This is a genomic window from Actinorectispora metalli, assembly GCF_056323685.1.
In genome coordinates this window covers 1,569,590-1,682,545 of sequence record NZ_JBREYE010000002.1, presented here as the reverse complement: position 1 = coordinate 1,682,545, position 112,956 = coordinate 1,569,590, and the positions used below count along the sequence as shown (strand labels likewise).

Below are 112,956 nucleotides of genomic sequence, written 5' to 3'. Positions count from 1 at the left end.
GCGGCGACCGCGGCAGCGGAACCGAACACCAACACCACGGTCGCCGTCACCAGCAGCGAACGCGCACGCACCAGCATCGCCTGCATTGATGAATCCCCCTGTCTACGAGCGCAAAGCCGCGCTCACGTCAGATCGGCAGCCTTCTTACCATCGATCGCCTCGCGGATGATGTCCGCGTGACCCGCATGCCGTGCGGTTTCCTCGATCAGGTGAAGCAGCAGCCAGCGGACCGACCACTTCGACGCGAACTCGTGCTTGAGCAGTTGACCAAGGTCCGCGACGCCGCTGATGATCTCCTCGGTCTGCTTGGCGGTCGCGCTGTACTCCGCCAGCAGCGACTCCACCGTCTCGCTGGGGTCCGGCTCTTCGGGCGAACCCGGCTCCAGGTGCGGGTGCGACTCGCCCAGGAGGCCGACGAGCAGCCACCCCAGCTCCACCTTGTTCACATGCCAGAGAAGGCTGAGCAGGGAGTACTCGCTCGCCGACGGTGTGCTGCGGGCCTGCTCCTCGGTCAGCCCGCTCAGCGACGAGCGCAGTGCGCGACGCTGGACTTCCAGATAGGCCAGCAGGGCGGTGCGCTCGTCCTGCACGGGCTCGACCAGTTCGTACATTTCGGAGTCCCCTCGTGTCTCGACTACTCCGACCGGGCCGAAGCATGCCAGGGACCTCCGACAAAAATGGGCGAATCAGTGAGAAAGACGCAGGCCCCGGCGGCAAGCCGAGGCCCGCATCCATTCGTTCGGATCAGAACGGCAGTCGGCCGCCCACGATGGGCAGTTGGATGCTGCTGCGGGACAGGTCGAGCTCGACGGTCGCCCGGGTCGCATCCCAGTTGACCTGCTCCTTCTCGCTACCCGCCACGATCAGGCCGATGCGGTGACCCGGCTTGAACACGTAGTCGTCGGCGGTGAGGTTGAAGGCGAACTCGTAGTTCTGACCGGGCTGCAGGTCGAAGCCGTGCCACAAGGTGTACCGGTGCCTGGCATCGAGCCAGCCGCGGGCCACGATCTCATACGGCTTCTCCGCCATCCGGTACTCACGACGCGGAAAACAACCGGGCTTCTCCGGTGTGATGCCCTTGTCCGGGCACACCATCTCCCGCGGCTCCTTGATCTTGACCCCCTCGCCCTCGCTGTAGTCGATCCGGGTATCGGTGCCGTAGTCGACCAGCAGCACCGCGAGGTTCGTATCGGTCTTGTTGGCCTTGCCGCGCAAAGAGATCCGCGGTATACCGGAAAGGCGCGCCTCGGAGGTCAACTTCGACGACAGGAACGCCAGCCTGCCCTTCTTCGCCTCGGTCTCGTTGCCCGCGAGGTCGGCGTCGGACAGCAGCGGGTCGTCGGCGAAACTCGCCGTGCCTGCGGTCGGCTTCTGCTGCAGGGTTCCGGGGCCGAGGTTCAGCCGCACCTGCCGGGCGGCCGGGTCCGGCCATGCCCGGTAGGTCTTCCACACGCCCGGTGCCTGCTCGACGTCGACGACGGGCTCACGCTTGATCCCGGTGTCGATGCCCAGCAGCTCCTGGTCGAACCAGCGATGCAGGGCCTTGACCCACTGCTCGTTGCGAGCGGCGGTCGGGTTCACGTGGCCCGCCTGGTGCAGCCACAATTTGCGCTGCACACCGTAGCGGCCGAGTGCGTCCCACCATTGCGAGTACTGGGTGGCCTTGACGTTCCAGTCGTTGAGACCGTGCACCATGAAGACGCTGGCCCGTACCTTGCTGGCGTCGTTGCGGTAGTTGCGACTGTCCCAGAACCTGTTGTAGTCGCCGGTGTCCCGCTGCTGCCCGTTGACCAGCCGTTCGATCTGCTTTGCGCAGACCTCCGCGTTCTTGCGGGTCATCACGGCGCGCGCCAGCCAGTCGGCATCGTCGAAGAACATGCCGGTCGAGATGATGCTGCCGCCGTAGCGGTAGTGGTCGTACCAGCTGCTGATCGCGCCAATGGGCACGATGGTCTTCAGCCCGGGCACGCCGGTCGCGGCGACCGCGTTGGGCAGCGTGCCGTCATAGGACACACCGATCATGCCCGTGTTGCCGGTCGACCAGGTCGCGGCGACGGGTTTGCCGTCGGCGGTGAAGGCCTGCGCGCGGCCGTTCAGCCAGTCCACCACGGATTTCACGGACTGCACGTCGGACTTGCCGCCGGTGTCCGGACAACCCTCGGAGTTGCGGGTGCCGCCCATGTCGACGGTGACGAAGGCGTAGCCGCGAGGAACGAAGAAATTGTCATAACCGAACACCAGCGTGTCCTGAGGCGCGCGGGCGTCGACGCCGGCACGCTGGCGAGCGGACAGGCCCGTCCTGGTATCGCCGGTCGGTGGCGGTGGGTACAGCGGCGGGTCCAGCAGCCCGCCGAAGTACGGGCTCGCGTGCATGATCGCGGGCACCTTCAGCGCGCCGTCGCTCTCCTTCGGGCGCGTGATCGCGGTGGCGATCCGGTCCTTGCGACCGTCGCCGTCGCTGTCCAACGGCGACTCGACGAAGACGGTCTCCTTGATGGCACCCGCGAAGGAATAGATCGGCTTGGTGCCCTCGGCCGCGGGTTCGGCGGTGGCGAACACACCACTGCCCGCGGTGGCGGCCACCATGGCGATGCCCAGCGCACGGCGCATGAGCAAAACGGATCTTCTAGACATAAAACCCCTGTCGTGCAGCCCTGTGGCGGTAATCCCCGGTGTTGCGTGCAAACAGTCGAGAGCTTTCTGTGTGCGAGGACAATAAGCTGCCTCCGCTGGGTGAGCGCAACAGTTCGGAAGGGGATGACGAGTGGGGACCGTGGGGGAACAGCCGCTGACGCAGTTGCGGCGGGAGCTCACCAGCAGACAGATCAGCATGATCGCGATCGGCGGCGCCATCGGCACCGGGTTGTTCCTGGGTTCGGGTCTGGCCATCTCGATGGCAGGCCCGGCGGTGATCATCGCCTTCGCGATCGGAGCGGTGCTCGCCTTCGCGTTGGCGTTCGCATTGGCCGAGATGACCGTCGTGCACCCGGACGCGGGCGGTTTCGGCGCTCTCGCGCACCGCTACCTGGGCCCGTGGGCGGGGTTCACCCAGCGCTGGGTGCTGTTCGCCGCTCAGGTCGTCAACATCGGCGGTGAGGTCGTCGCCGCGGGGCTCTACGTCCGATTCTGGTGGCCCGAGGTGCCGCTGTGGATTCCGGTGGTCGGCTTCTCAGTGCTGTTGCTCGGGGTGAACGCGGTGGCGGTCCGGTTCTTCGGCGAGTTCGAGTTCTGGTTCGCCATGATCAAGGTCGCCGCCATCGTCGCGTTCATCGTGATCGGCCTGCTCTACATCGGTGTCGGTCTGCCCGGCCGGGAGCCCGCGGGCGTCGGCGCGTGGACCGAGTACGGGGGCTTCGCCCCCAACGGCTTGGCCGCCGTATGGCTGGCGATGACCGTGGTCACCTTCTCCTATCTGGGGACAGAGGTCGTCGCGGTGGCCGCGGCCGAGTCCCGCGATCCACAGCGTGACGTACCCAAGGCAGCCCGCCGCATCGTGCTGCGACTCGGTCTGTTCTATGTGCTGGCCATCGCGATCGTGGTGGCGATCGTGCCGTGGCAGCAGGCCGCTGGCGCCGAGGGCGTGCTGCAAAGTCCATTCGTCCGGCTGTTCGAGATCGCGGGGGTGCCCGCAGCCGCGGGGGTGATGAACTTCGTCATCCTCACCGCGGCCCTGTCGGCGATGAACACCAACCTCTACATCTCCGCCCGCATGGTGCACTCGCTGGCCCTGGACGGCCATGCGCCGAGGTGGTTCGCCCGCCTCAGCCCGGGCGGTGCTCCCCGCAACGCACTGGCGCTGTCCGCCGCCGGGTTGGCGCTGGCGGCGGCGATCTCGGTGTTCTCGCCGGAGGAGGCGTTCCCGATCCTCATCGGCATGGCGTTGTTCGGCGGGCTGCTGGTGTGGCTGCTGATCTTCGCCACGCAGATCGCGTTCCGACGCAGCAGGCGTGCCTCGGGTGAACCACCGTCGCCGGTGCGGCTGCCCGGCGGGGTGGCGACCAGCGTCGCGGGCATCCTGATGGTCGCGGCGGTGCTGGTGACAACGTGGTTCACCAAGCAGTTCTGGATCGCCTGGCTGGCGGGTCCACCGTTTGTCCTGCTCGTGCTGGCCGCCTACTGGTTGACGAAGCGGCGCATCACCCGCTCGGACGAGGTTCGCGAACCGGTCCGGTGACCATCGGGGGAGCGGTGCGGTTGGGCCGAAAGCCATAGCCGCGACGCGCTGGGCGGGAGCAGTCTTAGCCGGCGTTCGTGCACCCGGGCGATTCGCCTGACGTCGAGTCGCCCCTGGTGAAGCCGGACGGCGAAAGCACCGAGGAGATCAGCATGCTGCTCATTCCGCGGTTCCGCGCCGATTACGCGGCCGAGACAGCGACGGTCGCGGTGCTGATGGCTTCGAGCAGGGTGATGCCGCACGCCTTTGGGTCGCAGTGCCGGACACCGGCGAACCAGGCGGTGTCGGTCACGCGTGCCCGCGGCAGGCATGACGGAATCAGCGCACGGCTGCCGTGGTTTCGGCGCGAACGGTGCGTAGCTCGTAGTGGTCCTGTGGGAAGTGGTTGGCGCGCCACCAAGCGGTGACGCTGGACTGCGGGCGGACGATGGACGGTTCGCCGTTGCGGTCCAGGTAATAGGTATTGGAACCGGCGCAGGAGCCGGTGAGGAACAGCGACTTCTCCAAAGCCGCGCGGGCCTCGGCGACGTACTTGTCGTGGGCGTCGCGTCGCACAGCGGAATAGGTGGCGCCGTTGCGGAGCGCGTGGGTGATGCAGCGCAGCGCGTGATCGGTGCGCGACTCCACCATGACCAGCCATGACCAGCTGGTCGCGAAGTGCGGACCGGGAATGAGAAAGAGGTTGGGGAAGCGGGGGACCGAGATGCCCTCGTAGGCCTGGAAGCGGTTCTCCAGCCACCAGTCACGGAGGTCGACGCCCTTCTCGCCCTTGATGGCATAGCCCGGCACGCTGTCGTACTCGAAGAACTTGAAGCCGGTGGCAAGGATCAGGGTGTCGATTTCCCGCACCGTGCCATCGGCGGTCTCGATGCCGTGCGGGTGGATGCGCTTGATCCCCGCGGTCACCAACTCGACATTGTCCCGGTTGAAGGAGCGCCAGAAGTCGTTGGACAACGCGGGGCGTTTGCAGCCGAAGTCGTAGGTCGGGAGCAGCTGGGCCCGGGTTGCGGGGTCCTTGACCTGCCGGCGCAGGTGCCGCTTGGCGATGCGTTCCACGCCCTTGTTGAGGAACGGAAGGTGCTTGTGGTTGGTGACGCCCAACCACATGGCGACCTCGATGCCCGCACCCACGGCCGTGCGAACCGCCCAACGCAGCGGCGGAATACGGTCGAGGAACGTCTGGACCGTCGGCGACAGGCGGATGTCGAGCTTGGGGAACAGCCAGATCGGGGTGCGCTGGTAGACGTCCAGGCGCGCGACCTCCCGCGCGATGGCGGGCACCAGCTGCACTGACGAGGCGCCGGTGCCGATGACCGCGACCCGCTCATCGCGCAGGTCATGCTGCTCATCCCAGTGCAGGGTGTGGATCGTGGTGCCCGCGAAGTCCTCGATGCCTTCGATGTCCGGGATCTTGGCCTGGCCGAACACGCCGTGGGCGGAGATCAGGAACCTGGCGGTGGTGAGCTGCCCGTCGGCGGTCTGAATCTCCCAGTAGTGGGCCTGCTCGTCGAAGGCCGCCTGCACCACATCCCGGCCGAACCGCACGTGCTCCCGCAGCCCGAACCGGTCGACGAGACCGTCGGCGTAGGCCTTCACCTCGGCGCCCTTGGCGAAGACCCGACTCCACCGCCCTGTCTGGGCGAAGGAGAACTGATAGGTCACCGAGGGGATGTCGACCGCGACGCCCGGATACCGGTTGTCGCGCCAGGTGCCGCCGATGTCGTCGGCCCGTTCCAGGATCACGAAGTCGTGGATCCCGGCACGCTTCAGCTTGATCGCCGCACAGATGCCCGCGAAGCCAGCGCCGACGATCGCGACCTGCCAGTCCAACCTACTCACGAGTAACACTGCAACATCTGAAACAAACGGAGTCAAGGTGTAACGCCATAAAGTTGCGGCGAACCCACGCCGTGGCGGCCGCCTCGCGGCGTCTGGTGCAGAGGGCGATCCACGGGCGTCGCCGCACCGCGACCGGTCGGACCAGTTGGTTTGAACAGCCACGAATCGGGCGTCCGTTTAATTTGTGAATGAATGGCGGGATGCCCATTAATGGCAGTTGAACAATAGTCGACCGACGATTGGTGCAAACGGAGGTATCGGAGTAATCCAAGCCGCACGACACTGCTGGGTAGCGCTTCCCTGCGCGCCCACACAATTGCAAACGAGGTGTCATTGTGCGGAAAACCCTGCTCATAGTCACAGCCTCCGCCCTGATGTTGACCGGACTCACCGGGAGTGTTGTCTCCACGGCGAAGCCCGCGATGGCCGATACCCAGGTCCAGCAGATCGGCACCGAGGAGGAAGTGGACGTCCGGCTCGACGGCGACAACCGATCGACCCGGATCCACCGGCCGGGATCGTTCTACGTCAAGGTCCATCTCACAGGCCTCCACCTGCATAAGGGCGATGTGCTCACGGTGGCGAGCCCCGACGGCGTCGAAGTGCACACCTATACCGCCGCGGATGCGGATGCCGCAGGCCTCTGGGCGATGTCGGTCAGCGGCGACACCGCCGTCGTCTCGGTGAACTCGGCGAACAGCAGCGTCCGGGTCGACCGGATCACCCGCGGTTTCACTGATCAGGAATTCGCCGCCCAGGATGCAGGCATCCAGGCCATCTGCGGCGCGAATGACATGAAGAACATCAAATGCTACGAATCCACTCATCCCGCGAAATTCGCCAAGACCCGTGCGGTGACTCGATTGCTGATGAACGGCAAGGGTAGTTGCACCGGTTGGCGCGTCGGTCCGAACAACCGCATGGTGACCAACAACCACTGCTTCGCCGACAGCCAGACGGCGGCCAACACCGAGGTCTGGTTCGACTACTACTGCCCCGCGTGCAGCGGCGGAACCCCGACCGCGATCAAGAAGGTGAAGGCCAAGTCCGTGCTCAAGACGGACCGCGCCACCGACGTCACCCTGTTCGACGTGGCGGACTTCGAGGCCATCAAGGGCTTCGGCTATCTGGAACTGGAGAACAGGCTGGCCCCCAGGGGTGAGGAGATGTACATCATCGGTCACCCCAAGGCCCGCCCGCAGGAACTGTCCGTCGTGTCCGATCGGGAGAACGGCGGCAACTGCAAGGTAACCGGCGCCAGCGGCGTCAACATCGACTACCTGTGTGACACCGAACCCGGTTCGTCCGGCTCCCCGGTGCTCTCCAACTCGTCGAACAAGGTGATCGCCCTGCATCACCTCGGTGGCTGCCCGAACAAGGGAACCAGCGCCGACCGCGTCTACCGGGTGATCGGTTCGCTGATCTGATTCTGCACAGCCAACTGCGCGGCGGGGAGACCGGCAAGGCCTTCCCGCCGCGCGAATCAGCCGTCGGAGACGGTACTCAGTTCCGCGGGGGGTTCGCCGGGGTGGACGATGCCGAGGCGTTGGGTGGCGCGGGTCAGGGCGACGTAGAGGTCGGCACGGCCGCAGGGGGATTCGGTCAGGATGGCTGCCGGGTCCACGACCAGGACCGAGTCGAATTCCAGGCCCTTGGCCTGCTTCACCGTGAGCACCACGATGCGGGTTTCCAGGTCGGGGTTGTCGCCGACGGTCGCCTCCGGGATGGCTCCGGTGATTTTCTCGCCCAGCTTCGCGACCTCGGAGTCCGGCACGATCACGCCTAGGCGGCCCTCGCCGACCGCGGCGGCCTCGGCGGCCACGATGGGTGCCAACTCGGTTGGCAGGTCGGAGACTTGGCGGCGCCAGGGCGGGACGCCGGTCTCCCGCACGGAGGTTGGCGGGTCCACGTCGGATGCCAGCGCCGCGGCCACGGTCATGATCTCGGCTGGGGTCCGATAGTTGACGGTCAGCTTCTCCAAGCGCCAGCGTTGCTCGACGTAAGGCTCCAGGACCTGCTGCCAGGAAGAGGCGCCTGCGAGGTCGCCGGTCTGGGCCACGTCGCCGACGATCGTCATGGAGCGGGTCGGGCAGCGGCGCATCAACACCCGCCAGGCCATGTCGGACAGTTCCTGCGCCTCGTCCACGATGATGTGGCCGAAGGTCCACGTTCGGTCCGCGGCGGCGCGTTCGGCGGCGGTGAGGTTCACATCCTCGTCCTGGCGGCCTGCCAGGCGCTCGGCGTCGATCAGGTCGGCCGCCATCAGGATGTCGGGGTCGAGTTCGTCGTCCTCCAACCGCAGGATGTCCAAGACTCCTTCGGCGTAGGCCAGGCGCTCGCGGCGTTTGCGCTCGGCCAGGGCGCGGGCCTCGCTGTCGTCCTCACCGAGCAGTTCCGCGGCCTCGTACAGCAGCGGAACGTCGGCCGGGCTCCACTCGCCGTCCTGGTCGCGCAGCAGCAGGTGACGTTCCTCGTCGGACAGTGATGGCGCGGCGGAGGCCAGGCGGTCGGCGTCGGCGAAGAGATCCGCCACGAGTTCCTGCGGGGTCAGCTCAGGCCACACCCAATCCAGGGCGGACAGCACCTCGGGCTCGTGGCGGAGTTCGCGGCGGACGTCGGCGATGTCGCCGGGGTCGAGGAACTCGCGGCCAAGTTGGTCGGCCACCTGCCAGGTCAGGGCTTCGACGACCTCCTCGACCACCAGGGGTCTTGCCAGGTTGTGGGGGCGGCGGGAGCGTCTGGCGCGGTCTCGGGCGCGTTCGCAGATCTCGGCGTCCAACGACAGGTGGTGGTCACGGTCGAAGACGATCTCGATGGGGTCCTCGGGGATGCGCTGGCGGTCGGCCACGGCCCGCGTGATCACGTCCACCATGGACAGTCGGCCCTTGACCTCGGCGGCTGCCATCGGCTCCGCGCGGCGTGCGGTGATGCCGGGGTAGAGCTTGCCCATTGTGGAGAGCATGACGCCGGTCTCGCCGAGGGAAGGCAGGACTTGGCCGATGTAGCTGAGGAACGTCGAGTTGGGGCCGAGGATCAGCATGCCGCGGCGAGACAGCTGTTCCCGGTAGGTGTAGAGCAGGAACGCGGCGCGGTGCAGGGCAACGGCGGTCTTGCCGGTGCCCGGCCCGCCCTGGACGACCAGCACGCCCTGGTTGTCGGAGCGGATGATGCGGTCCTGCTCGCCCTGGATGGTCTGCACGATGTCGGTCATGCGGCCGGTGCGGGTCGAGTTCAGCGCGGCCAGCAGTGCGGCCTCGCCGGTGACGGTGGAGGTACCGCTCGGATCCTGGTCGAGCGCCAGGGGCTCGTCGTCGATCTCGACGACCTTGCGCATCCGGGTGCGGATGTGGCGGCGCAGCGTGACTCCGTCAGGAGAGGCCGCGGTCGCCAGGTAGAAGGGGCGGGCCGCGGGTGCCCGCCAGTCCACCAGCAGCGGGTTGTAGTCGTCCTCCTCATCGAAAATGCCGATTCGCCCGATATAGCGACGTCCGCCGTCGTGGAAATCGAGGCGGCCGAAACACAGGCCCGCTTCGACGGCGCTGTATTGGGCCAGTTGTCCACCGAAGGTGCGGGTGGCGACATCCCGTTCGGTCTGCGCGGCGAATTTCGCCCCCGACTCGCTCAGTGCGGTGGAAAGCCTGGTCGAAGCCAGTTTACGGAGGTTATCCAGGCGGCCGTAGAGCATGGAGACGTACTCCTGCTCTCTGCCGAGCTCATCTGTCTGCACGGTTTCCGAAGTTGACAACCGGACTTCCCCTCACGTAAAATAAATGCAGTCGCCTTATTCTGCGCTTTTATCGTGCGACCTCGAGAAGCAAATATAGCGGCCATTTTGAGTACGCGCCAATGGTCTCGAGGCAAATGCTCGGCCGTGCATGAGTCCGGCTTCGGTGCTCAGGTGTTCATCCGTAGGCTTCCGTGGTTGTTATGCGTGGCGTGGGGTGTTCTGCGCCGCACACGCTGCCGACGATCGACGGGCGATCGCCGCGGCCGGCAGCCTGTTATGGCTGGTCGGAGCCCCGATCCGACAGGTGGTGATCGCGAGGCTCGCGACGACGCCACCAAAGGATGCGTACGGGCGCATGGGGTTAGAGTTCGCTGCGTGACCACGCCGCCGCTGATCGCCCCCAGCATCCTGTCCGCCGATTTCGCCCGCCTGGCTGAGGAAGCCGAGGCGGTGCGCGGCGCGGATTGGCTGCACGTGGACGTGATGGACGCGCACTTCGTGCCCAACCTGACGTTGGGCCTGCCGGTGGTGGAGGCGCTGCGCAAGGCGACCGACATCCCGCTGGACTGCCACCTGATGATCGACGACCCCGACCGGTGGGCGATCGGCTATGCGGAGGCGGGTGCCCACAATGTGACGGTGCACGCCGAAGCCGCCGCCGATCCGGTGCAACTGGCCAAGAACCTGCGTGCCGCGGGGTCCAAGGCCGGGCTGTCGGTGAAACCCGGCACGCCGTTGGAGCCCTACATCGAGGTGCTCAAGCACTACGACACGCTGCTGGTCATGTCGGTGGAGCCCGGCTTCGGCGGGCAATCGTTCATCGCCGAGGTGCTGGAGAAGGTCCGCACCGCGCGCAGACTCGTCGACACCGGCCATTTGAAGTTGCTGATCGAGATCGACGGCGGCATCAACGCCGACACCATCGAGCAGGCCGCCGAAGCCGGTGTGGACTGCTTTGTCGCGGGCTCCGCCGTCTACGGTGCCGCCGACCCGGCCGCGGCGGTCGAGTCGCTGCGGGCCAAGGCCGAAGCGGCCCGGTCGTGAACCACCCGGCCCACGGGCCCGAGCTGACCCCGACCATGCGCCGGGCCATCGAGCTTGGCCGCTCCGTCGCGGGCACCACCAGCCCCAACCCGCCGGTCGGCTGCGTGGTCTTGGACGCCGGGGGCCATCCCGTCGGCGAGGGCGCGACCCAACCGCCGGGTGGCCCGCATGCCGAGGTGATGGCGTTGCGCGCGGCGGGGGAGTGGGCCCGCGGCGGGACCGCCGTCGTGACGCTGGAGCCCTGCAATCACCACGGCCGCACCGGCCCGTGCTCCGAGGCGCTGCTGGAGGCCGGCATCGACCGCGTGATCTACGCCGTCTCCGACCCCAACCCGCTGGCGACCGGCGGCGCTGAGCGCCTGCGGGCCGAGGGCGTGAAGGTGGAGAGCGGGCTGCTCGGCGACGAGGTCGCCTCGGGACTGCTGCGACCGTGGCTGCACTTCGCCCGCACCGGCAGGCCGCACGTGACCTACAAATACGCCGCCACCCTCGACGGCCGCGTCGCCGCCGCCGACGGCACCAGCCGCTGGATCAGCTCACCCGAGTCACGCGCCGACGTGCACGCGATGCGCTCCACGGTGGACGCCATCGCGGTCGGGCTGGGCACCGTGCTGACCGACGATCCCGCGCTGACCGCTCGCACCCCGGAGGGCGAGCACGGGCCGCGGCAGCCGCTGCGGGTGGTGGTCGGCGTCGGCGACATTCCCGACGGCGCGAAGGTGACCGACGACACTGCACCGCTGCTGCACCTGCGTACCCGCGACCCCGACGAGGTGCTGGCCGCGCTGGCCGAGCGCGGGGTGGTTGACCTGCTGCTGGAGGGCGGGCCGAGGCTCGCCGGGGCGTTCTTCGCGGCTGGCGCCGTGCAGCGCGTGCTGGTGTACCTGGCACCCAAACTGCTGGGCGCGGGCCCCGCCGCGCTGACCGACACCGGAATAGAGACCATCGCCGATGCGCTTTCATTGCGCATCGAGGAGATCGTTGCGGTGGGGCCGGACCTGCGCATCACAGCGGAAGTGGGTAAGTAAGTGTTCACCGGGATCGTCGAGGAACGCGGCAGGATCGTGGCCGTCGACCAGCTCACCGACGCGGCGCGGCTGGCCATCACAGGCCCGACCGTCACCTCCGATGCCAAGCACGGTGACTCCATCGCGGTCAATGGCGTCTGCCTGACCGTGGTCGACGTCGACGGCGGCACCTTCACCGCCGACGTCATGCAGGAAACCCTCAACCGCAGCTCGCTGGGCAAGCTCGCCACCGGCGACGAGGTCAACCTGGAGCGCGCCGTCGCTGTCGGCGCCCGGCTCAGTGGCCACATCGTGCAGGGTCACGTGGACGGTGTCGGCGTCATCGCCGCGAAGCAGCCCACCGAGAACTGGGAGAACGTCCGCGTCTCCCTGCCAGCGCAGCTTGCCCGGTACGTGGTCGAGAAGGGCTCCATCACCGTCGACGGGGTGTCGCTGACCGTGGTGGAGGCAGGCGACGACTACTTCACCGTGAGCCTCATCCCCACCACCCGCGAGCTCACCACCTTGGGTATCCGCGAGGTCGGTGACCAGGTGAACCTGGAGGTCGACGTGCTCGCCAAATATGTGGAACGCCTCGCAGTGCCGCATCTCGCATATCCGCACAACCGCCACCAGGGTGACAATGGGGGCACGCAGGAGGAGGTCCGGTGACTGGAATCGAAGCCGACCTGGATGTACGGCGGATCGCGTTCGACAGCATCGAGCGGGCGCTGTCCGATATCGCCGACGGCCGTCCGGTGATCGTCGTGGACGACGAGGACCGGGAGAACGAGGGCGATCTGATCTTCGCCGCGGAGAAGGCCACCCCTGAGCTCGTGGCGTTCATGGTCCGCTACACCTCCGGCTACATCTGCGTCGCGCTGCCCGGCGCGGACTGCGATCGGCTGGACCTGCCGCCGATGTACCACACCAACCAGGACTCGCTGCGTACCGCGTACACCGTGACGGTGGACGCCAAGAAGGGCGTCACCACCGGCATCTCCGCCGCCGACCGGGCCCGCACGATCCGCCTGCTCGCCGACGCCAAGGCCGGTTCCGAGGACTTCGTCCGCCCGGGGCACGTGGTGCCGCTGCGGGCCAAGGAAGGCGGGGTGCTGCGCCGCACCGGCCACACCGAGGCCGCCGTGGACCTGGCCCGCCTCGCGGGCCTGCGCCCGGCAGGCGCGCTGTGCGAGGTGGTCAGCCAGAAGGACGAGGGCGATATGGCCCGCCGCGATGAGCTGGAGGTCTTCGCCGCGGAGCACGACCTGGCGCTGATCACCATCGCGGACCTGATCGCTTACCGCCGCCGCTTCGAAAAGCAGGTCGAGCGGGTCGCCGAGGCCCGCATCCCCACCGCGCACGGCGCGTTCCGGGCCGTCGGCTACGACAGCGTCATCGACGGCATCGAGCATGTGGCGCTGGTGTACGGCGAGATCGGCGACGGTGAGGACGTGCTGGTCAGGGTGCACTCGGAGTGCCTGACCGGCGATGTGTTCGGCTCGCTGCGCTGCGACTGCGGACCCCAGCTGGACGCCGCCCTGGAGCGAGTGGCCGCCGAAGGCCGCGGCGTGGTGCTCTACGTTCGTGGCCACGAAGGCCGCGGCATCGGCCTGATGCACAAGCTGCAGGCCTACCAGCTTCAGGACGGCGGCGCGGACACCGTCGACGCCAACCTGGCGCTCGGCATGCCCGCCGATGCCCGCGACTACGGCACCGGCGCGCAGATCCTGGTTGACCTCGGCATCCGCTCGATGCGGCTGCTCACCAACAACCCCGCCAAGCGCGCGGGCTTGGAGGGTTACGGGCTGCGCATCGTGGGGAAGGTGGAGCTGCCGATCCGCCCCAACCCGGAGAACCTGCGGTACCTGCGGGCCAAGCGGGACCGCATGGGCCATGAGCTGCCCGGACTGGACGACATCCTCGATGAGGGCAAGGGCGGTGTCACGGCGTGAGCGGTTCCGGCCGACCCGAGGTCGACGTTCCCGAGTGTCCCGAGCTGCGCGTGGCCATCGCCGCCACCAAATGGCACCCCACCATCACCGACCAACTGCTCAACCGCGCGCTGGCGGCCGCCGGTGAGGCGGGCGTCGCCGAGCCCACCGTGGTACGGGTGCCCGGAGCGGTGGAGCTGCCGGTGGTCTGCCAGGCGTTGGCCAAGCACCACGATGTGGTCGTCGCGCTGGGCGTGGTGATCCGCGGCGGCACCCCGCACTTCGAGTACGTCTGCGACGCCGTCACCGCGGGCCTGACCCGGGTGTCGCTGGATGAGGAGACACCGGTCGGCAATGGTGTGCTGACCTGCGACACCGAACAGCAGGCCGTGGACCGGTGCGGGCTGCCGGACTCCGTCGAGGACAAGGGCTTCGAGGCCTGCGTTGCCGCCCTGCAGACCGCGATCGTGCTGCGGGGCGTCCGCCGCCCCTGGACCGAGCAGGGCTTCGCCGGATGAGCGCACTCCAGATCCGCCCCCGCAAGGTTCGCCGTGTCGCCGCCGCGTCCGCCGTGGTGCTGGTGGCGGTGTTCACCGTGGTCGCGGTGCTGCTGCGGGAGACCCCGACCGGCGTGTACTTCCAGGTGTCCGACCAGATCGCCATGGTCGGCGTCGGCGTCCTGCTGGCCGCGGGCGCGTTGCTGTTCGCCCGCCCCCGGTTGCGTGCCGACGACCAGGGTGTCGAGGTCCGCAATGTGATCGGCACCCAGCAGATCCCGTGGCAGCTGATCCGCGAGGTCTCCTTCCCCGACGGCGTCCCGTGGGCACGGCTGGAACTGCCCGACGACGAGTACATCCCCGTGATGGCGATCCAGGCCACCGACGGCGAGCACGCCGCGGACTCCATCACGGCACTGCGCAGGCTCCACGCCGAACGCACCGCCTGATCGCGGATCGCGAACGGGACCGGCCTCGCGAGCGGTCCCGTCTCCCTGCGCCCAGGTCAGGTTCGCTGGTACAGCTGCCACTGCCGGTCGGCGGGGTCTGCATTGCCGAAGTGCCGGTGCAACCGCGGCAAGGTCCAGCCGGTGCCGATGTCCGGCGGGGCCATCGCGGCGTCCGGCTTCGACGGGGGCATGAGGACGACGACAAGACCGGGCAGTGCGAGCTGATCAATCTTCCAATACTGGGCGTCGGTGCCGTCGCAGTCGACCGGGACGACGTTGTTGCCGAAGTCGAACTTCTTGTTGGCGGGCTGAAGGCATTTGCCGGTCCTGTTGACGGTCGCGTCCCGGTCGCCTCCGGCTTGACATGAGGCGACTGCCGTCCGCCGGGTTAACCACGAGTCCCGGCCTGGATTCCGACATCATGCTGAACCGCACGAATCGCTCCTCATGAATCGGTGTCAGAAACCGCACGCCGCACCGCGTCTTTGAGGAATGGCGTGATCCCTTGGATGAACAGGACGCCTCCGACAACAACCGTAAGGGCAGTTCGCGGTCGCGGCGCAAGTCCCGATGCCGTCGAGCACTCAATTTGTTGTAACCGGTACACGCTGGTGTGCTAAAGCGCTTTCCGATCGAACACCCGGAGTCGATGCCATTGCTGCTGCTCGCAACTATCGAGATGGGAGAATCAATCAACTGGCCTGGTCAGGGCAGGGGCGTGCTGCGATCGAGGGTTCGTGCGGATGCGACAGCCGAGTGGGAGCCACTCCGAGGCGGTTTAGTCGCCTGCGAAGAAGTGCATGTCGATAGTGCACACAGGAAAATCACCAAGGAGGTACAAGTCAGTGCACTATGTCAAGCTTGATACCAAGGCAATCGACTTCCCGCCCGCCAAGGGCGGTCCCCAGCGGAAGACCGAGAAATTCTACTTCGGAGGCCAGCAGGTCGTCGAAGCCAAGGTGGCCCTGAGCGGCTTTCACGCGGAATTCGTCAATGTGGATCACTCCTTTCACAAGTTGTTCTACCGTGTTGCCGAGGTGCACCCCCGTGGGCCGGAAGTCGAGGTGACCGTGGGAATTCGGGCTGCGAGACCACTCGAATGACTGGGATGACCTGTTCCAAGGCTCGGTCGAACTGCTCGTGATCGCACACACGCGGGACTGATGAACAAGGCGAACGCACGGCGCGGGTACGCGGCCATCGCGGTCCCCGACGGGCAGGTCGGAGGCGATCCGGTGGCCGCGTGCGCTTCTCAGGGCTTTCACAGCGAAGTAGGGCATAACGGGAGGGTCGGCGCGTCGTTGTCCGCCGTGTCGGAGGTTGCGTGAACCACACCGAGGGACGGTTCGTATTCAGTGGCGAAGACCCACCACGAAGTACATCGGACCTGGTATGGGGATCGACTGGCCGTCACGGGATAGTCGGCGCACGATGGCAGGTCCAGTTCCTGGACTATGGAGGTAACGGTATGCCGCAGCCCGAGGACCCAACGCTCACTCGCAGGCGACTGCTGTGCGGCTCGGCAGTGGTGGCCGCGGGATTGAGCGTCAGCGCCTGCGGCAGCCTGATGGGCGGCGGAGCGGGCGAGGCGACCGACGGCGGCACCGCGGGTGCGGGCAAGTCCACCAAGGAGCCCGGCACCGGCGAGGCGCCCAAGAGCGGCACGGCCTTGGCCAAGCTCTCCGAACTGCCCGCCAACGGCGGCAAGGTCGTCACCCTCGATGATGGTCGCAAGCTGGTGCTGGTGCGCACCGGCAATACGGTCAAGGCCTTCGACGCGATCTGTCCGCACCAGGGCGCGACGCTCAAGGCACCCGCAGGCGGCACCATCGTGTGTCCGCTGCACGGCAGCGCATTCAGCGCAGCCGACGGCACCCTGAAGAAGGGGCCTGCCAAGACCGGTCTCGAGGAGACCGAGGTCAAGGTCGTCAAGGGCGAGGTGGTGACGGCCTGAGAGAAGCCCAGCCCGGAGGGAAACGAGTCTGCAGGGGGCTCGCGATGATTCCGGGTCTGTAGAACGGCGGCGGCTGCAGGGAGCCGTCGCCGTTCTTTTTCCCACGGACGGTGACTCCGCGCTGGGCCGCGGAAGCGGTGCAAGGGCCAACCGGGTGCGACCTCCTTCACAGGCTTGCGCGTGGATACGCCGAATGTCCGGATTCGCTTCTGGGCCAACAGGGTGAGCCGCTAGGCCGTCCCGGTAGAGCGCATCACGACACCGATTCAGCACGCCTCCGCCGGCCTTACCGTGAGGGTGGATGAATCCGCCGTGGAGGGCAGGCAGTCATGCAGGTTCTCGGAACCCAGCGCGCCAGGCAGTTGCACAGCGCGGCGGAGATCTGGTTCCGCCAACGGCTGCTGGACACCGCCTTCGGCTCCGAGTTGCCCGGCCTCGGCTACTTCGGCGTCACCATCCCGCTCGGCGGCGGACAGGCCCAGCGTGCGGACGCGGTGCTGTTCACCCCGCAGGCGCTGATCGTGGTCGCCACCCGCATGCTGCCCTGGTACCGCGGCGGAATGCTGCGGGCCCCGTTGTCCGGGCCATGGACCATCGAGGGCATGGACGCCCGGTTCGAAAACCACGGTGAGCCCAATCCTGGAAACACGGTGAACCGGCTGGTCTTCGCGCTGCGCGAGAACCTGCGCAGGCAGGGGCTGACCGCGCCGGTGCGCGGGCTGGTGTGCGTCGCGGGGCCGCGGATCAAGGTGCGCCAGGAACGCGCGTCGAAGCAGCTTTCCGGCTTCCTGGTCTGTGGTGGCACCACGACGGAGATCATCCGCGCGGCGCGCCAACTGCACGGACCAGAGGGTCCACAGTGGACACCGGGAGCGGTGCTGGAGGCGTTGAGCGCGCTGCACTTGGACTACGACCTGCCCGACTACGGCACTCTCGCCGACGAGGGCTTCTCCGCCGCCGTCCCGCCCAGGCAGGCGCTGCCGTCGATCAGCGTGCCGGAGCCCATCACCAGCTACCGCCGCGGCATCACGCCGGAGATGCTGATGGTCGGCGCGCTCGGTGTGCCGGTGGCGCTGGGCGTGACCCTGGTCGGCATGGTCGGCCAGGAGATCTGGAACGTGCTGCCCTCATCGGAATCTGTGTCCGGCCTGTTCAGCGGGCCGTCGCAGGTGCGGGCCGACGGCGTGCAGTTCGAGGAGGTCCGCGGCAAGGGCAAGGTGCACACGGCGGGCGTGAACGCCGAACGCATCTCCGCCGAATGCACCGCCATGGCCACCGGTGAGGTACGTCGCCTGCTCGCCGCCCGGCCCTGCGACGACCTCGACCAGCAGGTTTTCCTCACCACGCTGGACGGCAGGCAGATCACCGTCACGGTGAGCACCATCCGCATGCAGGACGCCGAGGCCGCCGGTGAGTTGGCCTATCTGCTGACCGCACCGACCGGCGGCACACTGCGCGAACCCGGTGACCAGCCCGACGCCGCCATCGCCAATGCCGTGACCTCGGCTGACCGCGACGGCCGGACGGTGGTGCTCACCAGGGCCCGATACGCCGACGGCACCCACGCCGACGCAGGCGGCCAACTCCGCAAGGCGGGGCTGGCGGCCATCCGACTCGGTGGCTGAGCGGGAACGCGGGTCAGGGCTCCAGGTCGAGCGCGGCGCGGAACGAGCCGTCCATGTAGAACGGCACCGAGCTGTGGCCATGGGATCTTCCACCGGCCGTCGACCTTGCGGAAGCCGATGGTTTCGCGGAACCACATGCTGAAGCCTTCGGAGGCGCCCGCGGGAGTGGCGGCCATTCGGGCGATGCCGTGGCAGAAGGCGAGGTCCTCGCCCGCCTCGATCCGCGGGTCGTGCAGGCGGTAGGTGACGGGTCCGTCGAAGGTGGCGAACCAGGCGGCCATCCCCTCCAGGTCAGGACCGAGGCTGAGCAGCGGCGGGGCCAGGGTCATCAGCACCACGTCCTCGGTGAGGTGCTTGATCCCGGCCGCGGCGTCCTTGGCATACATGACCTTCTCGCGTTCGGCCAGCAGGGCCTGGATTTCCTCGTGCGTGGAGCTCATGCGGACAAATCCCTTCCGTGGAGACTGCGTTCACATGAAGAGACCGCTCGTGGACCGAGAACTCATCGCAGGTGACTACTTGATCAAGCAATAGGCTTTCAGGCTGCTCGAACTTCTGTCGGTGCGGCAATCTAGGCTGGTCGTCGTGGCCGACCCGTCGACCTACCGTCCCGCACCAGGCACGATCCCAGACGCGCCCGGCGTCTACCGCTTTCGCGATGAGCACCGCCGGGTGATCTACGTCGGCAAGGCCAAAAGCCTGCGCAGCCGGCTGAACTCCTACTTCGCCGACCTCGCAGGACTGCACCCGCGGACCAAGCAGATGGTGATGGCGGCGGCGGGCGTGGAGTGGACGGTCGTCGGCACCGAGGTCGAGGCCCTTCAGCTGGAGTACTCCTGGATCAAGGAGTTCGACCCGCGCTTCAACGTGCGCTACCGGGACGACAAGTCCTACCCGATGCTGGCGGTCACGCTGCACGAGGAGTACCCGCGGCTACACGTCTACCGCGGTCCGCGCCGCAAGGGCGTCCGCTACTTCGGCCCGTTCGCCCACGCCTGGGCCATCCGGGAGACCCTGGACCTGCTGCTGCGCGTCTTCCCGGCCCGCACCTGCTCGGCGGGGGTGTTCAAACGGCACTCCCAGATCGGCAGGCCCTGTCTGCTCGGCTACATCGACAAATGCTCCGCGCCCTGCATCGGCAAGGTCAGCGCCGGGGAGCACCGTGGGATCGTCGAGGACTTCTGCGACTTCCTCTCCGGCCGCACCGACACCATGATGCGCAGGCTCGAACGCGAGATGCAGGCCGCCTCCGACGAGTTGGAGTTCGAGCGGGCCGCCCGGCTGCGCGACGACCTCGGCGCGCTGCGCCGGGCCATGGAGAAGCAGGCCGTGGTGCTCGGCGACGGCACCGACGCCGATGTGGTGGCCTTCGCCCAGGACGAGTTGGAGGCCGCGGTCCAGGTCTTCCACGTGCGCGGCGGCCGGGTCCGCGGCCAGCGCGGCTGGGTGGTCGACAAGGTCGAGGAGGTCGGCACCGCGGGGCTGGTGGAGCAGTTCGTCACCCAGTTCTACGGCGAGCAGGTGGAGTTCGCCGAGCAGGCCGACGGCGGTGGCAACGGCAGCCCGGTGCCGCGGGAGGTGCTGGTCCCCGAACTGCCCGAGGACGCCGAGGCGCTCGCCGAGTGGCTGTCCGGCCTGCGCGGCGCGCGGGTCGCGCTGCGGGTGCCGCAGCGCGGGGACAAGCGGGCGCTGGCCGAAACCGTGCAGCGCAACGCGCACGAGGCGTTCACCCAGCACAAGCTGCGCCGCGCCGGTGACCTCACGGCCCGCTCGGCGGCGCTTCAGGAGTTGCAGGACTCCCTCGCACTGGACAGCGCGCCGCTGCGCATCGAGTGCGTCGACGTCAGCCACGTGCAGGGCAGCGATGTGGTCGCCTCGCTGGTGGTCTTCGAGGACGGCTTGGCCCGCAAGTCCGAGTACCGCCGCTTCGCCGTTCGCGAGGGCGCCGACCGCGGTGACGTGGGCTCCATCGAGGAGGTCGTGCGCCGCCGTTTCGCCGCCTACCTGCGGGAGATCGGGCGCGCGGTGGACGCCGCGACGAAAGCGGAGGACAGGCCAGGAGTCGATCCGGAGAACGGGCGCATCGCCGAGGCAGAAGGCAGGCCCGGCATCGACCCCGACACCGGGCGGCCGCGCAAGTTCGCCTACCCGCCGAACCTGCTGGTGATCGACGGCGGCGCCCCGCAGGTCGCGGTCGCGGCGGACGTGCTGGCGGAGTTGGGCATCACCGACGTCGCGGTGATCGGCCTGGCGAAGCGGCTGGAGGAGGTCTGGCTGCCCGGCGAGCCGGACCCGGTGATCCTGCCTCGCACCAGCGAGGCCCTCTACCTGCTGCAACGCGTGCGGGACGAGGCGCACCGGTTCGCGGTGGCCTACCACCGGCAGAAACGCGGCAAGCGGATGCGGGGCTCCGCGCTGGACGAGGTCCCCGGCCTGGGGCCTGCCCGGCGCAACGCCCTGCTCAAACACTTTGGTTCGCTGCGCAGGCTGCGTGAGGCGACCCCGGAACAGATCGGCGAGGTACCCGGCATCGGCCCCCAACTCGCGCGGACGGTGTGCGAGGCATTGGCGGGCGCCGGGGCCGTCGCCGACCCGAAGACGAACGGAACAGGGAGCAGATGAGCGACGTCAATGCCGACCCGGTCGGCAAGGCAGGCATCGAGGTCGCCGTGGTGACCGGCCTGTCGGGGGCGGGCCGCAGCACCGCGGCGAAATGCCTCGAAGACCTCGGCTGGTTCGTGGTGGACAACCTGCCGCCCGAGTTGATCTCCACCATGGTCGAGCTAGGCGCGCAGGCCCGCGGCCAGATCACCCGGCTGGCGGTGGTGATGGATGTGCGCAGCCGTGCGTTCACCGACGACCTCGCCGCCGTGATCAAGGATCTGGACGCCCGCGGATACCGCCCGAAGGTGTTGTTCCTGCAAGCCAGCGACCCGGTGTTGATCCGCCGCTTCGAGCAGGTGCGCCGCGGCCACCCGATGCAGGGTGACGGCAGGCTCGCCGACGGCATCAGCGCCGAGCGCAGGCTCCTGGAGCCGCTGCGCGAGGAGGCCGACCTGGTGCTGGACACCAGCGGCCTGTCCGTGCACCAGCTTCGCGCGAAGATCGAGGACGCGTTCGGCACCGAGCACAGCACCCGCACCCGGATCACCGTGCTGTCCTTCGGCTACAAATACGGTCTGCCGATGGACGCCGACCTGGTGATGGACGTGCGGTTCCTGCCCAACCCGTTCTGGATCCCCGAACTGCGCGACCTCACCGGCCTGGACTCCGATGTGCGCAACTACGTGCTCACCCAGGAGGGCGCCGAGGAGTTCCTGCAGCGCTACCGCGAACTGCTTCAGCTGGTCGGCGCGGGGTACCGGCGCGAGGGCAAGCGGTACCTGACGTTGGCCATCGGCTGCACCGGCGGCAAGCACCGCAGCGTCGCGATCTCCGAGGAACTCGCCGCCAGGATGTCGGACGAGGACGGTATCGCCATCAAGGTCGTGCACCGCGATCTCGGCCGTGAGTAGGGAGAATCCGGGAGTGCGCTCCTTCAAAGCTGTGGCCCTCGGTGGGGGCCGCGGCCTGTTCACCACCCTGTCCGCGCTGCGCAGGCTCACCGACGACGTGACCGCGGTGGTCACCGTCGCCGACGACGGCGGCTCGTCGGGACGGCTGCGCCGCGAGCTGGGCCTGCTGCCGCCCGGCGACCTGCGCAAGGCGCTCGCGGCGCTGGCCGGGGACGACGACACAGGAAAGCGCTGGGCGGGGGTGTTCCAACACCGGTTCGGCGGCAGCGGCGCACTCGCGGGCCACACGGTGGGGAACCTGTTGCTGGCCGGGCTCTTCGAGGTGCTTGGCGACCCGGTGTCCGCATTGGACGAAGCCGCCCGGCTGCTCGGCGTGCGCGGCCGGGTGCTGCCGATGTGCTGTGAGCCCATGGACATCCAGGCCGAGGTGATCGGGCTGGACGAGGACCCCGCGGCGATCCGGCGCATCCGCGGCCAGGTCGCGGTGGCCACCACCCCTGGCCGGGTCAAGCGCATCCAGCTGCACCGCGCGGGCAGGCCGGACGAGGCTCCCCGGGCCTGCATCGAGGCGGTCCGCGCGGTGCGCAACGCCGATCTCGTGGTGCTGGGCCCCGGCTCCTGGTTCACCAGCGTCCTCGTGCACCTGCTCGTCGACGACCTGCGCGAAGCACTGATCACCACCGGCGCACGCCGCGCCGTGATTCTCAACCTGGTCCCTCAGCCGGGTGAAACGGCCGGATTTTCGCCGGAACAGCACCTGGACGTACTGTCCCAGCACGCACCAGAGCTCAGGATCGACGCGGTACTGGCCGATGTTGACTCAGTACCGGTCCCGGACCGGTTACGCCGGGCCGCGCAGGCGCTCGGTGCGCAGGCGCACTTCGGCCGGATCGGCGTGGCGGACCCGCAGGCCCGACATGATCCGGTCGCACTGGCCGCCGCGTTGCGTGCGGCGCTGGTGGAGGATCTGGTGGAGCGGGACAGGATTGAAGGGCACGGGAAACCGCGCCGGGAGGAGGACCTACGTGGCGATGACCTCATCGGTCAAGGATGAGCTGAGCAGGCTGGCGGTCAACAAGACCTGCTGTCGCCGTGCCGAGGTGTCCTCGCTGCTGCGGTTCGCCGGGGGTCTGCACATCGTCGCGGGCCGGGTCGTCGTGGAGGCCGAACTGGACACCGGAGCCTGCGCGCGCAGGCTGCGCAAGGAGATCCACGAACTGTTCGGCCACAGCTCCGACGTGCACGTGATCACCTCCGGCGGTCTGCGCAAGGGCACCCGGTTCGTGGTGCGCGTGGTGAAGGACGGCGACGGGCTCGCCCGCCAGACCGGGCTGATCGACCCGCGCGGCAGGCCCGTCCGCGGTTTGCCCGCCCATGTGGTCTCCGGCGGGGTCTGCGACGCCGAGGCCGCGTGGCGCGGCGCGTTCCTGGCCCACGGTTCGCTCACGGAGCCCGGCCGCTCCTCGGCGTTGGAGGTCACCTGTCCCGGCCCCGAGGCCGCGCTGGCCCTGGTCGGTGCCGCCCGCAGGCTGGGGATCTCCGCCAAATCGCGCGAGGTCCGGGGCGCCGATCGGGTGGTGGTGCGTGACGGCGATGCCATCGGCGCGCTGCTCACCCGCCTCGGCGCGCACGAGAGCGTGCTGGCTTGGGAGGAGCGGAGGATGCGCCGCGAGGTCCGCGCCACCGCCAACCGCCTGGCCAACTTCGACGACGCCAACCTGCGCCGCTCCGCCCGCGCGGCCGTGGCCGCCGCCGCCAGGGTGTCCCGCGCGCTGGAGATCCTCGGCCCGGACGCGCCCGACCACCTGGTCGCCGCGGGCAACCTGCGGCTCGAGCACCGGCAGGCGTCGCTGGAGGAGTTGGGCCAGCTTGCCGAACCGCAGATGACCAAGGACGCGGTCGCGGGACGGATTCGCCGCCTGCTGAACATGGCGGATAAGAAGGCCCACGAGACCGGCATGCCCGACACCGAGTCGGCCGTCACCCCGGACATGCTCGACGGCGCCGACTGACCGGTCAGGCGAGAGCCGGCGTGGCGGTCGCGGAGCTCGCGGTCGGGTCGTCAGGACATGCTCACGACAGACCGGCCGCGGTGAGGCCGTTCATCACGCAACGCACCGCCGACACCCACGTCACAACCCACTTGTGCGGCAGGCCCTTCACTCCGTCGCGGGTGAGTGTGCGGGCTGCCGTGGCACCGTAGCGGTCATGGGCCGAAGATCATCGGGACGAGGGTGCGGCGGGCGTAGACGCGCAGGGCGTCGGCGTCGCCGAGGCCGACGCGGCCGCCGGGCAGCACCAGGAACGAGGCGAAGAGCCGGGCCACCGTCTCGCCCGCGTCGTCGGCGTCGAGATGCTGTGCGCGACCCTCCGACTGGGCGCGGCGGATGGTCGCCGCGACGAAGCCCGAGGCCAGCCGCAGCAGCACCGAGTCCTGGGCGGTGGCGATCGCCAGCAGGCTGCCCGGCTCCACCCGCATCGTCCGGCTGATCACCGGGTGCCCTCGGGTGAAGGACATCATCGCCACGAACGCCTCGACGAAACCGTCCACGACGTCCTCGGCGCGGCCCATCGCCTCGGTCATGGTGGCGATGGCGCGCTGCCCCTCACGCGTGATCACCGCCGCGAGGAGTTGGTCGCGATCGCCGAAGCGGCGGTAGAGCGTGACGCGGTTGACCCCGGCCCGACGGGCGATGCCCTCCATGGTGAAGCCGCCGATGCCCACGGCGGCCAGTTCCGCCACCGTGCCGTCGAGAATTCGGACCAGGGTGCGGTCCCGCTCGTCGATCGACTCGCCATCGAAGGCCTGGGCGATCAGCACTGCGATCTCGGATTCCATCGGTCTCAGCTCTCACCATGCAACAGGTGCAACATGTAGTGTATCTCCTGTTTCATCGGGGATCGTGGAGGAATCATGCACCCACGGCATGAGGATTACGGTTTCTTCGGCCCCGGCTCGCCGACTTGGCGCGTCTGGTCCCATCCGACGGCGGTTATCGCGGTCTTGCGGTCGATGGTCATCCAGTTGTTCGAACCGGGTTCGGCGGCGGGCATCGCCCAGCACTCGGCTGTCGTGGACGATCCCCGCGGGAGGCTGGATCGCACCGGCGACTACTTCCTCGCCGTGGTCTTCGGCGACAGCCGGACCGCGCTGGAGGCCTCGGGGCGGCTCAAACGCCTGCACCGCACGATGATCGGTTTCGAGCCGGTGAGCGGGCAGATCTACCGGGCGAACGATCCGGGCGCCCAGTTGTGGGTGCACCTGACCGCCTGGCACTCGGTGCTCTACGCCTCCGAGCGGTACGGCCCCGGCCCGCTGTCGACGGCGCAGGAGCGCCGGTACTGGCAGGAGTGCGCGGTCGCCGCCGAACTCCAGACCTGCTCGCCCGCCGACGTCCCCGCGGACCGGGCGGGAGTGCGGGAGTACTTCGCCGCGATGCGCCCGCGGCTGTGCGTGACCGAGCAGTCCAGGCGCCTCATCGAGTCGGTCCTGTACCCGCCGACGCGCCGGGCCGCCGCGGCGTTGTGGCCGTCCAGTCCGTTCGTGCGGGCCGCCGCCGTGGCGCTCATCCCGCGGTACCTGCGCAGGCTGGGGTTCGACCAGCACGGGATGGTCGACGGTGCGGTGCGGCGGCTGGCCAGGGTGGCTCGCGCCGCGCTCACGCAGTCCGTGTTCCGGCGGGCGCCCGCGCCGGGTGGCGAGGTCCGCGACCGGGCGCTTCGGGGAAGTCCGCTGCGTGCCGAGGTGATCACCCCGGCGGAGGGTCGGGTGCGGCGGAAAACGCTCGCGCTGGCCGAGGCCGGGCTGCCGTTACAGCTTTGAGACGTTTGCAGACAGGAAAGACATTCCGCATATGGCCATCTGAACGTAGGTTCTCCTGACAGTCGACCACCCCTGCGTCGGCTTTCCTTACCCTGCTGGAGACCCTGCATGTCCAAGTGGAATTCGGCGCGCCTGCTCGGCGTCGCCGCGGTGGCGGGCGCCGTCCTGATCACCCCGTTCTCGTCAGGCAACGCGCAGCCCGCGGGCGCCGAGTGCGCGAGCGGTTCGTCGGCGGCTCGCGTGGAGGGCCACGCCAACCAGTCCGACCTCAACGCCGTCACCCGCGGCGAGGCGGCGGGCATGGAACGCGAGCTCAAGGAGCGGCTGGCCGCCAAGGGCGTCTCGTCCGCCGCGGGTCGCAGTCGGGTCGTCACCCGCTCGACCTCGGTGACCATTCCCGTCTACGCACACGTGATCACCAACGGCGATGACGGCAAGCTCACCGCGGCCCAGATCCAGGGCCAGATCGACTGGCTGAACAAGACCTTCGGCGGCGAGGGCACCGGCAACACCGCCACCCGCTACAGCTTCGAGCTCAAGTCGACCGACTACACCAGCAACCGCAGCTGGTACCGCGCGGGCATGAGCGGCGATGCCACCAGGACCAAGATGCGGACCGCGTTGTTCAAGGGCGACAAGAGTTCGCTGAACCTGTACTTCACCAAGCCCAGCGACGGTCTGCTCGGTGTGGCCACGTTCCCCTCGGAGTCCGCGGGCACCAAGGACGACGGTGTGGTGGTCAGCAACACCACCATCCCCGGCGGCAGCAACACCAACTTCGGTGAGGGCGACACCGCCACCCACGAAGTCGGCCACTGGCTTGGCCTCTACCACACCTTCGACGACAGCGGAGACGGTCGCTGCGACTACGACAACGACGAGGTCGCCGACACCCCGATCCAGGCCTACGACACCTCCGGCTGCCCCGAGGGCGCGGACACCTGCGCGGAGCAGCCCGGCCTCGACCCGATCCACAACTTCATGGACTACTCCCACGACAAGTGCATGTACCAGTTCACCGCAGGCCAGGTGGCCCGGATGGACGACCACTGGAACGCCTACCGCTCCTAGGCCCCACCGCGTGGCCCCGCCTGCTCGGCGGGGCCACGCTCAGGGACTGGAGCAAGAACAGGGGAGCACACCTCACCTGGCTGCCTGTGAAGGGCGGGTGTCGCGTGATGGTTGCCGCATTCGGCGCAGCTCAGCAGGGCTCGGGCTTTCATTCCGGGTGCGTCCCGCTAGGGTTGACTGCGGATAACCGTAGGGACGTACTGGCCATATCGGCCGGGCTGACAGGCATGAGGAGACGCACCGTGACGGTTCGCGTAGGTGTCAACGGGTTTGGCCGGATTGGGCGCAACTTCTTCCGCGCAGTGCAGGCCGGCAACCACGACATCGAGATCGTCGCCTTCAACGACCTCGGCGACGTCGCCACGATGGCGCACCTGCTCAAGTACGACAGCGTCCTCGGCAGGCTCTCCGACGACGTGGAGGCCACCAGCGAGGGCATCAAGGTCGGCGGCCGCACGATCAAGGCCCTGGCCGAGCGCGACCCCGGCAAGCTGCCCTGGGCCGACCTCGGCGTCGATGTCGTGGTCGAGTCCACCGGCTTCTTCACCAACGCCCCCGACGCGCGCAAGCACATCGACGAGGGCGGCGCCAAGAAGGTGATCATCTCCGCGCCCGCCAAGGGCGAGGACATCACCGTCGTGCTCGGCGTGAACGACGGTGACCTGGACGGCTCGCAGGACATCATCTCCAACGCCTCCTGCACCACCAACTGCCTCGGCCCGATGGCCAAGGTGCTGCATGACAGCTTCGGCATCGAACGCGGCCTGATGACCACGATCCACGCCTACACCCAGGACCAGAACCTCCAGGACGCCCCGCACAAGGACCTGCGCCGGGCCCGCGCCGCCGCGATCAACATCGTGCCCACCGGCACCGGCGCCGCGAAGGCCATCGGCCTGGTGCTTCCCGAGCTCAACGGCAAGTTGGACGGCTACGCGCTGCGTGTGCCGGTCCCGACCGGCTCGGCCACCGACCTGACCGCGAGCCTCTCCCGCGATGTCACCGTCGAAGAGGTCAACGCCGCGGTCAAGGCCGCCGCCGACGGCCCGCTGAAGGGCATCCTGCGCTACAGCGAGGAGCCCATCGTCTCCTCCGACATCGTCACCGACCCGGCGTCCTGCGTCTTCGACGCGCCGCTGACCAAGGTCACCGGCAACCAGGTCAAGGTCGTCGGCTGGTACGACAACGAGTGGGGCTACTCCAACCGCCTTGCCGACCTGGTCAAGCTCGTCGGGTCGAAGCTCGCCTGAGAACTCCACCTCGGAAGGCATGTCGTGAAGACACTGGATGACCTGCTGTCCGAGGGCGTCTCGGGGCGGCGCGTGTTGGTGCGCGCCGACCTGAACGTGCCGCTGGACGGTTCTGTGATCACCGATGACGGCCGGGTCCGCGCCTCGCTGCCCACCGTCAAGGCGCTCTCCGACGCGGGCGCCAGGGTGTTGGTGACCTCGCACCTCGGCCGCCCCAAGGGCGCACCCGACCCCCGCTACTCGCTGGGAGTGGTCGGCGCCCGGCTGGCGGACCTGCTGGGCCGCGACGTCAAGCGGGCCACCGACGTGGTCGGCGAATCCGCGCGGTCCTACGCCGCCGCCCTCGGCGACGGCGACATCGTGCTGCTGGAGAACGTCCGCTTCGATTCCCGCGAGACCAGCAAGGACGATGCCGAACGCGCGGCGCTGGCGGCCGAACTGGTCGCCCTCACCGGCGACAACGGTGCCTTCGTCTCCGACGGTTTCGGCGTGGTGCACCGCGAACAGGCCTCCGTCTACGACGTGGCGAAGCTGCTCCCGCACTACGCGGGCGGGCTGGTGCTCGCCGAGCTCGAGGTGCTGCGCAAGCTGACCGGCGACCCCGAGCGGCCCTACGCCGTGGTGCTCGGCGGCTCCAAGGTCTCCGACAAGCTGGCGGTCATCGAGGCGCTGTTGCCCAAGGTGGACAGCCTGCTGGTCGGCGGCGGCATGTGCTTCACGTTCCTCGCCGCACAGGGCCACTCTGTTGGCGACTCGCTGCTGGAGTCGGACATGATCGACACCTGCAAGCAGCTGCTGGCGGACGCGGGCGGCAAGATCGTGCTGCCGACCGATGTGGTGATCGCGGACGACTTCAGCGCCGAGGCCAACACGAAGACCGTGCCCGCGGAGTCCATCCCGGACGGCTGGAAGGGCCTGGACATCGGCCCGTCCACTGTGGAGCGATTCGCGGAAGTGCTGAGCCCGGCGAAAACGGTGTTCTGGAACGGCCCGATGGGCGTGTTCGAGCTCGCGCCGTTCGCCGACGGCACTCGCGGCGTGGCGCAGGCCATCGCCGACTCGGACTCCTACAGCGTGGTCGGCGGCGGCGACAGTGCCGCCGCGGTGCGGCAGCTGGGCATCGGCGAGGACGGCTTCTCGCACATCTCCACGGGCGGCGGCGCCTCGCTGGAGTTCCTGGAGGGCAAGGAACTGCCCGGCGTCGCGGTCTTGGAGGACTGAATGCCCAGCCGTAAACCGCTCATCGCGGGCAACTGGAAGATGAACCTCAACCACCTCGAGGCCATCGCCCTGGTGCAGAAGCTCGCGTTCGCGCTGCCGGAGAAGTACTTCGCCAAGGTGGACGTCGCGGTGCTGCCGCCCTTCACCGACATCCGCAGCGTGCAGACCCTGGTGGCGGGCGACAAGCTGCTCATCACCTACGGCGCGCAGGACGTCTCCCCGCAGGACTCCGGCGCCTACACCGGCGACATCTCCGGTCCGATGCTGGCCAAGCTGGGCTGCGAGTACGTGGTGGTCGGGCACTCGGAGCGCCGCGAGTACCACGACGAGACCGACGACGTGGTCAACAAGAAGAACCGCGCGGTGCTCAAGCACGGCATGAAGCCGATCTTCTGCGTCGGCGAGAAGCTCGAGGTGCGTGAGCAGGGTGGTCACGTCGACCACTGCAACACCCAGCTCATCGAGGGCCTCAAGGGTCTGAAGGCCGAGCAGCTCAAGGATGTGGTGATCGCCTACGAGCCGGTGTGGGCCATCGGCACCGGCAAGGTCGCCACCCCCGCCGACGCGCAGGAAGTGTGCGCGGCGCTGCGGTCCAGGCTCGCCGAGAAGTACGGCGAGGAGATCGCGGGCGAGATGCGAGTGCTCTACGGCGGCTCGGTGAAGGCCAACAACATCGCCGAGTTGATCGCGCAACCCGATATCGACGGCGCCCTCGTCGGCGGCGCCAGCCTGGACGGCGAGGAGTTCGCCAAGCTCTGCGCCCTGGCCGCGGGCGGCCCGCTGCCGTAATCGCCGGGAGGGCCTTCACCCCGGTGAAGGCCCTCATCCCGCGGGCGGCGGCCGGCATCCTTGCGGCGTACCCGAAGCCCGAGGACACCGCACATGAGCAGCGCAACGGACCTGGTCCCGCCCGAGTCGGTGGACAGCCCCGTCCGCCCGAAGCCCCCGTCGAGCCCAGTCGCGCGCTGGTTGCTGCGGCACCGGGTGTCCGTGCCGGGACCGGAGACCGAAGAGGCGCACGCCGCACCGCAGCCGTGGTGGAAGGTCATGTGCCTGACCGGCGTCGACTACTTCTCCACCCTGTCCTACCTGCCCGCGATCGCCGCACTGGCCGCGGCGGTACCTGATTCTCGGCCGGGGCGACACGCCGCCCGTGGTGCGGGAGATTCTGCGCACCGCCGAGCGGGACAAGCCCCGCCGTCCCCGCATCCACGTGGGCGGCTGAGCCTCACGTGCTGCGGTAGTGGTAGCGACACAGTTCGCTGAAGCCTGCCCGCCCGTACAGCCGCAGCGCCGCGGGCTTGTCGCGTTCCACCTGGAGGTACATCCGGTCGGCGCCCTGCGCCCGCGCCCAGTCGGCGAGCGCGATCAACACGGCGCGGGCCGCGCCCTTCCTGCGGGCTCGGGGCAGCGTGGTCATGCCGAAAACCCCTGCCCAACCGGTGTCGGCGACCGCGCGGCCCACCGCGACGGCCTCGTCACCGATCACCGCGCAGGCGTAGGCAGCAGGCTGCCGCACACGCGCCAGCACCTCCCGCTCGGAGCCGAAGTCCTGGCCGGTGACCGCGTGCCAAACCCCGAACCAGACGTCGTCCGGACGCCCGGCCACCCGCACCTCCAGCGCGGACCGCTGCTCCAAGACCTGCGCGGTGTCACATACCTGCAACGACATGGGCGTGTGCCCGCGGTAGCCCCGTGTCGCCAGGACCGCGTCGAGCACGTCCGGACACGCGGGCGGGCTGACCTGGAAGCGCGCGGCCGAACCGTGGGCCGCGTAGAACTTCTCCGCCGCGACCACCTGCCGCATCAGGGCGGGGGAATCGGCATGGGGCAGCACCGATTCCACCCACCAGGCGTCACCGCAGCCGTGCCGCAGCCACCAGCCGTCGACCACCTCGATCCGCTCCGCGGGCAGCGCCCGCGCCGCCCGCTCATGCAGGCTTCGCACCAATTCCGACACCCGAGAAGACCTATCAGGTCGGGTAGGCGCGCACCTCGGTGGCCTTCACAGCCGCCCACAGCACCTCGCCGGGACGCAGCCGCAGCTCCGCCACGGTCGCGGTGGTGACATCGGCCAGCACCGGCGGCGTGCCGTCCAGGCGCACCCGCGTGGTGTGTGCGTGGGGCTCCACCCCGGACACGGTGGCCCGCCAGGCGTTGCGGGGGCTGCCGCCCGGCTGCTCGGGATGCAGGCTCACCGCCGACGGCGGGAACGCCACGTGCACACTGCCGTGCGCCGGGGTGGCGACCACGAGCGTTCCGCCGCAGGCCAGGTCGATGCGCGTGCCGCGGGCGGTGCCCCGGTACAGGTTGAGCCCCACCAGGTTGGCGACGTAGTCCGTGCGCGGCTGCCGCGCCACCTCCGCGGGCGTCCCCTCCTGCACCACCAGACCGCGCTCGACGATCACGAGCCGGTCGGCGAGCACCATGGCGTCCAGCGGGTCGTGCGTGACGAGCAGCGTGCGGCCCGGGTAGTCGTGCAGGTGCCGGTCCAGTTCCGACCGCACCCGCAGCCGGGTGCTCGCGTCCAGCGCGGCGAGCGGTTCGTCCAGCAGCAACAACTCCGGGCCGGTGGCCAGCGCCCGCGCCAGCGCCACCCGCTGCGCCTGCCCGCCGGACAGCGTCCGCGGCTTGGCACCCGCCTCGGCGGCCAACCCGACCCGCTCAAGCCAGCCTGCCGCCGCCGTCCGCGCCTGGGCCCGCGGCACGCCACGGGCCCGCAGGCCGAATGCCACGTTTTCCAGTGCGGACAGGTGTCGGAACAGCAGGTAGTCCTGGAACACCACGCCGATCGGCCTGCGTTCCGCGGCCAGGAACACCCCCGGCGGCGCGTCCCAGGTGTCGCCGCCGAGGCGAATGTGCCCGTCCGACAACGGCAGCAGCCCCGCCAACGCCCGCAACGCGGTGGTCTTGCCGGTGCCGTTCGGTCCGAGCAGCGCGACCACTTCGCCCGCTGCGACGGTGAGGGGGAGGTCCAAGCGGAACCCGGAGGCGCGGGTGACCCGCAGCGCGGCGTCGAGGGTCATGCCGGTCCGCCGATCCACCTGTTGCGCAACGCCGCCAGCACCACGACGGAGACCAGCAGCAACACGATGCTCAGCACGATCGCCGCCTCCGGATCGGTCTCCAACGCCAAGTAGACCGCCAGCGGCATGGTGGTGGTGCGGCCAGGGAAGTTGCCCGCGAAGGTGATGGTGGCGCCGAACTCGCCGAGGGCCCGCGCCCAGCACAGCACCGCGCCCGCGATGACCCCTGGCAGCACTGACGGCAGCGTGACCCGCCGGAACACCAGCCACCGCGACGCGCCGAGGGTGGCCGCGGCCTCCTCGTACCGGGGGTCGGCGGCGCGCAACGCGCCCTCCACGGAGATCACCAGGAACGGCATGGCGACGAACGCCTCGGCGAGCACCACCCCGGCGGTGGTGAACGGCAGCGACACCCCGAACCAGGCGTCCAGGTACTGCCCGATCAGCCCGCGCCTGCCCAGCACCAGCAGCAGCGCGACGCCCCCGACGACCGGCGGCAGCACCAGCGGCACCGTGACCAGCGCCCGCAGCAGCCCCGAGCCGGGCAGGCCACCGCGCGCCAGCAGCCAGGCGAGCGGCACGCCGAGCAACAGGCAGATCACCGTCGCCAGCGTCGCGCACAGCAGCGACAGCCGCAGCGCCGCTCCGACCTCGGCGCTGAACAGCCGGGGGAGCAGCGTCGACCACGGCGCCCGCAGCAGCAGCCCCAGCAGCGGGATGAGCAGCAGCGCCAGTCCGAGCACGGCGGGCAGCACCAGCACGACCGGCAGCCCGCCCCGCACGACCCGTTCGCGCGAGGTCACGGCAGGTCGAAACCGGCCTCGGCGAACACCACGCGCCCCCGATCCGACAGCACGTACTCGATGAACGCCGTGGCCTTGTCGGTCGCCTTCGCGGTGGGGGCGATCGGGTAGTCATTGACCGCCTGGTCCGCCTGTGGGAACGCGATGCCCTCGACCTGGTCGCCCGCCGCCTTGACGTCGGTGCGGTACACCAGTGCGGCGTCGACCTCGCCGAGGCGGACCTTGGCCAGCACCGCCTTGACGTCCTGCTCCAGCGTGTCCGGCCGGGCGGTGATCCCGGCCTGCTGGAACACCTTCTTCGCCGCCGCCCCGCACGGCACCTGCTCCGCGCACAGCGCGATCTTGGGTTCCTGGCGGGCGAAGTCGGGCAGCCCGCCGATCCGTCCGGGGTTGCCCTTCGGCACGGCGATCTCCAGGCGGTTGCGGACGAAGGTCCTCGGCGCCGCGGTGACCGCGCCCGAGTCGGTGACCTGCTTCATGTTCACCGGCGACGCCGAGGCGAACACATCGGCAGGCGCCCCCTGGTTGACCTGTTGCGCCAGCGCCGAACTCGCGCCGAAGTTGAGGGTGACCCGCACGCCGGGGTTGGCGGCTTCGAAGTCCTTGGCCAGCCTGGTGAAGGTCTCGGTGAGCGAGGCCGCGGCGAACACGGTCACTGTCTGCGGCTTCTGTTCGCCGCCGCAGCCTGCCACGGTCAACGCGACCGCGACCGCCAGCGCGAGCACTCGCATCACGACTCCGGAATTTCAACGACGACGTGGGTGGACTTGATGGACGCCACCGCGATGCTGCCGACCTCCAGGCCGAGTTCCTCCGCGGCGTCCCGGCTCATCAGCGAAACCACGCGGAACGGACCTGCCTGCAGCTCCACTTGGGCCATCACCCCGTCTTTGACCACGCGGGTCACGATGCCCCGCATCCGGTTGCGGGCAGAGGCGGCGATGGTGACGCCCGGCTCGGGAGTCTCGGCGACGCGCTGCACGAAGGCCGCCAGCTCATGGCCCGCCACGCCCATGCGCCCGCTCTCCAACTGCACGGCGCTCAGCCGGTCCTGGTCGATCCACCGCCGCACCGTGTCGTCGCTGACGCCCAGCAACGCGGCAGCCTCGCTGATCCGCAAATTCGGCACAACACCGAGCATAACCCCGCAACTGCGGTTACACGTTGTGGTTTGGCCTAGGATCGCTGGTATGAGGCAGCTGCGGCCGGACCAGGTGCTGGTCGACGGGGACATCAGCCGCGACTGGGTCTTCACCACCTCCGACCTGCATGCGCACGCCCGCGAGCCGGTCGACGTGTCGTACTCGACGACCCGGTCCCGTGAGGTGCACAGCGTGGTGGGCGTCCCCCTGCACGATGTGCTGGCACGGGTCGAACTGCGCGGCAGGGAGTGGCCCAAGCTGGACCGCCTCAACTTCGTGGTGCTGGCCCGCTCCACCGACGGGCACCGGGCGCTGCTGTCCTGGGCCGAGGTCGACCCCGAGTTCGGTGCCTGCGCCGCGCTGCTGGCCACCGGCTACAACGGGCGCTTGCTCACCCGGCCCACCCTCGTGGTCCCCGGCGACACCAGGCCGGGCCGTTTCGTCCGCGACGTGTGTCACCTGCGCGTGACCAGGGTCGAACGCGACGACACGATTCTTTGATGCCGATCACCGTCCGGCCCGCGACCGAGGCCGATCTGCCCGCGCTGCTCGACCTGTACGCCGAACTGCACTCCGACGACCCGCGTCCCGCCGCGGACACCGCCGCCGAAACGTGGCGCCGGATCGCCCGTCCAGGCAGGGCGCACCATCCTGGTCGCCGAGCAGGACGGCGCGCCCGCGGGCACCGCGACTGCGCGGTGCTGCCCAACGTCACCCGTGGCGCCCGACCGTTCATGGTGATCGAGAACGTCGTGGTGGCCGCCGCCGCACGGCGGCGCGGGGGTGGGCAGCGCGCCGAATCCCAGGGCTTCACCGCGCCCGCGCAGGGCTTCCGGCGATACCTCGATGAGCCGCTCACCGCTACACCGTTCGGCCTAGGATGCTCTGACCTGCGGACATGTCTTCAAGGTGACAGGGGGTCCGGATCCGCAGGCGATGTAGGGTAATCGCCACCGCAGTAGACGACGTGGTCGTTGGGGACGCATCGCACGTGGGCCGCCACCGAGCGGGTACTCTGTGACGTCGACCGCCGCAAGAGCGAGGACCAGATGGATACGTTCAAGTTCGTCCTTCAAATCGTGCTGGTGATCTCCAGCGTGCTGCTCGTGGTGCTGGTGCTGCTGCACCGGGCCAAGGGCGGCGGGCTGTCCAGCCTGTTTGGTGGCGGCATGCAGTCGAGCCTGGCCGGGTCGACGGTCGTGGAGAAGAACCTGGACCGGATGACGTTGTTCATCGGGTCGATCTGGGTGATCTCCATTGTGGGCATTGGTTTGATTCTGAAAGCGACCTGACTTCAGGGGGGAGTCATCGTCCGGCCGCACTGGCCGGTGAGCGGCGGTCGCACGCTGTCAACACTTGGGCAACCACACATGTAGTGGGAGTGTGAATACGATGGCTGGTGGGAACGCGATCCGGGGCACGCGGGTCGGTGCAGGTCCCATGGGCGAGTCCGAACGAGGTGAGTCCGCGCCGCGGCGACGGGTTCAGTACTGGTGCGCGAACGGGCACGAATCGCGCCCGTCCTTCGCGTTGGAGGCGGATCTCCCGGAGTACTGGGACTGCCCCCGCTGCGGTCTTCCCGCGGGTCAGAACGAGCAGGCGCCGCCCGCGGCGCCCCGTATCGAGCCGTACAAGACCCACCTCGCCTACGTCAAGGAGCGGCGCAGCGACGCCGACGGCCAGGCGATCCTGGAAGAGGCGCTGAAAAAGCTTCGTGAACAGCGCGGCGTCTGACACTTCGGACCATCCTGTCCGCAGGCCATGGCGCATCGCCGTGGCCTTCGGATGGGCGCTGCTCACCCTCGCGGTGTTCCTGTCGATGTCCACGGTCCTGCGCGTCACCGACGGCATGACCGGTTCGCCGAGGGCACTGTCTCTGGGCACCGCGCGGGTCGAGGCGTGCGTCGAGCACGGCCCGATCAGCATCTGGGGCTTCGGTACGACCTACTCCTGCCGGGCCCAGGTGCGCTGGGACCGCGGCGACACCGAGGTCGTGACGTTCACGCCAGGTCAGCTCAGCCCCGACGACCTCGGCTCCGACGTGCCGGTGTCCCAGTCCAGCGACGGGCGGACCCTGGGCTTCCTGGCCCGCAACGACAGCGCCCGGTTCATCTGGCTCGGTCAGACGGTGTTCGTGCCGATGGCCATCGCGTTGCTGTTCTGCGCGGTCTGCACGGCCGTGTCGGCGGTGCGGATATTCCGTCAAAGCCGTCCTCGCGAGTCCTCCGACGAAGAGGACAAGTACTGGCCCATCACCGCCGAGGACAAGGCGGCAGTCCCGCTGGGCAGGGGCCAGGTCCGGGCCGTGCTGCTGGGCACCGTATTCGCCGCCTCGCCGCTGCTGGCCGGGCTGGCAGCCGTCCCGCTGCTTGACGCCCCGCGCGCCGACCCCTTCCGCACACCGTGGCCGCAGGTCGACCAGGCATGGTTTATCAGCATCCATCCCCTGTTCTTCGGCTTCTTCGGCACCGCGTTGGGCCTGCTGTTCCTCATCGCGCCGCGCAGATTGGGCGCCCCGATGCAGGCCAGGGTCATCCGCTACGGCGAGCCCTTTCTCGCCGCCCAGTTCGCCAAGCGGGGCGGCAAGAAGCGGAAGAACACCGTGACCGCGGAGACCGCCCGCCTGACCGAGGCCCGACCCCGCGGTGTCCGCAACTCGGTGCTCATCGCGCTGGTCCCACTCGCGCTCGCGGTGTGGGGAGCGGTCCGGGTCGTCACGCTCGTCCCATCCGATGCCCCCGCCGCGGTCTGGATAGCCGCAGGCCGGGATGCCCTCCTGTTGGCCGTTGTCGGTATTGTGCTGCTGCTTACGGTCGAACCACCGATCGACCGGATGCGACGGTTGCTGAGCGCTCATCACGCCCGCTACGGAAAGTCATCGGCACATCCGGTGAAATAGGACGGAACCAGATCCACTGCGATCCACGTCCAACGGCACAGTGAGCGCCGAACGGAAATGGGGTGGCAAGTGGGATCTCCCAGTCTTGATGGAGCCCAGCAGTGGCTCGACGACTACACGCGCCGGGTAACCGAGATCGGGCAGCGTGCCCAGCAGGTGCAGGACGAGATCAAGACGATGCGCGCGAGCGCGTCCAGCCAGGACGGCACGGTCAACGTGGTTCTCGCCCCCGGCGGGCGGCTCGAGAAGCTCGACCTGACCCCCAAGGCGCTCAACCTCGGCCATGAGCGGCTGGCGACGGTGATCGCCGACACCATCCGCAAGGCTCACGATGTCGCATCGGCGCAGGCTCAGGAGGCGCTGCTGCCGCTGGTCGGGGGCAACTCCGCGGCGATGGACTTCGTCCGTGAGCACATGGACGCCGCCCGCGCCGAGGACCCCGCCGCGACCCAGGAGCAGGGCGAGCCCCGCAGGCCGCGGCCCGACCACTCCGACGATGACGACCAGCCGTATGGCGGATCGGTGCTGAGGTGAACTGATGGGTGACGGATTCGAGGTCTCCTACGGCGACCTGGAGAGCCACGCGGGTGCCGTGGGCGGTTTCGCGGGCCAGTTGGAGGCCGCGGGCAACAAGGGGCGAGGCGTCGACCTGGGGGTTGGCACCTATGGCCTGATCGGACAGGCGTTCAGCCTGGGGGTGCGGTCGAGCATCGCCGAGACCGGCGGTCACATCGCGGACATGGCCACCGCGCTGAAGGACACCGCCGACGGCGTGCGCGACTGCTCGAAGGCGTACCAGCAGGTGGATGAGGACAACGCCGAGCTGTTCGGGGGGAACTGATGGAGATCTTCGACGTCGACGAACACAACATGATGGACGGCGCCGGTCTCTGGGACAGCCTCTATCAGGTCAAGAAGGACTTCGACAACCCCGAGGACCTGGCCTTTGACGGTATCGCCGTCGGCCTGGACGCTCTCGGCTTCATCGCCAACCCGCTGAGCTCGCTGGCCGCGGCGGGTGTCGGCTGGCTGATGGACCACCTCGTCTTCCTGAAGGAGCCGCTGGACGCGCTGGCCGGCGACCCCGGCGCGATCAACCGGGTGGCGGTGATCTGGCGCGAGGAGGTCAAGACCGAGGTCACCAGGGCCGCCGAGGACTTCCAGCGCGCCGCGCAGGAGCAGACCTCCAGCTGGAAGGGCGAGGCGGGCGACGCCTACCGCAAGGCGGCAGGCCAGCTCGCCGAGCAGGCGAAGATGCTCGGCCCCATCGCCGACGGCGTCGCCAGCGGCGTGCAGAACTCGGGCATGCTGGTGGCCACCGTCCGCAGCATCATCCGCGACCTGATCGCCCAGGTCATCGGCGAGATCATCGCCGCTTTCATCGCGGCGGCTGCCTCCAGTTGGTTCACCCTGGGCGGCTCGATGGCCGCCTTTGCGGGTTTCGCGGTGGCCAGGGGAGCGGCGACCGCGGGCAAGATCACCGGCAAGATCTCCAAGCTGCTGAACAAGCTCGCGGTGTGGCTGAACAAGTTCGAGAAGCTGAAGAAGGTCGCCGAGCAGCTCGCCAAGCTGTCCAAGAAGCTGGGCGACATGGCGAAGTCCCTCGGCAAGACAGCGGGCAGGCACGGCAGGGACTTCCGCACCATGCAGCAGACCTTGGACAAGGCCAACAACTGGTTCCCCCAGGGCGCCCGGAGCCGCGCGGGCTCCATGGACGACGCGGTCAACATCGGCGCCCACGGCAACCACGGCATGGCGCACACCATCGACGGCCAGGGCGCGGCCCGGCAGGCGGCCAGCGAAATGATCAAGGAGCCGGTCAACGCCGACGAGAACTACGAGTACGAGAAGGGCAAGCGCCAGGAGGAACTGTCCAAGGGCAAGTAGCCGCCGACGCCGTTACGCTGGCGTTGACGCGAAGTCTGGAGGCGGCGTGATCGGCGTTGGCGTGGCCCTGATCGGGCTCGGCATCATCCTGCGGTGGGCGATCAGGCCCCAGGAGTTCGGGTTCATCTCCTCCGAGCTGCTGGGGCTGATCCTCATCGCCCTCGGGGCCTTGGCGCTGATCATCGGCGTGGTGCGCTGGCGCCGCCGAGCCTGGGCCAAACAGGCGGGACCCGCCGCCGAGCTACCCAAAAGCGGCGGGCCGGTCGCCCGTTTGAAGGCGCTGCCCCGCCTGGTGGGGGCCCTGCGCCGCAACAACTATCCCGGCGCCCCCCGCTGGCAGCCCCTGCTTTGGGCAGCGGCGATCGTCTACCTCATCTCGCCGATCGACTTCATCCCGGAGCTGCTCCCGGTCCTGGGCTTCACCGACGACGCGGGCGTCCTGGCTTGGCTGGCGGCGAGCGTCATGGGCGAAACCGGCCGCTACCTCACCTGGGAACGCTCCGCCCAGCCCACTGGGCACCCGACAGGTAACCCCTGAGCGGGAACCAACCCTGAAGATCGGTGACTTGTGTTGTGTCGCGGTAGAAACTGTTAACATCACCAAATCCATCGGAAGCCGACAACCGTCTCTTCGATGGACTCTATGAAATTCCTAATAGATCCCTTCGCGATGGCTACGGGTTGTTCCGCGAGAGGTAGTCCGTCGACGTGATCTTCCCAGACGCACCACCAGGACTTGCGTGGATGCATACCTTCAAATTTGACTGCCAAGTCGATGTTTTCTACCCTGGCGAAGGCTGCACGGCGCACCTCAGTTAGAGGTCTCGTAGCCTGGTCGAAATAGGTGGAGTATTCGAGTCCGATGGTATCGTTTTTCATCAGCGATCGGTCGAGTTCGATCTCCACGCAGTGTAGTCCGCCGCCATATTCATACCTTCGGCCTGGTCGGCCACCATAAACAACATCAATATGGGATGCCTGGGGTTCGTGATTGAATATGTAAATGTCCACTCCGTCTTCCATGGCCCGAATTGTGTGCGTCGTATGTCTACAATGCAGGCGACCGTTATCATCGAATTTGTATCTTTCGACCAAGTTGACGGTTCGGTGGCACTGCCGCCTGATCATCTCCCTTCTGTGGCGCAACGTATTTGAGATCCGACTTCCTGTTTGCTCCTTTCCTGAGAATAGATCCAACAATCGGCTTCGATCAGTTTCTGTCATATCAAAGGCATCAATAATCCAGGTCAGTGTCTCGGCTGAGAGCACTTTCCCTGCCATTGCTCGGGAAATCCGATCCTTCAACATCCAAGCGACGGAAGAGTCATCGTCCCGGTAGACACCCGTAGCCCGAAGATGAAGCTGTACCACTTTGGCGACAGCCGCCTGATTCAGTTGCCTCGAAGTGCGTTCACAGTGTACGCGCCAGCGCCTTCGGTACGTCGGGTAGTCCGTGAGGAGGTCTTTGAGGAGAGCGCAGGTCGCTCGGATATTCGCTCCAAGCTCAAGCAAGGTGTCACCTCCAAGCTCTGGCCGGATTGTAGTGCTTCGGTAGCGAGGCGGGCCACTCTTTCGAGTGAACTGCAAACTTGTCTACCTGCGTAAACGACTTCCTGAGCCATCAGGGCAACCGCTTTGCGACATACGTGCGACATCCATGGGCCAGGTTGGGAGCCGCTCCTCGGAGTGGGCATGTAGCGGATGATAGGAGGAATGCTGTGACCGAACCTGAGGGCGTGGATGGCAAGGGAGCCGAACACCCAGAAGATCAGCCATCCACCGAGCGCACCTCGCAGCAGTCTGTGCCTGACGTGGTCGGGAACGGCCTGGGACCTGTGGAAAGCGGCTTGGCGGAGCTGAGGGCCATGCAGACGGCCTTTTCGGCTCTCGCGGTATTGGATCAAAGCGCGAGACAGCGCGCAGTGGAATGGTTGATCGAGTCTTTGGGAATCTCCGATCTCCACGTCGGAGAACGGCAAGCATTGGGAAGCGACTCGGCGGGCGTTCAGCCGATCCAGGTGGCGTCAGATACTGTGCTCAATCCGCGTGATTTTATGAGCCGGAAGAAGCCTCAATCGCAGGTGGAGCGCATCGCTTGTCTCGCGTACTACCTGGCTCGTTATCGGGATGTTGCTCACTTCAAGGGGGCCGATATCGGTGCACTAAACACGGAGGCAGCTGGACAGAAGTTCGGCAACCTGTCAAGAGACATCGACAACGCGGACCGGTCCAGTGGGTACATCGTTTCTGCGGGAAAGGGCGCCAAACAGATCACCACACGTGGTGAGGCCCTTGTCGATGCTCTTCCCGACAGGGCAGCTGTGAAGCTCGCTCTCCAAGACCACCCGTATCGGCAGAAGCGGTCGTCTGGGCAGGTTAGGCGGGGAACATCTTCGCCCGAGGATGACCAATGACCGGCAGTCTACGTGATGTGTTGGAGTCGGCCTATGAGGTCACCCTGGTTCGAGAACTGCTCGGAGCGTATGGGGAAGCAAAACGGAACTACTTCCTGGGTGGTCATCGGCTGAGCGCGGTAGAGGGTGGCAGATTCTGTGAAGCCGCGTACAGGGTCCTCCAGTCGATGACAATGGACAAGTTCACCCCTCTTGGTGAGAGTTTGGATACTGAACGCGTCGCTCGTGAACTGTCTGCGCTCCGCGCTCAAGAATTCCCCAAGTCAGTGCGCATATACATGCCGAGAGCGTTGCGAATTGTCTATGACATTCGCAACAGTCGGGATGCGGCTCATCTCGCCGATGGCATAGACCCTAATCTTCAAGATGCAACACTCGTCGTCTCGGTGCTCGATTGGGTTCTGGCCGAATTCGTACGCCTGAGCAAGCATGTGAGCGCCGACGTGGCTCAGAGACTTGTGGCAGGCCTCGTCACGCGCAAGTATCCCGTGGTTCAGACCTTTGATGATCAGCCTAAGGTACTGCGCACCGACCTTCGCGCAAGCGACCTAGTCCTCGTCTTGCTGTATCACGTGGGTGCGGAAGGTGTGTCGATATCGAAACTGAGGCTATGGGTACCGGCATCTATGAGAGTGAATCTTCGTCGCACGCTTCGTACGCTCGACGAGAAAGCTTTGGTCCACTATCAGGACGAAGAGCACGTGGTCATTACTCGCACTGGGGAGAAGCGGGTAGAATCTAGGAAAATGCTTGAACTGCCGGCGTGAATTTGTTCGAACAGGTCGAGAAATTATTTCATCAGTAATTGACCCCACTCCTTCCCAAGCTGGCGAGTTGATTCGTATCGCATTTGATGCAGTGAAGTATGACGCCAATGGTGGGTCGATCCGGATCCGAGCTGACCTCCGGTGTCGGAGGTTGCCACCGCCCTTCAGCGCCATGCTCGGTTCCGGATCCACTCGGTATGCTGCGGTGGGCCTGCTGTCGCGCCTCGCGGGCGAGTCCGAGTCCCGCAAGTGTGTTTCGCTAGGCGCTAGTCGCTGTACACAGTCCGCGATGCCCCACTGGAAGACTGCGGGGAGCGTGGGAACCGGCGGGCGTACCTCAGTGGCGGATTGAGTTGTAAAGTAGGCAGGCCGTGTACCCCATCGCTATTGAGACAGTTCTGACGAAACAAAGTTCAAATGCCAAATCGGTAAAGGATTCGGTTTATGGCCTAATCCGCACCTGCAGCTCCTTCCCCGCCGACACCTTGACGGCGGTGAACGGGCCGTACTGGTCGCTTCCGGTCGCCCAGCCCTCGCCCGGCGCCGCGCGCAGTTCGTCAATGCTGTTGTAGCGCGTGCCCAGATCGGCGGTGCCCGCGACACCGTGCACCTTGGCCAGGTAGAACCGCAGGTCGCCGCGGTATTTCCCGGTCGGTGCGGCCAGGTTCAAGGTCGTGGCTTCGCCGGTGCGCTGGGCCAGGATGGACTGCCGGAAGTAGCGGCCGCGTTCGTAGGCGTAGGTGGCGCCATCATCGTCGTAGTAGTCGAACGCCGATTCCCGCGTGGGGAAGACGTCCAGGTCGATCACCGGCACCGGGCCGTCGTCCACGTGTTGGCGGACCGGCTGGGTGGGGATGATCGCGCCGTCGCGGACGAACAGCGGGATGTCGTTGAGCGATCTGGGGTCGACCGGGTACTTGATGGTCTGTCCGCCCTCGTGGCGGGTGCCGCGGAAGTAGTCGGTCCAGGACGAACCCGCGGGCAGGTAGATGTCCACACTGGACGCCCCGGCCTCCACGACGGGGCGGGCCAGCAGGGACGGGCCGAGCATCCAGGAGGCGTATTCGTTGGCGGCGCGCGGGTCGTCGGGGGACTCCCAGAACACCGGCCGCATCGCGCCGATGCCGGTCTCGTGCAGGTCGCGTTCCAGCGAGTACAGGTAGGGCAGCAGGCGGGAGCGCAGGCGGATGGCCTCGGTGGCCGCGGCAGCGGCGACCGGGGTGTGGACCCACGGTTGGCGTTGCGCGTCCTGGTGGCCGTGCACCCGCATGATCGGGGTGAGCGCCGCGAACTGCATCCAGCGGGCGTAGGCCTCGGAGTTCGCATCGCCCCAGAACCCGCCGGTGTCCATCGTGGACCGCGCCGATCCGGTGTTGACCAGCGTCAGCAGTCGCTGGCGTTGCTCGGCCATGGTGGCGAAGCCGCCGTCGGCGCCGACGGTGATGTCGCCGGTCCACACGCCGTAGGAGTAGCGCTGCGCGCCGAGGTAGAAGTTGCGGTTGAGCGAGTACACCCGGTCCCGCGAGATCGACCGTTGACCCTCGTAGAGGCTGCGCTGCATGTTGAGGTGCTGGAGCGAGTCGAAGGTGAAGTCGGCGATGGCGTCGGCCTCGTCGTTCCACCATGCCTTGATGCCGGTGTCGAACAGCGGTTTGCTGTGCTGCCAGTAGAACTCCCGGCATTCCGGCTTGGCGAAGGCGATGTCGTTGGCCTTGCGCTTGGAGAAGTACTCCTCATACGGCTGCCGCCCCGGGTAGAAGCAGTCCAGCTTGTGGGTGTCCGCGGCCTGTTTCGTCTGGCCGCCCGCGGTGTTCTCCACCAGGATGCGCGGCTTCATGATGCCCATCAGCGTGACGCCTTGGGCGTCCAGGTCCTTGGCGAACTGTCCGCTCGCCCCGGTGGGGTACTTGTTGGGGTGCACGTTGCCGGGGTTGGCGGTGGAGTTCCAGCGGAATTCGCCGTAGTCGTCCTCACCCCAGGCTTTGAAGTCGAAGTCCAGGATGAACGCGTCCAGCGGGATCTTCCGTGAACGGTAGCCGTCCACAATGGACCGCACCTCGTTCTCGTCGGTGCCCCACTCACTGTTCTGGAATCCCAGCGCCCACTTCGGCAGCATCGGCGGCGCCCCGGACAGCTTCGCCAGATTCGCCATCGTCGTCTTCGGTGGCCCGGCCGTCACGTAGTACGTGGTGCTGCGCCGTGAGATTCCGCTGAACGCCAGGTCGCTGCCGTTGACGTTGAAGTCGCCGTCCACCGAGTCGACCAGCAGCCCGTACCGGTTGGTGAACGCCAGTGGAGCGCCGCCGTCGCCCTGTCTGCCCGCGCTCACGTGCGCGCCGCCGTTGCGCAGCAACCCGTCCGAGGGTTTGACCTTCGGGTCGGGGTCGTCGCCGGGCAGCCCGTAGGCGGTCATGCCGTAGAAGTTCTCGCCGGGGGAGTGCCGGAACCCGATCGCCTTCTCGCCGACGGCGTTCTCACGAAGCAGCACGCCTGTGGTGTCGGAGATGCTCACCTGCGCCTGCTTCCGCGTGATCTCCACCCGCAGCGCTTTCGTGGTGACGCGGATCGGGTCCGAGCCTGCGTCGATCGTGGCGTTGCCGCGGTTGGGCCATCGCCGCGCCGGGTCGATAACAGGAGTCGCCGGTTCGGCTTGCCCGCCCGGTCGATGGTCGACTTTCACCAGGTCCGACGTGAGCGCCGCGATGACCAGCCGATCGCCGGTGGACAGCGTCAGGTTCACGGTGTCGCCACGCACCTCGGCGTGGGTGACCTCGCCACGCGTCGGTGCCGCGTGGACCGGCGCCACGACGGTCAGAGAAAGCAGAAGGACGAGCAGAACGGACCCCACGCCGCGCATTCCCATGCGCCGCATCGTAACCACGCAATTACAGAACTGTCACGAATCTGTCAAGTGCGGGTGGCCGGTAAATCGGTTGGGGAGCCTGGCGGCGGGTCGATAGCCTCGCAAAATGGGGTACCTGGAGGCGATGGACCTGGGCTACCGGCTGCCTGACGGCCGGGAGCTGTTCCATGGCGTCTCCTTCCGGGTCGCCACCGGGGACCGCACCGCACTGGTCGGCGCCAACGGCTCGGGCAAGACGACACTGCTGCGGATCCTGTCGGGTGAGCTGACGCCCGACCATGGTTCGGTGCAGGTGCAGGGCGGGTTGGCGGTGATGCCGCAGTTCGTCGGCTCGGTCCGCGACGACAGTTCCGTCCGCGACCTGCTGCTGTCCGCCGCGCCGTCCAGGCTGCGCGCCGCCGGCCGCGAGCTGGATGAGGCCGAGCTTGCCTTGATGGATACCGACGACGAACCCGCACAGCTTCGGTACGCGGCGGCGCTGGTCGCGTGGGGCGAGGCAGGGGGTTACGACGCCGAGGTCCTGTGGGACACCGCGACGGTCGCCGCGCTCGGCGTGCCCTGGGACCGCGCCCGGTTCCGCGAGGTCAGGACGCTGTCGGGCGGCGAACAGAAACGCCTGGTCCTGGAGGTGCTGCTGCGCTCACGGGAGCAGGTGCTGCTGCTGGACGAGCCCGACAACTACCTGGACGTGCCCGGCAAACGCTGGCTGGAGCACCGCCTCGCCGAAACCGGCAAGGCGGTGCTGCTGGTCAGCCACGACCGCGAACTGCTGGCCGCTTCGGCCACGCACATCATCACCGTCGAAGGCCACACCACCTGGACCCACGGCGGGGGCTTCGGCACCTGGCACGCCGCCCGCGTCGCCCGCCGGGAACGTCTGGAGGAACTCCACCGCCGCTGGAACGAAGAACACGACCGCCTCCGCAAACTCGTCGTGGAGCTTCGGCAGATGGCAGCCGCCAACGACGGCATGGCCTCCCGGTACCACGCCATGCAGACCAGGCTCCGCAAGTTCGAGGAGGCGGGGCCACCGCCGGAACTCCCGCAGGTGCGGCAGCTCAAACCACGGCTGCGCGGCGGCCGGACGGGACTGCGCGCGATCACCTGCCGGGGCTTGGAGCTGACCGGTCTGATGAAGCCTTTCGACACGGAGATCTTCTTCGCCGACCGGGTGTGCGCGCTGGGCTCCAACGGTTCGGGCAAGAGCCACTTCCTGCGCCTGCTGGGCGGTGAACCCGTTGCGCATGAGGGGGAGTGCAGGCTTGGTGCCAGGGTGGTGTCGGCGTTGTTCGCGCAGACGCACGACCACCCGGAGTGGCACGGAAGGACGCTGCTGGACATCCTCTGGTACGGCGACGACCGGCGGGCAGGTATGGACCGGGAGACCGCCAGCCGCGCGCTGAACCGGTACGGCCTGGTGGAGGGCGCCGAGCAGCGGTTCGAGACGCTGTCCGGTGGACAGCAGGCCCGGTTCCAGGTGCTGCTGCTGGAGTTGTCCGGCGCCACGCTGCTGTTGCTGGACGAGCCCACCGACAACCTGGACCTGGAGTCCGCGGAGGCTCTGCAAGAGGCGCTGGCCGAGTACACCGGCACGGTGGTCGCGGTGACCCACGACCGCTGGTTCGCCCGCAGCTTCGACCGGTTCCTGGTGTTCCGGGCGGACGGGCAGGTCACCGAGTCGGATGAACCGGTGTGGGACGAAGGCCGCGTCGCACGCGTCCGCTGAGGCGATTCGGGGTATCCCTGGCACGTGACTGGTCTGGTTGAGCTACCTTTCGCCGACCGCGTCATCGCGGGCCGTGCCTTGGCGAGCCTGCTGCTCCACGACGAGTGGCGGGATCCCATCGTGCTGGGCATGGTCCGCGGCGGCGTGCCCGTGGCCGCCCCGGTCGCTCAAGCCCTCGGCGCGGAGCTGGAGGTGGTGGTGGCCCGCAAGATCGGCGCCCCGCAACAGCCGGAATTCGGCGTCGGTGCCATCACCCCCAGCGGGCCGCCCATCTACGACCAGCGCTCTCTGTACGCGCTGGGTCTCACCGAGGACGCGTTGGCGGAGGAGTGCGAACGTGAGCAGGCCGAAGCCCGGCGCAGGCGGGACCGGTACCGAGGCGGCCGCCCGGCCCCTCGCTTGGCCGGCCGTGACGTGATCGCGGTCGACGACGGCTTGGCCACCGGCATCACCGCGCGGGCGGTGATCCGAGACCTCGGTCTGGCCTCGCCAAGGCGGCTGGTGCTCGCTGTTCCGGTCTGCGCTCGCGAGTCGGCGCAGCAGATCCGCCACGAGGTGGATCAGCTGGTGTGCGTCGCCGCCCCTCGCAACTTCATGGCGGTAGGCCAGTGGTACCGCGATTTTCGCCAGGTGACCGACGCGGAAGTGGAAGACCTTCTCCTGCACAGCGTCTGAAGCGCCAATGACCGTGAGTGGCAAGGCGATTCCAAGCCGGCCTTACCACTCACGGTCATGTGGTTACGGCGTCACAGGGATGGAGCGGGGCAGCTCCCAGTTGCCGGGGCCGCTGTCGAACTTGATCACGCCCTTCTCCAGGCCGGTGGTGGTGCCGTTGAAGACCCACAGCCTGGTGTGGCCGCCGCCGTAGTCGTAGAAGCCGCCTGCGTCGGCGCGGCCGTCACCGTTGAAGTCGCCGATCGCCCACTTGCTGCTCGGGGCGTTCCAGTTCCCGTTGCCTGAGTCGAACTTCAGGTCCGGGTTCGCCAGGCCGTCGGCCTTGCCGTAGAAGATCCACAAGCCGGTGCGGCCGTTGTTGTACTCGTAGACCGCGAGCACGTCCGTCCGGCCGTCGCCGTTGAAGTCGCCGGTGTTGAACCTGCTGCGGCCTGCTTCCCAGTTTCCGTTGCCGCTGTCGAACTTCAGGTCGCCCTTCGTGAAACCGTCCGCGGTGCCGTACCAGATCCAGATGCCGGTGCGACCGTTCGAATAGTCGTATGACCCGGCCACATCGGCCTTGCCGTCACCGTTGAAGTCACCGGAGAAGAACCTGCTGGAGCCGTAGTTCCAATTGCCGTTGCCGGAGTCGAACTTCAGCTGCGGGTTCGCGAAGCCCGTGCCCGTGCTGTACCAGACCCACAGGCCGGTGCGACCATTCGAGTAGTCGTAGGCACCCGAGATGTCGGCCTTGCCGTCGCCGTTGAAGTCGCCCGCGGTGAAGGTGCTCGACGGGAAGTGCCAGTTGCCGTTCCCGCTGTCGAACTTCAGCTCGGGCTTGGTGAAACCGCCTTCCTCGTTGGCGTACCAGACCCACAGGCCGGTGCGGCCGTTCGTGTAGTCGTAGAACCCGGCCAGGTCCGCCCGCCCGTCACCGTTGAAGTCGCCGGGGACGAACTTGCTGTTGCCAGCGTTGTAGTTGCCGTTGCCGCTGTCCCACTTCAGGTCCGGGTTTTGCACGCCATCGGCCAACCCCTTGAACGTCCACAGGCCGGTGCGGCTGTTGGCGTAGTCGTAGAACGAGCCGATGTCCTCGCGGCCGTCGGCGTTGAAGTCGGTCGCGTTCGGGCGCTTCACCGTCGCCGAGGCGATCAGCGATGGGACACCGGTCTGGCCTGCGGCGTTCACGCCGACCACGCGGTAGTGCCAGGTCTGCTTGCCGGGCAGGCCTGCGTGGGTGAACCCAGGCGTGGTCACCGTGCCCAGCAGCGTCGACTGCCCGATCGGCACGTCCGCGCTGGTGGAGCCGTACACGCGGAACGAGGTGTAGCGCTGGGAGGCGACCGACACCCAGCTCAGGTTGATCGCGTGCTGGGTGGCGGGAGTGGCCGTGAGCGCGGTCATCCGCGGCTCCAGCCAGTCGCGGAGGTTGTCCACCCGCGACTCGACCGCGCCCTTGCGGGTCTCCGACTCCCCGACGCAGCTGTGCTGCCATGAGGAGCTGTTCACCGCGGCAAGCTCGACGACGCCGTTCGCCTCGCGGAAGGCCGGGCCACCGGCATCGCCGCGGCACACGGCGGCCTCGGCGTCACCGAGTGCGTCGAAGCTCGCCTCACCGACGCTGTTGACCTTGAACACGGCGGACTGGAGCTGGTCCGGCACCCACTCGGCGTGCGTGCGGCCGTAACCGGCGACCCGCAGCGACTCGCCAGGCACCGGTGCGGTCGCGCTCAGCTTGAGCGGCGCGATGTCGGTGACCGGGGTGGCCAGCCTGGCCAGCACCAGGTTGCGGGCGGGATTGCTCACCAGGTCGGTGATCTTGACGACGTGGCCGCCGCCCTTGGACAGGATCGTCCGGCCGATGGTGGCCTTCGCCTCCACCTTCGGCGCACCGCCCTGACCGGCGTTCTCCGGGAAGCAGTTGTCGGCGCTGATCACCCACTCCGGGTCGATCAACGCGCCCGAGCAGCTGCGCGGCCCGACATCCAGCTTCGCGACGAACCGGTGGTTCCCGTCGGCGACGGGACTCCCGTTGCTGATGGCGTAGGCCGGGGCGCCGGTGAGCAGCCCGGTGACCACCGCCGCCAGGACGGCGACGGCTCTTCGTGGTTGTGCCACGTTCTTGACTCCTAGGATTCTGCGGATATCCCCCGCTCAAAACCTGAAGTCCGTTGATGCCGGGCCGATCTCGTTGAGATAACGGATCGGCAACTGCCCAGGTGTGCATAACCGAACTGACCTGCGGATGTGTCCAACGCCATGTAACGCCAGGGGCTAGGGCAAACGGTCCTGCATTTGTTCGCGAATGGCCTTTGTGAAATCGCTTGTGGTTGCGAATCGGAAATCGGATCAGTGCAGAAAGAGGTAGTTGCGGAGACCGGGCGTGATGCGGGTGACCGGATGCCACCCGCCCGCGAGCCAGGCATGCATGTGGTAGCCGTGTTCCGCGAGCCACCCGGTGACCGTCTGCGTGGTGTGGCCGTAGCGACGGGTGTGGCGGTCCTCGATCTCCAGCAGCAGCGTCGGATGGCAGCGGTCGATCAGTGCCTCCGCGCCGCGCAGCACCGCGAGTTCCGCGCCCTCCACATCGGCCTTGATGAACTCTACCTTGTCGATCTCGCGCAGCGTGCAGAAGTCGTCAACGGTGGTCGCCACCACGGGAACCCTGCGCTGGCGGCGGAACTCCACATTGGCGCCTGGCCCTATGGCGCCGCTGTCCACATAGGACCTTCCGGTGACGCGCATCCCGTGGCGCATCGGCACGTTCATGTACTGCCTGCCGCCCACCTCGCCCAGCGCCAGCGCGTGGCGGCGCACGTTGGGCGCGTGGTCGGCACCGAGCAGGGCGGACAGCACGGGATGCACCCTGCCCAGCGGTTCGAAGCTGTGCACCACTCCCGCCGGTCCGGTCAGCCGCGACAGCACCGAGGTGTAGGCGCCCACCGCGGCACCAACGTCGAAGCAGATGTCGCCGGGGCGAACCACCTGGTCGAGGCCGAGCAGCTCCGCCTCACCCCAGGGCGTCCAGCGGGCGAGCCCGCGGAACACCGCCGCCGATGCCGCCACTCCCAACGACATGGTTCGGCTCTCAGGTGACCGGCGCGTTGACCGACGAGGACACCTTGCCCGCGGCCGCTGGGTCCAGCAGCCACAACGTGCGGCGCAGTCCGGTGGCCCCGGCGGCGGGCAGTTGGCTCTCGTCCGTCCCGGACAGCGCGAGCGCGACCGCGGACTCCTTGGCCTCGCCGGTGGTCATCAGCCACACCTCGCCTGCGCGCCGGATCGTGGGCAGCGTGAGGGAGATCCGGATGGGCGGCGGCTTCGGCGAGTCGTGTACCGCGACCACCGTGCGCTCGGTCTCGCGCACGGCGGGGGATTCGGGGAAGATCGACGCCACGTGGCCTTCGCCGCCAACACCCAGCAGGCACACGTCGAATGCAGGCGCGTCGTTCTCCGGGCGCGCGTCGGCGGCGAGCACCCGCGCGTAGTCCTCGGCGGCGGCGTCCGGGTCGTCGCCGAAGCGCCCGTCGCTGGGCTCCATCACGTGCACCCGCGCCGGGTTTACCGGCACGTGGTCCAGCAGCGCCGCCCGCGCCTGCGTCTCGTTGCGGTCCGGGTGGCCTGCGGGCAGGAACCGCTCGTCACCCCAGTACAGGTCGACCCGCGCCCAGTCCACCGTGTCACGGGCGGGGGAGATGCGAAGCTGCTCGAGCACCGCGATGCCCGTGCTCCCGCCGGTGAGCACCAGCGAGGCGCCGCCCCGAGCTGCCTGCGCGTCGACCAGTGTGGTCACCAGCCGGGCCGCCGCGGCGGCGGCGAGCAACGTCGGGTTCTTGTGCACCACGACCTGGGTCGAGCTCACGAACACTCCTTAAGAACGATGTCTGGCCACGCGTGAGTCCATGGGAAAGGCTACGGCGTGGAGGGATATCCACGCTGGAGGAGGCTTCAATGTCGCGACCTCGATTCCGCACAGGATCGATCTTTCTCGCACTCGGTGCACTGGTGGTGTTCTCAGTTGCACCGAGCACGGCGAGTCCCGTCAATCGCACGCAGCAGCAACCCGTTGAGCAGGCCGTAGGCAAGCCGCGGCCCGACGCCCGCAACGTCATCCTGGCGGTGCACGGCGGCGCGGGCGGCGGTCTGGTCCGCGAGAACACCCCGCCCGAGGTGGAGAAGGCCTACCGCGATGGCCTGACCGCCGCGTTGAAGGCGGGCCAGGCGGTGCTGGCAAGCGGCGACAGCGTCGGCGCCGTGGAAGCCGCGGTGAAGGTGCTGGAGGACAACCCGCTGTTCAACGCGGGCAAGGGCGCGGTGTTCACCACCGACGCCGCCCACGAGTTGGACGCCTCGATCATGCGCGGCTCCGACCGGGCCGCGGGCGCCGTGGCGGGCGTCCGCAACGTGAAGAACCCGATCTCCGCCGCGCGGCTGGTCATGGAGAAGACAAAGCACGTCATGCTGGCGGGCGAGGGCGCCGACGACTTCGCCGCCGCCTCGGGCCTGCCCACCGTCACCCAGGACTACTACTGGACGCAGAAGACCTGGGACGCCCTGCTCAAGGCCAAGCAGCAGCAGGCGGCGGGCGCCGATGAGCAGAAGTTCGGCACCGTCGGCGCCGTCGCGGTCGACGGCAAGCGCGACCTGGCCGCCGCGACCTCCACCGGCGGCCTCACCAACAAGATGGTCGGCCGCGTCGGCGACTCACCTGTGATCGGCGCGGGCACCTACGCCCTCAACGACACCGCCGCCGTCAGCGCCACCGGCCAAGGCGAGGTCTTCATCCGCGGCGCCGCCGCCTCGACGATCTCCAACCTCATCGAGTTCGGCCGCCACGACCTCGCCCAATCCACCTTCGAGGTGGTCGTGAAGCGCCTGCCCGCCCTCGGCGGCACCGGCGGCGTGATCGCCCTCAACCGCACCGGCGACTTCGACGCCCCGCACAGCACCCCCGGCATGCTCCACGCCTACCTCACCGCCGACGGCAAGATCGTCACCAAGGTCTTCCTCGACGAAACTCCCGCCAACGAGTGACACCCCGGTTTTCCCGATGAACGCATGATGCGCCCCTGGGACGACATGATGTCGACCTGGGGGCGCATGGTGTCGCCCTGCGGGGTTTTTGGATTGAGTCGCCCCCGTTTCAAGGATAGGGCTGGATGAGGCTTCGGCAGGGGAAGGCCGCGGTCGAGCGAATCCTGGTGTGTCGGCCCAGGTATTGGCCGATGACAGGTCGATGACAGGTCGATGATCACGGCGGCCTCCGTTCTCGTGGTGGGAGACCGGGCCCGCGAAATCTGGGTCGACTGTGGCCGGCGGGCCGCACCTCGTGTGACATGCGGTCCCGGATCTCCGCCTGCCTGCGCGCGGGCACGGTCTCGATGGGTGGGCGGTGGTCATCGGCTGCTCAGCGGCGCCTGCGTCCCCCCCCCGGGTACCGGGCGTTGGCGGTTTCTGCCACTGGGTGTCTCGGAGGTCGGGACTCTGGACGGGTGAGTGGCGTGGGCTGTATCCCGGGTGGGTGATTTGGCCCGCGCTGTGTCCTGAGTGGTGAGTCGGCCCGCGCTGTGTGCGGGTGGGTGAGTTGTCGCGGGCTGTGGTGCCGGACGGGTGAGTTGCGCGGGCTGTGTGCCGGGCGGTGAGTTGGCGTGGGCTGTGTGCCGGGTGGGCGAGTCGGCGCGGCCTTTATCCGGGGTGGTGAGCCAACGCGGAGTATGCCGAGCCGGGATATGTCGGGTCGGGATATCTGTGGATATCAGGCTTCGGATGGTCTGCGGTATTTGATATGCGCCCATGGGCATGCGGCGCGGGTGGGTGGACTTGGGGTGAGAAGTGCGGGGGTTCGCGAGCTTCGGACGGAAGTGGCCGAGGCTGTGGCGCTGGAACCGATCGCGCCGGTTGTGGAGGTTCGTGCGTCGGCGCATCGGTGCGCGACGGCGAAGTCACATCTCACTGGCGGCGCTCGGGACCGGAGCGGGACCGCCCTCCGGGCGCCATGGCGTCCGGAGGAGCGGCGACGGTGGACCGGCGCGAGATTCGTAACCACGCGGCGGGCCGTGGCGCTTCGTAGTGGGTGGCGTGGCGACCGTGGTCCGGCCGGTGTGGCGGCGGATCGGTTGTGTTGGCTGTGGCCCGAATGCGCACTCGCGACCCATTTGCGCCGAAAACCGCAGGCCAGAAGTGCTGTGCCTTACGTAACCACTCCTGTTGGGGGCTCGTTTTTCCAGCGAAGGAAAAGGGCGCTCGTGCCGGGAAGTCGGGGCGGCACGGGACGAGGAGGAGGTTTCATGAGAGTCGCCAAAATGGCGCGTGCATCCGTGCTGCTGCTCTCGGCGGCGGCCACAATGGCCATCCCGACGACCGGTTTGGCGGACAGCGGTGTCAACCAGGCTCCCGCCTACACGCCGAAGGACCAGGGCACGCCCTGCGCTTCCGGCGCGCAGACCGGGAAGGCCTACGAGCACTGCGACGGCGGGTTCACCCCCGAGCACGCCAAGCAGGCCGTGAAGTTCCAGGCCCCGGAGGGCCAGGGCTGGGTCAAGGCAGGCGGGGAGATGACCCCCGACCGCCACCAGGCCTGCGGCTGGAGCGGCGTCGGCATCAAGATGGCAAAGACCAGCCTGGGCGTGCAGGCCTGCCATGGCATGGAGAACAAGGGCCTGGGCAACACCGGCATCCAGGGCATGCTCTTCGGGCACGAGGTCAACATGCCCGCGCCCAACCTGCCGAGCACCGGCATCCCCGCGTTCTCCGAGATCCTGCACGGCGACCTGCCCAACTGGCCGGGTCTGCCCGACAAGGTTCCCGGTATGCCGGACCACGGCGGTCACGGCTACTGATCCCCAAGCGTGCGGCCGTGAGTGTTCAGGCGAGCTCTCTGAACACTCACGGCCTTCTACTTCTGGTCGCGGTAATGCGGACTAGTCGGACTTCAGGTCCGACCTTAGGATCTTGGCCATCCGTGCCGACATGTTGTCGATCGTTTCGCTGAGTATCCACTCGTCCATGTTGTGTTCCTTCGGGAGTCGAACCATCTCTCCCGGCTTCATCCCCTCGTATGTGATGACCGCGATGGTGAAATACAGGTCGCTGCTCAAGGCGTCCAGCTTCGAGGCCGCGCTTTCTCCGCAGACGAGGCTCAGGGATTTCAGCCAGCGACCGCCTCGTTTGAGCTCTTGGGCGATCGCCATCTCGTCTTCTCGCGCATACCCTCGCCGCTCGCCCTGTTGGACGGGCGAGGCGTTCGATGACAGCCGACTGGCGGTCAGGAAGTGATCCGAGGCTTCCGTGTAGAACGTCAGTTTTTGTTCGCGAAGCCAGCGGAACTGTTCATCGTGTCGCTCGCCCTCCAGCTTTTCGGCCTCGGATTCTCTTTGCAGCTTCCACTGAAGCATGTCCCGTTCACGCTGCTCGCCCCACCGCGCCCTTTCCTGGCGCCATTGAAGTCGAGTGGTGATGAGAGTCCCTACCAGCGATACCAAGCCGCCGACCACGGCTCCGAGCAGTCCAAGCCACGCTGACCCCATGAACGCAAAGGTACGAGCCGCCGCAAGGGGAAGGAACGTTTGTGGTGGTAGCCGAGGCGATCGCCTCGGCTACCACTCACGGCTTTCAGGGCTTCTTCGGGACTCGGCGGGCGGGGCGGGGGGCGGCTTTGGCCTTGGCGGTGCGGACGGCCTTGGTGGTGGCCTCCGGGGGCTTGCGGGCGGGCGAGGCGGGTTTGGCGCGGCCCGCGACGACCTTGGAGAGCGCTTTGAGGGTCTCGTCGTAGATCTCGTCCGGGTCCAGCCTGCGGAGTTCCTCGGCAAGGCATTCGCCGATGCCGCGGCGCTGGAGGGCGACTCGGCGGTCGGGTTGGCCGGGCTGGCTGAGGGTGCCGACCCTGGCGTCGGGGCGGACCAGTTCGATGTTGCCGGACCTGCGCTCCAGCACCACCGAATGCATGCCGGAGCCGTCCACCGACTTCGCGCGGTGCACGGTGATGCTCAGGCAGGACGCCAGCCAGCCCGCGAGGAGGTCTGTGGACGGCGAGTCCGCGGCACCGGTCACGGTGGCCGCGGTGATCTTCTCGTGCGGCGGCAGGTCCATCGCGGAGGCCAGCAGCGCCCGCCAGTTGGTCAGCCGCGACCACGCCAGATCGGTGTCACCCTCCACATAGGACTCCGCACGCTGCTGAAGGGCCTTGCTCGGGTGGCGTTCAGCGGCGGCGTCGGTGATGCGGCGCTGGGCGAGCAGCCCGACGGGGTCCTTCGCGGGCACCGCAGGCGCGTGGCCCGGCCACCAGGCCACCACCGGCGCGTCGGGCAGCAGCAGCGGCATCGCGCAGGACGCGCCCTCATCGGCCAGCGGGCCGTACAGGCGCAGCACGATCACCTCGCTGGCCCCGGCGTCCCCGCCGACGCGGATCTGGGCGTCCAGCCGGGCCGCGGCGCGCTTGGGGCCGCGGGCGATGACGATCACCCGGCAGGGGTGCTCGCGGCTGGCGTCGTTGGCGGCCTCGATCGCGTCCTCGGTCCGCATGCCGTCGTCGGTCACGATGACCAGCGTCAGCACCCGCCCCAGCGCCACCGCCCCGCCCTGGGCACGCAACTCGACCAGCCGCTTGTTGACCGCAGAGGTGTTCGTCGATGGCAGGTCGATGATCACGGCCGCCTCCATTTGCGTCCCGTGCGGGCCAGCATCTCCTCGGCCGAGGCCGGTCCCCAGGTCCCTGCCCGGTACGGCTCAGGCTGCCCGCCGCGGGCCCAGTGCTCCAGCACCGGGTCGAGGATCTGCCAGGACAGCTCCACCTCGTTGTTGGTGGGGAACAGCGACGGCTCGCCGAGCAGCACGTCCAGGATGAGCCGCTCGTAGGCCTCCGGGGAGGACTCGGTGAACGCGTGGCCGTAGCCGAAGTCCATGGTCACATCGCGGATCTGCATCAACGCGCCGGGCACCTTCGAACCGAACCGCATCGTCACACCCTCATCGGGCTGCACGCGGAAGACCAGCGCGTTCTGGCCCAGTTCCTCGGTGGCGGTGTCGTCGAAAGGCAGGTGCGGGGCACGTTTGAACATCAACGCGATCTCGGTGACCCGCCTGCCCAGCCGCTTGCCGGTCCGCAGGTAGAACGGCACCCCAGCCCAGCGCCGGGAGGCGATCTCCAGGGTGATCGCGGCGTAGGTCTCGGTGGTGGAGTCCTTGGCGAAGCCCTCCTCCTCCAGCAGGCCGGGCACCTGCGTGCCGCCCTGCCAGCCCCCGGTGTACTGGCCGCGCGCCGTGGTCTCCGACAGCGGGCCCACCAGCCTGGTCGCCGACAGCACCTTGGTCTTCTCGCTGCGAAGCTCGTGCGGCGCGAAGGACACCGGCTCCTCCATGGCGGTCAGCGCCATGAGCTGGAGCAGGTGGTTCTGGATCACGTCCCGAGCCGCGCCGATGCCGTCGTAGTACCCCGCCCGGCCGCCGAGGCCGATGTCCTCGGCCATGGTGATCTGCACGTGGTCGACGTAGTTGCTGTTCCAGATCGGCTCGAACAGCGTGTTCGCGAAGCGCAGCGCCAGGATGTTCTGCACCGTCTCCTTGCCGAGGTAGTGGTCGATGCGGAACACCGAGTCCTCGGGGAAGACGTCGTTGACGATCCTGTTGAGCTCGCAGGCCGACTCCAGGTCGTGCCCGAACGGCTTCTCGATGACCACCCGGCGCCACTGGTCGTCGGTCTGCTTGGACAGACCGTGCCGGGAAAGCTGCTCGCACACCACGGGAAACGCCGCAGGCGGGATGGAGAGGTAGAAGGCGTGGTTGCCGCCGGTGCCGCGCTGCTCGTCCAGTTCGCGGATCGTTTTGGCCAGCGACTCGAATGCCTCGTCGTCGTCGAAGGAGCCCGGCACGAACCGGAAGCCCTCGGCGAGGCGATCCCACACCGTCTGCCGGAACGGGGTGCGGGCGTGTTGTTTGACGGCCTCGTAGACGACCTGCCCGAAGTCCTGATCGGCCCAGTCGCGGCGGGCGAAGCCGACGAGCGAGAAGCCCGGCGGCAGCAGCCCGCGGTTGGACAGGTCGTAGATGGCGGGCATCAGCTTCTTGCGCGACAGGTCGCCGGTGACGCCGAAGATCACCAGGCCGGAGGGCCCGGCGATCCTCGGCAGCCGCTTGTCGCGCCGGTCCCGCAGCGGGTTGTGCCACTCACCCACGGGACGCCTCTTGGATGGCCTTCACCAGGTGCGCCAGGCCCGCGGCGCGGTCGGTGAGGTGCAGCCGCAGCACCGGACGGCCCCGCTCGGCGAGCACCTGCCCGTCGCCCAGCGCCTGCGCCAACTGCAGGCCGCCCAGCGTGTAGGGCCGGTCCGGCACGTCGAGATCGTGCTCCACCTCGCCGGTGAGCTGGAGGAACACGCCGTTCTGGTGGCCGCCCTTGTGGTACTGGCCGGTGGAGTGCAGGAACCTCGGGCCCCATCCGAACGTGGTCTGCCTGCCGGTGGCCTTCGCCAGCAGCGGGCGCAGCAGCGCCGCCGAGGCGTCGTCAAGCCGGTCCAGGTAGGCGTGCACCGCCAGGTAGCCGTGCCGGGGAAGCTGCTCGTAGAAGCGCGGCAGCACCTCGGCCAGCGTCGAGGCGCCGGAGAAGTTGCCGTAGACCTCCACCGGGCCGTCCACCACGACCGGCTTGTCGTCGGAGGTGGTGTCCCCGGCGTCCAGCAGCGCGCGGGCGGCCTTCTTCGCGGCCTCAACGTCAGGCTGGTCGAAGGGGTTGATGCCCAGCACCCGGCCGACCAGCGCCGTCGCGTACTCCCACAGCAGGAACTGCGCACCCAGCGCGCCCGTCACCGAGATCGCCGCGCCGTCGACCGCCGGTCCGATGACGACGGTGGTGGCGTCCTCGCCCGCGTCGGCGAAACCGGCGGCCTCGGTGTCCTCCACCGCGATCGGCAGCAGACCGGTGCCGTTCTTGCCGGTGGACTCGGCGATGAGCTGCTCGACCCAGTCCGGGAAGCCCTTGATGCCGGAGCCGGAATCGGCGAACACCACCTTCTCCGCGCCCTTGGTGTGCGCGGCGCCGAGCGCGGCGGCCAGCTTGATCGCCGGGTTGTCCTTGCTGTCCTGCGCGAGCGCCTGCGCGATCTCGGTCGCCTCGTCCAGCAGCGCGATCACGTCCACGCCCGCCAGCACCGACGGGACAAGGCCGAACTCGGTGAGCGCCGAGTACCGGCCGCCGACATGCGGTTCGGCGAGGAACACCTTGCGGTAGCCCGCGTCGGTGGCCAGCTGCTCCAGCGGGGAGCCGGGGTCGGTGACCACGACGATGCGGGAGGCCGCGTCGATGCCCGCGTCGGTGAACGCCTTCTCGAAGATGCGCCGGTGGCTGTCGGTCTCCACCGTGCCGCCGGATTTCGACGACACCACCAGCACCGTGCGCTCCAGGTCGCCCGCGAGTGCGTCCGCGACCTGGCCGGGGTCGGTGGTGTCGAGCACCGTCAGCGGCACACCCGCGGTGTTGCAGATGACCTCCGGTGCCAGCGAGGAGCCGCCCATGCCTGCGAGCACCACCCGGTCCACGCCCTCGGCGTGCAACGAGGCCCGAAGCTGCAGGATCGCGGGCACCAGCGCACGCGAGCTCTGGTGTAGACCCGTCCACGCCAGGCGGATCGATGCCTCCCCGTGGGCCTCTTGGCCCCACAGGTCGGCATCGCCGCCGGTCAGCTTGGACGCCACCTGGTCAGCGGCAAGGCTACCGGCGATGGCGTCCACCTCCTCAGAGTTCGAGCTGCTGAGGATCGAAACGTCCGCCATCGCTGGTCTACGCCTCCGCTAGTTGAAACTCACTTCCGAGCTTTTTCCAGCTGCCCGGAGACAGTCTCCAGGAGCTCGGCCCACGACTTCTCGAACTTCTCCACGCCTTCGGTTTCCAACACCGTGAAGACGTCGTCCAGATCGATGCCCGCGTCGGCCAGCGCGTCGAAGACCTCCTGCGCCTGCTCGGCCTTGCCGGTCACGGTATCGCCTTCGATCTTGCCGTGGTCGGCGACCGCGTGCAGTGTCTTCTCCGGCATGGTGTTTACGACGCCCGCGACAACAAGTTCATCGACGTAGCGGGTGTCGGAGTAGGACGGGTCCTTCACACCGGTCGACGCCCACAGCGGACGCTGCGGCACCGCGCCCTCGGCCGCCAGCGCCTGCCACCGGTCGGTGCCGAAGACCTCCTGGTAGGCGGCGTAGGCGAGCCGGGCGTTGGCGATGGCCGCCTGCCCGCGCAGCGCCTTGGCCTCCGGGGTGTCCAGCTTGTCGATGCGCTTGTCGATCTCGGAGTCCACCCGGGACACGAAGAACGAGGCCACCGAGCCGATCGCGGACAGGTCGTGGCCGTTGGCCTTGGCCTGCTCGATGCCGTCCAAGAAGGCGTCCATCACGTCGCGGTAGCGCTCCACGGAGAAGATCAGCGTCACGTTCACGCTGATGCCTTCGGCGAGCACCCTGGTGATCGCGGGCAGGCCGGCCTTCGTCGCGGGGATCTTGATGAACAGGTTGGGGCGGTCCACCGTCTTCCACAGGTCCTGCGCCTCGGCCACCGTCTTGTCGGTGTCGTGCGCCAGCCGCGGATCGACCTCGATGGACACCCGGCCGTCGACCAGCTTCGTCGACTCCACAATGGACCGGAACTTGTCACAGGCGGTGCGGACGTCGTCGGTGGTGACCTCACGGACCACCTGCTCGACGGACGCGTCGCGGGCGGCGAGTTCGCGGACCTGCTCGTCGTAGGCGCTGCCCTTGGCCAGTGCGCCCGCGAAGATCGTCGGGTTGGTGGTCACGCCGACCACGTGCTGGTCGCGGATGAGCTCCTCCAGATTGCCGGAGTTCAGCCGCTCCCTGGACAGGTCATCCAGCCAAATCGACACGCCGGCCGCGCTGAGCGCGGCGAGCTTGGGCTGCTCCGTCACTTGCTTTCCTCCCCTTGGGTCTTGGCAAGGCTGCGCTTTGCGGCAGCGACCACGTTCTCGGTGGTGAAACCGAACTCGCGGAACAGGGTCTGGTAGTCGGCGGACGCGCCAAAGTGATCGATACCGACGATCTCACCGGCATCGCCCGCGAAGCGGTACCACCCATCGGGTACCCCGGCTTCGACGACCACACGTGCCTTCACCGAAGGCGGAAGCACCTGGTTGCGGTACGCCTCGTCCTGGGCGTCGAACCACTCCACCGAAGGCATCGACACCACCCTTGTTGCCACGCCATCGCCCTCGAGCACCTTCGCGGCCTCGACGGCCATCTGAAGCTCGGAGCCGGTGGCGATCAGCACCAGCTTCGGACCCGCGTCGCCGGATTCCTCCACCAGCACGTAGCCGCCGCGGGCCACGCCTTCGGCGCTGGTGCCTTCCAGCGTCGGCACGTTCTGCCGGGTCAGGGCCAGGCCTGCGGGGCCCTCGGGCCGCTCCAGGATCGCCTTCCAGGCGTAGGCGGTCTCGTTGGCGTCGCCGGGGCGGACCACGGTGAGGCCGGGGATCGCGCGCAGCGCGGTGAGGTGCTCGATCGGCTGGTGAGTCGGGCCGTCCTCGCCGAGGCCGATCGAGTCGTGCGTCCACACGTAGACCACCGCGGACTTCATCAGCGCCGCCAGCCGCACCGCGGGCCGCATGTAGTCGGAGAACACCAGGAAAGTGCCGCCGTAGGGGCGGGTCGGGCCGTGCAGCGCGATGCCGTTGAGGATGGAGCCCATGGCGTGCTCGCGGACACCGAAGTGCAGCGTGCGGCCGTAGGGGTTGGCCTTCCACTCCTTGGTGGAGGTGTGCTCGGGGCCGAAGGAGTCGGCGCCCTTCATCGTGGTGTTGTTGCTCTCCGCCAGGTCCGCGGAGCCGCCCCACAGCTCGGGCAGCACGTCGGCCAGCGCGGCCAGCACCTCACCGGAGGCCTTGCGGGTGGCCAGGCCCTTCGGGTCGGGGGAGTAGCTGGGCAGCTTCTCCGCCCAGCCCGCGGGCAGGTCGCGGCCGATCAGGCGGTCCAGCAGCGCCTTGCGCTCCGGGTTGGCCTGCGCCCAGGCGTCGAAGGAGGACTGCCACTCCCGCTTGGCCGCCTCACCGCGGTCGATGACCTTGCGGGCGTGCGCGATGACCTCGTCGTCGACGTGGAACTTCTTCGCCGGGTCGAAGCCCAGGATCTCCTTGACCTTGGCGACCTCGTCCTCGCCCAGCGCGGCGCCGTGCGCCTTGCCGGTGTTCATCTTCGTCGGCGCGGGAAAGCCGATCACGGTGTGCAGGATGATGATCGAGGGCTTGCCGGTCTCGGCCTTCGCCGCCTCGAGCGCGTCCAGGATGCCGGTGACGTTCTCGCCGCCCTCGACCTGCTGCACATGCCAGCCGTAGGCCTCGTACCGCTTGGCGACGTCCTCGGACAACGCGATGTTGGTGTCGTCCTCGATGGAGATGCGGTTGTCGTCGTAGATCACGACGAGGTTGCCAAGCTCCTGGTGACCGGCGATCGAGGAGGCCTCCGAGGTCACGCCCTCCTCGATGTCACCGTCGGAGGCGATCACGAAGATGTGGTGGTCGAACGGGCTCTCGCCGGGGGCGGCGTCCGGGTCGAACAGGCCGCGCTCGCGGCGGGCCGCCATCGCCATGCCTACCGCGGAGGCCATGCCCTGGCCCAGCGGGCCGGTGGTGATCTCGACGCCGGGGGTGTGCCGGTGCTCGGGGTGGCCGGGGGTCTTCGAGCCCCAGGTGCGCAGCGCCTCGAGGTCCGCCAGTTCCAGCCCGTAGCCCGACAGGTACAGCTGGAGGTACAGGGTGAGGCTGGAGTGGCCGCAGGACAGCACGAAGCGGTCCCGGCCGATCCAGTCGGCGTCGGCCGGATCGTGCCGCATGACACGCTGGAAGAGGGCGTAGGCCAGCGGGGCGAGGCTCATCGCCGTGCCGGGGTGCCCGTTGCCGACGTTCTGCACGGCCTCGGCGGCGAGTACGCGGACCGTGTCGACCGCGCGGCGGTCCAACTCGGACCAGTCCCCGGGGAGCTGCGGCGTGGTGAGACGCTCAAGGTCCCTGCTGTCGGTTTCGGACTGGCTGACTGTCTCTGTGACGGACACGGACCTGCTCTCGCTTTCGGCTCAACATCGATTCACTAGCCTCAACCGAAGCCTAATGGCGCTGACTGAGGCGTGTCAGATGATGTCGGCCTTTGTTAAGCCGCAGCGGGTGCGGACGTGGCCTAGCGCACGCTTGCCCGCCCCCGGGACGTTCCCGTGTAGATCCGCGACTACCATCCGGTAGACCCGCTTGTCGAGGTCGGTAACCCGATCCGGCCTCGAAACTGACTGAGGAGAACCATGCCGGTGCTGAATGCTGCCCAGGTTCGGCCTGCCGGCCGCATGACCGGCGGAACCTGTCAGCGGGCGGCTCGGTGAGCGCCCTGCTTGACGCGCCTGTTCAGCGCTCCTTCGGGCAGATTCTGAAGGCCTACGTCGCACTGACCAAGCCGCGCGTCATCGAGTTGCTGCTGGTCACCACGGTGCCCGCGATGCTGCTCGCCGAGCGCGGTCTGCCGTCGCCCTGGCTGGTGCTGGCCACCCTGGTCGGCGGCACCATGGCCGCGGGCAGCGCGAACGCGCTCAACTGCGTGGTCGACGCCGATATCGACGCGGTGATGAAGCGCACGTCGGCCCGGCCGCTGGTGCGGCACGAGGTGCCGAGGCGCAACGCGCTGGTCTTCGGCGTGGTGCTCGGCCTGGGTTCCTTCGGCTTCCTGTGGGCCACCACGAACCTGCTCTCGGCGGTGCTGGCCGTCGTCACGATCCTGTTCTACGTGCTGGTCTACACGATGGTGCTCAAGCGCCGGACCGCGCAGAACATCGTGTGGGGCGGCGCCGCGGGCTGCATGCCGGTCGTCATCGGCTGGTCCGCGGTGACCGGCGACATCGGCTGGCCCGCGTTCGTGATGTTCGGGGTGATCTTCTTCTGGACGCCGCCGCACTTCTGGTCGCTGGCCATGAAGTTCCGCGACGACTACGCCAAGGCGGGCGTGCCGATGCTGCCGGTGGTGGCCACCCCCGCGCAGGTGGCCCGCCAGATCGTGATCTACACCTGGGTGATGGTCGGCTGGTCGCTGCTGCTGGTGCCCGCCACGAGTTGGGTGTACCTCGTCACGTCGGTGGTCGCGGGCGGCTGGTTCATCCTGCTGGCGCACCGCCTCCAGAAGGCGCTGCGGAATGACGAGAAGACCAATCCGATGAAGTTGTTCCACCTGTCCAACACCTATTTGATGTTGGTTTTCGTCGCGATTGCCGTGGATTCGGCTTTTGGTCTTCCAGTGTTCGGTCTGCCCTTCTGACCTGCTCAGACGCCCGGCTGTGAAATCGGTGTCAGCTGTCTTTTAGCACCGATTTCACGGCGCGGCCGGCGCACTTGGGCCAGTTTTCATTTCAGGATTCAGCTATGCCCGTTGTGGAAATAGGCTGCCCGCCATGCGGAAGACGTTGGGCATTGCGGCCCTCATCCTGAGCGTGGCGACGGCCGCCGGCTGTTCCGGTGGCGACGGGTTCACCCAGATCAACGTGCCGAAGGATGCGCCGATCCAGGAGAAGGCGCCCGCGGCTCCGGCGAAGAAGGTCGGCAAGGAGTGCACGGCGGCGGACCTGAAGGTCTCCGGCCAGCCGGGCGAGAAGCCGACGGTGACACTGCCCAAGACCTGTGACGCACCCGCCAAGCTGGTGGTGAAGGACTTGGTGCCCGGCACCGGGGTGCCGACCAAGCAGGGCGACGCGCTGACGTTCCACTACACCCAGGTGGCGTGGTCCAGCGCGAAGGAGACCGACTCCTCGCTGGACCGGGGCGAGCCCATCAACGTGTCGAACATCGGCAAGTCCGACATGACCGCCGCCGAGATCATCGAGGGCTGGAACCAAGGCCTGGTCGGCGTGCGGGAAGGCGCCCGCAGGCTGCTGATCGTGCCGCCGGAGATGGCATTCGGGAACAACTCGCCCAACGCGGACATCGCGCCGAACGACACCATCGTCTATGTGATCGATGTGACCCGCATCGGCGCGGTGTGACCGGTGCGGGAATGCGTGGGCAGCGGCGGCTAGGCTCGCCAGCCATGCGTACCACCAAGGGCCTAGTAGCCCTCCTCCTAGGCGCCGCACTGGCTGTGGCCGGCTGTAGCAACGGCGAGCGCGCCTCCGACGGGAATACCGCCGCGGCGACTTCGACGACCCAGTCCGCCGCTCCGACGCCGACGAAGGCTCACGGCAAGGAGTGCACGGCCGAGGACATCAGGGTCGAAGCAAACGGCTCGGTGCCGACGATCACGCTGCCCAAGGACTGCGACCCGCCGAAGCAGTTGGTGACCAAGGACCTGGTCGCAGGCGCTGAGCCTGCGATCAAGGCAGGTGACACCGCGACCGTGAACTACCACCTGGTCATGTGGTCCACCGGTGAGGTCGTGGACTCGTCCTTCGAGCGCGGTGAGACCTTCGACGTGTCCCCCGTAGGCGAGGCCGCCGTCATCAAGGGCTGGAACGAAGGCCTGATCGGACTGAAGACCGGTGGCAAGCGGCTGCTGATCGTGCCATCCGACAAGGGCTACCCGCAGGGCCGCGGCCAGATCAAGCCCGGCGAAACCCTGGTGTTCGTCATCGACGCGGTGAAGGTCACGTCCGCCTGACCCGTCCAGTCCGGCACCGTGATTCCCACGGTGCCGGACTTCGTTCTATCCCGGTTGCTGCGGAGCGTCCTAGGGGTAGTTGATTTGAATTCCGTCGGGATCGATGAGTTTGGTCCTGACCGGGCAATGCACGTAGACGGGGTCCGAAACCAGTCCTCGTTGTTCAGGGGTGTGATACCACTGGCTGTGGGTGGAATGTTCGCATTTGATCGCTCCATACCAGCGCAGGTTGCCATTCGCGGGCGGGCGACAGCGGAATGCGCCGTTTCCGGTCGAGTTTTCGGAACCTAACCGAACGCTGTGTTCGCATGGTCCGTCGTAGGTCCACGGTTCGGCGCCCGCGGGCGAGGTGACGGCCGCGACCATGCTTGCCGCCAGCACCACACCGAACAGGAGTGCCCGCAGAGGATTGGGTTTCATGTTTGCTCCAGCCTCATGAAGAGCCGACGGGATTCGGCTTGGAATTCACGCATTACCAGGTCTCGTGAGCATCCTCTTATCAGGGTAGAGCTGAACGGAGTTCGTGGTCAACACTATTGCATTGACAACGCCTTTCCGTGGTTGAATTCGTGCAATAGTGAATGTGTTATTTAGCCCTTTTTTCGTGCCGCTCGAATGCGCTGGCGTAGTGGATCAGGGCAACAGCAGGACTTTTCCGGTGGTAACCCGACCCTCCAGGTCACGGTGGGCTTCGGTGGCTGAGGTCAGGGGGTAGGTGCCGCCGATCCGGACCCGCAGGGCGCCGGACAGCGCGGCCGAGAAGACCTCGCCTGCCCGATGCTCCAACTCCGCGCGGGTGGCTGTGTAGTGGGCCAGCGTCGGACGCGTGATGTAGAGCGACCCGCCCGCGTTGAGGCGCTGGAGGTCGAACGGTGGCACCGGGCCGCTGGCGGCGCCGTAGAGGACCAGGGTGCCGCGGCGGCGCAGGCTGGCCAGGCTGCCGTCGAAGGTGGCGGCGCCGACGCCGTCGTAGACCACCGCCACACCCTCGCCCGAGGTCAGGGAGAGGACGGTCTGGGCGACGTCGACCTCGGTGTAGCGGATGACCTCGTCGGCACCCGCCTCGCGGGCCAAGCGCTCCTTGTCCTCGGTGGAGACGGTGGCGATCACCCGCCCGCCGCGGGACTTCACCAACTGAGTCAGCAGCAGGCCGACGCCGCCCGCGGCCGCGTGGACGAGGACCGCGTCGCCGGGCTGGACCGGGTAGGAGGAGTTCGCCAGGTAGTGGGCGGTCATGCCCTGCAACGGCAGCGCGGCGGCGGTCCGCAGGTCCAGGCCGGGTGGCACGGCCAGCGCCACCGCGGCGGGGACGAGTACCTGCTCGGCGTAGCTGCCGAGCACGCCTGCCCAGGCGACCTGGTCGCCGACCGCGAAGCCCTCGACGTCGGGGCCGACCTCGGTGACGGTGCCCGCGCCCTCCTGACCGAGCCGGATCGGCAGCGGCAGGGGGTAGAGCCCGCCGCGGTGGTAGGTGTCGATGTAGTTCACGCCCACCGCCGCGACGTCCACCAGCAGCTCACCGGGGCCCGGCTCGGGTGCCGGAACGTCGACGAGTTCCATAACCTCGGGACCGCCGGTGGTGCTGACCTCGATCGCGCGCAAGATGGGCCTCCGGGTAGCGGGACGTGTCGCCTACGTTCTAGCGCAACGCTCCGCTACCGGCTTCTTATGCCTCGAGGACTTCAGCGTCGGCTTGCCGCGGCTCCGGCTGCTGCGCCGCCCGCGAAGATCGTCATGACGACAATGGCCGTCACCCACCGGCGGGATTCCTCCTGCTGGTTGTCCGCCGCGAGGACGGGCGGTGCCGCCACGGCGGGCTTGGGACGCCGGGTGGTGGGCGGCGGTACGACCGGAGGAGGTGGCGGCGGCGGAACCTCCACCTGGGGTTGGCGCTGCGGCGGTGGTGGCGGGGCCTGCGGCGGCGGGACCACGGGCGCGGGCCGCGGTGGGGGAGTGGTGACCACCGGGGGCGGCGTCGTCGTGGTCGTGGTGGGCGGCGGGGTCGTCGTCGGCTTGGGCGGTTTGGGACAGGTCGGCTGCAACGGGTGGAAGCTGACCGTGATCCCGTCGTGCACGTAGACGTGCAGCAGGTGCAGGCAGATCGGGAAATGCTGCTGGACCGGGGCCGCCGCTGCCTGGGCGGGCAGGACGAGAAGAGGCAGCGTCGACGCGAACAGGGTCAGGCAACCCAAGGTTCGGGTAACGGCGCCACTCCTCGATCGGGGCCGACGATAATATGATTCGGCGTCGGCCTTGTCCGACATGGCAATCCCACCCTACGATTCGCCGCGGCGTGCTCGCTGTTCACGATACTTCGCGCTGCTCCCGTTCCAGGAAGGCATACGGGTGAATATTTATCTGACCGGGCTGTTGGTTGTGCTGGGCACCGCCGTTGTAGCGGCACTTCTATATGTAGTCAGCCAGCGCATGCGAACGGACGAGCCGGAAACAACGACCGATGTTGCCGGAAACGTTTTCACGTTGGTAGCGGGACTGAACGCGGTCCTGATCGCTTTCGTTCTCATCTCCCAGCTCGACGCCATCGGGCAGACCGAGGACGGCGTGGACAGGGAGGCAAATCAGCTGCTGGCAGTGGTCTGGTCTGCGGAAACGCTCCAGGAGTCGACCAAGGCCAAGGTCAACGAGCTGGCCACGTCCTACGGGCAGACCGTAGTGAAGGACGAATGGCCGCGAATGGAACGCGGCGAGGAAGTCGAGAAGCGCGGCGGGCAGATCCTGGACGAACTCCGCCTCACCCTGGCGGGTGCACCGGCCAATGGATACTTGCAGGAGGAACAAAAACTGCAAGCCTCCAAGCAGGTGGTGACGCTCTACGAGGCTCGTCACGATCGGTTGGGTGCGGCTTCCTCCGGAGTAAACCCGGTCGTGTGGTTCGCGTTGATTATCGGGGGAATCATCACTATTCTTTTCCCCTTCATTCTGGGGCGTACCAGAGTCATTCTGCACACCACGATCGTGGTCACGCTGACGATCACCATCACGACCCTGCTGTTCGCGATCTACCAGCTGGACAACCCGTTCACCAGCCTTCAGGTCTCCAGCGACCCGATGGCGGAGGTGGTGGAGCAACTCGGCAGGCCTGCCTGAGCCGTGGGGTGGCCGGTTCACCCCCCAGCGAACCGGCCACCCCACGCGTCAGCGCTTCCCGCTGTCGGTCTCGTCCGCACCGTGGATTTCCCACCCGTTCCAGTACCAGCGCGGCTCAGCCGCGTGGTCCTCTTCGGGACGGACGTTCTCTTCTGCCAGTACCTGTGCCATTTCTCCCCCATTGTGTTATCGCTTTGACAGAAACGACAGGCTCCCCTTCGCCTACAGCTTTGCGTGCGGGTCAATTCGAATAAATCCCTGGATTGAGGGATGGCCGCGGAGGACACTCGGGGCTATGAGGGGGAGCGACACCGCGCACTGCCTGATAGCCGCCACGGAGGCGAGCAGCACGTCCTGCCTGGGTGAACAGGTGTCTCAGCTGTTCCGTAAGACGGTGCCGCATGACGGGTACTACCTCGCGGGAGTGGATCCGATCACCGGTTCCACCTGCTTCTTCCACCACGAGAACGCGTACGGGAGTGATTCGTATTGGCGCATGGTCGAAAATGAGGCATTCGGTAAGGAGTTCTTTCGCCTCCACCAGCTTATCCAGGGCAACGAGAAAGTCAGGGTTCTCGATTCCGAGCGAGACCGAAAGCGACGCAGTTTCCGACTACATGAGATCATGATTCCCGAAGGCGTCGGCCGCGAACTGCACATCGTATTGAAGTGGCGCAACCGGGTATGGGGCTCGGTGGGTCTGCTGAGGGCGGTGGGTGGGCGACCCTTCACCTCGGACGAGATCGCGTTGGCGGAGCGGATCTCCGCGCCGCTGGGCGCGGCCTTCCGGCAGCGGGTGGCGAACCTACGGCTGCGCCCCGCCCGCGACCTCGCGCCCGGCGTCGTCATCGTGGACGAGAACAACCGGATCCACGGCATGACCGGAACCGCGCGGCACTGGCTCAACCGAATCGGGGTGGATGACCGCGTCGCCACCGAAGAGCTGCTCACCATCCACGTCCGTGAGCTCTCCCTCGTCGCGCGGCTCGGCGCAGGCCGATTCGGCCCGCGGCCCGCGGTGACCCGGACACCTGCCGCCGCGGGGTGGATGACAACCCAGGCGGAGTTGCTGGACGGCCACGCGGCGGGGCGGGTGGCGGTGACCATCGGGCCGGGCTCGCGTGAGCTGCTGCTCCCGGCCCTCGCAGCCTGGTACGACATCACCCCGCGGCAACAGGGAGTTGTCGAGCAGGTCTGCGAGGGCCTGTCCGGCAAGCAGATCGCGCGCAGGCTCGACCTGTCCGCCTACACCGTCAACGACCACCTCAAGGCGATCTTCTCCAAGGTGGGGGTGAGCAGCAGGGAGGAGCTGATCGCCACCTTCTCGGGCTGACGGCTCAGCGCAGCAGGTCGCGCGCGATGTGGGTCACCTGGATCTCGTTGCTGCCCGCATAGATCTCCAGCGACTTGGCGTCGCGGGCCAACTGCTCCACCCGGTACTCCGCCATGTACCCGTTGCCGCCGAACAGCCTGATGGCGTCCATCGCCACATCGGTGGCCGCCTCCGAGGCATACAGCTTCATCGCCGAGGCCTCCGCCAGCGACGGCGTCTTGCCCTCGCGCAGCACCTCCACGACCCGGAACACCAGGTTCTGCACGTTGAGCCTGGCGACCTCCATCTTGGCCAGCTTCAACTGGATCAGCTGGAAGTCCGAGATCGGCTGGCCCCACAGCGTGCGGCTCTTGGCGTAGTCCACCGACAGCCGCAGGCACTCCTCGATGATGCCCAGCGCCATCGCGGCGACACCGAACCGCTCGATGGTGAAGGTGGACCGCGCCGAGTCCCGGCCGTCGGTCACCGTCTTCTCACCGCCGAGCTTGCGGTCGGCCTCCAGGTAGACGTTGTCGAAGAACAGCTGCCCGGTCGGCGAGGAGTGGATGCCCATCTTCTTGAAGGGCTTGGACTGGATGAAGCCCTCCATCCCGGTGTCCAGCACGAACGTCAGCACCGGCTGCTTGCGCCGGTCCGGCTCCGTGCCGTCGTCCAGCTTCGCGTACACCACCACCGTGTCGGCGTAGGGGCCGTTGGTGGTGAACGTCTTCTGCCCGTTCAGCACGTACCCGTCGCCCTTGGGCTTGACCGTGGTCCGCATGCCGCCGAAGGCATCCGACCCGGCGTCCGGCTCGGTGATGGCCCAGGCGCCGACCTTCTCGAAGGTCAGCAGCTCCGGAATCCACCGCTCCTTCTGCTCGATGGTGCCCTTGGACATGATCGTGTTCACCGCGAGCCCGGTGTTCACGCCCATCGCGGTGACCAGGCCGGGGGAGACCTTGCACAGCTCGGCGACGGCGATCAGCGCCAGCGCCTCCTGCCCGCCGAGGTCGGCGCCCAGCCCGCCGCCGCCCTTGGACTTCTTCTTGGCGGCGGTCTCCGCGGGCGGGTTGTCCCGCTTCTCCTTCTGCTTCTCGATGATCGTCTTGAACGCCTCGCGCGCCATGACGTCCACGCCGAAGGTGGAGAAGAACTTGCGGATCAGGGGATAGGGGAGCATCTCCCCGGACTCCAGCGCATCGGCGTGCGGCCGGATCTCCTTGTCGACGAACTCCCTGATCGCATCGCGGATCAGGACCTCGGTCTCGGACCATTCGATCATTTCGTACCTTCCCAGTCCGCGATCCGGGATTCCAGCTCCGCGATCGTCCACGGCTTGTCGGTCTCGGTGGTGCGCTTGGCGTGCCAACCGCCGAGTTCGGAGATCACGCCGCCCTGCACGGCGTAGACCCGGCCGGTGACCGGGCAGCCCTCGGTCGACAGGTAGGCCACCATCGGGGAGATGTGCGCGGGGTGGAACGGGTCGAACGCCTCGGCGTCCTCCGGCTCGGCGAACAGCGCCTCGAAACCGGGCGTGGCCAGCGTCAGCCGCGTCCTGGCGATCGGCGCGATGCCGTTGACCCGCACCCCGTAGCGCTCCAACTCCTGCGCGGCGACCAGCGTCAGCGCCGCGATGCCCGCCTTGGCCGCGCCGTAGTTGGTCTGGCCGGGGTTGGGCATGAACGTGCCTGAGGCCGAAGCGGTGTTGACCACCGCCGCCTTGACGTCGTTGCCCGCCTTGCTCTGTGCCTTCCAATAGGCGCTGGCGTGCCGCAGCGGTGCCGCGTGTCCCTTGAGGTGCACCGCGATCACCGAGTCCCACTGCGACTCGTCCATGCCCGCGATGAACGCGTCCCGCAGAATGCCCGCGTTGTTGACCAGCACATCCAGCCGCCCGAACTCGCTCACGGCCTGCTCGATGAGCTCCGCGGCGCCGTTCCAGTCGGCCACGTTGGACGTGTTCGCCACGGCCCGCCCGCCCAGCGCGGTGATCTCGTCGACCACCTGCTGCGCGGGTCCGACATCCGAACCGCTCCCGTCGTTGGCCCCGCCGAGGTCGTTGACCACGACGGCGGCGCCCTCGCGGGCGAACAGCAGGGCGTGCTCCCGCCCGATGCCGCGCCCGGCGCCGGTGATCACCGCGACGCGCCCGTCCAGTGTTCCCACGATTTACTCTCCGATTTCCGCGAGGCCGTCCTTGACCACGACCTCGTCACCGACGGTTGTCTCGTACGCGAAGGTTCCGCTGCCTGCCTTGAAGATCCGCGTGGTGATGTCCTGCCCTGGCAGGACGGGCTTGGCGAACCGCACCGCGAGCCTGCGCAGCCGCTCGGTGCGGCCGTCGGCCACGGTCGTCAGCACCGCCCACGAGGTGAACGCCATCGTGCACAGGCCGTGCGCGATGATCCCTGGCAAACCGGACATCTTGGCGATCTCGTCGTCCAGGTGGATCGGCATCGGGTCACCCGAGGCCGGGGCGTAGCGGTAGGTCTGGTCCTCGTCCACGTGTGCCACCACCTCCGCCGCCGGTGCGGTCTCCCGCAGCGCGTCGTCGAAGGAGTGTCCCGGTGCCGGTTCGCCGACCGACTCGCCCGCGTCCACCTTGCGGAAGAAGGAGGTCACCCACTGCTCGTTGACCAACTCGCCGTCCTCGGTGCGGCAGTCGATGTACACCACGACGGTGGTGCCGTTCGGCTTGCCCGCGAACCCGATCGGCTTGGCCCGCGACACCAGCCGCATGCCGGGCACGATCGGCCGGTGGAAGGCGAAGTCCTGCTCGCCGTGCACCAGCTTGGGCAGCAGTTCCACCGGCGCCACCGACAGCGCGGCGGGCACCAGCGAGGTGAACACCGGCACGATCGCGAACACCGGCGGCGCGATCTCGCCGCTGCGGTGTCGTTCGATCGGGTCGTTGGTGGCCTCGGCGTAGGCCGCGATCCGGTCCGCGGTGACGTCGAAGGTGTCCGGCTCGCTCCAGACGCCGAGCCCTGAGGCGTCGAACATCAGGCGACCAGCTCGGACAGCTTCGCCAGGGACTTCTCCACCTCGCTCTGGGTGTTCTTGGCGACCGCGGTGCCGATCGGGCCGACGATCAGCTGACCGCTGAAGTCCGCGTCGATCGTGGCCTTGGAGCCGGAGCCCGCGGGCTCGACCGACAGCGTGAAGGCCACCTTGACGCCCGCCATGCCGGTGCCGGAGATCCTCAGCGAGGACGGCGGGTTGTAGGAGTCGACCGTCCACTCGATCTTGTTGGCCATGCCCATCACCGACACGATCTCGGTCATCGTGGTGCCGACCTTGATCTCGGTGGGGATCTCCGACTTCCACCCCTGGTGGATGGTCAGCCACTCCTCGAACCGTGCGGGCTCGGCCATCACCGACCACACCTTCTCCGGTGCGGCGGGCAGCTCGGTGGACACATTGACGCTGGCCATGATTCTTACTCCCTGTTTGTGCTGGAACTAGGCGTTCGCGGGCTTGTAGGCGGTCACGACCACGGCGCCGCCGAGGCCGATGTTGTGCTGGAGGGCGACGCGGGCGCCGTCGACCTGGCGGGCGTCGGCCGTGCCGCGCAGCTGCCAGGTGAGCTCGGCGCACTGGGCGAGGCCGGTCGCGCCGAGGGGGTGGCCCTTGGAGATCAGGCCGCCGGAGGGGTTGACGACCCAGCGGCCGCCGTAGGTGGTGTCGCCGTTGTCGATGAGCTTGCCGCCCTCGCCCTCACCGCACAGGTTCAGCGCCTCGTAGGTGATCAGCTCGTTGGCGGAGAAGCAGTCGTGCAGCTCGATGACGTCGACATCGTCGGGTGCGATGCCCGCCTCGTCATAGACCTGGCGGGCGGCGATGCGGGTCATGTCCGCGCCGACCAGGCTGATCGCGCTGCGGTCGGCGAAGGTGGACGGCAGGTCGGTGACCATGGCCTGTCCGACGATCTCCACCGCCTGGTCGGCCAGCCCGTGCGCGTCGACGAACCGCTCGCTGGCGAGGATGGCCGCGCCCGAGCCGTCGGAGGTGGGGGAGCACTGCAACCGGGTCAGCGGCTCGTAGACGACGGGGGAGTCGAGGATCTCCCGCAGCGTGAACACGTCCTGGAACTGGGCGTAGGGATTGTTGGCGGAGTGCCGGTGGTTCTTCTCGCCGATCTTGGCCAGCTGCTCGACGGTGGTGCCGTAACGCTGCATGTGCTCGCGGCCCGCGGCGCCGAACATCCACGGCGCGGGCGGCATCGCGAACTCGAACAGCTCCGCCAACGCCACGATGTGCTTGAGCATCGGCTGTTCGCGGTCGTCGTAGGTCGAGCCCAGCGAGCCCTTCTGCATCTTCTCGAAGCCCAGCGCCAGCGTGCAGTCCGCCGCACCGCTGCGCACCGCCTGTGTGGCCAGGAACAACGCGGTGGAACCGGTGGAGCAGTTGTTGTTCACGTTGACGATCGGGATGCCGGAAAGCCCCAGTTCGTAGACCGCGCGCTGGCCGGAGGTCGACTCGCCGTAGACGTAGCCGACGTAGGCCTGCTGGACGCTGTCGTAGGAGATGCCCGCGTCCTCCAGCGCCTTGGTGCCGGATTCCCGCGCCATGTCCGGGTAGTCCCAGTCCCGACTGCCCGGCTTCTCGAACTTCGTCATGCCGACGCCGACGACGAAGACCCTGTTGCTCATGGAAAAGCTCCCTTAGATGAGGTGCGCCCTGCGCCAGATGGCTTTGCTCGGTCCGCCGATGACGCCGACCTCGGAGAGGAAGCCGGTGATCTTCTCCGCCATCCAGCGCCGTGTCTCGTGGTGATGGGGGTTGGCCTTGGCGATGGGCCAGGCCACGTAAGGGTCGAGGCCGACCGCCTTGTAGACCCGCGGGTGGACCAGCGCGTTCACGACCTCGTGCGCGACGGTCGCGGTCACCACCCGGTGGAACTGCCGTTCCGCGCGGTTGAGCGTCGGCCACACCCTGGCGACCTCTTCCCGCGCGTACCGGACGTGCCGGGCTTCCTCGATGACGTGGATCCGGTTCACCATGCGGATCAGCGGCTGAATGCCCTCGTCGTTCATCATCGAGCGCTGCAACCGGTCGGTGATCTCCTCGGCGACCAGCACCGGAGCGAACAGCGACGGACCCCAGGCCACCGAGGCGTAGAGCTGCGCGAGCCGGTGCAGCCGCTTGCCGGGCTTGTAGCCGGGCACGTCGAACCGGTCGAGGGACTTCGCGAACATGATCACGTGCCGGGTCTCGTCGCCGATCTCGGTCAGCGCGTACTGCGCCGCCTCGCTGCGCGCGTCGAGGTTGTAGACGTGCCTGGCGAGCATCTGGATGAGCAGGATCTCGAACCACAGGCCGGTCGCCGTGATGCTGGAGATCTCGTGCTTGGACAGCTCGATCCGCTGTTGCTCGTCAAGCTGGTCCCAGAGCTTCGTGCCGTACAGCGACACCCGTTCGGCAGGCATGTACAGCTTGTCGGCCGGAAGTTGTGCCGCCCAGTCGATGTCCACCAAAGGGTCGTAGGAGTTTCGGGCCGAAGAGGCCAACAATCGTGTGGCGGTCGCCTCACCGCCGTTGGTCTTTGTGTCGCCGGCCATTTCCGCCTCCGTCACCGCTGGGCAAACTAGCCGATACTTCGAGTATCAGGTACATGGTGTACCGCCTACTGCTCGTTTATAGTTGGCCAAATGTCCGAAGCCGTCAAGACCCCCGCTGCCCTGGATGGCCGTGCCCGTCGATGGGAAGGTCACCGGGAGGCCCGGCGCGCCGAGTTGATCGACGCCGCGATCCGGGCCATCGAGGAGTACGGCCCCGAGGTCCGCACGGAGCAGATCGCCGCCGCGGCGGGTGTGGCCAGGCCGCGGCTGTACCGCTACTTCGACGGCAAGCCCGATCTCCAGCGCGCCATCGCCGAGCGGGCGGTGGAGCTGTTCGCCGCCGAATTGACCCCGCTGTGGAAGCCCGCGGGCTCACCGATGGAGATGATCGCCGCCGCCGTGCACGCCTTCCTGGGCTGGCTGACCGAGCACACCAGCCTCTACCACTACGTGCGCCGCGGGGTGGTCGAGGACGGCCGGGCGGACCCGTACACCAACTTCCGCCACGCCATCACCGCCCACCTCACCCGCCTGTTCACCGGCGAGGGTGAGCGCATCGGCGTGCCGGACGAACTCGCCGAACCGCTGGCCTTCGGTCTGGTCGGCATGGCGGAGTCCACGGTGAACGGCTGGTTGGACCGCCCCAACGGCCTGACTCGCGATCAGTTGGCCACGCACCTGATCCACTGGGTGTGGGCGATCATCGCCGACAACGCCCGCACCAACGGCGTCACGCTGGAGCCGCACGTCCCGCTCTACCCGCAGGGCGGGCGGTAGTCCACGCCGGGAAAGAACCGGTTCCACTCCTCCTCGGTCATCTCCGGTGAGGTCTCGGTGCAGATCCGCTGGATCACCGTGTCCAGATCGGGCTCCCACACGCGGATGAGCTGATCCGCGCCGCCGGTGGCCAACTGCCCTGCGGGGGCGAAGCCAAGTGACCAGCCCTCGCCGGGCACCCGCGGGCCGCCAAGGCTTTTCGGGTGGTCGGGATCGGTCACATCCCACAGGTGCAGCCGCCCGTCGTTGTTCGCCGAGACGAACGTCCGCCCGTCCGGGGAGAAGGCGGTCAGGTAGGAGAACTCGTCGGGGTCCTCGCCGCGCACCAGTCCGGCCTGCCGTGGGTGGTCCGGGTCGCTGAGATCCCACAGCGTCAAGCCGTCGGCGAGGAGGTTTCCGCTTCGGGAGAAGGTGATCAGTGGGCTGGCGGGACCGGGGCTGGTCAGCTGCGCTCTTGTCCGCGGCGCGCGGGGATCGCGGACGTCCCACACCTGGGCGTTGGGAAACCACCCTCCGATGGCGAGTGTTGTGCTGTCCGGGCTGAACGACACCGAGACGACCTCGTCGGAGAACCCGGTTAACGTCGTGATGTGCGTGGGACGGGTCGGGTCCGCGAGATCCCACAGCCGCACCGTGCGGTCGGAGCCCGCAGTGGCGAGCAGCCTGCGATCCGGGCTGACCGCGCCGCCGTTGACGATTCCCACATGCCCGGTCAGTACGTGCAGCCTGCGCGGCGCGGCGGCGTCGGAGACATCCCAGATCTGTGTACTGCCATCAGCGTGGACGGAAATCAGCGTTCGGGCGGCGCCGAAGGCGAACCAGCCCGCGTCCCCGAGGTCCATCGGAATGCGGGTCGGAGCGCCGATGGGGTGCCCGTCTTTCACCCGCCACAGCAGGTTCGGCCCACCTGGCCCGCCGGTCACCAGCAGGCTTCCGTCCTGGTTGTATTCCACCCACTGCACGGTCTGGGTGTGCCAATGGCCGGGCACGGTGTGCAGGTCGGTCAGCCGCACCGAGGCGTCCTCGCTGGCGGAAACCAGGGTGCCGCCATCCGGGCTGAAGGCCACCGACCACACGGCGCCGGTGTGGCCCTTGAGCGAGGCCAGCTTGACCGGTTCCGCGGGTGAGTTCAGGTTCCACAGCCCGATGGTCTTGTCGCTGCTGGCGGTGGCCAGGGTCCGCCCGTCCGGACTGAAAGCCAGATCGTGGATCCAGTGCGCGTGGCCGGTCAGCGCGGCCTGTAGTCGCGGGGCTTCGGGATTGGCCATATCCCACAGGCTGACCTGTGAGTCCGCGCCTCCGGTGGCCAATAACCCACCGTCGGGGCTGAACGCGATGGCGCTGCTGTTCTCCCGGTGCCGCAAAGTCACCGGTGGGCGCGTTTCATCCCCCAGGTTCCACAGCTTGGTGGTCTTGTCCCAGCTGGTGGTCGCCAATGTCCGGCCGTCCGGGCTGAGTGCCACCCCGTGCACATTGCCCTGGTGTCCTTCGAACGTGCGCACCAGCCGTGGGTTGCCGAGGTCTGTGAGGGTCCACAGCTTCGCGGTGTTGTCCATGGCGCTGGTGGCCATCAGACTGCCGTCCCGGCTGAACACGATGCGCCGCAGCTTGCCCGCGTGGGCCTGCACCGTGGTGATCCGCCGGGGATTGCGAGCGTCCGCGATGTCCCACAGCTGCACGATGTCGCCGCCGCCACCGACCGCGAGGGTGCGTCCGTCCGGTGTGAAGGCGGCGGTGTGAACCTGGTCGCCCTGCAACGGGAGCGTGGCCAGTCGCGTGGGTACGCGGCGGTTGGTGACGTCCCACAGCAGCGCTAGGTCGTCCTTGCCCGCAGTGACCAGTAGCGGCAGGCTCGGGTGGAAGACCGCGGCCCCGGTGGGTTTGGTGTGCGCGGTGATCCGGGCCGAGTAGGGGCCCGCGGAGAGGGTGCTGAGCAGACTGTCCCTGGTGCCGGGCAGCGGGTGCAGCCGGTGCGCTGCCAGCCGGAGCCTGGCTGCGAGCGCGGGATCGGTGTCCTGCAACTCGTTCGCCTCGATGATCGCCTTCTCCACCAGCGTCAGGTTTCGTTGCGCGGTGGCTTCGCGTTGGGCGTGCACGGCGAAGACGGTCGCCGTGCCGAGCAGCACCAGCAGCACGGTGAGCACGGCGACGAGTTGACGCAGCCTGCGGGTCCGGCGGCGTACGGTGGCCTGTTCCCGCTGTGCTGTCGCGGTGCTGGCGTCCAAGAACTCGCGTTCAACGTCGTTGAGCAGCACGTCGTCCCGAGCCGCCCAATCGGTGGCCAGCGCCAGCGGCGTGCCTCGGTACAACGCGTCCGGGTCGCGGCCCAGCGACAGCCACACCTGGGCGGCGTCGGTGAGCTGGCGGTGCGTGCGTTGACCCTCTCGGTCCGCCGACAGCCAGCCCCGTAGCCGTGGCCATGCCCGGATCAGCGCTTCGTGGGTGAGTTCGATGCTGTCGTGGTCGGCGACCAATAGCCGGGCGCCGGTGAAACGCTCGATCAGCTCCACCATCGCCGGGTCCTCGCCCAACTCGGCGCGATCGATGCGGCGTTTGGTGTCCTCGGTGCCTTCGCCGAGCGCGGTGAGTCTGCGGAACAGATTGCGCGCCAGCAGTCGCGCGTCCTCGTCCAGAGAGTCGTACAGCGTCTCGGCGGTCTTGGTCAACGCGCCGTCCAGGCCGCCGACGGCGGTGAACCCGGCCAGCGTGAGCGTGTTGCCCTGGCGGCGGCGCCAGGTTTCCCGCAGTGCGTGTGACAGCAGCGGTAGTACGCCCGCCCGGTCGTGGGCCTGTCCGACGAGGGTGGCCAGCAGCGCGCTCTCGATTGTGCAGCCCGCGCCGCGGGCCGGGTGCGAGATCGCCTTGCGCAGTTCGTCCGCGGTCATCGGCCCGACGGTGACCTGTGCGTCCCGCATCGCCGCCACCAGTTCGGCGTTGGTGGTGCAGTGCGGGTAGAAGTCGGCGCGGACCCCGAACACGACGCGACAGCGGCTGTTGTCAGCCGTGGCCGCGGTGATCAGCGCGGAGATGAACGCCTCGCGCTCCGCATCGTCCTGGCAAAGCGCGAACACCTCCTCGAACTGGTCGACCACGACGACCATCTCGGCGTCGTCGGGTTCGTCCGCGAGCGCTTGGCGCATCAGTAGGTGCACCGCACGCGGATCGTCGTCCAGTTCCCGGCGCACCGTCCCGGCCGTGCTGCCGGTGAGGCCCGCCAGGTGGATCGCGCACTCCTCCAGCGGTCGGCTGCCGGGCGTGAACACCAGCGTCCGGTCCAGCCGCGGCACCAGGCCCGCGCGCAGCAGGGAGGACTTGCCCGCTCCGGACGCCCCGAAGACCACCAGCAGCCGACGGCGGGCCAGTCGGGTGAGCAGTTCCTCGATCAGCTTCTCGCGTCCGAAGAAGCGATCGGCGTCCGCGGGCCCGAACGCGGCCAACCCCACATAGGGCGAGTGGCCGTCGGATGAGGCGGGCGCCGCGGTGAGTTCGGCGGCGTTCAGGTCGGTGGCGAGGGCGTGCCAGCGGCGGGTCCACTCGTCGACATCGCCATCGCAGGCCCGCACGAAGGCCAGCGTCACGTCCAGGCTGGGCAGGCGGCGCCCGCCCGCGGCGTCCGACAGCGTGGTGGAGGAGTAGTGCGCTCGTCGCGCGAGCTCGCGGTAGGGCGGGCTGCCCGCCTTCTCACGCAGCGCGCGCAGATCGGCGGCGAACTCCGGGAGCGGCGTGCCATCCAGTTCCAACGGACGTTCGGCGCGGGGCACCCCCCTCCACCCCCTCGATCATGTCCGGATGCTGTTGTCCGGCTCACGGACTCCGGCGCCGGACAACGTCTCTGCATTACACACGACGACGCCGGAGCGAGTTCCGGGAGGCCCGGAGGGGGCCTGTTCATCTGAAGGGGGTGGGTTCTTGCCAACAGCCGACGGTCGCGGCGACTGAGCCGCGGCGGGCAAGCGCATCGGATCGGGAGGGAACCACGTCTGCCGGATCGGTTGGACACTCCGATGCGCGACGCTCGGCGGTGCGAGTGAGAACTGGGCTTACTCGCACCGTGGAACAGACGTGAGCGGTAGGGCGAACTCTCGCCCTACCGCTCACGGTCTTTCGTCAGCCCTCCATCACCGTGCGGCGGGCCAGGCCCAGCGGAAGGATGCCCGCGCCGCAGAGGGTGTCGTGGAAGGTCCGCAGGTCGCCCCGACCGGCCGCGAGGTAGTCGTCGCGGATCTTCTCGATCTCCACGCAGCCCGTCAGGTACGACGGCGCCTGGGTCGGCCAGCCGCAGTAGCGACGGACCTCGGCCGCCGCCGTGCCCGGCGTCAGGGAGGTCTTGGTGGACATGAACTCGGTCGCCTGCTCGATGGACATCTCGCCGCAGTGCAGCGCGGTGTCCACCACGATCCGGGCCGCGCGGAACAGCCGCGCCTCCAGATGCGCCAATTCGTGTCCACGGTCGGTGAAGTAGCCGTGCTCGCGCATCAGCACCTCGGAGTACAGCCCCCAGCCCTCCGCGAAGTAGGGGGTGCGGAAGATCTTGCGGATCACCCGAGGGTTGGCCGCCATCCAGGACAGGTGCCAGTGGTGGCCCGGGTAGGCCTCGTGCACCGACATGGTCGGCATCTGGGCCCTGGAGTTGCCGCGCAGCCGCTGCCGCACCTGCTCCTCGGTGAAGTCGTCCGGGGTGTAGGGCACGAAGAAGTGGCCGGTGCGGCTCGCCGTCAGCGACGGCGGCGGGATGTAGAACGCCACCGGGAACATCGGCCGCTGGAAGGCGGGGGCGGGCACCACCCGGCACTCCTCGCCTTCGGCGAAGGTCACCAGCTGGTGCTCGCTGAGAAACGCCCTGGCCCGCTCGGTCTCGGCGACGTACTCCTTGAGCATCGTCTCCAGCGTCGGCGGGTGGTCGTCTTGCAGCCGGGTCATCACCGATCGCCAGTCGGCGCTGCCGCCGGGCATCTCCGCTGCGAGCTCACGCAGTTCTGCGTCGAGCCGGGCGTAGAGCGACTGGCCGTCGCTGTGCAGCCTGGCCGCGCCGTAGCCGAGCAACTCGCGTTGCTCCAGCAGTGCCGAGTACGTGGATTCGCCGATGCGCCAGTCGCCGCCCGCGCGTCCGGCCAGGGCGGAGAGGAACTCGACCAGGTCGTCGAACGCCGTCGCGGCGCGCTCGGCCTCGGTGAGGAACCGGGCCCGCAGCGTGGAGTCGGCGATCTCACCGGGCATGGTGTCGGTCAGGAAGGTGCGCGCCGTTCTGGCCTGCTCGATGCCCCGACGCACCAGGATCTCCGGCGCGAGTTCGGCATCCAGGTTGGCCTTGCACGCGGCGAGCACGCCGGGTATCTCGGCCAGCTTGGAGATGGTGGCGGCCACCAACTCGGCTTCGGGCCGCAGGCGGTGCAGGAACGTCGCGAAAAGGCTGTTGAAAATGGGTGAGGTGTAGAAGGTCGGGTCGCGGCGCCAGTCTCCCCATTCCGCGGTGATCAGATCACCGCGGAGGTTGGAGATCGCGAGATCCCGATCGACGGACTCGGCCACGCTGAGCTGGGCCGGATCAATGGCCTCGAAGCGGGCAATCCATTCGCGGGCCTCGACCAGGCGCGAGCGAATACCGGCCTCGGAGAAGTCTCCCAGCGTGTTGTCCCGGTCGAAGGCGCCTAACGAGGCGACCGCGACCGGGTTCCGGTCGAAGAACCAGCCGAGAAAAGCATCAGTGAGCTCGGCAATAGAGGCGGTGTGGGTCACGCCAACGAAACCTAGCGGGCAAATTGCCTTTATTCTGCGTGCTATGGCCGACCGGGATGTCAGTACCAGCACGAATGCGACGGCTGCCGCGCCTGCCGCCGCGGTGAAAAGCGCACGCGAATTCGTCCGGCTGCACGGGCCCTCCGCCCGTGCCGTGATCGAGAACATCGGCAACGCGGGCACCCGCCTGGTGCTCGTCGGGGAGGACGGCGCCCTGGGCGACGCGATCGTAGCCGACCAGTCCGCAGCCGAGGCCGTCGTCGCTACCGTCGACGGCCTTGAACAGGCCGAATGGGATCGGGAGACGATCGCCCAAACGGTCATTGGCCCCAAGCACCGCCACCGCATGGCAGGCTCCGGCGGCCGGCGGTAAACCCCTCTCAACCCCTCCGGTAGTTGATCGTTTAACCACCCGACCCCGCCAACCCGCCGCGGCACGCCGCGGCGGGTTTCTTCGCACCTGAGCTATCTGTTGCTACGATGTCTTCAGTCTTGAATGAAGTTAACGATTGGGGCGGTGGGTTCGTTGAGCGAACGCGGAGGGCACGCCAGTCCGCGGGAAGAGTGGATCGAGCGGATGGCCGCCTTCTTCGTCGAGGAGGGCCTGCCCCTGATCGCAGGCCGCATCCTCGGCTACCTGCTGGTGTGCGACCCCGCCGAACGCACCGCCGCCGAACTTTCCGCCGCCCTCCAAGCCAGCAGCGGCTCGGTCAGCACCAACGTGCGCCTACTGGGCAGGCTCGGCCTGGTCAGCAAAACCACCCGCCGCGGCCGCGAAGCAGCCCTCTACCGCGTCCAAGAACAGCGCTGGGTAGAACTGGTACGCCGCCGCTTCGAACGCATCGCCGCCGCCAAGGAACTGACCGCCGCAGGCATGCGCCTACTCAGCGGCGACTCCGAACGCGCCGCCCGCCTCCGCGCCGTAGACGACCTCTACTCCTGGCTCTCCGACGAACTCCCCCAGGTCTGGCAACGCTGGGAAGCATCAGCCCTCAAACGCCGCTAACCCCACATCCTCACCATGTCAGCCCGATGCACTTGGCAGGCGCGATGACGGGTCAACGGGCCTGCTTGGCCCGGTTCTCGTCGAACTCGGCGTCGATCGCCGACTCTGCGACCGCCCGATGATTCGATGCGTAGCCGTTCGACCCCGTGATCGGGCATTTCAGAGGCACTGCCGCGAACGCCGCTCGTCAACCCACTCCGCGATCAACTGGCATCGCGACTGTCGGGCATCGAAGCCGTCCCGGCCCTTGCGACCCGGCGTCGCCAAAGCCAGGCCGAGACGCTGCCCGTACAGAGGCGCTGTCCATAGAGAGACGCTGTCCGTACAGACCGGACTCGTTCACCGCATAGCCGCTATCGATCACGCGGGACTCGATGAGAATGTCAGGTTCGCGCCCGACACCCGCGACTCCGCGGTTCCCAACGCCACGACGATCAAAGCCTAGGCTGGAATCGGGGGCATCTCGATCCGCAAGCTCCCTGGGACGTCATGGTGTCGACCTAGGTCGACACCATGATCCCCTGCGGCGACATCATGACCGCTGCGGGACATCTCCCGCATAGACCCGGAGATCACTGATAGCCCGATCGGGTGCGGTTCGGTTCGCCATCCGGGGTGGGGACGGGCGTCCGGCGTTCGATCGGTTGGTGCGGGCGAGCGAGCCGAGTGGATCAGGTGGCGGGGAGGGGGCCGCGGTCGCGGGAGCTCACCCAGAGCCAGCCCATCGCGACGATGGTGCAGGCGGCGCCGAGGACATGGAGGGAGACCAGGGCTTCGGGGACGCCGAGGTTGTACTGGAGGGAACCCAGGCCGCCTTGGGCCAGGACGACTGCGACCAGGACCCAGTAGGCGCGCCACGTGCGGGGTGCGGTGGTGCCGCGCATGCCGAAGCCCAGCAGGGCGAGCATGGCGAGGAAGAGGACCAGCAGGCCGCCGTGGAGCTGGGCGAGGGAGGGGATCGGCAGGTCAAGGCGGGGGGTGGCGGAGTCGCCCGCGTGGGGACCCGCGGCGGTGAGCATCACGCCTGCCACGAGCACCGCGGCCAGGACGCCGACCATGGTGTTCTGGAGCAGTCGTTGGGCGGGGGTGACCAACAGCCGCGGGGGCGCGTCGCCTTCGTCGACGGAGCGCACCGCGAGCACCGCGAGCCAGATGAGGATCATCGACAGCAGGAAGTGCATGCCGACCGTCCACCACACCAGGTCCATCAGCACGGTGACGCCGCCGACTACGGCTTGGACGGCGACGCCGATCGGCATGGTGGCGGCGAGGAGAAGGTAGCGGCGGCGACGCGGGCGGGACTGCCAGGCCAGCAAGAAGAAGGCGATCGCGACGAAGCCGATGACGCCGGTGAGCATCCGGTTGCCGTACTCGATCCACTGGTTGAGCGCGGCCACCTCGGGATGCGGGGTGGGCGTCATGCTGCCGGGAAAGCACTCCGGCCAGGTCGGGCAGCCCAGCCCGGACCCGGTGACCCGGACGACCGACCCGCTGACCGAGATCAAGGCCTGCATGACCAGCACCGCGATGCCGAAGCCCCGCTGGAGGGCGATGCTCGGTGTTCTGGTGATCCTGGCGGCTAGCGTCACGTACCGATGGTAGGCAGCGGGATTTTCGGCTTCGCCCGCGGGGCCACCAGCCGTGACACGATCAACTCGCACAGTGCGACCCCGGTCACCTGCTCGGTCTTGACCAGGCCCGGCGCCGCGTTGACCTCCAGCACCACCGGGCCGTCGGCGGTGCGCACCAGGTCGACGCCCGCGATGTCCAGCCCGATCGCCGCGGCCGCGCCCACCGCCAGGTCGTTCTCCTCGTCGCTTGGCTGGACCTTCTCGCCGCTGGCGCCCTTGGCCATGTTGCTGAGCCAGCCCCCCATCGGAGCGGCGCGCTCCATCGCGGCCACCGGCTCGCCGTCGATCACCACGATGCGCAGGTTGCGCACGGCCTCCGGCAGGAAACGCTGTGCGATCAGCAGCCGCGCGCCGCTCAGACCGGAGTCGCGCAGATCGGCCCGCAGTTCCTCCGCGGTCCGCGGGCAGAAGATGCCGTTGCCTGCCTGCCCGCGGTCGGGTTTGACCACCACCGGCATACCCAGCCGCTCGACGATCTCGTCCGCGTCGGCGAACGGTGTGATCACACAGCTGTCCGGATGAGCCAGCCCCGCCTCGTGGAAGATCACCGCCTGCCGCGCCTTGCTCAGGGCCCGGTCCAGCGCCGCCGCGGAGTTCACGGCGGGTACGCCGGCCCGCTCCAGCCGCTCCTGGACGAGAAGCTGGTGGTCGATGTTGCCGTCGGAGGCCGAGATCCGCCCGTGCAGCACATCCGGCAGCCACGCCGGACCGGCGCCGACGCCGAGCAACTCCTCCGGTCCGCCCACCAACCGCACCTCGTGACCGGCGGCGACGGCGATGCCGTGCAGCCTGCGGCTGGTCGGCGAGGACAGACGGCACACAAGGCCGAGACGCACCACGGTCACCCTCCGGTCGACTGAACTCCGACGCAGAGTAGCCGTTCACTGCCCGACCTGCGCCGATCTCAGCGACCGATCAGTACGATCTCGCCGCTGTTCCCGCTCGACTCCGCGCGGTGGCGTGCCCGCGGGCCTCGCGTGGCTTCATCTCGAGGCGAAGCCCTGCCGGAGGCGATGCTGGGCGTCCTGGTGCGGCACCTCATCCACTGCCCGGCGCGGGCGACGTTGAAGCCGAACGCCAACTCGTCCGGTGCATATCCGCTCGAGAGCGGCTCGTGAGCTAGGACGCGACCGGCGAAGTGACCCGACGTGGCCGGGCGACGAGTTCGCCGCCGCAGTTGGGGCACCTACCGTGCATCTCGTCCCGGCAGGGCGCGCAGAAGGTGCACTCGTAGCTGCAGATCATGGCTGTCCCGTCCGGCGAGAGCCCGCGATGGCAGCGCTCGCACTCGGCCCGCATCTCCAACATGAAGCGTCCTTCCGGGGAGCCCGCACCGCGTCACCTCCCCGAAACGCGGCCGACAGTATTCGCCACTCATTCTCGCAGGGGCGCCGACACGGGTTCCATTCGTCGGTGCGGTTCGGCATCACCCGGCCAACTACGGCGCCGCGACGCGGTCCGTATGTCCAACGCGGTCGCGGCGACGCCTTCTCCCACTCCGCGTGGGACGACCTCGTTGTGTACTCCTCGGTGCCGTCTGGCCGGCCACCCCCAGGCCGGCGCCGAGGCCGCGCGGCTTGAGGATGGCCGGGTAACCGACTTGTTCGGTCGCGGACACGACCTGCTCCACGGTCTTCACCGCGATCAAACGCGGTTGAGGCACCCGTCGCGGCGAGCGCGGCGCGCGGCGCGCGGCGCGCGCCCATGTCCCGCGTCCGCTGCGCCGCCTCCCGGTCGCCATTGCGCAGCCGAGCGCTCTGGCGACGTCGATGTGCGCCTCGTCCCAGCGCAGCACTCCCGCAACGGGTCGCGTCTCGTGCAGCGCCCGGGCTGCCGCCGCCATCGCCAGGCCGTCGGTGGTGCCGGCAGGGCCATCCAGTCGGTGAGGCCCGTCCCAGCCGGGGTTCGCCCCGGTGACAGGTGCACCCGGAATCGGGTGCTCACCGACCGGAGCAGTGTTCCCGATAGGCTGCATTCCACCCGCGATCTGGAGCAGCGGTGAATTGCCGACGGCCATGGCGATGCGTCTTTTCCGGCCGGTCCCCGAAACGGGACGTTAGCCGCTGAATTCTTTTTCTCGTTCGTTTTCCTCGGTGGTCACCGAAATGTGGGCGACGGCGTAGCGCAGGACCGGGGGAGTCATCAGAGAGGTCACGATCGCGACCAATACGATGATCGTGTAGACATCGGTGGTCAGCACGCCCAGCCGTAGGCCGACCATCGCCACGATCACCTCGATGGCGCCGCGGGCGTTGAGCCCCGCGCCGAGGGCGATGCCTTCCCAGTGGCCCAGCTTGCCGATGCGGGCGCCGAGATAGGCGCCTGCGAACTTGCCGCCGATCGCGACGAGCAGGACCAGCAGGGCGGTGCCGAGCACCGTCGGCTCCCGCAGCGCCGTGAGGTCCATGCGCAGACCCGCGATGGCGAAGAACACCGGTGCGAGCACCGCCATCACGAACGTCCGGAGCGGGGCGAGCTTCTCGCGGTCGAGCACACCGGAGGAACCGATCAGCACACCGCATACGAAGGTGCCGAAGACCGGCTCCAGCCCGAGGGAGTGGGTGCCCGCGGCGGACAGGAACAGCAGCAGCACGATCACCACGAGCGTTACGGAGGAATCCGTCGAGCGCCCCGCGAGCCGCAGGCTCCCGCGCACGACCGGACGCCCGACCAGCACCGCGGCCACGATCACCGCGACCAGGCCGCCCACCGCGTAGATCACGTGGCCGGTGCGCAGACCGGTGGTGGCCATCGCCGAGACGACCGACAGCAGAGACCAGCCCACGATGTCGTCCACGACGGCCGCGCCGATCACCAACTGTCCGATGTTGCGGTGCAGCAGCCGCATCTCTATCAATGTCTTGGCCACCACCGGGATCGCGCTGACGCACATCGCGACGCCGAGGAACAACGCGAACACGTTGCGGTTGGTGTCGCCCGCGATCAGCGAGGCGGGCAGCGCGATCCCGACGAGGAAGCCGAACCCCAGCGGAATCAGCAGCCCGCCCGCGCTCACCCACGTCGCGGTGCGGCTCTTGCGGCGCACCATGGACAAGTCGAGGAACATGCCGGTCAGCCCGACCAGCAGCAGCACGCCAAGCTGGCCCACCGCGTCGAGCAGGTGCATGTGCTCGGCTTTGGCCGGGAACAGCCAGTTGGACAGGGTCGGCAAGAGGTTGCCCAGCAGGGATGGGCCGAGCAGGACGCCCGCGGTGAGCTCGCCCACCACCGCGGGCATCTTCCAGCGCACCGCGAGCCTGCCGAGTATGAGGGCCGCCCCGAGCAGAAGCCCGAGTTGAAGCAGGAAAATCAGCATCTGGTGTGCGCCGATCGGACTGACCGGTGCAGCGAGGACCGTCATCGAGTCTCCCAGGTAGGTGACGGGTCGGAAGCCGAACTCAGCCCGCGCTGCACCTGTTCTCGGGGTGATCATCCCGGAAGGATTGATCGGCCCGAGTCCCCCAGGTCGCGGACTACCTCGAACGGCCGGGTCGGGGCGTTCGGTGTGAAAATGACCGGAACTTGTTCGGCTATGTAATCTTGGTACATGTAAAGGTTCTCCAAATCATCAGTGGTCATGGTTCGCTCGATCAGAGCATTGCCGGTAACATCGGTATAAAATGCGAAATTTCCTCCAGTCTTGGTTTTGAAAAGAATTCGCCTGTTGGATGGTTATTGGCCTCTCCGCCATTCCAGCAGCACGCCCATAGGTAGGGTTTCCTTGCTCGGCACGCAGGTCGCCTCCTCGGCTCCGCGGCGACGACACCCACGATGGTGTCGATCTGGCGTCGCTTCATCCGGTCCGGGAGCGCCCACTGGCAGCAGGCGTCCTCCGCCGACGGCGGCTTGGGAGGGGGTAGACGAACCGGACAGTGGACTTCACCCGCACGGCTTGGCACCCGGGGTCTCACGCGCAGTCGCGACTTCGTTTCGGATTCGGCCCCCATTGGGGGATCCGATTCGTTACCCGGAAGAGGTATGCCTGACAGGGCAACCTTTCCAACCTGCGGTTCGTCATCCAATGCGGAGGGGGTCCGTATGTGGGGTCGTAGACAACTGATCAGGACGACCGGCGTCGCGGTGGCCACGGCCGCCGTGCTGATGTCGGCCGCGGGGGCGATGGAATCCAGGCCCACCTCACCGCTGCCGCCGGACTGCGGCAGCGATTGCGAGCGGGTGGCCGCGGTCCAACTCGGTCCGGATCGGACGCTGCTGGCGTTCCGCGGCCGTGCTGAGGACGGCAGGCCGCGCAGCTTCCTGGTGACCGAGGACGACGGCCGCCGCCTGTCCACCAAGCCGGGGCAGCTTCCGTTCGACCTGATCGAGCACCTGAGCTGCGCGGACGGCGACCGCTGCGTGGCGGGATTCATCAACGGCATCCACGCCTCGGGCGCCGTCTTGGTCCAGGTCGCGGACAACGGTGAGGTGCGGGTACTGGACTCCGTCGAGGGCACCGCCCCCGGCAGCGCCATCCGGGACCTCGACGGCGACGGCAAGCTCGACGCGGCCGTGCTGCACAGCACCTACGAGCCCGACTTCGCCTCGGCCCCGCTGTATTGGGAGACCTGGCTGCAACGCGACGGCGAACTCGTCCTCACCGGATGCACTAAGCCCGCACTCCCAGCGGCCCCGGCCCCATCGGAACCCGCCAACGGTGCTTGCCCGGACGTTCTCTGATTACCCAGCGTCCCTAACGAATTGAAAGACCGCCCAACTTCGTGAATTGGGGTCGCCAATACCTTTCCGGCGATGTCGAAACGTGGCCTCAGCTTGCTGAAAACGTTCTCGACTTCTGTGCTCGGTATTGGCTGTCATTGACAATTCAGTGATGGGGAAAGAGGGCGGTCATGTCGTACGAGCAGCCTCCGCAGGGATACCCACCGCCGGGTCCTCCCGGTTCCTATCGGCAATACGGTATACCCCCGAAGAAGAAGCCAGGGATCTTCAAGATCGGCTGCCTGGGTCTTCTCGGTTTGATCGTGCTTATCGTCATTCTCGCCGTCGCCTTCGGGTCTGGCAGTGACAACCCTCCCGCAGGCAGCGGGTCCGGCCCCGAGCCTGAAGCCCTCGCTGCGGTGGGCAGCCCTGTTCGAGATGGCGCCTTCGAGTTCACGGTAACCAAGGTGGAGCCGGGGGTACCGCGAATCGGGAATCAGTACAGCGGGCAGGACGCGCAGGGGCAATTCGTCAAGGTCTACGTCACGGTGCGGAACGTAGGAGATAGAGCGCAACATCTCCAGGCAAGTGAACAGAAACTCTTCGACAACCAGGGTCGCGAGTTCTCTGCCGCTGATTCACTGATCGCCGCTGTGGCGGGAAACTCAATATTCGAGCAGATCAACCCCGGAAACACAGTGCAGAGCGTCCTTATCTTCGACATCCCGAAGGATGTCTCGCCGACGCGGGTCGAGCTCAATGACAGCATGTTCGGCCGCGGTGTCACCGTGCGGCTGGACTGATGTCAGGTCAGCTTGGTGGTGCGGGTGGCCAGGAGGGTGGCGCCCGCGCCCCAGGCGATCAGGATCAGCACAGGCTGCCAGCCCGGGAAGGTGCCGTCGACCAAAGCCGTGTGCAGGCCCGCGGCCAGCGCACCGGAGGGCAGTAGCTGCACCAGCGCGCCCGCGGTGCCGGGCATCATCGCGGCGGGCAGCGCGATGCCGCCCGCGAGCAGCAGCAGGAACCACACACCGTTGGCGACCGCCAGCACCAGTTCGGCGCGCAACGCGCCGCCGAGCAGCACGCCGAGCCCGCCGAAGGCGAACGTGCCCAACAGGATCAACAGCAGGGCGTACGCCACACCGGACACCTCGGGCGCCCAGCCGAGGAACGCCGCGACTACGCCAAGCACGACCAGTTGGATGGCGACGACCACCAGGGTGGCGGTGACCCGACCCGCGACGAGGAGCCAGCGGGGGAGCGCCGTGGCCGCCAGGCGCTTGAGTACGCCGTAGCGGCGGTCGAAGCCCAGCGCGATGGCCTGGCCGGTGAACGCCGTCGACATGATCGCCAGCGCCAGCACCTGCGGGGTCACCGTGTCGATCCGCGGCTCCGCCAGCGGGATGACCCGGACCAGGGTGAGGCCGATCAGCAGCGCCAGCGGCACCAGCAGCGTGAGCAGGATGTGCTCGCCGTGGCGCAGCGTGAGGCGGGCCTCGGTGGTCGCCTGCACGAACAGCATCCGCGACAGCCGTCCTCGGCCGGGGGCGGGAGTGAACGTGCCGGGTGCGAACGAGGTCATGAGCGCAGCTCCCGCCCGGTCAGCTCCAGGAACACATCTTCCAGGCTGCGCTTGGCCACCTGGATCTCCTCGGCCAGCACTCCCTGCTGCGCGCACCACGCGGTGACCGTCGAGATCACCTGTGGGTTGATCAGGCCGCGCACCACGTAACTGCCGGGCACCGGTTCCTCCGTCTGACAGGCCTCGGGCAGCGCCGCCAGCAGCAGCCGCAGGTCCAGCGCGGGCCGGGAGCGGAAGCGCAGCTGCATATGTTCGGGATCGGTCGCGGTCAGCGTCGCCGGGCTGCCCTCGGCGACCACCGTGCCGTGGTCGATGATCACGATGTGGTCCGCCAGCGCCTCGGCCTCGTCCATCAGGTGCGTGGTCAACAACACGCTCACCCCGTCGCGGCGCAGCGCGGCGATGAGGTCCCAGACCAGGCGGCGGGCCTGCGGGTCGAGGCCCGCGGTCGGCTCGTCCAGGAACACCAGCTCGGGGCGCCCGATCAGGGCGCAGGCCAGCGACAGGCGCTGCTGCTGCCCGCCGGAGAGCCGCTTGTACGGCGTGCGCCTCGCCGCCGACAGCCCGAGTGTCTCCAGCAGCCATTCGGTGTCCAGCGGGCGCGCGGCGCAGGTGGCGACCAGGCGGAGCATCTCGTCGGCGTGGACGCCGGGGTAGGCGCCACCGCCTTGGGGCATCACGCCGATGCGGGGCCGCAGCTGTTCCGAGGAGGCGATCGGGTCGAGGCCGAGGACGCGGACCGTGCCCGCGTCGGGGCGGAGGAAGCCCTCGCAGATCTCCACGGTGGTGGTCTTGCCCGCGCCGTTGGGGCCGAGCAGGGCGAGCACGGTGCCCGCCTCCAGCGACAGGTCCAACCCGTTCACGGCGGTCGTGCTGCCAAAGCGCTTGACCAGCCCGTGCAGGCGGACAGCGGTGGGGTCGGAGGTCGGTGGCACGAACAGGAAGCCTAGGCCTAACGAGCGGTGGAGGTGGTCAGCAGGTCGCGCGGTCGGCCGGGAACCCGCCTGATGACGAGTGCCAGCACCACCGCGACGATCACGATGGCCGCCAGGATCGCGTCGGTGATCACGAACGCCCGGCCGAAGAACGGTGCCCCCGGTGACGGCACGACCAGCGCGAGGAAGGCGCTGATCACGGTGGCGGCCACCCGGAACCGGTGGGACCGGGTGGTGGCGGCCAGCGGAATGGCCGTGAGCAGCAGGTACCAGGGGTGCAGCACCGGGCCGAGCAGCACCGCCGCACCCAGGGCGATGCCGACGCCGGTCAGCGGGTTGAGCCTGCCGCGGAAGCTGTCCCACAGCAGCCGGATCACGATCAACCCGGCGAAGAACACGCCGAAGCCGCGGCACACGGCGATGATCGAATCGGTGTGGTTGCCCAGTTGCAGCACGATCGCGATGCCCGCGCCCAGGAAGCCCAGCGCGTTGACCGGCGACATCCAACTGCGCAGCTTGTTGGTGTGCTCCAAGGCGTTGACCCAGCCGAAGCCCAGGCCGGACAGCGCCATCACCACCGCCCAGGTGAGCACCATCACCACCGCCATCACCAGCGCGGCCTTCACCAGGTGGCTGACCCGGCCGCCCCAGCGCCGGGCGATGAGCACCCCGAGGAAGCCCAGCGCCACCAGCGACGGGATCTTCACCGCCGCGGAGAGTGTGATCAACACCGCACCGGCGCCGACGCCGAGCAGTTCCCCGCGTTGCAGCGGGGGCACCACCCCGTCCCGGACCACCGGCAGGGCGCGCAGCGCGATCTCCAGGCCGACCAGCATCAGCCCGATGGTCAGGCCCTCGTTGTGCACGCCGCTGATCAGGTGGAACAGCACCAGCGGGTTCAGCGCACCCAGCCACAGGGCGCTGACCTCGGGCACTCCGCAGCGCTTGGCCAGTCGCGGCAGCGCCCACACGATCATGCCGACGCCCGCCAACGCGAGCAGGCGCTGGCCCATCACGCCGAGCACCACGTCATCCTCGGCCAGCCAGGCGGTGGCCTTGCTCAGGACGAAGAAGAACGGGCCGTAGGGCGCGGGTGTCTCCCGCCAGATATTGGGGACCCCGCGGGTCAGCGGGTGGTCAACGCCCAGCGCCTGGGCCGGGCCGAGGGCGTAGGGATCCATGCCGCGCAGCGCGATCTCGGTCTGCGCGAGGTAGCTGTAGACGTCGCGGCTGAACAGCGGTGGTGCGATGGCCACCGGGATGGCCCACATGATGAAGGTGCGGTCCAGTTGCGCGCGGGAGACCAGCCGGGGACGGTCCTGGCGGACGAAGCGGCCCAGCGCCAGCCAGGCGAGCACCACCATGCCCATGCCCGCCCAGGTGCAGGCCAGGGCCACCGTTGGCATCCGTGCGGGCAGCCCGAAGAGGCGAACACCGTTCAGCGGGTTCTGCAGAGGGTCGGGGGCGGCACCGGCGCCGAGGGCACCCGCTGCGAGCAGCAGGGCGCCCGCGGTGCCGAAGCGGCGGATCACGTCAAGCTGACGCCGTTCCGCCCGGTCCAGGCCCTTCCCGGCGTCGCTGTCCGGCTCGGTCTCGCCGAGCACCCTCCCACTCGTCACAACGCCGAAGGGTAACGATTCGCGGGGGTTGCTCCGTGGGTGGCAGAACGCGTCTGACCTCGCAGGCCTCCCACCTGCGGTTTCGCCCGCCACCGACCGCTTATCCTTCGCTATACCCGAACCGTGTCGACCGTTCACCGCAGCCGTACGGCCGTTCGCCGCTTGGCACTGTCGGCTTTCGCGTTACCAAAGTCCATTTGGTCGGGGTTCGGTGAGCTACCTCACCTCTCTGGCCAGGGTCTTTGCCCCCTCGGGCGATATAAGCAACACTTGTGTTGTGAAAAACGTCGGGACTCCGCCGCCTGCGGCGGCCTCACCTGAGCCGGTGCTTCCGGTCCAGGCGGGGTCGCATGCCGACGGCCGGACCCGGCACACGGTGGCCAGGCTGCTGCTGGAGCAGGGGCCGATCACCGCCGCCGCCATCGCCGAGGAACTCGGGCTGAGTGCCGTTGCTGTAAGGCGGCACTTGGACGCGATGGTCGCCGACGGCGAGGCCACCACCAGGGATGCACCACGGCGCGGACAACGGGGCAGGGGACGGCCGGCCAAGCTGTTCCTGCTGACCGAGGCGGGCCGCGCCCGTTTCGGCCACGCCTACGACGACATCGCCGTGGCCGCGCTGCGCTTCCTCGCCCAGCAGGGCGGTCCGGAGGCGCTGCAGAGCTTCATCGAGATCCGCATCGCCGGGATGCTCGAGCAACACCGCAAGGCCATCGCCGACAACGCCGACCCCGCCTCCAGGACAAGGGCGCTGGCAAGCGCCCTGACCAGGGAGGGATACGCTGCGTCGGCGCGTGAGGTAGGGGCAGGCGCGCAGTTGTGCCAGCACCACTGCCCGGTGGCACATGTGGCCGCGGAGTTCCCGCAACTCTGCGAGGCCGAGACGGCGGCGTTCGCCGAAGTCCTCGGCACCCATGTGCAACGGCTGGCCACCATCGCCCGAGGGGATGCCGCGTGCACAACGCACATTCCGCTCGCGGTGAAGAAGGCAACACCAGAACAGACGCAGCAGGACGCCGCCCCCGAGGCGCCTGCGGCAACAGCCCCGAACCAGGACGGAGGGGAGTCCGCATGACTGCCGCTGCCGAGCAGCGAACACCCACCACCCCGCTCACGCAGGAAGAAACGCTGGCGACGCTGGGCCGGTACGAATACGGCTGGGCCGACTCGGACGCCGCGGGTGAGACCGCGCGCCGTGGCCTGAGCGAAGAGGTCGTCCGCGACATCTCGGCGAAAAAGAGCGAGCCCGAGTGGATGCTGGAGTCGCGCCTCAAGGCGCTCAAGCTGTTCGACCGCAAGCCCATGCCGCACTGGGGCGCCGATCTGTCGGGCATCAACTTCGACTCCATCAAGTACTTCGTGCGCTCCACCGAGAAGCAGGCCGCTTCCTGGGAGGACCTGCCCGAGGACATCAAGAACACCTATGACCGGCTTGGCATCCCCGAGGCCGAGAAGGCCCGCCTGGTCTCCGGTGTGGCCGCGCAGTACGAGTCCGAGGTCGTCTACCACAAGATCCGTGAGGACCTTGAGGAGCAGGGCGTCATCTTCCTCGACACCGACACCGCGCTCAAGGAGCACCCGGAGCTGTTCGAGGAGTACTACGGCTCGGTGATCCCGCACGGGGACAACAAGTTCTCCGCGCTGAACGGCGCCGTGTGGTCGGGTGGCTCCTTCATCTACGTGCCCAAGGGCGTGCACGTCGACATTCCGCTCCAGGCCTACTTCCGGATCAACACCGAGAACATGGGCCAGTTCGAGCGGACGCTGATCATCGTCGACGAGGGTGCCTACGTGCACTACGTCGAGGGCTGCACCGCGCCGATCTACTCCTCGGACTCGCTGCACAGCGCCGTGGTGGAGATCATCGTCAAGAAGAACGCGCGCTGCCGCTACACGACCATCCAGAACTGGTCGAACAACGTCTACAACCTGGTCACCAAGCGCGCCAAGGCCGAAGAGGGCGCGACCATGGAGTGGGTCGACGGCAACATCGGCTCCAAGGTCACCATGAAGTACCCGGCCGTGTTCCTGATGGGCCCGCACGCCAAGGGCGAGGTGCTCTCGATCGCCTTCGCGGGCGAGGGCCAGCACCAGGACGCGGGCGCCAAGATGGTGCACCTCGCGCCGCACACCTCATCGACCATCGTGTCGAAGTCGGTGGCCCGCGGCGGCGGCCGCACCTCCTACCGCGGCCTGGTCAGGGTCAACCCGGGCGCGCATTCCTCGAAGTCGACGGTCAAGTGCGACGCGCTGCTGGTGGACACCATCAGCCGCTCGGACACCTACCCGTATGTCGACGTCCGCGAGGACGACGTGTCCATGGGCCATGAGGCCACGGTCTCGAAGGTCAGTGACGACCAGCTCTTCTACCTCATGTCCCGCGGTCTGACCGAGGACGAGGCGATGGCGATGATCGTGCGCGGCTTCGTCGAGCCGATCGCCCGCGAGCTCCCGATGGAGTACGCGCTGGAGCTGAACCGCCTGATCGAGCTGCAGATGGAAGGAGCCGTCGGCTAAATGACGGTCGCAGTTGACAAGCCAGGGGCCCCGGTCCCCGCGGCTTCCCGCGCCGAGCGGTTCTCCTCGTTCGACGTCGAGGCGTTCGAGGTGCCAACGGGCCGCGAGGAGGACTGGCGGTTCACCCCGCTGCGTCGCCTCGCAGGCCTGCACGACGGCGCCCACGCCAACGGCATCGCCACCGTCGAGTCCGACGGCGAGGGTGTCCAGGTCGAGAGCGTGGGCCGCACCGACGAGCGCCTCGGCGCCGCCGGAGTGCCGGGCGACCGGGTCGCGGCGCAGGCGTACTCGAGCTTCGAGCAGGCCACGGTCGTGACCGTGCCCAAGGAGGCCCGCCCCGAGCCGGTGACGGTCACCATCACCGGCCCCGGCGAGGACAAGATCGCCTACGGGCACACCCAGATCCGCGCCGAGCAGTTCTCCGAGTCCACCATCGTGCTGGACTACCGCGGCAGCGGTGCCTACGCCGACAACGTCGAGTACGTCGTCGCCGACTCGGCCCGCCTCAACGTGGTCGTCGTGCACGACTGGGCCGACGACGCGGTGCACGTCGCCGCGCACCACGCCAAGCTGGGCCGCGACGCGACCCTGCGGCACCTCGTGGTGACCCTCGGCGGCGACCTGGTCCGGGTCAGCCCCACGGTGACCTTCACCGAGCGCGGCGGCGACGCCGAACTGAACGGGCTGTACTTCGCCGACGCGGGCCAGCACCTGGAGCACCGGTTGTTCGTGGACCACGCGGTCTCGCACTGCCGGTCCAACGCGGTCTACAAGGGCGCCCTGCAAGGAAACAGCGCGCACACCGTATGGATCGGCGACGTGTTGATCCGCGCGGCGGCGGAGGCCACCGACACCTTCGAGCTGAACCGGAACCTGATCCTCACCGACGGCGCCCGCGCCGACTCGGTACCGAACCTGGAGATCGAGACCGGCGAGATCGAGGGCGCTGGCCACGCCAGCGCCACCGGCCGGTTCGATGACGAGCAGCTGTTTTACCTGCAGGCCAGGGGCATCCCGGCCGAGCAGGCACGGCGGCTGGTGGTCCGCGGCTTCTTCAACGAGCTGCTGGCCAAGATCCCGGTCCCTGCGGTCCGCGAGCGGCTCGAGGCGGCGATCGAAGCCGAGTTGCAGGCGGTGGGGACGTAATCATGTACCGCGTCTGCGCACTGTCCGAACTGGACGACCGCAAGCCGTTCGGCACCGAGGTCGACGGCACGCCCGTCGTCCTGGTCCGCGACGGCGAGCGGGTGCACGCGCTGCATGACGAGTGCTCGCACGCCGCGATCGCGCTGTCGGAGGGCGAGGTGGGCAAGCAGGGCTTGGAGTGCTGGCTGCACGGCTCCTGCTTCGACCTGCGCACCGGAGCGCCCAACTCGCTGCCCGCGACCGACCCGGTCGACGTGTTTGCGGTGGACATCAGGGACGGCGATGTCTACGTCGACACCACGACCACGACGAACTGACTTAAGTACCAGGAGAAACGAAGCAATGGCCACTCTGGAAATCAAGGACCTGCGGGTGTCGGTCACCACCGACGAGGGCCCCAAGGAAATCCTCAAGGGCGTCGACCTCACGGTGAAGGCCGGGGAGACCCACGCGATCATGGGCCCCAACGGGTCCGGCAAGTCCACCCTGGCCTACGCCATCGCAGGCCACCCCAAGTACGACATCACCGGCGGCGAGGTTCTGCTCGACGGCGAGAACGTGCTGGAGCTGAGCGTGGACGAGCGGGCCCGCGCGGGCCTGTTCCTCGCCATGCAGTACCCGGTCGAGGTGCCCGGCGTGTCGATGTCGAACTTCCTGCGCACCGCCGCCACCGCGGTCCGCGGCGAGGCCCCGGCCCTGCGGCACTGGGTCAAGGAGGTCAAGGGCGCGCTGAAGGACCTGGAGATCGACCCGTCCTTCTCCGAGCGCAGCGTCAACGAGGGCTTCTCCGGCGGCGAGAAGAAGCGCCACGAGATCCTCCAACTGTCGCTGCTCAAGCCGAAGGTCGCGATCCTGGACGAGACCGACTCCGGCCTGGACGTCGACGCGCTGCGCGTGGTGTCCGAGGGCGTGAACCGCTTCAAGGCCGCCGGTGACGTCGGCGTCCTGCTGATCACGCACTACACCCGCATCCTGCGCCACATCAAGCCCGACTTCGTGCACGTCTTCGCGGGCGGTCGCATCGTGGAGTCCGGCGGCGCCGAGCTGTCGGAGACGCTGGAGAACGAAGGCTACGTGCGCTACACCGGAAAGCAGGAGGAGGCACTGGTCAAGTGACCACCACCCCGCAGGTCAGCGGCGTGGCCGCGCCGCTGGACGTCGAGACCATCCGGGCGGATTTCCCGATCCTGTCCCGGACGGTCCGCGACGGGAAGCGGCTGGTCTACTTGGACTCCGGTGCCACCTCCCAGCGGCCGCGCCAGGTGCTCGACGCCGAGCGCGCGTTCGTGGAGACCGCCAACGCGGCCGTGCACCGGGGAGCGCACCAGCTTGCCGAAGAGGCCACCGACGCCTATGAGGGCGCCCGCGCCCGCATCGCGTCGTTCATCGGCGTCGACGAGGGCGAGGTGGTGTTCACCAAGAACGCCACCGAGGGCATCAACCTGGTCGCCTACGCCATGAGCAACGCCATCGGCGGTGCCGAGTCGGAGGCTCGCTTCATCGTCGGTGCGGGCGACGAGATCGTGGTGACCGAGATGGAGCACCACGCCAACCTCGTGCCATGGCAGGAGCTGTGCCGCCGCACCGGCGCCACGCTCCGCTGGTTCGGCGTCACCGACGACGGACGCCTGGATCTGTCCACTATGGACGATTTGGTGAACGAGCGCACCAAGCTGGTCGCCTTCACCCACCAGTCCAACGTGCTCGGCACCGTCAACCCGGTCGCCGAGATCGTGGCGCGGGCCAAGGCCGTCGGCGCGCTGACCGTGCTGGACGCCTGCCAGTCCGTGCCGCACCAGACGGTGGACTTCCACGCCCTTGGCGTCGACTTCGCCGTGTTCTCCGGCCACAAGATGCTCGGCCCCAGCGGAATCGGCGTGCTCTACGGCCGCCGCGAACTGCTGGAGTCGATGCCGCCGTTCCTGACCGGCGGTTCGATGATCGAGCTTGTCCACATGGAGCGCTCCACCTACGCCCCGCCGCCCGCGCGGTTCGAGGCGGGCGTGCCGATGACCTCGCAGGCTGTCGGCCTCGGTGCCGCCGTGGACTACCTGACGGTGGTCGGCATGGACCGCATCACCGCCCACGAGCACAAGCTCACCGAGGCCGCGATCGCGGGCCTGTCGGCGATCGACGGCGTCACCATCGTCGGCCCGACCGATATGGCGGACCGCGGGGGAGCGGTGTCGTTCGTGGTGGACGGCGTGCACCCGCACGACGCGGGCCAGGTGCTGGACAGCCTTGGCGTGGAGATCCGCGTCGGTCACCACTGCGCGTGGCCGCTGCACCGCAGGCTCGGCATCCCGGCGAGCATCCGCGCCACGTTCTACCTGTACAACGATCTGGACGACGTCACAGCGCTGCTGGACGCCGTACGGGAAGCCCAGCGCTTCTTCGGCGTTGTACCTGCGGGAGGCGCCTGAATGCAGCTTGAGCAGATGTACCAGGAGATCATCCTGGATCACTACCGCAACCCGCACCGCCGCGGTCTGCGGGAGCCGTTCAACGCCGAGTCGTTCCAGGTCAACCCGACCTGCGGCGATGAGGTGACCCTGCGCGTGCAGTTGGACGGGGCGGGCGCCGACGCCAAGGTCATCGACGTGTCCTACGACGCGCAGGGCTGTTCCATCAGCCAGGCCGCGACGTCGGTGTTGACAGATCTGGTGGTCGGGCACACCGTGGAAGAGGCGTTCGAGACCCACCAGGCGTTCCTGGAGCTGATGCAGGGCCGCGGCAAGGTGGAGCCGGACGAGGACGTGTTGGAGGACGGCATCGCCTTCGCCGGGGTCGCCAAGTACCCGGCGCGGGTCAAATGCGCGTTGTTGGGTTGGATGGCTTTCAAGGATGCCGTCGCCAAAGCCGAAGTGGGAGCGAACTGATGGCAGAAAATGCGGTTGAGGCGCCTGCCAAGGACGTGATCAACGAGACCCCCGAGCAGGGCGAGGACGTCGTCCGCGGTGCCGCGGGCATGCCCGACCTGCCCGCAAAAGCCGAACTCGCGTCGTTCGACGACCTCGAGGAGGCCATGCGCGATGTGGTCGACCCCGAACTCGGCATCAACGTGGTGGACCTCGGCCTGGTGTACGACATCAGGGTCGAACAGGACAACACGGCGATCGTGGACATGACGCTCACGTCGGCGGCCTGCCCGCTCACGGATGTCATCGAGGACCAGACCCGCGCCGCGCTGACCGGCGGCCCCGCGGGCGGCTTGGTCGACGACGTCCGCATCAACTGGGTCTGGATGCCCCCGTGGGGCCCCGAGAAGATCACCGACGAGGGCCGCGAACAGCTTCGTGCCCTCGGCTTTACGGTCTGACCGGGTTTCACGCTTCGAGGAAGCCACCAACTCCGATGGGTTGGTGGCTTCACTCGTTCAGACCAGTCCCTGCGAGGTAAGGCGTCCCCGGGCGGTGATGAGCGCGCGGCGGGCGTCATCCCATTGGCCCATTGATAGGTGCACCAACGCGTCCCGCACCGCGGCAAGTGCGGGTTCGTCGTAGCTGGAGGACGTTTCCTCCAGTACTGCCAGCGCCTGGCCCACTTCTCGCGCGACCCGCTGGCATACCTGTCGTCGGTGCTCGAAATCGACGGTGACGAGTTCCGACAGGGCCGCGTTGACCGCCGCGGAGGCGGTTGCGGCGGCAACCGACTTCCAACCATCTCCTTCGCCCCACATGAATATCACGGTAAGGCTTCTTTCCGATAACGGAGACAGACCACCGACGCCGCTGCCTGCAGTTCACCGGAAAGAGTGTCTAATGTGGAGCATCAAATTCCGAGGGTCTTTCACGACCGTCGTTCTGGCGGCAAACGCCTCCCTGTACGGCTATAGCTTGGGCGGGCAATAACCGACGACTTCTGGACGCAGTGTGGTCGACCTTGCCTGCCGGAAATGGTTCGACGTACGCAGTGGTATTTCAATGAACGCGAGCCACTTTCGTCTCTGAGTGCGGCTTCCGGGTTCGCCCGCTTCGCCTATGCCGAGCGGTGCGTATTCATACACCGACGACTCTGACCAGTGGCCCGCTTGCTCGCCGCGCCCCGCAATGCCATGGCACTGCGGGGCGCGGCGAGACCTGTATTCGACGGCGAGCCCGGTAGTACTCAGAGGCCGAGTTCCGCCAGGCGTTTGCTGATTCCCGGGTCGGTGGACGGGGTGGGGGAGCCGGTGGCCACCCAGGGGTCGCCGCCGAAGTGCCGTTGGAAGATCTTCTCGGCGGTTCGGGTGGCCAGGGCCTGGGTGGTGAGGGTGGGGTTCGGGCCGCCGAGGGAGTTGGACAGGGCGGAGTTGTCGGCGATGTAGAGGCCCTTGACCCAGCGGGATTCGGCGTTGGCGTCGACCACCGAGTTCTGCTCGGACAGGCCCATCCGCATCGAGGACTGGACGTGCAGGATCAGCGGTGCCCAGTCAATGCGGTAGACGCGTTTGGCGCCCGCGCCGCGCAGCAGGGCGACAGCCTTGCGGGTGAGGTACTCGCGGTTGCGTTGGGTGCGGGCGGTGCGCTGGCGCTGCTTGAACTGGACCCTGGCGACGGCGCCGTGCTCGTCGGCGGGGAACGCCGAGGGGAGCACCCGGTTCTGCGCCTCGACGTCGTCGTCGGTGATCACCAGGACGTTGAGCAGGCGGTCGATGCCGCCTGCCAGCAGGTCCTTCAGCTCGGGGCCGATGGGGCGGCCCGCCGGGCCGTCCCAGGGGCCGGTCATGCCGCGGCCGTTGGTGTACTGACCGCGGATTCCGCTGTCGGACAACATCATCGAGAACGCTTGGAGTGCGGGCGGCAGGCCCACGTTCTCCAGGCCGCCGTAGCCGGGGAAGTCGCAGCGCGCCGAGGAGCCGACGCCTTTGGAGTTGCCGGTGTCGGTGTCGAACGCGCCGAGCACCCAGTCGAAATGATGGTCGGTGTAGCCGCGGCCGACCCAGCCGTTGGGGTTGGGCAGGCCGCTGTTGAACCACAGGCGTGGGGTTTCGGTGCAGCCGCCCGCGAGCACCACGACCTTGGCGTCTTCGCGGTGGAGATGTCCGCCTCCCGTGCGCCAGGTTACGCCGGTTGCGCTTGTTGGACCAGTTGTGCCATTGCGTTGGGCTGTATGGACTTTGGTGACGAAGGCGTCGGTGATGAGGGTGACCGGTTTGCCGCCGGGCGACCAGACGTCGGCGGTCAGTGCCATCGGGACGTAGCTGTTGTCGGTAGACCGCTTGGCGAATTGGTTGCGGGGGGCGTGCACCGGCTGCATGCAGCCCTGGAAGCAGTAGCCGCAGAACGTGCAGCCCGTTGCCTTCGGGTAGACGAGGAGGTTCCTGTCCGAGGTCTTGCCCGCGTTGCCGCCGGGTTGGAGCACGGCGTTCTCCTGCGGGCGGTAGGAGGCGCCGCGGGTGGTCTTGGTGGTCTGCACCGGGATGCCGAGCGTCTCGCAGCCCCGAAAATACGTCTGCTCCTTGGTGCCCATGGCGGCGGTCTGCACCGGGAGGGTGTGCTCGACCCACTCGTAGTAGGGCACCAGTTCCCGGTAGGTGAACGGGAAGCGGTGCTCGGTGTCGTAGTTGCCCGCGTCGGGACCGTCGTAGCCGGTGAACACGCCGGGGTAGGCGCGCGGGCAGTTGCCGTAGAAGTGCTGGGTGGTGCCGCCGACACCGGAAAGCTGCCAGACGAAGGAGTTCTGCGGGGTCTCCCGATACCAGGCGGGCTTGTCCCGATCGGTCGGGCCGAAACGGAAGAAGCCGGTCGTCGGGTTGTTGGCGTCGTTCTCGAAGTGCGTCCATTCCTCGCGCGGCTTGGCGTGGCGGGGGCCCGCCTCCAGCAGCAGCACGTCCAGGCCCTTGGCGGCCAGTTCGGCGGCCACGACCGGGCCGCCGCCGCCCGCGCCGACGATGATCACGTCTCGCATCAGTCGCTGACCTCCTTGCGGTCCTGGTAGTAGCCCTTGAAGTCGTTCCAGCCCTCAACCGGGCCATTGGGCTGGTATCCGGTGAGCGCCCACCCGACGGGCCTGCCGCGCAGGGTCTTGGTGGCGGGGTTGAACACCGCGTACTCGGAGTAGCCGCCGAAGGCCGGGAACTCCAGCAGCGCGCCGCCGACGAAACGCAGCACGCCGGACACCGACTCGTGCAGCGGCTGGGGAAGGTTGCGGTCGATCATCGCGACCAGGTCGGCGTCGGCGCCCTCGATCAGCGACAGCGCCGTGGCCTTCTGCGCGAAATTCAGCCGGGAGAACGGCGAGAGGAAAGGGCCGTTCACCGCGGCCGGGTTGACCTGGGTGGCGACGAAGTTCAGCAGCAGCGCGATGGCCAGCGACAGCGGGATGGTCTCGTCGTTGGCCAGCAGCGTGCCCAGCGCCTCGTCCAGCGAGTCGACCGCGCCGGGCAGGATGCCGCCCAGCAGATCCGGCAACTCCAGCCCGGAATCGTCGAGGGCGGTCGCGAACGCGAGGGCGATCGGTTTGGCCAGCTTGTCCGGGGCGGGCAGGAAGTTGTCCAAGGCCTCGATCATGAACGTGGTGGCGTTCATCTCCAGGGCGCCGGGTTCGGTTCGCGGTGTGCCCTGTGCGCGGGAGTAGGCGTCGGGGCCGGGGACGACGAACGTGGTCAGGCCGTTGACGGTGTCCCTGGCAAGCTCGCCGAGCACCTTCTTCAACGGCTCAAGCAGATCCGCGCGGGGCAGCGCGGAGGCGGTCGCGGGAAGCACGCCGCCAAGCGACACGGCGGCGCCGAGCACGCCGATTCTGGCGAGCAGCGCTCGACGCGCGATGTGGTGGGAGGACTGCATTTCCAGGCTCCGTCCTGGTAAACGCGCAACGGGGGAGTGGATCGGGGACGAAGCCACACATTAAGACGCTGTGACGCGGGCTACACGGCGGCGGTTCGCATGCTGAGACCGCCGTATCGGTGTCTGAGAAGATCGTTCTACCGCCCGGTAGACGTGGAAAGTATTCAGATACCTGCGGTTTTCCGCTGGGTGGGCAAGGGTTTCCAGCGGGCCCGCTGGTATGCACAACCAGCCAAGTTCTACCCAAATGGGCGACACTGGGCGGCGTCGAAAATGGGATGCGCGGCTGTGGGTGTCGCGGTTAGGGTGGACGGCATGTGGGGCTTCTTCCAGTACTACCTCTGAGTAGACGTCGAGCGCGCTCCGGCGCGCGCTGCGCTCATCTCTCCTCGCGACGACCATCTCTGGCGATGGTGCGCGTTCGCGGTCCGGCGACCGTGGGCGGGCTGCGCCTCGGGTCGACGCGGGTTGAGTCGTTCAATCCGAATGCAGACTTGGAGTAGTTCCACCATGCGCAAGACGTCTCATATCGCCTTTTTCTCCATGCCCGCCCACGGGCATGTGAACCCGATGCTGGGCATCGTGGCCGAACTGGTGCGCCGCGGGCACCGCGTCAGCTACGCCACCATCGGCGACTTCGCCGCCCGCGTTGAGCAGGCGGGCGCCACCGCGGTCGTCTACAACTCGACGCTGCCCTCGGACGCCAACGGCGAGCAGTGGCCGGAGGACATGGCCACGGTCGGTCCGCTGCTGGTCAACGAGACCACGCAGTCCCTACCGCAGCTTGAGCGGCTGTTCGACGCCGACCGACCCGACCTGGTGCTCACCGAGGACCCGATGGGCGCTGGTCGCATCCTGGCCGCCAAATGGGGCGTCCCGGCAATGGAGATCTGGGAGTTCTTCGCCGCCAACGAGCACTTCACCATCGACCAGGAACAGCCCTCCGACCCGCGCGAGATGGAGGAGTGGATGTCGCGGTTCGCCAAGCTGCTGGCGGACCAGGGCATCGACACCCCGATCGAACAGTGGTGGGCGTCCGCTTTGGACGGTGGCATCGTGTTGATGCCCAGGGAATTCCAGTTCAAGGGCGAGACCTTCGCCGACCATTTCCACTTCGTCGGGCCCTGCCTCACCGAACGGGCATTCCAAGGCGACTGGCAGGCACCCGCCGACGGCCGACCGGTACTGCTGGTCTCCCTCGGCTCCGCCTACAACAACCGCCCGCAGTTCTGGCGGGACTGCGTGACGGCCTTCGCCGACCTGCCCTGGCAGGTCGTGCTGGCCGTCGGGAAGTACATCGACCAGGGTGCGTTGGGCGAACTGCCCGCCAACGTCGAGGTGCACGCCCACGTGCCTCAGCTGGCGATTCTGGCCAAGGCGAGCCTGTTCGTCACGCACGCCGGGATGGGCGGCACCATGGAGGGCCTCTACACCGGCACTCCGATGGTCGCGATCCCGCAGGGCGCCGAGCAGTTCACCAACGCCAAGCGGATCGTGGAACTCGGCCTCGGCCGGATGCTCGACCGCGACGCGGTGACCGCGGAGCTGTTGCGCGACACCGTGCTGGAGCTGGCCTCCGACGAGGGCACCAGGGCGAGGGTGCTGGAGATGCAGCGTCACGTGCGCGCGGCGGGCGGCGCGCCTGCCGCGGCCGATGTGATCGAGAAGCTGCTGTCCTGAGTGACGGTTGCCCCGGCCCGACGCGGGCCGGGGCAACCGGTTCAGCTCTTGGGCAGGCTGCGCCTGCGCTGGCGGCGGAGCTGGAGGATGCGGGCGCCGCCGATAAGGGCGATGAGCAGCGCGCCTCCGGTGGCGGAGAACAACATCGCCACCCCCAGCGGCAGGTTGCCCTCGACGCCGAGGAAGCGCACGGTGACGTCGTTGTTGTTCTGCAGGATGAACACCAGCAGCATGATCAGCACCAGGGTCGCGACGACGACGGCGACCCAGGCACCCGCCGTCCTGGTGTGCTGGATGCGCTCTTCGGCCGGTGTCTCACCGGTCGACGGAACCCTGTCCGGCACGGTGTCCGGCAGCGGTTCGACGGTCTTGTCGGTCTTGTCCGGAACCTTGTCGCCGACGGGGCGCTCCGACCTCTCAGCCATGCTGATCAGTTTGCCGTATCCCGCGTTGCTCCACCCGCCGGGGCATGACTGAGGCATGCTGATCGCATGGACGGCGAACTGCGCATCACTCCGAGGGTGGCGATCCCCGCCGCCGAGCTGAGCGAGCGCTTCTCCCGTTCATCCGGCCCCGGCGGTCAGGGCGTCAACACCGCGGACAGCCGCGTCGAACTGTCCTTCGACCTGGCACGGTCCGCGTCGGTACCCGACCATCTGCGGGAGCGCGCGTTGCAGCGGCTGTCGTCGCGGCTGGTTGACGGCGTGCTCACCGTCGCCGCTTCCGAGCACCGCGCACAGTTGCAGAACCGGCAGGCCGCCCGACAACGCCTCGCCGACCTGCTGCGCACCGCGTTCGAACCGCCGCCCCCACCGCGCAGGCCCACCAAGCCCGGCCGCGGCGCCAAGGAACGCAGACTCAGCGCGAAAAAACGCCGCTCCGAGGTGAAGAAGTACCGCCGCGACCTAGGGGACTAACCCTTGCGTTAGATCGTCATGTGCAGGCGGAGCGTGAAACGGTCGGCGGTGTTGCGGATCTCGACCAGGTCGCAGAGCTGGTGGATCAGCCAGAGGCCGCGGCCGCCTTCGGCGTCGGGGGCGGGGCGGAGTCGGCCTGCCAGCGGGGTGGGCAGGATGCCCGCGTCGGCGATCTCCGCGTACACCGTGTCGCCCTGGCGCCACAGGCGCAGGATGCCTGCGCCGCCGCCGTGGATGACCGAGTTGCTGGTGGCCTCGTCGACGGCCAGCGTCAGGTCAAGCTTGCGGTGGTCGGGTAGGCCCCAGCGGTCGGCGGCCTGCTCCACGACGCGGCGGAGCAGGCTGAGGTCGGCGGCGCCGAAGGACAGCGTCTCCGCCTCCCGTGGCAGCTCCCACGGGGCGGCGCTGCATTCGGCGTCGATGACGTGGGCGTCCACGTAGTGCTCGCTGTCCTGCTGCTCGTCGGGCCACCACAGCACGGGATGGGTGCGTTCGGCGTCGGAGAGCACCCACGGGTCCAGGGCTGAGGTGTCGTACGGGCAGAGGATGGCGGCTTCGCGGTCGTGGAAGGCGAGGTTGATCAGCGCCTCGTGACGGGTCGCCTCGCGGGTCTCCGACGGGGTGCGGCCGTGCCAGATGGGTTCGCCGACCAGTCGGACCCGGCGGCCGGGGTGGGCACCGGCGAAGCCGGTCAACGCGGACAGGATGCGCCCGGGGTTGCGGCCGACCTCGGTCATGTCGTGCAGCTCGATCAGGTGTTCCACATCGCGGAGTTCGGCGCGCAGCGGTTCGAGTTTCCAGGTCGGAACGGAGACGAATACCGGCTCGTCCGCCGCGAGACCACCACGGACGAAGGCCGAGACGCCCTTCAGGTACTCGGGCATGTCGCGGTAGAACAGCGCGGGATGCACGAATACGTCGGACGACGCTGCAGGGACCGACACCGCCTGCGGACACCCCCTCGTATCGAATGGGAAAGGGCAGACACCTGCACCCGAAGACAGGGTACGCCGACAGGTGTTGCCGCCGGGAAGTCTCGCGAAACCTGGAGTTCTCGGTGTCACTCGCCTGCCGAGGCGCTGGGTCGCCGCCAGCGTTCCCACCAGCGGTTTCGACTGGAGAGCATCCGTTATGTCCCCTATCGCGGGATATTTGTCGGCCGGACCGCGCTCGAGGCCAAGTTCTGCGCGTGCGGACCGTGTCGTCTCATAATTCCGGAGTGTGACGTCCCGGCACCGGGGAAATCTCGCACATGGCCATTGAGCTGCGCTTCAACGGCGAGGGGGTGCGTGATGGATGACGGTTTCACCCAGCAGTTGCGCAAGAAGGTCGGGGCTGTTCTGGCCGAGTTCGTCGCGGACCGGCTGTCGCCGGACGGCAGGCACGACCTGGTGCCGCACCAACTCGGGGAGCGCCTCGCCCACGTCATCCTGCGGCCGGGGCCGCGTATCCGGCCGCTGTTCTGCTACTGGGGTTGGCGCGGCGCCGACCAGCCCGACTCCGAGGACATCGTGCGGGCCGCCGCCGCGTTGGAGCTGGTGCACGCGTTCGCCCTCATCCAGCAGGACAGCGTGGACTCCGCACACGGTGGTACCGCGGTGCTCGCCGCGGGGCTGTGCCTGAGCTGGTCGGACGATCTGTTCGGGGTCGGGCGGTTCCCGCCGCCGCGGCTGCTGCCCGCGTTGTCGCTGCTGCACAGGATGCGGTCGGAAGTGGTCACCGGCCAGTACCTGGACCTGGCCGAACGCAACGGCAACGGCAGCCTGACCGGGGCGCTCAACGTCATCCGCTACAAGACCGCCCGCTACACGGTGGAGCGCCCGCTGCATGTCGGTGCGGCACTGGCGGGGGCGCCGCAGTCGCTGCTGGACACCTACACCGCCTTCGGCCTGCCGCTGGGTGAGGCGTTCCAGCTGCGGGACGACATCATCGGCGCTTTCGGGCACCCCGACGACTTCGAGGACTTCCGCACCGGGCGTCCGACGGTGCTGATGGCCTTGGCCCGGCAGCGTGCCGATGCCGTGCAGGACGTGCTGATCAAACGCCTGCACGGCGATCCCGCCCTGGACGCCTCCGGCGCCGAACTGCTGCGCGGGGTGCTGCGCGACACCTCGGCCCTGCGGATCGTGGAGGGCATGATCGAGCGCCGCGTCGAGACGGCGTTCGCAACCCTCGACCAGGCGTTGCTACCCACCGAGGTCAAGGACGCCCTGCACAGGCTGGCCGGTGAGGTGATGTCGGCTCACTGATCGGGCGGGCGGCGGCGGGCCGCCACGATCACCACCGCGGCGAGCACGATGAGCGGGCCCGCGATGGCGGGGAACTCCCAGCCCGCCCCTTGGCTCGCCAGCACCACCACCGTCATGCCGCGGCCTTCTCCCTGGGGCGCCTTCCTGCCATGGCCAGTGCGCTCGCGGTGGAGACGATCATCAGTACCAGCACCAGGCCGACGACCACGTAGCCGGTGTTCCACAGCCAGGCGGGCACGTCGGTCTTCTGCTCGCGCTGGAGCAGGCGCTTCTCCTCGATGAACGGACGGGTCGCGCCGTCCTGGGCGGGGATCTCCGGGGCCGGGATCGCGGCGTCAGCGGGGAAGTACACCGGGACCGCCACGAGGTCGTTGGGGGTGTGGTGCAGGCGGATCGCGGTCTTCCAGTCCGAGTGCACCGGCAGCGGGCGCTCCGCGCGGTAGACACCGTCGCCGATATGGCGCATCGGGGTGACGATCAGGCCGCCGCCCTGCCAGGCCAGCGCCTGCACCCACACCGCGTCCTGAGCGAGGTTCGCGGGCTCAAGGCGCGCGCTGATCAGCGCCTCGCCGTCGCTGGTTCGCTCGATGCCCAGCGTGGCGGTGCCCTGGGTGTCGTGGGTGGGCGGTACGACGATGCCGACGGTCAGGATCACCGCGGCCAGGGCCGCGGCGGCGGCGCCGTGCCGGGGACGCTCCTCGGGGACGGCGGTTTCGACCTCGGCCAGCCGGGCGCCCATCCAGCCCGCCATCACGCCCGTGGCCAGGCCCGCGACCGCGGTGAACGGCAGGATCAGCGACATCAGGTCGGTGGGCCAGGCGATCGGGCTGAACGTGTGCGTCCACGGGTACTCGGCCAGCACGCCCAGGGTGCCCGCGCCGAGACCGGCGACGAGGCCGAAGCGGAGCCGGTTGGCGGGCGGGACGAGCAGCGCGACGAGTTCGATGACCAGCGCGATGCCCAGCAGCAGCGGGAACCGCGGCGGGGTCAGCCCGAACACGTCGCCGACCAGCAGGTTCAAAAACAGCCGCAGCACCAGGAAGACGGCGAGCATGGCCAGCACCGAGCCGCGGCCGAAGCGGATGCGGGTGGCGACGAACGCCCACACCGCGAACACCGTCAGCAGCACCGGCTGGGCGATGAGCGGGAACTGCGGGGCGCCGTCGTCGTACTCCATCAGGTACACGAAGCAGATCAGCAACAGCCCCAGCCCGGAGATCCACTCGCAGGCCCGCAGGAACGGGGAGCGCCCGGTGGCCTGCTGCGCCTCCACCGCCAGCACCCAGCTTCCCACCACCGAGAACAGGGCACCGCCGACCAGCAGGATGTGGGTGGGGCCCCACAGCGTGACGTCCTGGCCGAACAGGCGGTGCCACACGTCGTCCATCGGGAACGCCGCGAAGGCGAACACGCCGCTGATGGTGATCAGCGCGGCGCCGTAGGGCACCCGCCAGTGCTTGCCGATGCGCAGGCTGCGGCGGGGCAGCGGCTCGCGGGAGAGGCCGAGGGCGAAGCCGCCGTTGGCCACGATCAGCAGCAGGCCGAAGAAGATGAGGTAGTGCGCGGGGTTGGCCAGCGGGCCTTCGTCGCGGCCCTCGTTGAAATGGATGGAGACGTCCCAGTAGACGCCGATGCCCGCGAACACGATCACGCCGATGGTCAGCAGCGGTGCCAGCACCGCCCAGCGCGGTGCCCCGGTGTGCTCGGCCGCCCAGTCCGCGACGCGACCCACCAGCGTTTTTCTGCCGAGGCCCTCGCGGAGGATCACGTAGGCGATGATCGCGAACATCGCCGTGGTGAATGCCGAGACGATCACGATCTGGTCCAGCGGCGCGCCACCCGCCGATGGGGCCTGTGCCAAAAGCATCGCTCTGCCCTCATTCGTGCCGTTACTTGCGGTAACTGTAACTTTTGGTAACACCTCCCACAAGTGGCTCCCATACAGTGGGCGTAACGCGGAATCCGGCCGGGTATCTCCCGCTCATGGCCCGCCGCGAATTCCTGGAGCAACCATGACCGAACTGCCCGCATCCTGCGAGTCGTATTGGATGGCCAGCACCACGGCCGGGCCGGTGTTCCGCGAGCCGGTGCCGTCGGCCGCCGATGTGGTCGTGGTCGGCGCCGGGATCGCCGGGCTGACCACCGCCTATCTGCTCCAGCAGGCGGGGCGGCAGGTGGTGGTGCTCGAGGCGGAGAAGATTGTCGCGGGCGTCACCGGCAACACCACCGCCAAGATCAGCTGCCAGCACAACCTGATCTACGCCGAACTCGTCTCCACCCTGGGGAGGGGGGCCGCCGCGACCTACGCGGCGAGCCAGATCGCCGCGCTGGAGTGGCTCGCAGAGCACGCGGGAGCGGTGGACTGCGACTTCTCCCGTCAGGACAGCCACCTCTACGCCACCGATCCGTCCTACCTGGACAAGTTCCGCACAGAGGCCGAGGTGGCGGCGGAACTCGGGCTGCCCGCGGAGTTCACCGCCGAGACCGACCTGCCCTTCACCGTGGCCGGGGCGGTGCGATTCACCGGGCAGGCACAGTTCCATCCCCGGCGCTGGCTGCTCGCGCTCGCCGAGCGCATCACCTCGAGCGGCGGAGCGATCATCGAGGGCGCGAGGGTGCAGTCGGTCGGCCATGACCAGACCGTGGAGACGGCGCAGTTCTCCATCAAGGCCCGCGACGTGGTGATCGCGACCCACTTCCCGATCCTGGACCGCGGCGTGTACTTCGCGCGGCTGGAACCCACCCGCGACCTCGTGGTGGCGGCGCCGGTTCCCGCCGACAAGGCGCCCGATGGCATGTTCCTGGCCGCCGACACCGGCCACTCGGTGCGCACCACCCCGTACGAGAACGACAGGCGGCTGTTGATCGTGGGCGGCGAGCACTATCGCACCGGAGCGGCGACCGACGTCCAGCAGCGGTACCGGAAACTCGCCGCCTGGGCTGGGGAGCGGTTCGGGATCGACCGGTTCGCCTACCGCTGGTCCGCGCACGACCTCAGCACCCTGGACCGGGTGCCCTACATCGGCCGCTACCTGCCCGGCGGCAAACACCTGTGGGTCGCGACCGGGTTCGGGCAGTGGGGCATGACCAACGGCACCGTGGCCGGGATGCTGCTCGCCGATCTGATCACCGGGCAGGACAACCCCTGGGCCGGGCTGTACGACCCGAGCCGGGTCAACGCCCGGTCGGCGGTCAAAGCGCTGTCCGCCAACGCCACCGTGGCCAAGCACCTCGCGGGCGATCAGGCCAAGGCGCTGGGCGCCTCGGTGGACGGGCTTGCCCCCGGCGAAGCGAGGGTTGGGCGCTCCGGCGCCACGATGGTCGCCGCCTACCGGGACGAGGGCGGCGCGCTGCACGCGGTGAACGCCCGCTGCACCCACCTGGGATGCCTGGTCGCGTTCAACGACGCCGAGAAGACCTGGGACTGCCCGTGTCATGCCTCCCGGTTCGGACTCGACGGCGCCGTGCTGCACGGACCGGCGGTGAAACCGCTGCCCAAGATCGACCCGCGGCAGCTATAGGCGCCGCCCGCCCGCTGGAGTGAGTGGACCGGTACGTTATGTCCTCACTATGACGGACATGCGGATCGGTGTGCGGGTCACCGCGACCCAGGTGCATGCCGCGCTGATGGAGGGCGGCACGCTGATCGCCCGCCGGTCCGCGGCCCGCGCGGGGGAACGCGTGCTGCCGCGTCTGCTGCGCGCCATCATGGGCGCCGCGACCATCGAGGCCGTCACCTTCGACTTGTCCTCGGTGCTCGCCGAGCCCGAGGCCGCCGCCGACGGCCGCATCGGGGTGCTCCGGCTGCTGCCAAGGGCGACCCGCTCGGCGGCGCTGAGCGGCCACCCCAACGCCATGGTGCGGCGGGTGGTCGGCCACCGGGCGGTGGCCCGCGGCGGTCACGACCTGTTCGGCGAATCGCTGGCGGAACTGGACTTGGACGAGATCACCCGGTTCGCGCTGGAGTGCGGGCGGCTGGGCATCGGCGACGCGGTGATCGTCGGCGCGGGTTCGGTCGGCGACTCCAGCCACGAGCGCGCCGTGGCCCAGCACCTGCATTCCGTGCACCCCGGGCTGCGGGTGTGCGCCTCGCACGAGATCAGCGGGATCGGCATGTACGAGCGGGAGGCGGCCTGCGTGCTCAACGCTGCGCTGTCACCGCTGGCGGAACGGCTCATCTCGGAGGCTGAGCACGCCGTCGCCGCCGTGGGGCCACAGGTGCCGTGCTGGTTCGCCACCGGCGACGGCGGGCGGGTCTCGGCCGAGCGGCTGCGCGCGACTCCGGTGCTGGCCGTCGGCGCGGGCACCGCCCTGCGGATGCAGGGCGGTGCCGAGATCAGCGGACACCCGACTGCGCTGCTGATGATCGTCAAGGCGGACTCCGAGGCCCCGGGCTCGGGCGCGCGGTGCACCCTGGGACAGGTGATCGACGGCTTGCCGCTGGTGTCCTCCCAGCAGGCCAGGGCCGCGGGCGCCCGACTGTCCACTCCGGAGGCCATCGTCGTGGAGTCCACAGTGGACAGAGCGTCGGTCGAGGCGATCAGGGGCGACGACAGCCTGCTCGCGACCTCGTCGGACCTGCCCATGGTGGTGGTTGGCGACAACCTGGTCGTCGACGATCGGATCCGGCAGTTCCTCGGCGGCAGGCTCTCCCGCGCGCACCTGGTGGGGTGGGAGCAGGGCCACGAGCTGGCGGGCGCCGACCTCGCCGCGGTCGGCGCCGCGTGCAGCGAGCCGAGTTGCTGGCTGGAGCAGGTGGTCTTCGCCGTGAGCGAGCAGGAGTTGGAGGCCGAGCGGCGGCGCTTCGAGACCCGCGCGCTCGCCGCGGTC

General features: G+C 68.4%; 108 protein-coding genes (2 of these 108 only partly in view). 58 read left to right on the top strand and 50 right to left on the bottom strand.

The genetic code is table 11. The annotated features are described in order from the left end of the window. The 3 genes from ACU6XJ_RS28150 to ACU6XJ_RS28140 all read right to left on the bottom strand — a co-directional run. Positions 1-86: the start of a DUF3574 domain-containing protein gene (locus ACU6XJ_RS28150; protein ID WP_476318196.1), read on the bottom strand. It extends 382 nt beyond the left edge of the window; 86 of the gene's 468 nt are visible here — the first part of the coding sequence; its start codon is at positions 84-86; its stop codon lies beyond the left edge, outside the window. A 36-nt stretch (positions 87-122) separates the two neighbouring features. After that, on the bottom strand, positions 123-611 hold the full coding sequence (locus ACU6XJ_RS28145; protein ID WP_476318194.1) for a DinB family protein: 489 nt from the start codon (positions 609-611) through the stop codon (positions 123-125). 133 nt (positions 612-744) lie between these two features. Further along, the gene (locus ACU6XJ_RS28140; RefSeq protein WP_476318193.1) at positions 745-2,610 is read right to left on the bottom strand and encodes a Xaa-Pro dipeptidyl-peptidase; all 1,866 of its coding nucleotides are present in this window, start codon (positions 2,608-2,610) and stop codon (positions 745-747) included. Between the two features lie 154 nt (positions 2,611-2,764). Between ACU6XJ_RS28140 and ACU6XJ_RS28135 the strand changes: the two genes are divergently transcribed. Next, on the top strand, positions 2,765-4,174 hold the full coding sequence (locus ACU6XJ_RS28135) for an amino acid permease (RefSeq protein ID WP_476318191.1): 1,410 nt from the start codon (positions 2,765-2,767) through the stop codon (positions 4,172-4,174). 318 nt (positions 4,175-4,492) lie between these two features. On the opposite strand, the gene ACU6XJ_RS28130 is transcribed toward ACU6XJ_RS28135, so the two are convergent. Beyond that, positions 4,493-6,013 (bottom strand): flavin-containing monooxygenase, encoded by a 1,521-nt coding sequence (locus ACU6XJ_RS28130; protein WP_476318189.1) that lies wholly within the window; start codon positions 6,011-6,013, stop codon positions 4,493-4,495. A 374-nt stretch (positions 6,014-6,387) separates the two neighbouring features. Between ACU6XJ_RS28130 and ACU6XJ_RS28125 the strand changes: the two genes are divergently transcribed. After that, the gene (locus ACU6XJ_RS28125) at positions 6,388-7,440 is read left to right on the top strand and encodes a trypsin-like serine peptidase (protein WP_476318186.1); all 1,053 of its coding nucleotides are present in this window, start codon (positions 6,388-6,390) and stop codon (positions 7,438-7,440) included. 56 nt (positions 7,441-7,496) lie between these two features. Here ACU6XJ_RS28125 and ACU6XJ_RS28120 read toward each other — a convergent pair whose 3' ends face one another. Continuing rightward, a complete protein-coding gene (locus tag ACU6XJ_RS28120; protein WP_476318677.1) occupies positions 7,497-9,698 on the bottom strand; it encodes a HelD family protein in 2,202 nt (733 codons plus the stop codon). 417 nt (positions 9,699-10,115) lie between these two features. Between ACU6XJ_RS28120 and rpe the strand changes: the two genes are divergently transcribed. Genes rpe through ACU6XJ_RS28090 form a run of 6 tightly spaced genes read left to right on the top strand, consistent with a single transcriptional unit; the run spans position 10,116 to position 14,671 of the window. Further along, complete coding sequence (gene rpe / locus ACU6XJ_RS28115) at positions 10,116-10,784, top strand: ribulose-phosphate 3-epimerase (RefSeq protein ID WP_476318183.1); 669 nt, start codon at positions 10,116-10,118, stop codon at positions 10,782-10,784. 35 nt (positions 10,785-10,819) lie between these two features. After that, entirely contained in the window at positions 10,820-11,812 is a 993-nt protein-coding gene (ribD, locus tag ACU6XJ_RS28110; RefSeq protein ID WP_476318675.1) for a bifunctional diaminohydroxyphosphoribosylaminopyrimidine deaminase/5-amino-6-(5-phosphoribosylamino)uracil reductase RibD, read from the top strand. After that, the gene (locus ACU6XJ_RS28105) at positions 11,813-12,463 is read left to right on the top strand and encodes a riboflavin synthase (protein WP_476318180.1); all 651 of its coding nucleotides are present in this window, start codon (positions 11,813-11,815) and stop codon (positions 12,461-12,463) included. Next, on the top strand, positions 12,460-13,746 hold the full coding sequence (locus tag ACU6XJ_RS28100) for a bifunctional 3,4-dihydroxy-2-butanone-4-phosphate synthase/GTP cyclohydrolase II (protein WP_476318177.1): 1,287 nt from the start codon (positions 12,460-12,462) through the stop codon (positions 13,744-13,746). Before ACU6XJ_RS28105 ends, ACU6XJ_RS28100 begins: the two co-directional genes overlap by 4 nt. Further along, a complete protein-coding gene (ribH, locus tag ACU6XJ_RS28095) occupies positions 13,743-14,243 on the top strand; it encodes a 6,7-dimethyl-8-ribityllumazine synthase (protein ID WP_476318174.1) in 501 nt (166 codons plus the stop codon). The genes ACU6XJ_RS28100 and ribH overlap by 4 nt, the downstream gene beginning before the upstream one ends. Then, the gene (locus ACU6XJ_RS28090; RefSeq protein WP_476318171.1) at positions 14,240-14,671 is read left to right on the top strand and encodes a PH domain-containing protein; all 432 of its coding nucleotides are present in this window, start codon (positions 14,240-14,242) and stop codon (positions 14,669-14,671) included. The genes ribH and ACU6XJ_RS28090 overlap by 4 nt, the downstream gene beginning before the upstream one ends. A gap of 56 nt (positions 14,672-14,727) precedes the next feature. On the opposite strand, the gene ACU6XJ_RS28085 is transcribed toward ACU6XJ_RS28090, so the two are convergent. Continuing rightward, positions 14,728-14,862: a hypothetical protein gene (locus ACU6XJ_RS28085; protein WP_476318168.1), complete on the bottom strand. Its 135-nt coding sequence runs from the start codon at positions 14,860-14,862 to the stop codon at positions 14,728-14,730. A gap of 654 nt (positions 14,863-15,516) precedes the next feature. Between ACU6XJ_RS28085 and ACU6XJ_RS28080 the strand changes: the two genes are divergently transcribed. Then, the gene (locus ACU6XJ_RS28080) at positions 15,517-15,774 is read left to right on the top strand and encodes a hypothetical protein (protein ID WP_476318165.1); all 258 of its coding nucleotides are present in this window, start codon (positions 15,517-15,519) and stop codon (positions 15,772-15,774) included. 365 nt (positions 15,775-16,139) lie between these two features. Further along, a complete protein-coding gene (locus tag ACU6XJ_RS28075) occupies positions 16,140-16,625 on the top strand; it encodes a Rieske (2Fe-2S) protein (protein WP_476318162.1) in 486 nt (161 codons plus the stop codon). A gap of 1,420 nt (positions 16,626-18,045) precedes the next feature. Here the strand turns inward: ACU6XJ_RS28075 and ACU6XJ_RS28070 are convergent. Next, entirely contained in the window at positions 18,046-18,690 is a 645-nt protein-coding gene (locus tag ACU6XJ_RS28070) for a YybH family protein (RefSeq protein WP_476318159.1), read from the bottom strand. 145 nt (positions 18,691-18,835) lie between these two features. Between ACU6XJ_RS28070 and uvrC the strand changes: the two genes are divergently transcribed. The 4 genes from uvrC to whiA are packed head-to-tail and all read left to right on the top strand — an operon-like array spanning position 18,836 to position 23,777. Then, positions 18,836-20,872, top strand: coding sequence for an excinuclease ABC subunit UvrC (gene uvrC, locus ACU6XJ_RS28065; RefSeq protein ID WP_476318156.1), 2,037 nt, complete (start codon positions 18,836-18,838; stop codon positions 20,870-20,872). After that, the gene (gene rapZ / locus ACU6XJ_RS28060) at positions 20,869-21,765 is read left to right on the top strand and encodes an RNase adapter RapZ (protein WP_476318153.1); all 897 of its coding nucleotides are present in this window, start codon (positions 20,869-20,871) and stop codon (positions 21,763-21,765) included. Before uvrC ends, rapZ begins: the two co-directional genes overlap by 4 nt. Before the next feature lie 13 nt (positions 21,766-21,778). Beyond that, a complete protein-coding gene (locus tag ACU6XJ_RS28055) occupies positions 21,779-22,819 on the top strand; it encodes a gluconeogenesis factor YvcK family protein (protein WP_476318150.1) in 1,041 nt (346 codons plus the stop codon). Further along, a complete protein-coding gene (gene whiA / locus ACU6XJ_RS28050) occupies positions 22,791-23,777 on the top strand; it encodes a DNA-binding protein WhiA (protein WP_476318147.1) in 987 nt (328 codons plus the stop codon). The genes ACU6XJ_RS28055 and whiA overlap by 29 nt, the downstream gene beginning before the upstream one ends. 194 nt (positions 23,778-23,971) lie before the next feature. On the opposite strand, the gene ACU6XJ_RS28045 is transcribed toward whiA, so the two are convergent. Next, a complete protein-coding gene (locus ACU6XJ_RS28045; RefSeq protein WP_476318144.1) occupies positions 23,972-24,604 on the bottom strand; it encodes a TetR/AcrR family transcriptional regulator in 633 nt (210 codons plus the stop codon). Positions 24,605-24,679: 75 nt separating this feature from the next. Here ACU6XJ_RS28045 and ACU6XJ_RS28040 point away from each other — a divergent pair, with 75 nt between their 5' ends. The 6 genes from ACU6XJ_RS28040 (at position 24,680) to ACU6XJ_RS28015 (ending at position 30,396) form a co-directional block, all read left to right on the top strand. Further along, a complete protein-coding gene (locus tag ACU6XJ_RS28040) occupies positions 24,680-25,588 on the top strand; it encodes an oxygenase MpaB family protein (protein WP_476318141.1) in 909 nt (302 codons plus the stop codon). Positions 25,589-25,696: 108 nt separating this feature from the next. Then, positions 25,697-26,659: a zinc metalloprotease gene (locus ACU6XJ_RS28035; RefSeq protein WP_476318138.1), complete on the top strand. Its 963-nt coding sequence runs from the start codon at positions 25,697-25,699 to the stop codon at positions 26,657-26,659. 242 nt (positions 26,660-26,901) lie between these two features. Further along, positions 26,902-27,909, top strand: coding sequence for a type I glyceraldehyde-3-phosphate dehydrogenase (gap, locus tag ACU6XJ_RS28030; RefSeq protein ID WP_476318135.1), 1,008 nt, complete (start codon positions 26,902-26,904; stop codon positions 27,907-27,909). Positions 27,910-27,933: 24 nt separating this feature from the next. Continuing rightward, positions 27,934-29,130, top strand: a complete 1,197-nt coding sequence (locus tag ACU6XJ_RS28025; protein ID WP_476318132.1) for a phosphoglycerate kinase — start codon at positions 27,934-27,936, stop codon at positions 29,128-29,130. Further along, positions 29,131-29,919 carry a triose-phosphate isomerase gene (tpiA, locus tag ACU6XJ_RS28020; protein WP_476318129.1) on the top strand — a complete coding sequence of 263 codons (789 nt, stop codon included), beginning with the start codon at positions 29,131-29,133 and terminating at the stop codon, positions 29,917-29,919. A gap of 93 nt (positions 29,920-30,012) precedes the next feature. Then, entirely contained in the window at positions 30,013-30,396 is a 384-nt protein-coding gene (locus ACU6XJ_RS28015) for a hypothetical protein (RefSeq protein WP_476318126.1), read from the top strand. On the opposite strand, the gene ACU6XJ_RS28010 is transcribed toward ACU6XJ_RS28015, so the two are convergent. The 5 genes from ACU6XJ_RS28010 to ACU6XJ_RS27990 are packed head-to-tail and all read right to left on the bottom strand — an operon-like array spanning position 30,359 to position 34,088. Then, positions 30,359-31,078, bottom strand: coding sequence for a GNAT family N-acetyltransferase (locus tag ACU6XJ_RS28010; protein WP_476318124.1), 720 nt, complete (start codon positions 31,076-31,078; stop codon positions 30,359-30,361). The genes ACU6XJ_RS28015 and ACU6XJ_RS28010 overlap by 38 nt on opposite strands. A gap of 25 nt (positions 31,079-31,103) precedes the next feature. Then, positions 31,104-32,156, bottom strand: a complete 1,053-nt coding sequence (locus ACU6XJ_RS28005; RefSeq protein WP_476318122.1) for an ABC transporter ATP-binding protein — start codon at positions 32,154-32,156, stop codon at positions 31,104-31,106. After that, entirely contained in the window at positions 32,153-32,959 is an 807-nt protein-coding gene (modB, locus tag ACU6XJ_RS28000; protein ID WP_476318119.1) for a molybdate ABC transporter permease subunit, read from the bottom strand. The genes ACU6XJ_RS28005 and modB overlap by 4 nt, the downstream gene beginning before the upstream one ends. Then, positions 32,956-33,690 (bottom strand): molybdate ABC transporter substrate-binding protein, encoded by a 735-nt coding sequence (modA, locus tag ACU6XJ_RS27995; RefSeq protein ID WP_476318116.1) that lies wholly within the window; start codon positions 33,688-33,690, stop codon positions 32,956-32,958. Before modA ends, modB begins: the two co-directional genes overlap by 4 nt. After that, positions 33,690-34,088, bottom strand: coding sequence for a TOBE domain-containing protein (locus tag ACU6XJ_RS27990; RefSeq protein ID WP_476318113.1), 399 nt, complete (start codon positions 34,086-34,088; stop codon positions 33,690-33,692). Before ACU6XJ_RS27990 ends, modA begins: the two co-directional genes overlap by 1 nt. A gap of 61 nt (positions 34,089-34,149) precedes the next feature. Between ACU6XJ_RS27990 and ACU6XJ_RS27985 the strand changes: the two genes are divergently transcribed. The 9 genes from ACU6XJ_RS27985 to ACU6XJ_RS27945 all read left to right on the top strand — a co-directional run bounded on the left by ACU6XJ_RS27985 (position 34,150) and on the right by ACU6XJ_RS27945 (position 39,425). Further along, positions 34,150-34,602: a molybdopterin-binding protein gene (locus tag ACU6XJ_RS27985; RefSeq protein ID WP_476318110.1), complete on the top strand. Its 453-nt coding sequence runs from the start codon at positions 34,150-34,152 to the stop codon at positions 34,600-34,602. Beyond that, positions 34,602-35,048, top strand: coding sequence for a hypothetical protein (locus tag ACU6XJ_RS27980; protein ID WP_476318107.1), 447 nt, complete (start codon positions 34,602-34,604; stop codon positions 35,046-35,048). Before ACU6XJ_RS27985 ends, ACU6XJ_RS27980 begins: the two co-directional genes overlap by 1 nt. 102 nt (positions 35,049-35,150) lie before the next feature. Then, complete coding sequence (gene secG, locus ACU6XJ_RS27975) at positions 35,151-35,393, top strand: preprotein translocase subunit SecG (protein ID WP_476318105.1); 243 nt, start codon at positions 35,151-35,153, stop codon at positions 35,391-35,393. Positions 35,394-35,493: 100 nt separating this feature from the next. Further along, positions 35,494-35,835 carry an RNA polymerase-binding protein RbpA gene (locus tag ACU6XJ_RS27970; RefSeq protein ID WP_476318103.1) on the top strand — a complete coding sequence of 114 codons (342 nt, stop codon included), beginning with the start codon at positions 35,494-35,496 and terminating at the stop codon, positions 35,833-35,835. Positions 35,836-35,875: 40 nt separating this feature from the next. Further along, positions 35,876-37,000 carry a DUF6346 domain-containing protein gene (locus ACU6XJ_RS27965; protein WP_476318101.1) on the top strand — a complete coding sequence of 375 codons (1,125 nt, stop codon included), beginning with the start codon at positions 35,876-35,878 and terminating at the stop codon, positions 36,998-37,000. A gap of 69 nt (positions 37,001-37,069) precedes the next feature. Further along, on the top strand, positions 37,070-37,534 hold the full coding sequence (locus ACU6XJ_RS27960) for a YbaB/EbfC family nucleoid-associated protein (RefSeq protein WP_476318099.1): 465 nt from the start codon (positions 37,070-37,072) through the stop codon (positions 37,532-37,534). Positions 37,535-37,538: 4 nt separating this feature from the next. Continuing rightward, positions 37,539-37,841 carry a WXG100 family type VII secretion target gene (locus tag ACU6XJ_RS27955; RefSeq protein WP_476318097.1) on the top strand — a complete coding sequence of 101 codons (303 nt, stop codon included), beginning with the start codon at positions 37,539-37,541 and terminating at the stop codon, positions 37,839-37,841. Further along, positions 37,841-38,887: a hypothetical protein gene (locus tag ACU6XJ_RS27950; protein ID WP_476318094.1), complete on the top strand. Its 1,047-nt coding sequence runs from the start codon at positions 37,841-37,843 to the stop codon at positions 38,885-38,887. Before ACU6XJ_RS27955 ends, ACU6XJ_RS27950 begins: the two co-directional genes overlap by 1 nt. Positions 38,888-38,933: 46 nt before the next feature. Beyond that, positions 38,934-39,425, top strand: a complete 492-nt coding sequence (locus ACU6XJ_RS27945) for a YkvA family protein (RefSeq protein WP_476318092.1) — start codon at positions 38,934-38,936, stop codon at positions 39,423-39,425. A 59-nt stretch (positions 39,426-39,484) separates the two neighbouring features. Here the strand turns inward: ACU6XJ_RS27945 and ACU6XJ_RS27940 are convergent, their stop codons facing one another. Further along, positions 39,485-39,910, bottom strand: coding sequence for a hypothetical protein (locus tag ACU6XJ_RS27940; protein WP_476318089.1), 426 nt, complete (start codon positions 39,908-39,910; stop codon positions 39,485-39,487). Positions 39,911-40,605: 695 nt separating this feature from the next. Between ACU6XJ_RS27940 and ACU6XJ_RS27935 the strand changes: the two genes are divergently transcribed. Both ACU6XJ_RS27935 and ACU6XJ_RS27930 read left to right on the top strand, forming a co-directional pair. Further along, positions 40,606-41,301 carry a hypothetical protein gene (locus ACU6XJ_RS27935; protein ID WP_476318087.1) on the top strand — a complete coding sequence of 232 codons (696 nt, stop codon included), beginning with the start codon at positions 40,606-40,608 and terminating at the stop codon, positions 41,299-41,301. Beyond that, positions 41,298-42,068 (top strand): hypothetical protein, encoded by a 771-nt coding sequence (locus ACU6XJ_RS27930; RefSeq protein ID WP_476318084.1) that lies wholly within the window; start codon positions 41,298-41,300, stop codon positions 42,066-42,068. The genes ACU6XJ_RS27935 and ACU6XJ_RS27930 overlap by 4 nt, the downstream gene beginning before the upstream one ends. Positions 42,069-42,510: 442 nt before the next feature. Here the strand turns inward: ACU6XJ_RS27930 and ACU6XJ_RS27925 are convergent, their stop codons facing one another. Further along, the gene (locus ACU6XJ_RS27925) at positions 42,511-44,931 is read right to left on the bottom strand and encodes a glycoside hydrolase family 31 protein (RefSeq protein ID WP_476318081.1); all 2,421 of its coding nucleotides are present in this window, start codon (positions 44,929-44,931) and stop codon (positions 42,511-42,513) included. 106 nt (positions 44,932-45,037) lie between these two features. Here ACU6XJ_RS27925 and ACU6XJ_RS27920 point away from each other — a divergent pair, with 106 nt between their 5' ends. Both ACU6XJ_RS27920 and ACU6XJ_RS27915 read left to right on the top strand, forming a co-directional pair. Further along, positions 45,038-46,657: an ABC-F family ATP-binding cassette domain-containing protein gene (locus ACU6XJ_RS27920; protein ID WP_476318078.1), complete on the top strand. Its 1,620-nt coding sequence runs from the start codon at positions 45,038-45,040 to the stop codon at positions 46,655-46,657. A 24-nt stretch (positions 46,658-46,681) separates the two neighbouring features. After that, complete coding sequence (locus ACU6XJ_RS27915) at positions 46,682-47,332, top strand: phosphoribosyltransferase (protein ID WP_476318076.1); 651 nt, start codon at positions 46,682-46,684, stop codon at positions 47,330-47,332. 63 nt (positions 47,333-47,395) lie between these two features. On the opposite strand, the gene ACU6XJ_RS27910 is transcribed toward ACU6XJ_RS27915, so the two are convergent. The 3 genes from ACU6XJ_RS27910 to pgl form a co-directional block, all read right to left on the bottom strand. Then, entirely contained in the window at positions 47,396-49,429 is a 2,034-nt protein-coding gene (locus tag ACU6XJ_RS27910) for an FG-GAP-like repeat-containing protein (RefSeq protein ID WP_476318073.1), read from the bottom strand. 231 nt (positions 49,430-49,660) lie between these two features. Then, a complete protein-coding gene (locus ACU6XJ_RS27905; protein ID WP_476318070.1) occupies positions 49,661-50,389 on the bottom strand; it encodes an FkbM family methyltransferase in 729 nt (242 codons plus the stop codon). 10 nt (positions 50,390-50,399) lie between these two features. Next, a complete protein-coding gene (gene pgl / locus ACU6XJ_RS27900) occupies positions 50,400-51,173 on the bottom strand; it encodes a 6-phosphogluconolactonase (RefSeq protein WP_476318067.1) in 774 nt (257 codons plus the stop codon). Between the two features lie 146 nt (positions 51,174-51,319). Here pgl and ACU6XJ_RS27895 point away from each other — a divergent pair, with 146 nt between their 5' ends. Together ACU6XJ_RS27895 and ACU6XJ_RS27890 are read left to right on the top strand one after the other, a co-directional pair. Further along, on the top strand, positions 51,320-52,345 hold the full coding sequence (locus tag ACU6XJ_RS27895) for an isoaspartyl peptidase/L-asparaginase family protein (protein ID WP_476318064.1): 1,026 nt from the start codon (positions 51,320-51,322) through the stop codon (positions 52,343-52,345). A gap of 1,253 nt (positions 52,346-53,598) precedes the next feature. Continuing rightward, positions 53,599-54,150 (top strand): hypothetical protein, encoded by a 552-nt coding sequence (locus ACU6XJ_RS27890; protein WP_476318062.1) that lies wholly within the window; start codon positions 53,599-53,601, stop codon positions 54,148-54,150. Positions 54,151-54,231: 81 nt separating this feature from the next. On the opposite strand, the gene ACU6XJ_RS27885 is transcribed toward ACU6XJ_RS27890, so the two are convergent. The 6 genes from ACU6XJ_RS27885 to tkt all read right to left on the bottom strand — a co-directional run bounded on the left by ACU6XJ_RS27885 (position 54,232) and on the right by tkt (position 62,261). After that, on the bottom strand, positions 54,232-54,837 hold the full coding sequence (locus ACU6XJ_RS27885) for a hypothetical protein (RefSeq protein ID WP_476318060.1): 606 nt from the start codon (positions 54,835-54,837) through the stop codon (positions 54,232-54,234). Between the two features lie 85 nt (positions 54,838-54,922). Continuing rightward, positions 54,923-55,957, bottom strand: a complete 1,035-nt coding sequence (gene opcA / locus ACU6XJ_RS27880) for a glucose-6-phosphate dehydrogenase assembly protein OpcA (protein WP_476318058.1) — start codon at positions 55,955-55,957, stop codon at positions 54,923-54,925. Next, entirely contained in the window at positions 55,954-57,480 is a 1,527-nt protein-coding gene (gene zwf, locus ACU6XJ_RS27875; RefSeq protein ID WP_476318055.1) for a glucose-6-phosphate dehydrogenase, read from the bottom strand. The genes opcA and zwf overlap by 4 nt, the downstream gene beginning before the upstream one ends. Continuing rightward, positions 57,473-59,074 (bottom strand): glucose-6-phosphate isomerase, encoded by a 1,602-nt coding sequence (locus tag ACU6XJ_RS27870; protein WP_476318052.1) that lies wholly within the window; start codon positions 59,072-59,074, stop codon positions 57,473-57,475. Before ACU6XJ_RS27870 ends, zwf begins: the two co-directional genes overlap by 8 nt. A gap of 29 nt (positions 59,075-59,103) precedes the next feature. Next, positions 59,104-60,219, bottom strand: coding sequence for a transaldolase (tal, locus tag ACU6XJ_RS27865; RefSeq protein ID WP_476318049.1), 1,116 nt, complete (start codon positions 60,217-60,219; stop codon positions 59,104-59,106). Next, positions 60,216-62,261, bottom strand: coding sequence for a transketolase (gene tkt, locus ACU6XJ_RS27860; RefSeq protein ID WP_476318674.1), 2,046 nt, complete (start codon positions 62,259-62,261; stop codon positions 60,216-60,218). Before tkt ends, tal begins: the two co-directional genes overlap by 4 nt. Positions 62,262-62,668: 407 nt before the next feature. Here tkt and ACU6XJ_RS27855 point away from each other — a divergent pair, with 407 nt between their 5' ends. The 3 genes from ACU6XJ_RS27855 to ACU6XJ_RS27845 all read left to right on the top strand — a co-directional run bounded on the left by ACU6XJ_RS27855 (position 62,669) and on the right by ACU6XJ_RS27845 (position 64,927). After that, a complete protein-coding gene (locus tag ACU6XJ_RS27855) occupies positions 62,669-63,595 on the top strand; it encodes a heme o synthase (protein ID WP_476318047.1) in 927 nt (308 codons plus the stop codon). 133 nt (positions 63,596-63,728) lie between these two features. After that, positions 63,729-64,316 (top strand): FKBP-type peptidyl-prolyl cis-trans isomerase, encoded by a 588-nt coding sequence (locus ACU6XJ_RS27850; protein WP_476318044.1) that lies wholly within the window; start codon positions 63,729-63,731, stop codon positions 64,314-64,316. Between the two features lie 44 nt (positions 64,317-64,360). Next, positions 64,361-64,927, top strand: coding sequence for an FKBP-type peptidyl-prolyl cis-trans isomerase (locus tag ACU6XJ_RS27845; RefSeq protein WP_476318041.1), 567 nt, complete (start codon positions 64,361-64,363; stop codon positions 64,925-64,927). Positions 64,928-64,996: 69 nt separating this feature from the next. On the opposite strand, the gene ACU6XJ_RS27840 is transcribed toward ACU6XJ_RS27845, so the two are convergent. The 3 genes from ACU6XJ_RS27840 to ACU6XJ_RS27830 form a co-directional block, all read right to left on the bottom strand. Then, positions 64,997-65,347 (bottom strand): hypothetical protein, encoded by a 351-nt coding sequence (locus ACU6XJ_RS27840; protein WP_476318038.1) that lies wholly within the window; start codon positions 65,345-65,347, stop codon positions 64,997-64,999. 213 nt (positions 65,348-65,560) lie between these two features. Then, complete coding sequence (locus ACU6XJ_RS27835) at positions 65,561-66,487, bottom strand: quinone oxidoreductase family protein (RefSeq protein ID WP_476318672.1); 927 nt, start codon at positions 66,485-66,487, stop codon at positions 65,561-65,563. Between the two features lie 122 nt (positions 66,488-66,609). Continuing rightward, positions 66,610-67,119, bottom strand: a complete 510-nt coding sequence (locus ACU6XJ_RS27830) for a hypothetical protein (protein ID WP_476318036.1) — start codon at positions 67,117-67,119, stop codon at positions 66,610-66,612. 154 nt (positions 67,120-67,273) lie between these two features. On the opposite strand from ACU6XJ_RS27830, the gene ACU6XJ_RS27825 reads away from it, so the two are divergent. Further along, positions 67,274-68,035 (top strand): bestrophin-like domain, encoded by a 762-nt coding sequence (locus ACU6XJ_RS27825; RefSeq protein WP_476318033.1) that lies wholly within the window; start codon positions 67,274-67,276, stop codon positions 68,033-68,035. Between the two features lie 48 nt (positions 68,036-68,083). Here the strand turns inward: ACU6XJ_RS27825 and ACU6XJ_RS27820 are convergent, their stop codons facing one another. Further along, positions 68,084-68,206 carry a hypothetical protein gene (locus ACU6XJ_RS27820; RefSeq protein WP_476318030.1) on the bottom strand — a complete coding sequence of 41 codons (123 nt, stop codon included), beginning with the start codon at positions 68,204-68,206 and terminating at the stop codon, positions 68,084-68,086. A 454-nt stretch (positions 68,207-68,660) separates the two neighbouring features. Between ACU6XJ_RS27820 and ACU6XJ_RS27815 the strand changes: the two genes are divergently transcribed. Next, a complete protein-coding gene (locus ACU6XJ_RS27815; protein WP_476318027.1) occupies positions 68,661-69,368 on the top strand; it encodes a helix-turn-helix transcriptional regulator in 708 nt (235 codons plus the stop codon). Positions 69,369-69,372: 4 nt separating this feature from the next. Here ACU6XJ_RS27815 and ACU6XJ_RS27810 read toward each other — a convergent pair whose 3' ends face one another. The 6 genes from ACU6XJ_RS27810 to ACU6XJ_RS27785 are packed head-to-tail and all read right to left on the bottom strand — an operon-like array spanning position 69,373 to position 74,908. Next, positions 69,373-70,629, bottom strand: coding sequence for an acyl-CoA dehydrogenase family protein (locus tag ACU6XJ_RS27810; RefSeq protein WP_476318024.1), 1,257 nt, complete (start codon positions 70,627-70,629; stop codon positions 69,373-69,375). Next, positions 70,626-71,513: an SDR family oxidoreductase gene (locus ACU6XJ_RS27805; protein ID WP_476318022.1), complete on the bottom strand. Its 888-nt coding sequence runs from the start codon at positions 71,511-71,513 to the stop codon at positions 70,626-70,628. The genes ACU6XJ_RS27810 and ACU6XJ_RS27805 overlap by 4 nt, the downstream gene beginning before the upstream one ends. A gap of 3 nt (positions 71,514-71,516) precedes the next feature. Continuing rightward, on the bottom strand, positions 71,517-72,350 hold the full coding sequence (locus ACU6XJ_RS27800) for a MaoC/PaaZ C-terminal domain-containing protein (RefSeq protein WP_476318019.1): 834 nt from the start codon (positions 72,348-72,350) through the stop codon (positions 71,517-71,519). Further along, entirely contained in the window at positions 72,350-72,781 is a 432-nt protein-coding gene (locus ACU6XJ_RS27795; protein WP_476318016.1) for a type II toxin-antitoxin system Rv0910 family toxin, read from the bottom strand. The genes ACU6XJ_RS27800 and ACU6XJ_RS27795 overlap by 1 nt, the downstream gene beginning before the upstream one ends. 27 nt (positions 72,782-72,808) lie before the next feature. After that, complete coding sequence (locus ACU6XJ_RS27790; RefSeq protein ID WP_476318013.1) at positions 72,809-73,999, bottom strand: lipid-transfer protein; 1,191 nt, start codon at positions 73,997-73,999, stop codon at positions 72,809-72,811. A 12-nt stretch (positions 74,000-74,011) separates the two neighbouring features. Continuing rightward, positions 74,012-74,908, bottom strand: coding sequence for an AurF N-oxygenase family protein (locus ACU6XJ_RS27785; RefSeq protein WP_476318010.1), 897 nt, complete (start codon positions 74,906-74,908; stop codon positions 74,012-74,014). Between the two features lie 90 nt (positions 74,909-74,998). Between ACU6XJ_RS27785 and ACU6XJ_RS27780 the strand changes: the two genes are divergently transcribed. After that, entirely contained in the window at positions 74,999-75,685 is a 687-nt protein-coding gene (locus ACU6XJ_RS27780; RefSeq protein WP_476318007.1) for a TetR/AcrR family transcriptional regulator, read from the top strand. On the opposite strand, the gene ACU6XJ_RS27775 is transcribed toward ACU6XJ_RS27780, so the two are convergent. Next, positions 75,664-79,446, bottom strand: coding sequence for an nSTAND1 domain-containing NTPase (locus ACU6XJ_RS27775; RefSeq protein ID WP_476318004.1), 3,783 nt, complete (start codon positions 79,444-79,446; stop codon positions 75,664-75,666). The genes ACU6XJ_RS27780 and ACU6XJ_RS27775 overlap by 22 nt on opposite strands. Positions 79,447-79,792: 346 nt before the next feature. Next, complete coding sequence (locus tag ACU6XJ_RS27770; protein ID WP_476318001.1) at positions 79,793-81,421, bottom strand: DUF885 domain-containing protein; 1,629 nt, start codon at positions 81,419-81,421, stop codon at positions 79,793-79,795. A gap of 43 nt (positions 81,422-81,464) precedes the next feature. On the opposite strand from ACU6XJ_RS27770, the gene ACU6XJ_RS27765 reads away from it, so the two are divergent. Both ACU6XJ_RS27765 and ACU6XJ_RS27760 read left to right on the top strand, forming a co-directional pair. Further along, positions 81,465-81,794 carry a hypothetical protein gene (locus tag ACU6XJ_RS27765; RefSeq protein ID WP_476317998.1) on the top strand — a complete coding sequence of 110 codons (330 nt, stop codon included), beginning with the start codon at positions 81,465-81,467 and terminating at the stop codon, positions 81,792-81,794. 153 nt (positions 81,795-81,947) lie between these two features. Then, positions 81,948-82,427: a GbsR/MarR family transcriptional regulator gene (locus ACU6XJ_RS27760; protein WP_476317995.1), complete on the top strand. Its 480-nt coding sequence runs from the start codon at positions 81,948-81,950 to the stop codon at positions 82,425-82,427. Positions 82,428-83,098: 671 nt separating this feature from the next. On the opposite strand, the gene ACU6XJ_RS27755 is transcribed toward ACU6XJ_RS27760, so the two are convergent. From ACU6XJ_RS27755 to ACU6XJ_RS27740, 4 genes are all read right to left on the bottom strand, one after another. Further along, positions 83,099-84,016 carry a COX15/CtaA family protein gene (locus tag ACU6XJ_RS27755; protein ID WP_476317991.1) on the bottom strand — a complete coding sequence of 306 codons (918 nt, stop codon included), beginning with the start codon at positions 84,014-84,016 and terminating at the stop codon, positions 83,099-83,101. After that, positions 84,013-84,894: an ATP-grasp domain-containing protein gene (locus ACU6XJ_RS27750; protein ID WP_476317988.1), complete on the bottom strand. Its 882-nt coding sequence runs from the start codon at positions 84,892-84,894 to the stop codon at positions 84,013-84,015. Before ACU6XJ_RS27750 ends, ACU6XJ_RS27755 begins: the two co-directional genes overlap by 4 nt. Before the next feature lie 283 nt (positions 84,895-85,177). Further along, on the bottom strand, positions 85,178-85,357 hold the full coding sequence (locus ACU6XJ_RS27745; RefSeq protein WP_476318670.1) for a DUF1272 domain-containing protein: 180 nt from the start codon (positions 85,355-85,357) through the stop codon (positions 85,178-85,180). A gap of 757 nt (positions 85,358-86,114) precedes the next feature. Then, positions 86,115-87,419, bottom strand: coding sequence for a cation:proton antiporter (locus tag ACU6XJ_RS27740; RefSeq protein WP_476317985.1), 1,305 nt, complete (start codon positions 87,417-87,419; stop codon positions 86,115-86,117). Between the two features lie 677 nt (positions 87,420-88,096). On the opposite strand from ACU6XJ_RS27740, the gene ACU6XJ_RS27735 reads away from it, so the two are divergent. Both ACU6XJ_RS27735 and ACU6XJ_RS27730 read left to right on the top strand, forming a co-directional pair. Then, a complete protein-coding gene (locus ACU6XJ_RS27735; RefSeq protein WP_476317983.1) occupies positions 88,097-88,735 on the top strand; it encodes a hypothetical protein in 639 nt (212 codons plus the stop codon). Positions 88,736-88,905: 170 nt separating this feature from the next. Beyond that, positions 88,906-89,517, top strand: coding sequence for a DUF4352 domain-containing protein (locus tag ACU6XJ_RS27730; protein ID WP_476317980.1), 612 nt, complete (start codon positions 88,906-88,908; stop codon positions 89,515-89,517). A 2-nt stretch (positions 89,518-89,519) separates the two neighbouring features. Here ACU6XJ_RS27730 and ACU6XJ_RS27725 read toward each other — a convergent pair whose 3' ends face one another. Genes ACU6XJ_RS27725 through mptB form a run of 3 tightly spaced genes read right to left on the bottom strand, consistent with a single transcriptional unit; the run spans position 89,520 to position 92,850 of the window. Beyond that, a complete protein-coding gene (locus ACU6XJ_RS27725) occupies positions 89,520-90,296 on the bottom strand; it encodes an ABC transporter permease (protein ID WP_476317977.1) in 777 nt (258 codons plus the stop codon). Next, positions 90,293-91,231 (bottom strand): ABC transporter ATP-binding protein, encoded by a 939-nt coding sequence (locus tag ACU6XJ_RS27720; protein WP_476317974.1) that lies wholly within the window; start codon positions 91,229-91,231, stop codon positions 90,293-90,295. The genes ACU6XJ_RS27725 and ACU6XJ_RS27720 overlap by 4 nt, the downstream gene beginning before the upstream one ends. Before the next feature lie 17 nt (positions 91,232-91,248). Then, positions 91,249-92,850, bottom strand: coding sequence for a polyprenol phosphomannose-dependent alpha 1,6 mannosyltransferase MptB (gene mptB / locus ACU6XJ_RS27715; RefSeq protein WP_476317972.1), 1,602 nt, complete (start codon positions 92,848-92,850; stop codon positions 91,249-91,251). A 277-nt stretch (positions 92,851-93,127) separates the two neighbouring features. Here mptB and ACU6XJ_RS27710 point away from each other — a divergent pair, with 277 nt between their 5' ends. The 8 genes from ACU6XJ_RS27710 to ACU6XJ_RS27675 all read left to right on the top strand — a co-directional run bounded on the left by ACU6XJ_RS27710 (position 93,128) and on the right by ACU6XJ_RS27675 (position 99,832). After that, entirely contained in the window at positions 93,128-93,925 is a 798-nt protein-coding gene (locus ACU6XJ_RS27710) for a helix-turn-helix transcriptional regulator (protein WP_476317969.1), read from the top strand. Further along, positions 93,922-95,367 carry a Fe-S cluster assembly protein SufB gene (sufB, locus tag ACU6XJ_RS27705; RefSeq protein ID WP_476317966.1) on the top strand — a complete coding sequence of 482 codons (1,446 nt, stop codon included), beginning with the start codon at positions 93,922-93,924 and terminating at the stop codon, positions 95,365-95,367. Before ACU6XJ_RS27710 ends, sufB begins: the two co-directional genes overlap by 4 nt. After that, positions 95,368-96,513, top strand: a complete 1,146-nt coding sequence (sufD, locus tag ACU6XJ_RS27700; protein WP_476317963.1) for a Fe-S cluster assembly protein SufD — start codon at positions 95,368-95,370, stop codon at positions 96,511-96,513. Positions 96,514-96,515: 2 nt separating this feature from the next. Beyond that, complete coding sequence (locus tag ACU6XJ_RS27695) at positions 96,516-96,830, top strand: non-heme iron oxygenase ferredoxin subunit (RefSeq protein ID WP_476317960.1); 315 nt, start codon at positions 96,516-96,518, stop codon at positions 96,828-96,830. 25 nt (positions 96,831-96,855) lie between these two features. After that, positions 96,856-97,629, top strand: a complete 774-nt coding sequence (gene sufC, locus ACU6XJ_RS27690) for a Fe-S cluster assembly ATPase SufC (protein ID WP_476317957.1) — start codon at positions 96,856-96,858, stop codon at positions 97,627-97,629. Further along, positions 97,626-98,936, top strand: coding sequence for a cysteine desulfurase (locus ACU6XJ_RS27685; RefSeq protein ID WP_476317954.1), 1,311 nt, complete (start codon positions 97,626-97,628; stop codon positions 98,934-98,936). Before sufC ends, ACU6XJ_RS27685 begins: the two co-directional genes overlap by 4 nt. Then, entirely contained in the window at positions 98,937-99,392 is a 456-nt protein-coding gene (sufU, locus tag ACU6XJ_RS27680; protein ID WP_476317951.1) for a Fe-S cluster assembly sulfur transfer protein SufU, read from the top strand. 89 nt (positions 99,393-99,481) lie between these two features. After that, positions 99,482-99,832: a metal-sulfur cluster assembly factor gene (locus tag ACU6XJ_RS27675; protein ID WP_476318668.1), complete on the top strand. Its 351-nt coding sequence runs from the start codon at positions 99,482-99,484 to the stop codon at positions 99,830-99,832. Positions 99,833-99,889: 57 nt separating this feature from the next. On the opposite strand, the gene ACU6XJ_RS27670 is transcribed toward ACU6XJ_RS27675, so the two are convergent. The 3 genes from ACU6XJ_RS27670 to ACU6XJ_RS27660 form a co-directional block, all read right to left on the bottom strand. Then, positions 99,890-100,192, bottom strand: coding sequence for a hypothetical protein (locus ACU6XJ_RS27670; protein WP_476317948.1), 303 nt, complete (start codon positions 100,190-100,192; stop codon positions 99,890-99,892). 428 nt (positions 100,193-100,620) lie between these two features. Beyond that, positions 100,621-102,402, bottom strand: coding sequence for a GMC family oxidoreductase N-terminal domain-containing protein (locus ACU6XJ_RS27665; RefSeq protein WP_476317945.1), 1,782 nt, complete (start codon positions 102,400-102,402; stop codon positions 100,621-100,623). After that, positions 102,402-103,280: a hypothetical protein gene (locus ACU6XJ_RS27660; protein WP_476317942.1), complete on the bottom strand. Its 879-nt coding sequence runs from the start codon at positions 103,278-103,280 to the stop codon at positions 102,402-102,404. The genes ACU6XJ_RS27665 and ACU6XJ_RS27660 overlap by 1 nt, the downstream gene beginning before the upstream one ends. 510 nt (positions 103,281-103,790) lie before the next feature. On the opposite strand from ACU6XJ_RS27660, the gene ACU6XJ_RS27655 reads away from it, so the two are divergent. After that, positions 103,791-104,960: a macrolide family glycosyltransferase gene (locus tag ACU6XJ_RS27655; RefSeq protein ID WP_476317939.1), complete on the top strand. Its 1,170-nt coding sequence runs from the start codon at positions 103,791-103,793 to the stop codon at positions 104,958-104,960. 41 nt (positions 104,961-105,001) lie between these two features. Here the strand turns inward: ACU6XJ_RS27655 and ACU6XJ_RS27650 are convergent, their stop codons facing one another. Further along, on the bottom strand, positions 105,002-105,385 hold the full coding sequence (locus ACU6XJ_RS27650) for a LapA family protein (protein WP_476317936.1): 384 nt from the start codon (positions 105,383-105,385) through the stop codon (positions 105,002-105,004). A gap of 66 nt (positions 105,386-105,451) precedes the next feature. On the opposite strand from ACU6XJ_RS27650, the gene arfB reads away from it, so the two are divergent. Then, positions 105,452-105,877: an alternative ribosome rescue aminoacyl-tRNA hydrolase ArfB gene (gene arfB, locus ACU6XJ_RS27645; protein WP_476317933.1), complete on the top strand. Its 426-nt coding sequence runs from the start codon at positions 105,452-105,454 to the stop codon at positions 105,875-105,877. Positions 105,878-105,885: 8 nt separating this feature from the next. On the opposite strand, the gene ACU6XJ_RS27640 is transcribed toward arfB, so the two are convergent. Next, positions 105,886-106,821: an anti-sigma factor RsbA family regulatory protein gene (locus ACU6XJ_RS27640; protein WP_476317930.1), complete on the bottom strand. Its 936-nt coding sequence runs from the start codon at positions 106,819-106,821 to the stop codon at positions 105,886-105,888. 348 nt (positions 106,822-107,169) lie between these two features. On the opposite strand from ACU6XJ_RS27640, the gene ACU6XJ_RS27635 reads away from it, so the two are divergent. Next, positions 107,170-108,126, top strand: a complete 957-nt coding sequence (locus ACU6XJ_RS27635; protein ID WP_476317928.1) for a polyprenyl synthetase family protein — start codon at positions 107,170-107,172, stop codon at positions 108,124-108,126. Here ACU6XJ_RS27635 and ACU6XJ_RS27630 read toward each other — a convergent pair. Further along, positions 108,120-108,242 (bottom strand): hypothetical protein, encoded by a 123-nt coding sequence (locus ACU6XJ_RS27630; protein ID WP_476317925.1) that lies wholly within the window; start codon positions 108,240-108,242, stop codon positions 108,120-108,122. The genes ACU6XJ_RS27635 and ACU6XJ_RS27630 overlap by 7 nt on opposite strands. After that, positions 108,239-109,993: a hypothetical protein gene (locus ACU6XJ_RS27625; RefSeq protein WP_476317922.1), complete on the bottom strand. Its 1,755-nt coding sequence runs from the start codon at positions 109,991-109,993 to the stop codon at positions 108,239-108,241. Before ACU6XJ_RS27625 ends, ACU6XJ_RS27630 begins: the two co-directional genes overlap by 4 nt. A gap of 145 nt (positions 109,994-110,138) precedes the next feature. Here ACU6XJ_RS27625 and ACU6XJ_RS27620 point away from each other — a divergent pair, with 145 nt between their 5' ends. Both ACU6XJ_RS27620 and ACU6XJ_RS27615 read left to right on the top strand, forming a co-directional pair. Next, on the top strand, positions 110,139-111,647 hold the full coding sequence (locus ACU6XJ_RS27620) for an FAD-dependent oxidoreductase (RefSeq protein WP_476317920.1): 1,509 nt from the start codon (positions 110,139-110,141) through the stop codon (positions 111,645-111,647). Positions 111,648-111,705: 58 nt separating this feature from the next. Next, a protein-coding gene (locus tag ACU6XJ_RS27615; RefSeq protein ID WP_476317917.1) for a hypothetical protein crosses the window boundary here: on the top strand, positions 111,706-112,956 show its 5' portion. Its footprint extends 135 nt past the window's final position; only the first 1,251 of its 1,386 coding nucleotides appear in the window; its start codon is at positions 111,706-111,708; its stop codon lies beyond the right edge, outside the window.

Bases quoted from the DNA above. Each gene is read 5' to 3' on its own strand.
- ACU6XJ_RS27630 (WP_476317925.1), bottom strand. From the start codon at position 108,242: ATGACGGTGGTGGTGCTGGCGAGCCAAGGGGCGGGCTGGGAGTTCCCC.
- ACU6XJ_RS27790 (WP_476318013.1), bottom strand. From the start codon at position 73,999: ATGAGCAACAGGGTCTTCGTCGTCGGCGTCGGCATGACGAAGTTCGAG.
- ACU6XJ_RS27665 (WP_476317945.1), bottom strand. From the start codon at position 102,402: ATGCGAGACGTGATCATCGTCGGCGCGGGCGGCGGCGGCCCGGTCGTG.
- ACU6XJ_RS27695 (WP_476317960.1), top strand. From the start codon at position 96,516: ATGTACCGCGTCTGCGCACTGTCCGAACTGGACGACCGCAAGCCGTTC.
- ACU6XJ_RS28085 (WP_476318168.1), bottom strand. From the start codon at position 14,862: ATGCCCCCGTCGAAGCCGGACGCCGCGATGGCCCCGCCGGACATCGGC.
- ACU6XJ_RS27940 (WP_476318089.1), bottom strand. From the start codon at position 39,910: ATGGAAGACGGAGTGGACATTTACATATTCAATCACGAACCCCAGGCA.
- ACU6XJ_RS27785 (WP_476318010.1), bottom strand. From the start codon at position 74,908: ATGGCCGGCGACACAAAGACCAACGGCGGTGAGGCGACCGCCACACGA.
- rapZ (WP_476318153.1), top strand. From the start codon at position 20,869: ATGAGCGACGTCAATGCCGACCCGGTCGGCAAGGCAGGCATCGAGGTC.
- ACU6XJ_RS28125 (WP_476318186.1), top strand. From the start codon at position 6,388: ATGTTGACCGGACTCACCGGGAGTGTTGTCTCCACGGCGAAGCCCGCG.
- modA (WP_476318116.1), bottom strand. From the start codon at position 33,690: ATGCGAGTGCTCGCGCTGGCGGTCGCGGTCGCGTTGACCGTGGCAGGC.
- ACU6XJ_RS27970 (WP_476318103.1), top strand. From the start codon at position 35,494: ATGGCTGGTGGGAACGCGATCCGGGGCACGCGGGTCGGTGCAGGTCCC.
- ribD (WP_476318675.1), top strand. From the start codon at position 10,820: ATGCGCCGGGCCATCGAGCTTGGCCGCTCCGTCGCGGGCACCACCAGC.
- secG (WP_476318105.1), top strand. From the start codon at position 35,151: ATGGATACGTTCAAGTTCGTCCTTCAAATCGTGCTGGTGATCTCCAGC.
- sufD (WP_476317963.1), top strand. From the start codon at position 95,368: ATGACGGTCGCAGTTGACAAGCCAGGGGCCCCGGTCCCCGCGGCTTCC.
- ACU6XJ_RS27980 (WP_476318107.1), top strand. From the start codon at position 34,602: ATGCCGATCACCGTCCGGCCCGCGACCGAGGCCGATCTGCCCGCGCTG.
- ACU6XJ_RS28090 (WP_476318171.1), top strand. From the start codon at position 14,240: ATGAGCGCACTCCAGATCCGCCCCCGCAAGGTTCGCCGTGTCGCCGCC.
- arfB (WP_476317933.1), top strand. From the start codon at position 105,452: ATGGACGGCGAACTGCGCATCACTCCGAGGGTGGCGATCCCCGCCGCC.
- ACU6XJ_RS27930 (WP_476318084.1), top strand. From the start codon at position 41,298: ATGACCGGCAGTCTACGTGATGTGTTGGAGTCGGCCTATGAGGTCACC.
- ACU6XJ_RS27655 (WP_476317939.1), top strand. From the start codon at position 103,791: ATGCGCAAGACGTCTCATATCGCCTTTTTCTCCATGCCCGCCCACGGG.
- sufC (WP_476317957.1), top strand. From the start codon at position 96,856: ATGGCCACTCTGGAAATCAAGGACCTGCGGGTGTCGGTCACCACCGAC.
- ACU6XJ_RS27845 (WP_476318041.1), top strand. From the start codon at position 64,361: ATGCGTACCACCAAGGGCCTAGTAGCCCTCCTCCTAGGCGCCGCACTG.
- ACU6XJ_RS27955 (WP_476318097.1), top strand. From the start codon at position 37,539: ATGGGTGACGGATTCGAGGTCTCCTACGGCGACCTGGAGAGCCACGCG.
- ACU6XJ_RS27730 (WP_476317980.1), top strand. From the start codon at position 88,906: ATGTCGTACGAGCAGCCTCCGCAGGGATACCCACCGCCGGGTCCTCCC.
- ACU6XJ_RS27835 (WP_476318672.1), bottom strand. From the start codon at position 66,487: ATGGAACTCGTCGACGTTCCGGCACCCGAGCCGGGCCCCGGTGAGCTG.
- ACU6XJ_RS28120 (WP_476318677.1), bottom strand. From the start codon at position 9,698: ATGCTCTACGGCCGCCTGGATAACCTCCGTAAACTGGCTTCGACCAGG.
- ACU6XJ_RS27675 (WP_476318668.1), top strand. From the start codon at position 99,482: ATGCCCGACCTGCCCGCAAAAGCCGAACTCGCGTCGTTCGACGACCTC.
- ACU6XJ_RS27725 (WP_476317977.1), bottom strand. From the start codon at position 90,296: ATGACCTCGTTCGCACCCGGCACGTTCACTCCCGCCCCCGGCCGAGGA.
- ACU6XJ_RS28015 (WP_476318126.1), top strand. From the start codon at position 30,013: ATGAGCAGCGCAACGGACCTGGTCCCGCCCGAGTCGGTGGACAGCCCC.
- tpiA (WP_476318129.1), top strand. From the start codon at position 29,131: ATGCCCAGCCGTAAACCGCTCATCGCGGGCAACTGGAAGATGAACCTC.
- ACU6XJ_RS27735 (WP_476317983.1), top strand. From the start codon at position 88,097: ATGTGGGGTCGTAGACAACTGATCAGGACGACCGGCGTCGCGGTGGCC.
- ACU6XJ_RS28070 (WP_476318159.1), bottom strand. From the start codon at position 18,690: ATGAGCTCCACGCACGAGGAAATCCAGGCCCTGCTGGCCGAACGCGAG.
- sufU (WP_476317951.1), top strand. From the start codon at position 98,937: ATGCAGCTTGAGCAGATGTACCAGGAGATCATCCTGGATCACTACCGC.
- ACU6XJ_RS28045 (WP_476318144.1), bottom strand. From the start codon at position 24,604: ATGGAATCCGAGATCGCAGTGCTGATCGCCCAGGCCTTCGATGGCGAG.
- ACU6XJ_RS27890 (WP_476318062.1), top strand. From the start codon at position 53,599: ATGAGAGTCGCCAAAATGGCGCGTGCATCCGTGCTGCTGCTCTCGGCG.
- ACU6XJ_RS27625 (WP_476317922.1), bottom strand. From the start codon at position 109,993: ATGCTTTTGGCACAGGCCCCATCGGCGGGTGGCGCGCCGCTGGACCAG.
- ACU6XJ_RS27745 (WP_476318670.1), bottom strand. From the start codon at position 85,357: ATGCGGGCCGAGTGCGAGCGCTGCCATCGCGGGCTCTCGCCGGACGGG.
- ACU6XJ_RS27925 (WP_476318081.1), bottom strand. From the start codon at position 44,931: ATGGGAATGCGCGGCGTGGGGTCCGTTCTGCTCGTCCTTCTGCTTTCT.
- ACU6XJ_RS27635 (WP_476317928.1), top strand. From the start codon at position 107,170: ATGGATGACGGTTTCACCCAGCAGTTGCGCAAGAAGGTCGGGGCTGTT.
- ACU6XJ_RS27885 (WP_476318060.1), bottom strand. From the start codon at position 54,837: ATGGGGTCAGCGTGGCTTGGACTGCTCGGAGCCGTGGTCGGCGGCTTG.
- ACU6XJ_RS27650 (WP_476317936.1), bottom strand. From the start codon at position 105,385: ATGGCTGAGAGGTCGGAGCGCCCCGTCGGCGACAAGGTTCCGGACAAG.
- ACU6XJ_RS27950 (WP_476318094.1), top strand. From the start codon at position 37,841: ATGGAGATCTTCGACGTCGACGAACACAACATGATGGACGGCGCCGGT.
- ACU6XJ_RS27780 (WP_476318007.1), top strand. From the start codon at position 74,999: ATGTCCGAAGCCGTCAAGACCCCCGCTGCCCTGGATGGCCGTGCCCGT.
- ACU6XJ_RS27815 (WP_476318027.1), top strand. From the start codon at position 68,661: ATGATTCCCGAAGGCGTCGGCCGCGAACTGCACATCGTATTGAAGTGG.
- ACU6XJ_RS27870 (WP_476318052.1), bottom strand. From the start codon at position 59,074: ATGGCGGACGTTTCGATCCTCAGCAGCTCGAACTCTGAGGAGGTGGAC.
- ACU6XJ_RS28140 (WP_476318193.1), bottom strand. From the start codon at position 2,610: ATGCGCCGTGCGCTGGGCATCGCCATGGTGGCCGCCACCGCGGGCAGT.
- ACU6XJ_RS28005 (WP_476318122.1), bottom strand. From the start codon at position 32,156: ATGACCCTCGACGCCGCGCTGCGGGTCACCCGCGCCTCCGGGTTCCGC.
- ACU6XJ_RS27765 (WP_476317998.1), top strand. From the start codon at position 81,465: ATGGCCGACCGGGATGTCAGTACCAGCACGAATGCGACGGCTGCCGCG.
- ACU6XJ_RS27800 (WP_476318019.1), bottom strand. From the start codon at position 72,350: ATGTTCGACGCCTCAGGGCTCGGCGTCTGGAGCGAGCCGGACACCTTC.
- ACU6XJ_RS27905 (WP_476318070.1), bottom strand. From the start codon at position 50,389: ATGTCGTTGGGAGTGGCGGCATCGGCGGCGGTGTTCCGCGGGCTCGCC.
- ACU6XJ_RS27810 (WP_476318024.1), bottom strand. From the start codon at position 70,629: ATGATCGAATGGTCCGAGACCGAGGTCCTGATCCGCGATGCGATCAGG.
- ACU6XJ_RS28040 (WP_476318141.1), top strand. From the start codon at position 24,680: ATGCACCCACGGCATGAGGATTACGGTTTCTTCGGCCCCGGCTCGCCG.
- ACU6XJ_RS27670 (WP_476317948.1), bottom strand. From the start codon at position 100,192: ATGTGGGGCGAAGGAGATGGTTGGAAGTCGGTTGCCGCCGCAACCGCC.
- ACU6XJ_RS27820 (WP_476318030.1), bottom strand. From the start codon at position 68,206: ATGGCACAGGTACTGGCAGAAGAGAACGTCCGTCCCGAAGAGGACCAC.
- sufB (WP_476317966.1), top strand. From the start codon at position 93,922: ATGACTGCCGCTGCCGAGCAGCGAACACCCACCACCCCGCTCACGCAG.
- ACU6XJ_RS27920 (WP_476318078.1), top strand. From the start codon at position 45,038: ATGGGGTACCTGGAGGCGATGGACCTGGGCTACCGGCTGCCTGACGGC.
- ACU6XJ_RS27985 (WP_476318110.1), top strand. From the start codon at position 34,150: ATGAGGCAGCTGCGGCCGGACCAGGTGCTGGTCGACGGGGACATCAGC.
- ACU6XJ_RS27620 (WP_476317920.1), top strand. From the start codon at position 110,139: ATGACCGAACTGCCCGCATCCTGCGAGTCGTATTGGATGGCCAGCACC.
- ACU6XJ_RS28075 (WP_476318162.1), top strand. From the start codon at position 16,140: ATGCCGCAGCCCGAGGACCCAACGCTCACTCGCAGGCGACTGCTGTGC.
- ACU6XJ_RS27850 (WP_476318044.1), top strand. From the start codon at position 63,729: ATGCGGAAGACGTTGGGCATTGCGGCCCTCATCCTGAGCGTGGCGACG.
- ACU6XJ_RS27795 (WP_476318016.1), bottom strand. From the start codon at position 72,781: ATGGCCAGCGTCAATGTGTCCACCGAGCTGCCCGCCGCACCGGAGAAG.
- ACU6XJ_RS27660 (WP_476317942.1), bottom strand. From the start codon at position 103,280: ATGCAGTCCTCCCACCACATCGCGCGTCGAGCGCTGCTCGCCAGAATC.
- ACU6XJ_RS28145 (WP_476318194.1), bottom strand. From the start codon at position 611: ATGTACGAACTGGTCGAGCCCGTGCAGGACGAGCGCACCGCCCTGCTG.
- ACU6XJ_RS27840 (WP_476318038.1), bottom strand. From the start codon at position 65,347: ATGAAACCCAATCCTCTGCGGGCACTCCTGTTCGGTGTGGTGCTGGCG.
- ACU6XJ_RS27740 (WP_476317985.1), bottom strand. From the start codon at position 87,419: ATGACGGTCCTCGCTGCACCGGTCAGTCCGATCGGCGCACACCAGATG.
- ACU6XJ_RS28035 (WP_476318138.1), top strand. From the start codon at position 25,697: ATGTCCAAGTGGAATTCGGCGCGCCTGCTCGGCGTCGCCGCGGTGGCG.